This window comes from Salinicola sp. 4072 (assembly GCF_036663415.1).
Lineage (GTDB): Bacteria > Pseudomonadota > Gammaproteobacteria > Pseudomonadales > Halomonadaceae > Salinicola > Salinicola salarius_A.
Genome location: NZ_JAXOVV010000002.1, coordinates 172,095 through 267,733 on the forward strand (window position 1 = coordinate 172,095; position 95,639 = coordinate 267,733).

The 95,639-nt window shown below is 64.5% G+C and carries 79 protein-coding genes, 5 tRNA genes and 1 pseudogene (1 of these 85 only partly in view); 36 read left to right on the forward strand and 49 right to left on the reverse strand.

Translation table 11 applies throughout. The features are described from left to right. From dsbD to purH, 8 genes are all read left to right on the forward strand, one after another. Positions 1-180, forward strand: the 3' end of a protein-coding gene (gene dsbD, locus R3F72_RS03095; protein ID WP_332778886.1) for a protein-disulfide reductase DsbD. The gene continues 1,887 nt to the left of window position 1, outside the view; 180 of the gene's 2,067 nt are visible here — the last part of the coding sequence; its start codon lies off the left edge, out of view; its stop codon occupies positions 178-180. 266 nt (positions 181-446) lie between these two features. Then, a complete protein-coding gene (gene aroQ, locus R3F72_RS03100) occupies positions 447-890 on the forward strand; it encodes a type II 3-dehydroquinate dehydratase (protein WP_087717958.1) in 444 nt (147 codons plus the stop codon). A gap of 103 nt (positions 891-993) precedes the next feature. Continuing rightward, entirely contained in the window at positions 994-1,461 is a 468-nt protein-coding gene (accB, locus tag R3F72_RS03105; protein WP_071232928.1) for an acetyl-CoA carboxylase biotin carboxyl carrier protein, read from the forward strand. Positions 1,462-1,496: 35 nt separating this feature from the next. Further along, the gene (accC, locus tag R3F72_RS03110; RefSeq protein WP_087717959.1) at positions 1,497-2,840 is read left to right on the forward strand and encodes an acetyl-CoA carboxylase biotin carboxylase subunit; all 1,344 of its coding nucleotides are present in this window, start codon (positions 1,497-1,499) and stop codon (positions 2,838-2,840) included. A gap of 147 nt (positions 2,841-2,987) precedes the next feature. Next, entirely contained in the window at positions 2,988-3,887 is a 900-nt protein-coding gene (gene prmA / locus R3F72_RS03115) for a 50S ribosomal protein L11 methyltransferase (protein ID WP_332778887.1), read from the forward strand. A gap of 211 nt (positions 3,888-4,098) precedes the next feature. Beyond that, positions 4,099-5,133 carry a tRNA dihydrouridine synthase DusB gene (dusB, locus tag R3F72_RS03120; protein WP_332778888.1) on the forward strand — a complete coding sequence of 345 codons (1,035 nt, stop codon included), beginning with the start codon at positions 4,099-4,101 and terminating at the stop codon, positions 5,131-5,133. Positions 5,134-5,192: 59 nt separating this feature from the next. After that, the gene (gene fis, locus R3F72_RS03125) at positions 5,193-5,438 is read left to right on the forward strand and encodes a DNA-binding transcriptional regulator Fis (protein WP_071232932.1); all 246 of its coding nucleotides are present in this window, start codon (positions 5,193-5,195) and stop codon (positions 5,436-5,438) included. Positions 5,439-5,656: 218 nt separating this feature from the next. Continuing rightward, a complete protein-coding gene (gene purH / locus R3F72_RS03130; protein WP_332778889.1) occupies positions 5,657-7,288 on the forward strand; it encodes a bifunctional phosphoribosylaminoimidazolecarboxamide formyltransferase/IMP cyclohydrolase in 1,632 nt (543 codons plus the stop codon). Between the two features lie 198 nt (positions 7,289-7,486). Here the strand turns inward: purH and R3F72_RS03135 are convergent, their stop codons facing one another. From R3F72_RS03135 to R3F72_RS03155, 5 genes are all read right to left on the reverse strand, one after another. Beyond that, complete coding sequence (locus R3F72_RS03135) at positions 7,487-9,001, reverse strand: NAD-dependent succinate-semialdehyde dehydrogenase (protein ID WP_442978323.1); 1,515 nt, start codon at positions 8,999-9,001, stop codon at positions 7,487-7,489. A 270-nt stretch (positions 9,002-9,271) separates the two neighbouring features. Further along, positions 9,272-9,718 (reverse strand): hypothetical protein, encoded by a 447-nt coding sequence (locus tag R3F72_RS03140; protein WP_303856423.1) that lies wholly within the window; start codon positions 9,716-9,718, stop codon positions 9,272-9,274. Between the two features lie 93 nt (positions 9,719-9,811). Further along, positions 9,812-10,369: a GTP cyclohydrolase I FolE gene (folE, locus tag R3F72_RS03145; RefSeq protein WP_071232936.1), complete on the reverse strand. Its 558-nt coding sequence runs from the start codon at positions 10,367-10,369 to the stop codon at positions 9,812-9,814. 236 nt (positions 10,370-10,605) lie between these two features. Next, on the reverse strand, positions 10,606-11,592 hold the full coding sequence (locus R3F72_RS03150; RefSeq protein WP_087717964.1) for a serine/threonine protein kinase: 987 nt from the start codon (positions 11,590-11,592) through the stop codon (positions 10,606-10,608). Between the two features lie 40 nt (positions 11,593-11,632). Continuing rightward, positions 11,633-12,388 carry a ComF family protein gene (locus R3F72_RS03155; protein ID WP_256961054.1) on the reverse strand — a complete coding sequence of 252 codons (756 nt, stop codon included), beginning with the start codon at positions 12,386-12,388 and terminating at the stop codon, positions 11,633-11,635. A 155-nt stretch (positions 12,389-12,543) separates the two neighbouring features. On the opposite strand from R3F72_RS03155, the gene R3F72_RS03160 reads away from it, so the two are divergent. Next, positions 12,544-12,628: transfer RNA gene (locus tag R3F72_RS03160), tRNA-Leu, on the forward strand. 229 nt (positions 12,629-12,857) lie between these two features. On the opposite strand, the gene R3F72_RS03165 is transcribed toward R3F72_RS03160, so the two are convergent. Next, positions 12,858-13,529, reverse strand: a complete 672-nt coding sequence (locus R3F72_RS03165; RefSeq protein WP_087717965.1) for a hypothetical protein — start codon at positions 13,527-13,529, stop codon at positions 12,858-12,860. A 988-nt stretch (positions 13,530-14,517) separates the two neighbouring features. On the opposite strand from R3F72_RS03165, the gene R3F72_RS03170 reads away from it, so the two are divergent. The 3 genes from R3F72_RS03170 (at position 14,518) to R3F72_RS03180 (ending at position 16,808) form a co-directional block, all read left to right on the forward strand. Beyond that, complete coding sequence (locus R3F72_RS03170; protein WP_442978324.1) at positions 14,518-15,300, forward strand: amino acid ABC transporter substrate-binding protein; 783 nt, start codon at positions 14,518-14,520, stop codon at positions 15,298-15,300. Positions 15,301-15,390: 90 nt separating this feature from the next. Next, positions 15,391-16,065 carry an amino acid ABC transporter permease gene (locus R3F72_RS03175; RefSeq protein ID WP_332778890.1) on the forward strand — a complete coding sequence of 225 codons (675 nt, stop codon included), beginning with the start codon at positions 15,391-15,393 and terminating at the stop codon, positions 16,063-16,065. Beyond that, positions 16,062-16,808 carry an amino acid ABC transporter ATP-binding protein gene (locus R3F72_RS03180; RefSeq protein WP_332778891.1) on the forward strand — a complete coding sequence of 249 codons (747 nt, stop codon included), beginning with the start codon at positions 16,062-16,064 and terminating at the stop codon, positions 16,806-16,808. Before R3F72_RS03175 ends, R3F72_RS03180 begins: the two co-directional genes overlap by 4 nt. 99 nt (positions 16,809-16,907) lie before the next feature. On the opposite strand, the gene R3F72_RS03185 is transcribed toward R3F72_RS03180, so the two are convergent. Together R3F72_RS03185 and R3F72_RS03190 are read right to left on the reverse strand one after the other, a co-directional pair. Further along, positions 16,908-18,392 (reverse strand): sodium:solute symporter family protein, encoded by a 1,485-nt coding sequence (locus tag R3F72_RS03185; RefSeq protein ID WP_087717969.1) that lies wholly within the window; start codon positions 18,390-18,392, stop codon positions 16,908-16,910. Next, entirely contained in the window at positions 18,382-18,612 is a 231-nt protein-coding gene (locus R3F72_RS03190) for a hypothetical protein (protein WP_087717970.1), read from the reverse strand. Before R3F72_RS03190 ends, R3F72_RS03185 begins: the two co-directional genes overlap by 11 nt. A gap of 257 nt (positions 18,613-18,869) precedes the next feature. Between R3F72_RS03190 and R3F72_RS03195 the strand changes: the two genes are divergently transcribed. After that, positions 18,870-19,688: a DUF1206 domain-containing protein gene (locus R3F72_RS03195; RefSeq protein WP_087717971.1), complete on the forward strand. Its 819-nt coding sequence runs from the start codon at positions 18,870-18,872 to the stop codon at positions 19,686-19,688. Between the two features lie 161 nt (positions 19,689-19,849). Here R3F72_RS03195 and R3F72_RS03200 read toward each other — a convergent pair whose 3' ends face one another. The 14 genes and pseudogenes from R3F72_RS03200 to R3F72_RS03265 form a co-directional block, all read right to left on the reverse strand. Continuing rightward, a complete protein-coding gene (locus R3F72_RS03200; RefSeq protein WP_087717972.1) occupies positions 19,850-20,455 on the reverse strand; it encodes a HupE/UreJ family protein in 606 nt (201 codons plus the stop codon). Between the two features lie 32 nt (positions 20,456-20,487). Beyond that, on the reverse strand, positions 20,488-21,150 hold the full coding sequence (gene ureG, locus R3F72_RS03205; RefSeq protein WP_087717973.1) for an urease accessory protein UreG: 663 nt from the start codon (positions 21,148-21,150) through the stop codon (positions 20,488-20,490). 86 nt (positions 21,151-21,236) lie between these two features. Next, positions 21,237-21,914, reverse strand: a complete 678-nt coding sequence (locus R3F72_RS03210; RefSeq protein ID WP_332778892.1) for an urease accessory protein UreF — start codon at positions 21,912-21,914, stop codon at positions 21,237-21,239. Positions 21,915-21,927: 13 nt separating this feature from the next. Then, the gene (gene ureE / locus R3F72_RS03215) at positions 21,928-22,488 is read right to left on the reverse strand and encodes an urease accessory protein UreE (protein WP_332778893.1); all 561 of its coding nucleotides are present in this window, start codon (positions 22,486-22,488) and stop codon (positions 21,928-21,930) included. Between the two features lie 95 nt (positions 22,489-22,583). Then, entirely contained in the window at positions 22,584-24,290 is a 1,707-nt protein-coding gene (gene ureC / locus R3F72_RS03220; RefSeq protein WP_332778894.1) for an urease subunit alpha, read from the reverse strand. 98 nt (positions 24,291-24,388) lie between these two features. Further along, positions 24,389-24,691, reverse strand: a pseudogene (locus tag R3F72_RS03225) (urease subunit beta); the annotation flags it as partial. A 9-nt stretch (positions 24,692-24,700) separates the two neighbouring features. Further along, the gene (locus R3F72_RS03230) at positions 24,701-25,003 is read right to left on the reverse strand and encodes an urease subunit gamma (protein WP_332778896.1); all 303 of its coding nucleotides are present in this window, start codon (positions 25,001-25,003) and stop codon (positions 24,701-24,703) included. Between the two features lie 134 nt (positions 25,004-25,137). Continuing rightward, positions 25,138-26,076: an urease accessory protein UreD gene (locus R3F72_RS03235; RefSeq protein WP_087717978.1), complete on the reverse strand. Its 939-nt coding sequence runs from the start codon at positions 26,074-26,076 to the stop codon at positions 25,138-25,140. Continuing rightward, on the reverse strand, positions 26,073-26,768 hold the full coding sequence (gene urtE / locus R3F72_RS03240; RefSeq protein WP_087717979.1) for an urea ABC transporter ATP-binding subunit UrtE: 696 nt from the start codon (positions 26,766-26,768) through the stop codon (positions 26,073-26,075). Before urtE ends, R3F72_RS03235 begins: the two co-directional genes overlap by 4 nt. Beyond that, positions 26,768-27,625 carry an urea ABC transporter ATP-binding protein UrtD gene (gene urtD, locus R3F72_RS03245; RefSeq protein WP_087717980.1) on the reverse strand — a complete coding sequence of 286 codons (858 nt, stop codon included), beginning with the start codon at positions 27,623-27,625 and terminating at the stop codon, positions 26,768-26,770. Before urtD ends, urtE begins: the two co-directional genes overlap by 1 nt. After that, positions 27,622-28,713, reverse strand: coding sequence for an urea ABC transporter permease subunit UrtC (gene urtC, locus R3F72_RS03250; protein WP_179208821.1), 1,092 nt, complete (start codon positions 28,711-28,713; stop codon positions 27,622-27,624). The genes urtD and urtC overlap by 4 nt, the downstream gene beginning before the upstream one ends. Then, positions 28,710-30,362 carry an urea ABC transporter permease subunit UrtB gene (gene urtB, locus R3F72_RS03255; RefSeq protein WP_332778897.1) on the reverse strand — a complete coding sequence of 551 codons (1,653 nt, stop codon included), beginning with the start codon at positions 30,360-30,362 and terminating at the stop codon, positions 28,710-28,712. Before urtB ends, urtC begins: the two co-directional genes overlap by 4 nt. A 92-nt stretch (positions 30,363-30,454) precedes the next feature. Then, complete coding sequence (gene urtA, locus R3F72_RS03260; RefSeq protein WP_332778898.1) at positions 30,455-31,774, reverse strand: urea ABC transporter substrate-binding protein; 1,320 nt, start codon at positions 31,772-31,774, stop codon at positions 30,455-30,457. Between the two features lie 506 nt (positions 31,775-32,280). After that, complete coding sequence (locus R3F72_RS03265; protein WP_332778899.1) at positions 32,281-34,083, reverse strand: acyl-CoA dehydrogenase C-terminal domain-containing protein; 1,803 nt, start codon at positions 34,081-34,083, stop codon at positions 32,281-32,283. Positions 34,084-34,505: 422 nt separating this feature from the next. Between R3F72_RS03265 and R3F72_RS03270 the strand changes: the two genes are divergently transcribed. Then, a complete protein-coding gene (locus R3F72_RS03270) occupies positions 34,506-36,137 on the forward strand; it encodes a BCCT family transporter (protein ID WP_087717983.1) in 1,632 nt (543 codons plus the stop codon). A gap of 97 nt (positions 36,138-36,234) precedes the next feature. Here the strand turns inward: R3F72_RS03270 and R3F72_RS03275 are convergent, their stop codons facing one another. The 5 genes from R3F72_RS03275 to serS form a co-directional block, all read right to left on the reverse strand. Then, the gene (locus R3F72_RS03275) at positions 36,235-36,957 is read right to left on the reverse strand and encodes a 3'-5' exonuclease (protein ID WP_332778900.1); all 723 of its coding nucleotides are present in this window, start codon (positions 36,955-36,957) and stop codon (positions 36,235-36,237) included. After that, a complete protein-coding gene (locus R3F72_RS03280; protein ID WP_332778901.1) occupies positions 36,957-38,918 on the reverse strand; it encodes a DUF294 nucleotidyltransferase-like domain-containing protein in 1,962 nt (653 codons plus the stop codon). Before R3F72_RS03280 ends, R3F72_RS03275 begins: the two co-directional genes overlap by 1 nt. A 135-nt stretch (positions 38,919-39,053) precedes the next feature. After that, positions 39,054-39,983, reverse strand: coding sequence for a 2-hydroxyacid dehydrogenase (locus R3F72_RS03285; protein ID WP_332778902.1), 930 nt, complete (start codon positions 39,981-39,983; stop codon positions 39,054-39,056). Between the two features lie 79 nt (positions 39,984-40,062). After that, positions 40,063-40,914, reverse strand: a complete 852-nt coding sequence (gene cobA / locus R3F72_RS03290; protein WP_303855398.1) for a uroporphyrinogen-III C-methyltransferase — start codon at positions 40,912-40,914, stop codon at positions 40,063-40,065. A 568-nt stretch (positions 40,915-41,482) separates the two neighbouring features. Continuing rightward, complete coding sequence (serS, locus tag R3F72_RS03295) at positions 41,483-42,760, reverse strand: serine--tRNA ligase (RefSeq protein ID WP_332778904.1); 1,278 nt, start codon at positions 42,758-42,760, stop codon at positions 41,483-41,485. A gap of 321 nt (positions 42,761-43,081) precedes the next feature. Here serS and ydiJ point away from each other — a divergent pair, with 321 nt between their 5' ends. The 3 genes from ydiJ to R3F72_RS03310 all read left to right on the forward strand — a co-directional run bounded on the left by ydiJ (position 43,082) and on the right by R3F72_RS03310 (position 48,646). Next, entirely contained in the window at positions 43,082-46,300 is a 3,219-nt protein-coding gene (gene ydiJ, locus R3F72_RS03300) for a D-2-hydroxyglutarate dehydrogenase YdiJ (protein WP_332778935.1), read from the forward strand. Between the two features lie 15 nt (positions 46,301-46,315). Beyond that, the gene (gene trxC / locus R3F72_RS03305) at positions 46,316-46,759 is read left to right on the forward strand and encodes a thioredoxin TrxC (RefSeq protein WP_332778905.1); all 444 of its coding nucleotides are present in this window, start codon (positions 46,316-46,318) and stop codon (positions 46,757-46,759) included. 87 nt (positions 46,760-46,846) lie between these two features. Further along, on the forward strand, positions 46,847-48,646 hold the full coding sequence (locus tag R3F72_RS03310) for a cation:proton antiporter (RefSeq protein WP_332778906.1): 1,800 nt from the start codon (positions 46,847-46,849) through the stop codon (positions 48,644-48,646). A gap of 182 nt (positions 48,647-48,828) precedes the next feature. On the opposite strand, the gene trpC is transcribed toward R3F72_RS03310, so the two are convergent. The 6 genes from trpC to R3F72_RS03340 all read right to left on the reverse strand — a co-directional run bounded on the left by trpC (position 48,829) and on the right by R3F72_RS03340 (position 53,290). Beyond that, positions 48,829-49,641, reverse strand: a complete 813-nt coding sequence (gene trpC / locus R3F72_RS03315; protein WP_087718126.1) for an indole-3-glycerol phosphate synthase TrpC — start codon at positions 49,639-49,641, stop codon at positions 48,829-48,831. 78 nt (positions 49,642-49,719) lie between these two features. Next, positions 49,720-50,739 carry an anthranilate phosphoribosyltransferase gene (gene trpD, locus R3F72_RS03320; protein WP_332778907.1) on the reverse strand — a complete coding sequence of 340 codons (1,020 nt, stop codon included), beginning with the start codon at positions 50,737-50,739 and terminating at the stop codon, positions 49,720-49,722. 36 nt (positions 50,740-50,775) lie between these two features. Then, entirely contained in the window at positions 50,776-51,363 is a 588-nt protein-coding gene (locus tag R3F72_RS03325) for an anthranilate synthase component II (RefSeq protein ID WP_303855380.1), read from the reverse strand. A gap of 318 nt (positions 51,364-51,681) precedes the next feature. Next, positions 51,682-52,440: a Crp/Fnr family transcriptional regulator gene (locus tag R3F72_RS03330; RefSeq protein WP_332778908.1), complete on the reverse strand. Its 759-nt coding sequence runs from the start codon at positions 52,438-52,440 to the stop codon at positions 51,682-51,684. Positions 52,441-52,558: 118 nt separating this feature from the next. Continuing rightward, complete coding sequence (locus R3F72_RS03335) at positions 52,559-52,846, reverse strand: hypothetical protein (protein WP_332778909.1); 288 nt, start codon at positions 52,844-52,846, stop codon at positions 52,559-52,561. Between the two features lie 368 nt (positions 52,847-53,214). Further along, positions 53,215-53,290, reverse strand: a tRNA-Ala gene (locus R3F72_RS03340). 227 nt (positions 53,291-53,517) lie between these two features. Here R3F72_RS03340 and R3F72_RS03345 point away from each other — a divergent pair. The 7 genes from R3F72_RS03345 (at position 53,518) to dusA (ending at position 58,895) form a co-directional block, all read left to right on the forward strand. After that, positions 53,518-54,327, forward strand: a complete 810-nt coding sequence (locus R3F72_RS03345; protein ID WP_332778910.1) for a response regulator — start codon at positions 53,518-53,520, stop codon at positions 54,325-54,327. 80 nt (positions 54,328-54,407) lie between these two features. Next, positions 54,408-56,249, forward strand: a complete 1,842-nt coding sequence (gene uvrC, locus R3F72_RS03350; RefSeq protein ID WP_332778911.1) for an excinuclease ABC subunit UvrC — start codon at positions 54,408-54,410, stop codon at positions 56,247-56,249. A 61-nt stretch (positions 56,250-56,310) separates the two neighbouring features. Continuing rightward, the gene (gene pgsA / locus R3F72_RS03355; RefSeq protein ID WP_303854516.1) at positions 56,311-56,859 is read left to right on the forward strand and encodes a CDP-diacylglycerol--glycerol-3-phosphate 3-phosphatidyltransferase; all 549 of its coding nucleotides are present in this window, start codon (positions 56,311-56,313) and stop codon (positions 56,857-56,859) included. Between the two features lie 63 nt (positions 56,860-56,922). Then, positions 56,923-56,997: transfer RNA gene (locus tag R3F72_RS03360), tRNA-Gly, on the forward strand. Positions 56,998-57,082: 85 nt separating this feature from the next. Beyond that, positions 57,083-57,156, forward strand: a tRNA-Cys gene (locus R3F72_RS03365). Positions 57,157-57,255: 99 nt separating this feature from the next. Next, positions 57,256-57,342: transfer RNA gene (locus tag R3F72_RS03370), tRNA-Leu, on the forward strand. A gap of 527 nt (positions 57,343-57,869) precedes the next feature. After that, positions 57,870-58,895: a tRNA dihydrouridine(20/20a) synthase DusA gene (gene dusA, locus R3F72_RS03375; RefSeq protein ID WP_087717997.1), complete on the forward strand. Its 1,026-nt coding sequence runs from the start codon at positions 57,870-57,872 to the stop codon at positions 58,893-58,895. A gap of 71 nt (positions 58,896-58,966) precedes the next feature. Here dusA and R3F72_RS03380 read toward each other — a convergent pair whose 3' ends face one another. Next, positions 58,967-59,989, reverse strand: coding sequence for a succinylglutamate desuccinylase/aspartoacylase family protein (locus R3F72_RS03380; RefSeq protein ID WP_087717998.1), 1,023 nt, complete (start codon positions 59,987-59,989; stop codon positions 58,967-58,969). A 173-nt stretch (positions 59,990-60,162) separates the two neighbouring features. Next, positions 60,163-60,852 (reverse strand): CDP-alcohol phosphatidyltransferase family protein, encoded by a 690-nt coding sequence (locus tag R3F72_RS03385; protein WP_332778912.1) that lies wholly within the window; start codon positions 60,850-60,852, stop codon positions 60,163-60,165. A gap of 436 nt (positions 60,853-61,288) precedes the next feature. Here R3F72_RS03385 and R3F72_RS03390 point away from each other — a divergent pair, with 436 nt between their 5' ends. The 5 genes from R3F72_RS03390 (at position 61,289) to R3F72_RS03410 (ending at position 65,826) form a co-directional block, all read left to right on the forward strand. Next, positions 61,289-62,260: a zinc-dependent alcohol dehydrogenase gene (locus tag R3F72_RS03390; protein WP_332778913.1), complete on the forward strand. Its 972-nt coding sequence runs from the start codon at positions 61,289-61,291 to the stop codon at positions 62,258-62,260. A 131-nt stretch (positions 62,261-62,391) separates the two neighbouring features. After that, positions 62,392-62,790 (forward strand): 6-pyruvoyl trahydropterin synthase family protein, encoded by a 399-nt coding sequence (locus R3F72_RS03395; protein ID WP_332778914.1) that lies wholly within the window; start codon positions 62,392-62,394, stop codon positions 62,788-62,790. Further along, the gene (locus tag R3F72_RS03400; protein ID WP_332778915.1) at positions 62,787-63,851 is read left to right on the forward strand and encodes a glycosyltransferase family 4 protein; all 1,065 of its coding nucleotides are present in this window, start codon (positions 62,787-62,789) and stop codon (positions 63,849-63,851) included. Before R3F72_RS03395 ends, R3F72_RS03400 begins: the two co-directional genes overlap by 4 nt. Further along, a complete protein-coding gene (locus tag R3F72_RS03405) occupies positions 63,851-64,822 on the forward strand; it encodes a class I SAM-dependent methyltransferase (RefSeq protein ID WP_332778916.1) in 972 nt (323 codons plus the stop codon). The genes R3F72_RS03400 and R3F72_RS03405 overlap by 1 nt, the downstream gene beginning before the upstream one ends. After that, positions 64,819-65,826, forward strand: a complete 1,008-nt coding sequence (locus tag R3F72_RS03410; RefSeq protein ID WP_332778917.1) for a lysylphosphatidylglycerol synthase transmembrane domain-containing protein — start codon at positions 64,819-64,821, stop codon at positions 65,824-65,826. Before R3F72_RS03405 ends, R3F72_RS03410 begins: the two co-directional genes overlap by 4 nt. A gap of 8 nt (positions 65,827-65,834) precedes the next feature. Here the strand turns inward: R3F72_RS03410 and R3F72_RS03415 are convergent, their stop codons facing one another. Next, the gene (locus R3F72_RS03415) at positions 65,835-66,734 is read right to left on the reverse strand and encodes a RibD family protein (protein ID WP_332778918.1); all 900 of its coding nucleotides are present in this window, start codon (positions 66,732-66,734) and stop codon (positions 65,835-65,837) included. Between the two features lie 173 nt (positions 66,735-66,907). Here R3F72_RS03415 and ribA point away from each other — a divergent pair, with 173 nt between their 5' ends. Next, entirely contained in the window at positions 66,908-68,047 is a 1,140-nt protein-coding gene (ribA, locus tag R3F72_RS03420; RefSeq protein ID WP_332778919.1) for a GTP cyclohydrolase II RibA, read from the forward strand. Positions 68,048-68,090: 43 nt separating this feature from the next. Here the strand turns inward: ribA and R3F72_RS03425 are convergent, their stop codons facing one another. The 4 genes from R3F72_RS03425 to recC are packed head-to-tail and all read right to left on the reverse strand — an operon-like array spanning position 68,091 to position 78,746. After that, complete coding sequence (locus R3F72_RS03425) at positions 68,091-68,900, reverse strand: creatininase family protein (RefSeq protein WP_332778920.1); 810 nt, start codon at positions 68,898-68,900, stop codon at positions 68,091-68,093. After that, the gene (gene recD, locus R3F72_RS03430) at positions 68,897-70,975 is read right to left on the reverse strand and encodes an exodeoxyribonuclease V subunit alpha (protein WP_332778921.1); all 2,079 of its coding nucleotides are present in this window, start codon (positions 70,973-70,975) and stop codon (positions 68,897-68,899) included. Before recD ends, R3F72_RS03425 begins: the two co-directional genes overlap by 4 nt. Further along, entirely contained in the window at positions 70,972-74,940 is a 3,969-nt protein-coding gene (gene recB, locus R3F72_RS03435; protein ID WP_332778922.1) for an exodeoxyribonuclease V subunit beta, read from the reverse strand. The genes recD and recB overlap by 4 nt, the downstream gene beginning before the upstream one ends. Further along, a complete protein-coding gene (gene recC / locus R3F72_RS03440; protein ID WP_332778923.1) occupies positions 74,937-78,746 on the reverse strand; it encodes an exodeoxyribonuclease V subunit gamma in 3,810 nt (1,269 codons plus the stop codon). The genes recB and recC overlap by 4 nt, the downstream gene beginning before the upstream one ends. Before the next feature lie 231 nt (positions 78,747-78,977). Here recC and R3F72_RS03445 point away from each other — a divergent pair, with 231 nt between their 5' ends. From R3F72_RS03445 to R3F72_RS03455, 3 genes are all read left to right on the forward strand, one after another. Next, positions 78,978-79,820, forward strand: coding sequence for an EamA family transporter (locus tag R3F72_RS03445; protein WP_087718010.1), 843 nt, complete (start codon positions 78,978-78,980; stop codon positions 79,818-79,820). Between the two features lie 163 nt (positions 79,821-79,983). Then, positions 79,984-80,988, forward strand: a complete 1,005-nt coding sequence (locus R3F72_RS03450; RefSeq protein WP_087718011.1) for an amidoligase family protein — start codon at positions 79,984-79,986, stop codon at positions 80,986-80,988. Continuing rightward, positions 80,988-81,797, forward strand: a complete 810-nt coding sequence (locus tag R3F72_RS03455; protein ID WP_087718012.1) for a gamma-glutamyl-gamma-aminobutyrate hydrolase family protein — start codon at positions 80,988-80,990, stop codon at positions 81,795-81,797. The genes R3F72_RS03450 and R3F72_RS03455 overlap by 1 nt, the downstream gene beginning before the upstream one ends. Here R3F72_RS03455 and R3F72_RS03460 read toward each other — a convergent pair. From R3F72_RS03460 to R3F72_RS03490, 7 genes are all read right to left on the reverse strand, one after another. Then, positions 81,772-82,131 (reverse strand): hypothetical protein, encoded by a 360-nt coding sequence (locus R3F72_RS03460; protein ID WP_256961057.1) that lies wholly within the window; start codon positions 82,129-82,131, stop codon positions 81,772-81,774. The genes R3F72_RS03455 and R3F72_RS03460 overlap by 26 nt on opposite strands. 9 nt (positions 82,132-82,140) lie before the next feature. After that, complete coding sequence (locus R3F72_RS03465) at positions 82,141-82,677, reverse strand: cation transporter (protein ID WP_256961058.1); 537 nt, start codon at positions 82,675-82,677, stop codon at positions 82,141-82,143. Positions 82,678-82,760: 83 nt separating this feature from the next. Beyond that, on the reverse strand, positions 82,761-84,065 hold the full coding sequence (locus tag R3F72_RS03470) for an MFS transporter (RefSeq protein WP_332778924.1): 1,305 nt from the start codon (positions 84,063-84,065) through the stop codon (positions 82,761-82,763). 102 nt (positions 84,066-84,167) lie between these two features. Beyond that, positions 84,168-85,475, reverse strand: coding sequence for an MFS transporter (locus tag R3F72_RS03475; protein ID WP_087718014.1), 1,308 nt, complete (start codon positions 85,473-85,475; stop codon positions 84,168-84,170). Between the two features lie 246 nt (positions 85,476-85,721). Beyond that, positions 85,722-86,153: an OsmC family protein gene (locus tag R3F72_RS03480; protein WP_087718015.1), complete on the reverse strand. Its 432-nt coding sequence runs from the start codon at positions 86,151-86,153 to the stop codon at positions 85,722-85,724. Positions 86,154-86,290: 137 nt separating this feature from the next. Next, complete coding sequence (gene tpx / locus R3F72_RS03485; RefSeq protein WP_087718016.1) at positions 86,291-86,794, reverse strand: thiol peroxidase; 504 nt, start codon at positions 86,792-86,794, stop codon at positions 86,291-86,293. Positions 86,795-86,923: 129 nt separating this feature from the next. Next, the gene (locus R3F72_RS03490) at positions 86,924-87,562 is read right to left on the reverse strand and encodes a DUF1415 domain-containing protein (protein ID WP_256961060.1); all 639 of its coding nucleotides are present in this window, start codon (positions 87,560-87,562) and stop codon (positions 86,924-86,926) included. 159 nt (positions 87,563-87,721) lie between these two features. On the opposite strand from R3F72_RS03490, the gene R3F72_RS03495 reads away from it, so the two are divergent. Beyond that, positions 87,722-88,639: an aldo/keto reductase gene (locus R3F72_RS03495; protein ID WP_087718017.1), complete on the forward strand. Its 918-nt coding sequence runs from the start codon at positions 87,722-87,724 to the stop codon at positions 88,637-88,639. A 42-nt stretch (positions 88,640-88,681) separates the two neighbouring features. Here R3F72_RS03495 and nfi read toward each other — a convergent pair whose 3' ends face one another. Next, on the reverse strand, positions 88,682-89,413 hold the full coding sequence (gene nfi, locus R3F72_RS03500) for a deoxyribonuclease V (RefSeq protein WP_087718018.1): 732 nt from the start codon (positions 89,411-89,413) through the stop codon (positions 88,682-88,684). 226 nt (positions 89,414-89,639) lie between these two features. Between nfi and R3F72_RS03505 the strand changes: the two genes are divergently transcribed. Both R3F72_RS03505 and R3F72_RS03510 read left to right on the forward strand, forming a co-directional pair. Continuing rightward, the gene (locus tag R3F72_RS03505; protein WP_087718019.1) at positions 89,640-90,905 is read left to right on the forward strand and encodes an exonuclease SbcCD subunit D C-terminal domain-containing protein; all 1,266 of its coding nucleotides are present in this window, start codon (positions 89,640-89,642) and stop codon (positions 90,903-90,905) included. Beyond that, on the forward strand, positions 90,902-94,234 hold the full coding sequence (locus R3F72_RS03510; RefSeq protein ID WP_332778925.1) for an AAA family ATPase: 3,333 nt from the start codon (positions 90,902-90,904) through the stop codon (positions 94,232-94,234). Before R3F72_RS03505 ends, R3F72_RS03510 begins: the two co-directional genes overlap by 4 nt. Positions 94,235-94,262: 28 nt before the next feature. On the opposite strand, the gene R3F72_RS03515 is transcribed toward R3F72_RS03510, so the two are convergent. Continuing rightward, the coding region (locus tag R3F72_RS03515; protein WP_332778926.1) for an ROK family transcriptional regulator at positions 94,263-95,639 on the reverse strand (1,377 nt) is incomplete at its 5' end.

Sequence of the window (95,639 nt, forward strand, 5' to 3'; positions counted from 1 at the left end):
CGTGAGCTGCTCGATCACTACCAGCTGTTCGGGCCACCGGCGCTGCTGTTTTTCGCCGACGGCACGGAGCTTCGACGGGCCCGCATCCAGGGAGAAGTCGACGCCGAAGCGCTGACTCGCCATCTGGATGCGGTGAAGCGGCTGGCACATGACCGCTCTTCAGTGGCGTCCGGTTCCTAGTTCTTGGCTTTCAGTTCTTAGTTCTTAGTTCTTAGTTCTCAGTTCTCAGTTCTTAGTTCGCAGCTCCTGGTTCATGGTTCTGCGCCGTTAACCCTCGGCAATGGAAACCAGGTATTAACGAACATCGTTCGATGGTGAGGGTGGACACTCTCAGCATTTTTCGGCAAACTTCGACACCAACGAAAACGGTGCGCCGAGACGCCATCTTGCAACAAAGTGACGCGATCTCGACAATCCATGAAAGGGTTAACAGCGCAAGGACAGTCATGGCTAGACTCCTGGTTCTCAACGGTCCCAACCTGAATCTGCTCGGCACACGCGAGCCGGCGGTCTACGGCACGACCACCCTGGAGGACATCCGGATTCGCTTGACCGAGCGCGCACTGAGCGCCGGCCATCAACTGGATTGGCTACAGTCCAACGCCGAGCATGAACTGGTCGAGCGAGTACACCGCGCGAAGCAGGAGAACATCGATTTCATCCTGCTCAATCCGGCCGCCTTCACCCACACCAGCGTGGCCCTGCGCGACGCGCTGACCGGTGTCGCCATCCCGTTCATCGAACTGCACCTTTCCAACGTGCACGCGCGCGAACCGTTTCGTTCACATTCCTATTTCTCCGACGTCGCCCGTGGCGTCATCGCGGGATTCGGCGCCGATAGCTACGTGCTGGCGCTGGATGCCGCGTTCAGGCAGCTGGATCGAGACTGATCCCTTTTTTCGCCAGCGGACGTTTAGCGACACGCGTCGCACGCTACTGTCATATCCGACTTCCATATCCAACTATCGCATTCAACCAAACCGAGACATCGCCATGGATATACGCAAGGTCAAGAAACTCATCGAACTCCTGGAAGAGTCCAACATCAGCGAAATCGAGATCCAGGAAGGCGAAGAGTCCGTGCGCATTAGCCGCCACCCTAACGGTTTCGGCGCCATGCAGCAGCCAATGGTCATGCAACAGCAGCAGCCGATGGCACCTTCCGCGCCAGCGGCACCGAGCGCGCCGGTTGCCGAAGCCGGCGACGCGGCACCGGCCCAGCCTGCCGGTCACGCAGTGACCTCGCCCATGGTCGGCACCTTCTACCGCTCCCCGGCGCCGGGCGCCAAGGCGTTCGTCGAAGTCGGCCAGAGCGTCAAGAAAGGCGATACCGTGTGTATCGTCGAAGCGATGAAGATGATGAACCAGATCGAAGCCGACAAGGATGGCGTGATCGAAGCAATCCTGGTCGAGGATGGCGAGCCGGTCGAATTCGACCAGCCGATGATCATCATCAACTGATCATCTTCCACTAGGGCCACACGAGCGAAACCATCATGTTGGACAAGGTACTCATCGCCAACCGCGGCGAGATCGCCCTTCGCATCCTGCGCGCCTGCAAGGAGCTGGGGATCAAGACCGTGGCGGTTCATTCCAAGGCCGACCGGGAGCTGATGCACGTGCGCCTGGCAGACGAAGCCGTCTGCATCGGCCCCGCTTCCTCGGCGCAATCCTACTTGAACATCCCGGCCCTGATCAGCGCGGCCGAGGTGACGGATTCCAGCGCCATCCACCCCGGCTACGGCTTTCTCGCCGAGAATGCCAACTTCGCCGAGCAGGTGGAGCGCTCCGGATTCACCTTCGTCGGGCCACGCGCCGAGACCATCCGGCTGATGGGCGACAAGGTCAGCGCGATCAACGCCATGAAGGCAGCGGGCGTGCCGACGGTGCCGGGCTCCGACGGCCCGCTGCCGGACGACGACGCCGAGATCCGTCGTATCGCCGGCCGTATCGGCTACCCCGTGATCATCAAGGCGGCAGCCGGTGGTGGCGGCCGCGGCATGCGCGTGGTGCGCAACGATGATGAAGTCGCCAAGGCGGCCAGCGTGACGCGCTCCGAAGCCGCAGCGGCTTTCGGCGACGGCACCGTCTACATGGAGAAGTTCCTCGAGAACCCGCGCCACGTGGAAGTCCAGGTGCTGGCCGACGGTCAAGGCAACGCGATCCATCTCTTCGATCGTGACTGCTCGCTGCAGCGTCGCCACCAGAAGGTGCTCGAGGAAGCCCCGGCACCGCATCTCGACCCGGAAGCGCGCGCCAAGGTGCTGAAGGCCTGTACCGACGCCTGCATCGAGATCAACTACCGTGGCGCCGGCACCTTCGAATTCCTCTACGAGGACGGCGAGTTCTTCTTCATCGAGATGAACACCCGCGTCCAGGTCGAACACCCCGTGACCGAAATGGTCACCGGCGTCGATATCGTCAAGGAACAGCTGCGTATCGCCTGCGGTCAGCCGCTGTCGATCCGTCAGGAAGATGTCGAACTGCGCGGCCACGCCTTCGAGTGCCGCATCAACGCCGAAGACTCCCGCACCTTCATGCCCTCCCCCGGCAAGATCAATCTCTACCACCCGCCGGGCGGTCTCGGGGTACGCATGGATTCCCACATCTACACTGGCTACAGCGTGCCGCCGCATTACGACTCCCTGATCGGCAAGCTGATCACCTGGGGGGCGGATCGCGAAATAGCCCTGGTGCGGATGCGCAATGCGCTGGACGAGCTGCTGGTCGAAGGCATCAAGACCAACATCGATCTGCAGAAGGATCTGGTGCGTGACAGCGCCTTCCAGCGTGGTGGGGTCAATATCCACTACCTTGAAAAGAAGCTCGGGCTGAGCTGAGTTCCGAGCATTGACGACGGGGCGGCCTATCCTTCGAAGGCCGCCCCGTTTTCGTCCTGATCTTCACTCGATCCTCAGGCTCTGCCTGAAACCGGCGAGCCCGGCTCATGCAGACAGAGCACAAACTTCATTCCGGGAGAGCTACCCATGGCGTGGCTACAACTCAAGGCATCCATTGCCCCCGAGCAGGCCGAATGGCTGGAAGAACTGCTGCTTGCCGAGGGCGCCAGCGCGATTACCCTGCAGGACGCCCACGACGAGCCGGTGTTCGAACCCGACCGCGGCACGACGCCGTTGTGGTCGGAAACCGTACTCACGGGGCTTTACGACGACCTCAACGAGGTCGAGGCGATGATCGAACGCGTTCAGCGCGCGTGGGCCGAGCAGTTGCCCGACGACCCGGCGCCGCAGATCGAGTACGAGCTCCTGGCCGATCGCGACTGGGAGCGCGAATGGATGGACGGCTTCGAACCGCTGCGCATGGGCCAGCGCCTGTGGATCGTGCCGAGCTGGCACGAGGCGCCCGATCCCGATGCGGTCAACCTGCTGCTCGACCCCGGCCTCGCCTTCGGCACCGGCACCCACCCCACCACCGCACTCTGCCTCGGCTGGCTGGACGCACAGGATCTCGCCGGACGACAGATTCTCGACTACGGTTGCGGTTCCGGCATTCTCGCCATCGCCGCGCTCAAGCTGGGAGCCGATACCGCCGTCGGTGTCGATATCGACCCGCAGGCACTGCAGGCGAGCCGCGACAACGCCGAACGCAACCAGATCGACGAGGCGAGCCTGATCCTCGATTACCCGGAAAAGATCGGTCGGGGCGAGTTCGAGATCGTCGTCGCCAACATCCTGGCCGGGCCGCTGATCGACATGGCCTCGACGATCGCCGCCCGGGTCCGGCCCGCCGGCCAGCTGGCGCTGTCGGGCATCCTCGCCGCCCAGGCGGAATCGGTGCTGGATGCCTATCGCGGCCAGGGAATTCTCATGGACGAGCCGCAGGAAAAAGAGGGCTGGGTTCTGCTGACCGGGCACCGGCCGGGCTGAGGTTTTGTAAAGCCGCTCCCTCGTCTCGGCCCTCCGGCTGTCTCGGCCCTCCGGCTGTGAAGACATTCATGCGGCATTGCCCACGCCTGAAAGCGTTTCATGCGGTACCTCTGCGCGCTACGGCTTAGGTCGCGAGTCGACAAACAGCGCTTCAACAACGCCGGGGTGATCGGTATCATAGCCTCCCCGTTTTGCCTGAGCCTATGTAACGATGCGTGATTTGGTGTCACCGCAGACCGATCGCCCGTTACCCCGCATCGGCCATCACACGCTACCCAACCGCGTGATTCTGGCCCCCATGGCCGGGGTAACCGATCGTCCTTTCCGACAGCTTTGCCGCGAGCTGGGCGCCGGGCTGGTGGTGTCGGAAATGGTGACCTCCGACAGTCGGCTGTGGCATACCCGCAAGTCTCGCCAGCGCATGATCCATCGCGGCGAGCCGGGGCCACGTTCGGTACAGATCGCCGGCGGCGACCCGCAGATGCTCGCCGAAGCCGCACGACTCAACGCCGAGGCCGGCGCCGAGATCGTCGACATCAACATGGGCTGCCCGGCCAAGAAAGTCTGCAACAAGGCGGCGGGCTCTGCCCTGCTGCGAGACGAGAAGCTGGTCGCGGACATTCTCGACGCCGTGGTGGCGGCAGTCGACATTCCGGTCACGCTGAAGATTCGCACCGGCTGGTGCGCCGAGAGCCGCAACGGGGAACGTGTCGCCAGGCTTGCCGAGGACGCCGGCATCGCCGCGCTGGCCGTGCATGGCCGGACTCGCGAGCAGCGTTACACCGGGACGGCCGAATACGACACCATCGCCGCGATCAAGCAGCAGGTGTCGATACCGGTCTTTGCCAACGGGGACATCACGACGCCGCAACGCGCCGCCGAAGTACTGGCCTACACCGGCGCCGATGCGGTGATGATCGGCCGCGGTGCCCAGGGCAACCCGTGGCTGTTCAGAGAGATCGAGCATTACCTGCGTACCGGCCGCGAACATGCGCCGCCCAGCGCGGAAGAGATCGCCACCACCATGCAACGTCACCTGCGCGCGCTGCATGAGCATTACGGCGACTATCTCGGCGTCAGAGTCGCCCGCAAGCATGTCGGCTGGTATCTCGCCGCGCGTGACCCCGGCCGCGAACACCGTGCCCGTTTCAATCGTCTCGAGCAGGCCACGCAACAATTCGAGTTTCTCCATGAACTCTTTCGCGGTGACGCCGCCGCGATCGGTAACGGAACCCACGCAGCATGAATAGCCGGCAGCCTTTAGCCCTCGATGGAGAATCCCCATCCGAGGTCGATCCTCTTCAGATGCCCGATGCGCTGTCTCACACGACGTTGCGAGAGTGCGTCGAGCGCGTCATGGAGCGCTACTTTTCGCACCTCGAGGGGGAATCCGTCTCGAATCTCTACACCATGGTACTGGCGGAAGTCGAAGCGCCCCTGCTCGAGGTCGTGATGCGCAACGTCGAAGGCAACCAGACCCGCGCTGCCGAACTGCTCGGTCTCAACCGTGGCACGCTGCGCAAGAAGCTCAAGCAGTACGATTTGATCTAACGGTGCGATTGATCCAGCGATGCGATTGATCCAGCGGCGCGGTTCGATCCACCATGATGATTCGACCCAGCCGGCACGATCCGAAACAATGACACGACCGTACGACCTGACCCGAATCTCCTTCGCTTCGCTCCAGCGGAGCCTATCCGGACGGGCGATGCCCTGGGCGCCAGCCGTCTCATCGTCAACCGTCTCGCCGTAAAAAAGAGTGGACTGGCATGTCTCAAAATTCTGCTTCTACTGCCCCCCGGGCCATCCGTCGCGCACTGCTCAGCGTGTCCGACAAGACCGGCGTTGTCGACTTCGCCCGTGAGCTGGCAGCTCGCGGCGTCGAGCTGCTCTCGACCGGCGGCACCTACCGCCTGCTCCAGGAAAACGGCATCGCCGTGACCGAAGTCTCGGCCCACACCGGTTTCCCGGAGATCATGGATGGCCGGGTCAAGACGCTGCACCCGAAGATTCACGGCGGGATCCTTGGCCGGCGCGGGCAGGATGACGCCGTCATGGCGGAACACGGCATCGATCCCATCGACATGGTCGTGGTCAATCTCTACCCGTTCGAGCAGACCGTCGCCAAGCCGGACTGCACGCTGGAAGACGCGGTCGAGAACATCGATATCGGCGGCCCGACGATGGTTCGCGCCTGCGCCAAGAACCACGAGCACACCACGATCGTGGTCAGCGCCGACGACTATTCCCGCATCCTGAAGGACATGGCCAGCCATGAGGGCGGCGTCAGCCACAAGACCCGCTTCGACCTGGCAATCAAGGCGTTCGAGCATACCGCTGCCTACGATGCCGCCATCGCCAACTACTTCGGCCAGCGCGTGGGTAACGGCGAGCCCGATTTCCCGCGCACCCTGTCGTTGCAGTTCACCAAGAAGCAAGGCATGCGCTACGGTGAGAACCCGCACCAGAAAGCCGCGTTTTACATTGAATCGGGCACGGTCGAGTCAGGCACGGTCGAGCCCGGCCAGCAGGAAGCCAGCATTGCCACCGCCGAACAGCTCCAGGGCAAGGCGCTCTCCTTCAACAATGTCGCCGATACCGATGCAGCGCTGGAGTGCGTCAAGTCCTTCACCAAGCCGGCCTGCGTGATCGTCAAGCATGCCAACCCCTGCGGCGTCGCCGTGGTGCCGGAAGCCGACGGCGGCATCCGCAAGGCCTACGGCCTCGCCTTCGCAACCGACAGCGAATCCGCCTTCGGCGGCATCATCGCCTTCAACCGCGAGCTGGACGGCGATACCGCCAGCGCGATCGTCGCGCGCCAGTTCGTCGAGGTCATTATCGCACCGCGCATCTCGGCGGAAGCCCGCGAAGCCGTCGCCAGCAAGACCAACGTGCGCCTGCTGGAGTGCGGCGAGCTGCCCGCGAAGAGCGCCGAAGGCTGGGACTACAAGCGCGTCAATGGCGGCTTGCTGGTACAGAGCCGCGACACCGGCATGATCGCCGCCGAGGATCTCAAGGTGGTCACCCAGCGAGCGCCGACCGAGCAGGAGCTGCACGACCTCGTCTTCGCCTGGAAGGTCGCCAAGTTCGTCAAGTCCAACGCCATCGTCTACGCCAGGAACCGCCAGACCGTCGGCGTCGGCGCCGGCCAGATGAGCCGCGTCAACTCCGCCCGCATCGCCGGCATCAAGGCCGAACACGCCGGCCTGCAGGTCGAAGGCTCCGTCATGGCATCGGACGCCTTCTTCCCCTTCCGCGATGGCCTGGACAACGCCGCCGCCGCCGGCATCACCGCCGTCATCCAGCCCGGCGGCTCGATGCGCGACGAGGAAGTGATCGCCGCCGCCAACGAAGCAGGCATCGCGATGGTGTTTACCGGCATGCGCCACTTCCGACACTGAGCCGCGAGCCGCGAGCCGCGAGCCGCGAGCCGCGAGCCGCGAAAAACAGCGTGACTGTGAAACGAAGAACGCCAGCGACATTGTCGCTGGCGTTCTTCGTTCGAAGTTCGAAGCTCGAAGCTCGAAGCTCGAAGCTCGAAGCTCGAAGCTCGAAGCTCGAAGCTCGAAGCTCGAAGCTCGAAGCTCGAAGCTCGAAGCTCAGTCTGACTCTTTCCCCAGATCGATGCAGAGGTACTTGGTCTCGAGGTATTCATCGAGCCCATACTTGGAGCCTTCGCGGCCGAGGCCGGAGGCCTTGACGCCGCCGAACGGGGCGCTGGCGTTGGAGATCAGGCCGGTGTTGATGCCGACCATGCCGTATTCGAGCGCTTCGGCGACGCGCCAGACACGCCCCAGATCCTTCGAGTAGAAGTAGGAGGCCAACCCGAACTGGGTGTCGTTGGCCATACGCACGGCTTCTTCTTCTGTCTCGAAGGGGAATACCGCGGCCAGGGGGCCGAAGGTCTCTTCGCTGGCGACCTTCATTTCCGGCGTGGCGTGGCTGACCAGCGTCGGGGAGAAGAAACGCCCGCCCAGAGAATGCTCGTGGCCGCCGAGCAGCAGCTGCGCGCCCTTGTCGGTGGCGTCCTTGATGTGATCAGTCACCTTGGCCACGGCATCGTCATCGATCAGCGGGCCGATGTTTACGCCCTCCTCGAATCCTTCACCGACCTTGAGCTCGCTGTTCATCGCGGCCGCCAGCTTCTCGCTGAAGGCGTTGATCACGCTCGACTGGACGAGGAAACGGTTGGTGCAGACGCAGGTCTGTCCGGCATTGCGGAACTTGGAGGCGATCGCGCCTTCGACCGCGGCGTCCAGGTCGGCATCCTCGAATACCAGGAACGGCGCGTTGCCGCCCAGCTCCAACGATATCTTCTGGATGTGCTGCGCAGCGCCGGCCATCAACGAGCTGCCGACTTCGGTCGAGCCGGTGAAGGTGACCTTGCGTACCACCGGGGAGTCGGTCATCGCCTTGGCGATCTCGCTGGCCTTGCCCGGCACGACGTTGAACACGCCACGCGGAACACCGGCCTGCTCTGCCAGTGCGGCCAGCGCGGTCGCGGAGAACGGTGTCTGGCTGGCCGGCTTGATCACGATGGTGCAGCCCGCCGCCAGCGCGGCAGCGGCCTTGCGCGTGATCATCGATGAGGGGAAGTTCCACGGCGTGATGGCGCCGACGACGCCCACCGGCTGCTTGGTGACCACGATGCGCTGCTGGTTGCTGGCCGCGGGGATGGTGTCGCCATAGATACGCCGCGCTTCCTCGGCGAACCAGCGCATGAAACTGGCGGCATAGACGATCTCGCCCGCCGCTTCCTTGACCGGCTTTCCCTGCTCGGCGGTCATGATCGCCGCCAGCTCATCCTTGTTCTCGAGCATCAGCTCGTACCACTTCATCAGGATGTCGGCCCGCTCCAGCGCGGTGTGGTTGCGCCACGCCGGCAATGCGGCCTCGGCAGCGTCGATGGCACGCTCGGTCTCGGCGCGGCCCAGTCGCGGCATGTGCCCCAGGATCTCGCCCGTGGCGGGGTTGTCGACATCGATCTGCTCACCGCTGTCGGCGGCAACCCAGTTACCATCGATATAGGCAAACGGTCTGAACAGCGCGCTCTCTTTGACAGACTGCACCTTGAGGGACTGTGCTTTGTCGGACTGTGCTTTGTCGGATTGCATGACTCACTCCTTCCTTGATGTGCTTGCCGATCGCAGGCATTCGGCCCACGCAGGCCGGTCGTTGCCGTGGTGCGACGAGCAATGAAATCGTTCATGACGACGGCGTGTGACAGTGATGCCAGTGTCACGACTCCTGCGTCAAGGATGGCGCGTTAGCGTCACCTGTGCCAGTCACGATCGGTCACGCCGCGAGTCATTCATAAGCGCGTCATTCGTGACCGGACCGATGCCGTGGCAGCATCATCGCGATGCCACTCGGGGCCAGGGCGATTACAGCTGCGACCAGAGCGTCACGCCGACGGCAATCGCGATCGCGGCGCCGCTCAGCCAGTAGCCGTTGAACCGCTGGGGCTGGCGATGCACGTGACGCAATCCCAGCCAGGCCAGCACGATCGCCACGACTTCCACCACCGGCGCGTAACGCCCGGCGCTCAGCCCGACGACCGACACCACGAACGCTGCCAGCGCCCAGTGGGAAAGTCGTTTGCGCCGTGTCTTGCCGTCGACGCCGCGAGTGCTGCTGGCGCGGCGCTGCGCCTCGGGGCGATTGAAGACCTGGATCGCCTGTCCGTCGCGGAGCTCGAAGCGAACCGGGGTGCCGGCGCTGGGCAGGCCGCGACCACGCCACTGTGCGAAATCGAACGGATAGCGCTTGCCGTCGCTCTCCACCTCGCCGGTCTGGGCTTCGTCGTCGAAATGAAAAAGGCGACCATCCATGCAGCTATCCTTGTGGCTCTCTTTAACGGCTCTCTTTACCGACTGGCTTTACCGGCTGGCTTTTGACGAGTGCGACGACCGACGGCGCCTCTGTCAGCGACCGTTGACCAGCATCAGGAACTCCTGACGCGTCGTCTGGTTCTTGCGAAAACTCCCCAGCATCACCGACGTGGTCATGCTGGAATTCTGCTTCTCCACACCGCGCATCATCATGCACATATGCTGCGCCTCGATCACCACGCCAACACCGAGGGCTCCCGTGACCTGCATGATCGCCTCGGCGATTTCACGGGTCAGGTTTTCCTGAATCTGCAGCCGGCGGGCATACATATCGACGATCCGTGCGAACTTCGACAGCCCCAGCACCTTGCCCTGGGGCAGATAGGCAATGTGGCACTTGCCGATGAACGGCAGCACGTGATGCTCGCACATCGAATACATCTCGATGTCCTTGATCAGCACCATTTCATCGGTATCGGAAGCGAAGACCGCGCCATTGACCAGTGTCTCCAGCGACTGGCTGTAGCCCTGGGTCAGGAACTGCATAGCCTTGGCGGCACGCATCGGGGTATCGCGCAGGCCCTCGCGCTGGGGATCTTCTCCCAGCTTCTCGAGAATCCCGTGGAAGTGGCCTGCCAGTTGCTCTGTCATGTTGCTGCCTTGTCTATCGGTATCGTCATCGAATGCTCGCGGCCGCGATCACATTCGGCCCCCAAATCGGTGTCAGCCGATTCTAGCGAAACTCCGGCGGCACCACTATCTCGTCGATCCAGGCAATTGCGTCGATACGGACAATTTCGCCGACACAGACAGTCTCTTCGATACGGACAATTCGCATCGCGACTCGCCACGGGGCGAGTCGCGCACTTCGACAGGACGCTAGCCGATCAGGCCAGCCAGCGCGGCGAGTCGAGGGCCACGCGTTGCTGTTCGAGATGGCGAATATGCTGATCCCAGTAGCCGCTCTCGGCGACGTAAGGGAAGGCTCGGGGAAACGCAGGATCTTCCCATCGCGCCGTCACCCAGGCACTGTGACGAATCAGGCGCAAGGTTCGCAGGGCCTCGATCCAATCGAGCTGGCGGCGGTCGAATTCGCGGGTCATCTCGTAGCCTTCGATGATTTCGGACAGCTGCATCTGCCACTCTTCGGGAAACTGGGCGGTCAGCAGCATCCACAGATCCTGCACCGCCGGCGCCATCAGGCAGTCATCGAAGTCGACCAGAGAGAACTGCTCGTCACGCCCCAGCATATTGCCGAGGTGACAGTCGCCGTGAACGCGCTGCATCGCGCTGTCCGGCCAGGCGTGATCCGCCAGCAGCGGTAGTAGCGAATCGATTACGCGGTCGTAGGTCTTGCGCTGTCGAGCATCGAGCCAGCTCGCCTGGAGAACTCGGCTGCGACTCTCCTCGATCATCGTGTTCGGATCGAGCCGCAGCCGATACCGGAAAGGCTGGCGAGCCCCGACCTCATGGACCCGGCCGATCAGTTCGCCGAGAGCAAAGAGATGCGCCGGGTCTTCGAGCTCCGGGGCCTGGCCGACGACATGCGCGAACAGGGCAAAGCGGAAACCCTCGAAGTGATGCAGCGTCCGACCCGTATCGTCTGCCCAAGGCGCCCCCACCGAGATCGACTCCGCCGCGAGCGCCTGCAGAAATTCATGCTCTTCGAGAATCTGCTCGTCGCTCCAGCGCTCCGGGCGATAGAACTTCACCACCCAGCGGCGGCGGTCGTCGTCGGTCAACGAGTAGACACGATTCTCGTAGCTGTTGAGCGCGAACGGCTCGCCGGGCAACCAGAAGCCGAGCGACTCGACGGCCTCGACGACCCGCTGCGGCGTCAATGTCTCGAACGGATGCAGGGAAACGGCGCTCATACGGACCTCGACTGACGGCGGGATGCATGCGCGCATGCTATCAGATTCGTGCCGAGGGCGTACGCGCGAAGGCCAGCACCGTGACCCGCCGCGCCCCCGCTTCCCGGCAGGCGATCGCCAGCGACTCCAGCGTCGCGCCGGTGGTCATCACGTCATCGACGACCACGACCGCCGGCGGTAACGGCTGGGCCACGGTGAACGCACGCTTCACATTGCGCCGCCGAGAGAGGCGGTCCAGGCCACGCTGGGATGGCGTCTCGCGCCGTCGTTCGGCCTCGATCACCGGCATTTTCAACCGCGCGGCCAGACGCTTCGTCAGCCACGCCGTGTGGTCGAATCCACGCTCCCGGGTCCGCTCGCGGTGACCGGGGACACCGATCACCGCCTCGCCGACATCGGGCGATCGGCTCAGGGTGGCAAGCATGAGTTGAACCAGCACCTCGCCAGCCCTCGCATCCGCCGAGAACTTGTAGCGCTGTATCAGACGAGCCACCCGCGACTCGTAGCGCAGCGGCACCCACGCGGCCTGCTGCGCGGGGGGATGCTTCAAGCATCGCCCACACTGGCGCGGCGCTGACGACGCAGAGGAGAGCATCGGCAGCGGTTCGGCGCAGAGAGAACAAGCGCTCTGGTTCCAGGGCATATCCGCAAAGCACTCGACGCACCAGGGCGAACCGCCAGCGACGGCCGTATGGCAAAAGGCACAGTAACCCGGCAGCGCCCGCTTCAACTGCGCGTTGATCCAGTCCACCAATCCGCGAGCCATTGGCCGCACCACTTCCAGACGCCGCATCATTGGTATTCTCTCGACTGCTCCGCTCTCGATCATCTCAATGATGATGTCGACCGCGGCGGCGAAAACTGAAGCGCCGGCAGCTAGCCACCAGGGTTCGATCGAGCAACGATTGACATCGATGAAGCCGCCAGTACAATGAGCGCGCCTATCGAATTGCGGATGTGGTGGAATTGGTAGACACGCTAGATTTAGGTTCTAGTGCCGAAAGGTGTGGGAGTTCGAGTCTCCCCATCCGCACCAAGCAAGTTTCCTGACTCTCCTCTGAAGTAACGCCAATCCCGAAAAGCCAGCATCCAAGCGGCTTTACCGCCCTGATCGCACTAGATCAATCTGGTTCATCCCATCTCGCGCGGTACATCGATATGTATATCGAAAGTTCGTGTGTACAAGCATGCGCTGGGGAACGCTATGGAGCGCTCGCGGTGCCAGAGGCGACCGAGCCCGCCATACTCTTCCGCTCGAGGAACGATCACTCGTCGAGATGACGTATCCATTGCCGGACGCGCCATCGCTGGAGCCGATTGGCATAGCGTTTGGTGTCCAGCGATACCGGTACCAGAGTGCAGCTATCACCCTCTTTCATATGCAGGCGGAAGCGGCGCTCCGCACCGATCGGGTGATCTTCACTGCCGTAGATGGCGACGACGCGGATATCGAGAAAGTGAAACACAGTATCATCCATCGGGCGATTGCGTTCGAGCTTTACACCGTGGACGCTGCACAAGCGCTTCAGAATGGCCTCGAAAGTCCCGACGTGGCTGTAGCTCCCGGAGAGCATGGGCCCTTGGCTGGACTGCATGCCCTGCCTACGTTCCTCGTGTTCCGCTTCCGACGAGTCCTCGGAATCGGCCTTGTCCTGCCGATGGTCGGCCTCGAAGTCGATCATGTCATTGGTCAACGAACCCTTGCTGGTGTGCAAGGTCACGATGATATGTTCCAGAAAGATCGGCTCGGAGCTCATGTTGCTGATCAGGCAAAGCGAGGTCAGGTCGTTGCCGTGACCACGATTGATAATGATGCGAGGGCGCCGTGTTCGGGCGAAGTTCCGGTAGAGGATCTGGGCGTAAAAGAACCATACAAAGAGCGTCAATATGCTCGTGATGGCGGTAATCGCTTTACTGTGTTCTGACAACCATTCCATGGTCGTGATCGGCTCCTGCCTGCTTGACTCGAGAAGGCGTCAATGTAGGCGAGAACGATGGCGGGCGATATAACTTAGTTTGTGTAACAGAGCACGGACGAGGCCAGGCCTCGGAAATACGAAAGGCGGGCCTCTCGGCCCGCCTTTAACTAACCGCCTGAACCCGGACTTCCTGTCCTATCGTTGCGTCATCCTGACGAAGCGTGGTTCACGGTAATGCTTGAGCCTTGTCATCCCCATCCTGAGTCCGACAGGCTGGCAGTCTTCCGTGACTGCGGATCCAACTCACCTGGTACGTCCTTGAGCCCATCCTTGGGTACGGTGAGTCAGCTAACGGGGATAAAGTTATACAAGAGTTATCTTCGGGTCAAGTTTCCATCAAATTTTTACTGCCTGGAATGACAGTCATGCCGGAATCGCGCGAGAGAGCCGGAAAGAAGAGAGAACCCGCCGAAGGGGATCGAGTATCCGTTGGAGAAGAAAACCGACGGAAGGACGCCGGCTTTCGGGACACCTGCCTACACTTGCGCCATGGAGCTCAATGCCAGAGGCGAAAGAGACCACACAGCACCTCCGCCAGCCACGCGCCAACCCTTCCTGAGCTCCTGAGCCTTGCGACTCGTTCCCTGGCCCATGCCACTAACCAACGCCGAGCGTAAGTCCCTTGGTCACGTCCCTGCAGCAGCCTTCACAGAAAGAATTGGGCAAATGTTAGATCAATACATTACAGACAGCAAAGCGAGGTACAGACTATTGTCCAACAATGAGTAGCATGCAGACCACGCGAACGGCGAAGGCGGACTCTGACAGGCGTGCAGTTCAGGCAGCCGAAGCGCCTGCCCGCCCTCCTATAGCGCCAAACAAATGGGCATATCAATTAATTCTCTTATTACCAAAAACGGAAACTGCGCTATCCTGCGCGCATGACCGTGACGGATGGCATTGACTCATCCATCACCCAATTCTGCTTCAGGGGGGATCTGTTCTCATGGCAAAACGATCGACTTCAACCGCGCCGTGGCGCCGAACCACGCTGGCCTTGGCACTGGGCCTCGCCACGTCTCTGGGCGCGATGACAACGCAGGCCGATACGCTGCGAGTCGGCATGTCGGGCGGCTATTATCCCTTTACCTACGTCGAACAGGATGAGCTCAAGGGCTTCGAGGTCGATCTGATGAATGCGATCGGCGACATCACCGGCGACGATGTCGAATTCGTGACCGCCAGCTTCTCCGGGCTGGCCGGCATGCTGGACTCCAGGCGGATCGATACTATCGCCAACCAGATCACCATCACGCCAGAACGCCAGGAGAAATATCTCTTCAGCGATCCTTACGTCTACGATGGCGCACAGGTCGTGGTTCGCAAAGGTAACGATGCCATCCACGGCGTCGAGGACCTCAAGGGCAAGACGGTCGCGGTCAACCTCGGCTCCAACTACGAGCAGCTGTTGAACGAGCTGCCCTATGCAGACGAGATCGACATCAAGACTTACGACTCCAACATCGAACAGGACGTCGCCCTGGGGCGCGCCGATGCGTTCGTCATGGATCGCGTCAGCGCCACGCAGGTGATCAAGGACAAGCCGTTGCCGCTAGAGCTGGCCGGCCAGCCTTTTTCCAAAATCGAGAACGCTTATCCGTTCCGCGACGACGAAGCCGGCCAGGCACTGCGGGACCGGATCAACGAGGCGCTCGCCCAGTTGCGTGAAAGCGGCAAGTTGAGCGACATTTCGGAGAAATGGTTCGGGACCGACATTACCCAACCGTGATCGACGTTTCGCAACAACGGCCCATGGCGCTGACCGGCACCATGGGCTTTTCCGTTATCTGAGGTCGCCAAGCGCGGAGCGCCACGCACTATGCACGCACTCGATTTCGACTACATGCTGGGCCTGGTGCCCATTCTTCTCGGTTATCTGCCCCTGACTCTCGAGATGGCAGCCGCCGGCATGGCCTGCGCCCTGGTACTGGCCTGCCTGCTCGCCGTCATACGGGTGACTCGTATTCCCGGCCTCAACGCCGTTGCGCTGCTGTTCATCTCGTTCTTTCGCGGCACGCCGCTGCTGGTCCAGCTGTTCCTGTTCTACTACGGACTGCCTCAGGTACTGACCTTCCTGGTGGCGATCAATGGCGTTACCGCCACCATCCTTGGCCTGACGCTCCATTTTTCCGCCTACATGGCGGAGTCCATTCGCGCCGCCATCGTGGGCATCGACCGTAGCCAGACCGAAGCGGCACTCTCCATCGGCATGACACGAGCGCAGCTGATGCGAAGAATCGTGCTGCCGCAGGCGACCCGGATAGCAACGCCGACACTGATGAACTACTTCATCGACATGATCAAGTCGACATCGCTGGCGTTCACACTCGGTGTCACCGAGCTGATGGGGGCGACCCAGAAGGAAGCCGCCGGGAGCTTTCTCTACTTCGAGGCCTTCCTGGTGGTCGCGGTGATTTACTGGATCGTGGTCGAGGCACTCTCCTGGGTGCAAAAATGGCTGGAACAACGACTCAACCGGGCGTATCAGCGATGATCGAACTCAAGGGCATTCGCAAGCAATTCGGCGACCATGTCGTCTTCGACGACATCGATCTCACCCTCGAGCGCGGCGAGATCATCGTGATCGTCGGACCCTCCGGGACCGGCAAGTCCACCCTGCTGCGCTGCATCAACTTTCTCGAGACGCCCGATGCCGGCCATCTGACCGTTGGCGATCTCAGCCTCGACGCGACCCGCGCGACCCGTGAACAGATCCTCGCGCTGAGACGACGCACGGCGTTCGTGTTCCAGAACTATGCGCTGTTCGCCAACAAGACCGCGCTGCAGAACATCGCCGAGGGCATGATCGTGGTCGACGGCATGCCCAAGGCCAAGGCCTACGCCAGAGCCCGCGAGATTCTCGAGCGCATCGGCCTGGCCGACAAGGCCGATGCCTACCCCGCCTCGCTTTCCGGAGGCCAGCAGCAGCGCGTGGGCATCGGCCGGGCGATGGCGGCCAACGCCGACGTGATCCTGTTCGACGAGCCGACATCCGCGCTGGACCCGCAATGGGCGGAGGAAGTGCTCGGCCTGATGAAGCAGCTCGCGGCGGAACATCAGACCATGATCGTCGTCACTCACGAGATGCAGTTCGCCCGCGAGGTCGCCGATCGCGTGGTATTCATGGACCAGGGCCGCATCATCGAGCAGGCCCCGCCGGCGGAGCTGTTCAGCCAGCCCAAGGACGAGCGCACGCAACGGTTTCTGCGCAAGATCCTGGCGGCGAACGTCGTCTGATCGACGCTCGCCGCCAGCGGGATCAGCGCGATGAAGGCGGTCTTGAAAACCTTGGCGCGCTGCTGGCAGAAAATCGTCGGGAGCGATTTTCGACGCCGCCTAGCGGCGTCCCGAAGGGAGCCTGCCAGGGATGGCAAGCTCAAAGAAGCGCTCCACCACGTCGTCTCTCACGGGCGGCGTCAGGCAGGAGACGATCACGAACAGCGGCAGGTTGATCATCAAACCCCAGAACCCGGCGTGAATGCCGAGCGGATTGGGCCAGATCAGCGTGAACGCCAGCGTCACGCTGAACCCGCTCACGATCCCAGCCAGCACACCCCTCCGTGACGCGCGGGTCCACAGGAACATGCCGATGAATGCCGGCAACACTTGCGTCGCGAACCCCAGTCCCACCAGCAGGATCATGATCAGATTGCTCGGCTCGCTGATCGCCACCGGTGCCACGATCAACGCCATCACCGGAATCAGCAAGCGACGAGCGAGGCGCGCGGTGGCCGCATCGCCGAGGCGAAACAGCGGCTGAGCGATATCCTTGGCATAGGCCATCGACACCGAATGCAGAAACGGCTCGCAGGATGACATGGCAGCGGCCAGCGTTCCCGCTCCCAGCAGGCCCACCAGCCAGCTCGGCAGGTTCTGCAGCGCAAATTCGAGTGCCACGGTATCGGCCCGGCCCAGATTGGGGAGCGCGGTGATGCCGATGAAGCCCACCACCACCATCGGCAGCACGACAATATAATAGGTCGGCAGCCAGGTCGCGCTGCGCCGGATCGTGTCGGCCGAACGCGCGCTCATCCACTGGCTCCAGACCGGCGGCATGAACGAGAGCATCGAGACGATGATCGACGTGGTCCAGAACGCGAAGCTCATCTTGCCATCGGCCCCCGGCAGGGTCAGAAACGCCGGCCGTTCGGCAGCCAGGCGCTCGAAGACACCCGCGAACCCCATCTCGCCGGTAGCGTGATGAGCCGCCCACAGCCCGACCGTCCAGGCCACGACCAGCATCAGGATGCCCTGAAAGGCGTTGGTCAGGCCGATGGCCCGTTGACCGCTGACATAGAGATAGATCGCGATGACGCTAAGAATCACGATCACGCCGGCCCAGACCGGGATCCGCCCGCCGCTCATCACCGACAGAATGTAGGCGGACCCCATCGTCTGGAGTACCGCATAGGCCAGCGAGCCGATCGACATCACCAGCGCCGCCAGCCCGCCGAGCAGCGGACTCTGGTAGCGGTCGGCAATAGCCGCGCCCTGGGTGACATGTCCGAAGCGCTGGCCGAAGGCCCACACCTTGGGGCCGCAATACCATGCCACCAGCGCCAGATAGGAGAGATAGATCACCACGTAGAAGACGGCAACGCCCTTGCTGTAGGCCCAGCCGGGCGCGCCCATGAAGGTGTAGGCGCTGATGCTGCCCGCCGCGATCAGCAGATAGAGCGTTATCGGCCCCATGCTTCGCCCGGCAACGCCCCACTCCTCCAGGCTATCCATCAGGTGCCCGCCACGTGCGCGCAACCCGATGAACAGCGCAACGCCGATGTACCCCAGGGTGATCCACAGCGGCAACAGACTAGTCGTCATGAGAAGACACCCGCAGCCAGCGATTGGCAAGGAGCATGACCAGCCAGCACCCCAGCACGATCACGTAGGTCCATACCGCGAGCCACGGCAGCCCCAGCCATAGCCGCGGCTGGTTGAACCAGCCGATCACCGGCCACAGTCCCAGAGCGATCAGCGCCACGAACGCCAGAGTCAGGATCCATCCCTTACCCGAACGTGGGCGGACGACATAATGTTTCATCGATGTGTCTAGCCTTTGCAAAGTCTGGCCTGTGAAGAATCTGGCCTTTGAAGAACCTAGTCGTTGAAAGAGTCTCGTCTTTGGAGCGTCTCACCTTTGGAACGTCTCGTCTTCGAGGAGACTCGTCCTTGAAGTGTCTGGCGCCGCAAGCCCAAAGCGCCATAGAATCATACCGCATCGGGCATTGACGCCCGCCCGCCGTATCGTGAAGCCATTTTCTCTTCTAGGCTAGTAGCCGCTCAATCATAGGGAACGGCATGAAAAGGATTCACTTCAGCCTGCGCGAGTGGCTGCAACATACTGCATCGGCAGGCTATGTCGCCAAGGGAATCATCTACCTGACGATCGGTTGGTTGGCGCTACTGACCACGATAGGGCTTGGCGGCAGCGAAAGCGGCGCTTCGGACGTCATTCGCAAAATCGCGCTGTGGCCGTTCGGACGCGTGCTGCTGGCGCTGATGGGTCTGGGGCTCACCGCTTACGTCCTGTGGCGCCTGGCTCAGGCGTTCTGGGATACCGAGCGCAAGGGCAACGACTGGAAAGGCTGGCTTCAGCGGCTGGGGTTCGCGATCAGCGGCGGCCTCTATACCACGCTGGCCTGGCAATGTGCCACGCTGATCTTTCAGAGCCTCTCCCAGTCGCAAAGCAGCGGATCCTCCCAGAACACCGAACGGCTCATGGGTCTCCCGGGCGGCCGCTGGCTGCTGCTGGCCATCGGCCTCGTCTTCGTCGGCGTCGGTTTCCATCAACTGGTGCGCGCCTGGCGACGCGCCTATCGCAAGAACTGGCACCTGCAAAGCCGGCCCAATCCGCCCCTGCCCCTGCTCGAAGCCATCGCCCGGCTCGGTCTGGCGGCCCGCGGTGTCACCTTCCTGCTGATCGGCGGGCTGCTCGCACTAGCTGCGTGGCGTCTCTCGCCCGGCGATGCGCAAGGTCTCGGCGCGGCCCTGGACCTGCTGGCGCATCAGCCCTTCGGCGACTGGCTTCTCGGCGCGGTGGCCGTCGGCCTCATCGCCTATGGCGGCTACTGTTTCATCAATGCCGGCTATCGCCGGGTACGTCATCCGCGGCACTGATCGATTATCACGAAGCATGTGGCTCCGGAACGACCGGTCGGAGATCGAAGACAACTGGGGCCGATAGAGAAAGCCGCCCATGATGGGCGGCTTCCAGAGGCTGGCACCTGATGGCCCCAGAGAACTTTTCCGCTTCTGATACGAGGCGGCTCGGCCGACAATCAGCCCAGCATCAGCGCACCGCCGGCGGCGGCGATGGCGGCGCCGATACCGCGCATCCAGCGGTTGTCGCGCTGCATCAGCCAGCTGCCGGTCAAGCGACCCAGCAGCGTGATACCCACACTGGCGATGACGAAGCCGAGCGCGTAGAGCGCCGCCGACGCGCCCGGTGCGAGCTCGCTGCCGTGGGCGTGGCCGTGCAGCAGGATGAACGCGAAGACCAGCGTTCCGCCCAGCGCGCTGGGGAGCTTGACCAGACTGGCCAGCAACGCCCCTGCCAGCAGAACGCTGGAGGCGATACCGAACTCGACGCCGAGCAGCGGCACGCCACCCCAGGCGAGCCCGGCACCGGCGACCATGCCCAGGGCAATCAGCAGCGGCATGGCACGGCGCAGCGCGGGTGCCTGACGGCAGCTCCACAACCCGACCGCCAGCATGGCGAGCAGATGGTCCAGGCCGGACAGCGGATGCATCAAGCCGGCAAGAAAGCTGCCGCCGTGGGTGTGCGGCAGCGCTCCGGGATGCGCCATGGCCGCCGAAGCAGCCAGCATCGTCACCGGTGCGGCCAGCCAGGCCAGACGCCGAGCAGTGAGAAGGGATGAAGTCATGACGGTTCTCCTTGAATGAAACGGACGCAAACTCAGTTGGCGCTCAGCAACGCCTGATCCTCGATGTCTCTACACGCCTTACCGCGTCGCTCCGGCAACATGCCGCGGTCGAGGATGAAACGGACGATCGTCTCGACACCGACGCCGTCGTGCAGATTGGTGAACACGAAGGGGCGTTCGCCGCGCATCTTCTTGGCGTCGCGCTCCATCACCTCGAGCGACGCATGAACGTAATCGGCGATATCGATCTTGTTGATGATCAACAGATCCGATTTGGTGATACCCGGCCCTCCCTTGCGCGGAATCTTGTCGCCGGCGGAGACATCGATCACGTAAAGCGTCAGGTCCGACAGTTCGGGACTGAACGTGGCGGCCAGATTGTCGCCGCCGGATTCCACCAGCACCAGTTCCAGCGAGGGATGTAGCGAGTGAAGGTCATCGATGGCCGCCAGATTCATCGAGGCGTCCTCGCGAATCGCGGTATGCGGGCAGCCCCCGGTTTCCACGCCGATGATGCGATCTGCGGCCAGGGCATCGTGGCGCAGCAGGAAGTCGGCATCCTCACGGGTGTAGATATCGTTGGTCACCACGGCGATATCGTAGTGTTCGCGCAGCGCCAGACAGAGCTGCTTGAGCAGCGCGGTCTTCCCGGAGCCTACCGGGCCGCCGACACCGACGCGTAAACAGTGCTTCATCTTGTTGCTCTCCTATTCCCTTCACCTTCAACGGCTATCTCGTCCGAAGACGCTGAATGAATCGCGGCATTCGGACGGCGTCTTCGTCAGCTGCGGAACAGCCGTGAATACTGTGTCTCGTGCAGAGCGCTTGCCAGCGCCAGGCCCGGCAGAACCGGACCCAGCTCGGCATCCGATAACCGATTGGCCACCTCGACGGCGCTGGCCAGCTCGGGCCGAAGCCGCTCGATGAGCCGCTGCGCCGCCGTCTGCCCCAATGGCAGCGCCTTGCAGGCAGCCGCCAGCTGGTTTTCCAGCCATGCCCAGGCAAAGCCGAGCTGGGCATCCTCCACGGCAATGCCGCGCCGATGGGCAAGCCAGGCGAACAGCGTGACGTAGGCCGGGCGCTGCGGTAACCAGCCGGAAGCCGGCAACAGATCGAGATCATCCAGCAGGCGGACCAACGCCTGCCCCAGACGCAGATCCTCCTCTGCCAGCTCGGCGGTCTCGCGGTTGGCCTGGAGCCAATCGTTCCAGTACTGCAACGCCTCGTGATCCTCCACCGCCCAGGCGGCCTGAAGCCGGGCCAGCACCGGCAGCTCACATGACGTCAGACCGTCTTCCAGCACGCCGGACAACCACGCGTTCAGGCTCTCTTCGTCGCTCACCCAGTTCAGCTCGAAGGCACTCTCGAGACCTTGTGACCAGGCAAAGGCACCGATCGGCAAGGCCGGGCTGACCAATTGCATCAATCCCATCAGCGCCAGCGGATCACGTTCACGCATCGACTACCACCGCTCAATGCTCATGGTTATGACCATGACGGTGGGCCAGGTGTGGCTGAAGGTCGTAGACCTGCCCATGGCCGTCCGCGGGATCGTGATGGTGACCATGATCGTGCCCATGTCCGTGACCGAGACCCTCGGCGTAGGCGCCCGGCTCGGGATCGAACGGCGCCTTGTGTCGCTCCAGCGTCGCGCCCAGTCTCGCTGCCAGCGCCTCGAGAACGTGGTCTGGCGGGAAGCGTACCCAGCCGCCTTCGTCGTCCTGGCCGATCGCCAGTTGCACGTGCCGGTTACCCAGGTGATAGCAGAGCCGAGCCAGCGCCAGGCCGGACGGGACCGATGCCGTCACGACAGACTCATCGGCGGCCCGGATGGCGACGATCTCGCCGGTTTCGGCGCGCAGCAGCGCCCCATCCCGCAGCACCGGTCCGCGATCCAGAAAAATGCCGATCTCGCGCCCGCCATTGCTGATCGCCTTCAACCGTCCCCGCATTCGCAGTTCGAACGGTAGCGTTACGCTGTCGAGGGCCTCGGCGTCGGATGTCGCCTCCAGCCGTTCAATCAATTTCCACATGTCTGTTCGCCTCATGAAGGCCAATACCGGGCACCCGGAATAACCAGACGATAGATAATCGAAAAAGTGCCCTGGCCGACGGTTGAATATCCCACTCAAAAAAGATGATAACGCTGCGCCAGCGGTAGTTCGGTCGCCGGTTCGCAGGTCAGCAGCTCGCCGTCGGCACGCACTTCGTAGGTCTGCGGATCGACGGTGAGATGCGGGCAGGCATCGTTGAGCTTCATGTCCCTCTTGCGCACGCCCCGTACCTGCCTGACCGCAACGAGCTCGCTCTCCAGCCCCAGCCTTGCCTTGATCCCGGCATCCAGCGCCGCCTGACTGACGAAGCTCAAGCGAGTCGCACTGGCGGCCTTGCCGAAAGCGCCGAACATCGGCCGATAGTGTACCGGTTGCGGTGTCGGAATCGACGCATTGGCATCCCCCATCGGTGCGGCCGCGATCATGCCGCCCTTGATGATCAGCGCCGGCTTCACGCCGAAGAATGCCGGGCTCCACAGCACCAGGTCCGCCAGCTTGCCGACTTCGACGGATCCCACTTCGTGGCCGATGCCATGGGTCAGCGCCGGGTTGATAGTGTATTTGGCAATGTAGCGCCGAGCACGGAAATTGTCTGCGCCCAGCGCTTCGTCTTCCGGCAGCAGGCCACGCTGCACCTTCATCTTGTGGGCGGTCTGCCAGGTGCGGCAGACCACTTCGCCGACCCGCCCCATCGCCTGCGAATCGGACGAAATCATCGAGATCACGCCCATGTCGTGGAGGATGTCCTCGGCGGCGATGGTCTCGCGGCGAATGCGCGAATCGGCGAAGGCCACGTCTTCGGGAATGTTCGGGTCGAGATGGTGGCAAACCATCAGCATGTCGAGATGCTCGTCGATGGTATTGACCGTGTACGGCCGGGTCGGATTGGTCGACGACGGCAGCACGTAGTCCTTCGAGCAGGCGGTGATGATATCGGGCGCATGGCCGCCGCCCGCGCCTTCGGTATGGTAGGTGTGAATACCGCGTTCCTTGAACGCGGCGATCGTGTCCTCGACGAAGCCGGATTCATTGAGCGTATCGGTATGGATCGCCACCTGGACATCGTATCTTTCCGCCACGCTCAGGCAGTTGTCGATCGACGCGGGCGTCGTGCCCCAGTCCTCGTGCAGCTTGAGCCCGATCGCACCGGCGACGATCTGCGCTTCCAAGGCTTCCGGCAGACTGGCGTTGCCCTTGCCGAGCAGGCCGATGTTCATCGGCAGGGTATCGACCGCCTGCAGCATCTTGCCCAGATGCCATTCGCCCGGCGTACAGGTGGTGGCGTTGGTGCCGGTGGCCGGCCCGGTACCGCCGCCGAGCATCGTCGTCACGCCGCTCATCAGGGCCTCTTCCACCTGCTGCGGGCAGATGAAATGGATATGCGCGTCGATACCGCCGGCAGTCAGGATCTTGCCCTCGCCGGCAATGATTTCGGTGCCCGGGCCGATGACGATCTCGACCCCGGGCTGCACGTCGGGGTTGCCGGCCTTGCCGATGGCGGCGATCCGCCCCTTCTGCAGGCCGACATCCGCCTTGACCACGCCCCACCAGTCGAGAATCAACGCGTTGGTGATGACGGTATCCATGACCGAATCGTCATGACGCTGGCTCTGCCCCATGCCATCCCGGATGACCTTGCCGCCGCCGAACTTGACCTCGTCGCCGTAGACAGTGGCGTCGCGTTCGACCTCGATCCACAGTTCGGTATCGCCCAGGCGTACCCGGTCGCCGACGGTCGGGCCGTACATGTCCGCATAGGCTTGTCGGGTAATCTTGACCATCAGTCGGCCCCTCCACTTTTATCGCCTGTGGGCACCTCTCTCGACGAAGACTCTCTTCGCGCGTCCTCGGGGGTGTTAGAAAGCTGCGCGTTAGATAGCAGCGGCCCCATCACCTCGGCACGGAAGCCGTAGACGCGGCGTTCGCCGACGTAGGGCACCAGTGTTACCTCACGGGTCTGTCCCGGCTCGAAGCGGATCGCCGATCCCGCCGGCACGTCGAGGCGGTAGCCCCGGGCCTTGGCGCGATCGAAGGTCAACGCCGGGTTGGTTTCGGCGAAGTGATAGTGGGAGCCCACCTGCACCGGCCGGTCACCGGTGTTGGCCACCGCCAGCGTGAGCGTCTCGAGACCGGCATTGAGCTCGATCTCGCCGTCCTGAATCTGCATTTCACCGGGAATCATCAGCAAACCTCAAACGATGGGGTCGTGAATCGTGACCAGCTTGGTGCCGTCGGGAAAGGTCGCCTCGACCTGCACTTCATGGATCATCTCGGCGACACCGTCCATGACGTCCTCGCGGGTCAGGATCTCGCGGCCATAGCTCATCAGCTCGGCCACGCTGCGTCCGTCACGCGCCCCTTCCAGGATTTCGAAGCTGATCAGCGCCATCGCTTCCGGGTAGTTGAGCTTGAGCCCGCGCGCGCGCCGCCGTTCCGCCAGCTGTGCCGCACTGAACAGCAGCAGTTTGTCTTTGTCTCGGGGTGTCAGTTCCATATCGATGTCCTGTCTGTAAGCTACGAGCTACGAGCTACGAGCTACGGGCATTGCAATGATGCGCCGGCTTCGGGGCAGCGCAGACGACAGTGCTGGGCCGCTTCGACCAGTATCCGTCGCCGTCGGCATGATGACTACGTGTACCAGATTCGCGGCTCGCACGCCTCGCGGCCGACCAGTAGCGGCCTGAGCGCATGCCAGGCAGCACAGCATAAATCCCACGCTTCATTGCGCGAACCGCCGAGATAACGCAGCAGCAGCACGCCATGACGCTGGGTCACGGCCCAGTTCGGGTTTGCCGGCAGCGCGTCTCGCACCGCTTCAACCGCCTGGCGCGGATCCGTCAGGCCGGCCGCCCACAGCGTCGCCTGGACCGTCGCGCCGCCCTGCCCCCAACGCCCCGAAAAGCGCCGGTGCAGCGGGTCCAGCGGTTGCCGCTCGAGCCATAGCGGCCGACCGTCGTGAAGTAATTGAAAGCGCTGCTCGATGCGACCACTCTCGAACGGGAGATGGCTGGCCGGACGCCCCAGCGCCATGATCTCCCACCCCAGGCAGCGCGCATTGCCCGTCAGCGAGATCTCGGTGCGCTGCTCTCCTTTCGAGCCGTCGAAGGCGATCGTCTCCTGGGGCAGCCACTCCAGTGTCCCGCCATCCTCGACCTCGAGCCGGTTGGTCTGGGACCAGACCACGCCGTGACTGTCTGCCCGATAGAGCTTGGTCGCCGCCGGCGTGGTCAGCACGGCATGCGCCGAAGCCTCGACGTTCACGTCGATCTTCAGGGCATCGCCGCTGACCAGCCCCCCCGGCGGATGCAGCAGGTAGACATGGCAAGGATCGGCCAGCCCGGCCCGATACGGCTCCGGATAGAACGGCCGCTGCACCCGCAAGGGGCCGTGATGTCGCGCTCGGGTCAACCGCGTGCGCCTCATTGGCGCCGCGCCGGTGGATGCCGTGCCCATGGTGCGAGCCGCAAACGCGAGCGACAGCGACGCCTCCCAACGTCGGGTCGCATCGAACCGATGCCCCGAATCGGCGGGGGCCGCCTGCCAATGGCGTGAAGGATCTACCGTCATACTGTCAGGTGTCGCTTGATCAGGTCGTCGCTCAGTTCGGCAATATCGCCACCGGCCACCGCCTGCCCACGATCCATGATCATGAACCTGTCGGCATACCGCCGCGCGAAAGGCAGCTTCTGCTCGACCAGCAGCACGGTCAGGCCATCCTCGCGATTGAGACGCCGGATGACTTCGCCGATCTGCGCGACGATGTTGGGCTGAATGCCCTCGCCCGGCTCGTCGAGGATCAACAGCCGCGGGTCGAGCACCAGCGCCCGACCGATGGCCAGTTGCTGCTGTTGACCGCCGGAAAGATCGCCACCGCGACGATGGCGCATCTCGTTGAGCACCGGGAACAGCTCGTAGATACGCTCGGGAATCCGGCGCTGCCTGTCTCTTCTCGCCGGCAGGCCGATGCGCAGATTCTCCTCGACCGATAGGGTGGCAAAGATCTGGCGCCCCTGGGGCACATAGCCGATCCCCATGCCCGCCCGCGCTTCGGGTCGCCGCTTGAGCAGCGCCTCGCCGTCGAAGCGAATCGCCCCGCTGCGCGCCGCCACCTCGCCCATCACGGTCTTGAGCAGCGTCGTCTTGCCGACGCCGTTGCGCCCCATGACGCAGGTACAGCGGCCGGCAGGCACCTCAAGCGACAGATCGCGGAGGATGTGGCTTTCGCCGTAGTACTGATTGAGCTTGTCGACACTCAGCATCAGGCCGCCTCCTCGTCGCCGCCGAGATAGACCTCGATCACCCGCGGATCGCTGGCGACCTCGTCCATGGTTCCTTCCGCCAGCACGCTGCCCTGATGAAGCACCGTGACCTGCCTGGCGATCGAGCGCACGAAGCCCATGTCGTGTTCGACGACCACCACCGACTGCTGGCCGGCGAGCCGCGTCAGCAGCTCGGCGGTGCGGTGCATCTCCGGCTCGGTCATGCCGGCGACGGGCTCGTCCACCAGCAGCAGCCGGGGCCGCTGCATCAGCAGCATGCCGATTTCGAGCCACTGCTTCTGCCCGTGCGACAGCACGCCGGCCAGGCGATGCCGTGCCGAGGTCAGGCCGATGGTCTCGAGCACCTCGTCGATACGCGCCTGGCCTTCCCGGTCGAGCCGGGCCAGCAAGGTCTTCCAGACCCGCCGGTCGCCGGCCATCGCCAGTTCCAGGTTCTCGGTCACGTCGAGTGCTTCGAAGACCGTCGGTTTCTGGAACTTGCGGCCGATTCCCAGATTGGCGATCTGCGGCTCGTCCAGCGTCAGCAGATTGTGGCGGCTGCCGAACCAGACCTGCCCGTGATCCGGCCGGGTCTTGCCGGTGATGATGTCCATCATCGTCGTCTTGCCAGCCCCGTTGGGGCCGATGATGCAGCGCAGCTCGCCGTCATCGATGGTCAGGTTGAGCTGATTGATGGCTTGAAAGCCGTCGAAGCTGACGCTGACGTCCTCCAGGTAGAGAATCGGACCGTGCCGCACGTCCACTGGCGACTGCGCCGGCGCCATGAAGTCGAAAACACGATCCGGACGGGCGAACTCCCGCAACCTGTCGAAGCGAGTGCTATCGATCACGCTCATGCGCTCACCTCCTGTCGATCCTGCTCTTCGCCATCGTGACGCTTCCCGCGCCAGGTCGAGATCACGCCGGCAATGCCCTGCGGCAGCAACATCGTGACCAGCACGAACAGGCCGCCGAGAATGAACAGCCAGGCATCCGGCATTACCCCGGTCAGTACCGTCTTCAGGTAATTGACCACCAGCGCCCCCAGCAGCGCCCCGTAGAGCGTCGCCCGGCCGCCGAGCGCCACCCATACCACCACCTCGATCGAGAACAGCGGCGCGAAGGTGCTCGGATTGATGATGCCGACCTGCGGGACATAAAGGGCGCCGGCCACCCCGGCGATCATCGCCGACACCACGAACAGCGCCAGCTTGACGTGGTCGACCCGGTAGCCGATGAAGCGCACCCGCGCCTCGGCATCGCGGGTCGCCACGCTGACCCGCCCAAGGCGAGACACCGTGATCGCCCGGCACAGCCAGAACGCCAGCAGCACGGCCATGCCGGATGCCACGAACAGCGCCACGGTCATGCCCTCGCTCGCGAGCGAAAAGCCCAGCAGCTCGTAGAAGCGCGTCAGTCCGGTGCTGCCGCCCATGCCCATCTCGTTGCGATTGAACGCCAGCATCAGCGCAAAGGTCAGCGCCTGGGTGATGATCGAGAAGTAGACCCCGGTCACCCGCGAGCGAAACGCCAGCCAGCCGAATACCAGCGCCAGCAAACCCGGTGCCAGCAGAACCGCCAGTGCCGCCACCGGAAAGTAGGTCATGATCGACTGCCAGCCGGGCAGCGGTGAGGTCTGCGCGTTGAGATAGAGCCCCATCGCATAGCCGCCCAGGGCAAAGAAGGCGCCATGCCCCAGGCTGAGGATGCCGAGATAGCCCCAGATGAGATCTACCGCCAGCGCCAGCAGCATGTAGGTGAAATACTTGCCGAGCAGCGATACCGTCGCGTTGCTGACGTGCCAGGCGCTCGATTCCGGCAAGGCGTTCAATACCAGCACCACGAGCATGCCGACGATCAGCACCAGGCTGGTCAGGAGCGTCGAGCGGGACAGGAACGCCTGACGCGACCGATCACGTTCATGCAGTAAGGTTTGGGTCGTCATGAGGTCCGCCCCTTGGGTGCAAAGATGCCCTGCGGGCGCTTCTGGATGAACAGGATCACGCCGACCAGCACGATGATCTTGGCCAGTACCGCGCCGACCCACGGCTGCAGCACCTGATTGATCACGCCTAGCGACATGCCGGCGACCAGCGTTCCCCACAGGTTGCCGACCCCGCCGAAGACCACGACCAGGAAGGAGTCGACGATATAGCCCTGGCCCAGGTTGGGGCCGACGTTGGTCAGCTGTGACAGCGCCACGCCGGCGAGTCCGGCAACACCGGCACCCAGCCCGAACGTCAGCATGTCGACACGGGTGGCACGTACGCCCATGGCGCGGGCCATCGCCCGGTTCTGGGTCACTGCACGCACCTCCAGCCCCAGCCGGGTATAGCGCATCAGCGCCCACAGGCCGGCAAAGACCACCAGGCAGAAGAGCAGCACCGCCAGCCGGTTGAGGGTCAGCGACAGCGCCTCGTTGATCTGCCACGCCCCCTGCAGCCAGTCCGGCGAGGTAACGCGACGATTGAGCGGCGAGAACACGCTGCGCACCAGCTGCTGCAGGATCAGGCTGAGGCCGAAGGTGGCCAGCAGCGTCTCCAGCGGGCGTCCCTTGAGAAAGCGGATTACCGTGCGTTCGATCACCACCCCGAACGCACCGGCGACCAGGAAGCCGCCGGGAATGGCCAGCGCCAGCGCCAGCCCCGGCTGCCCCGGTAGCGCCTGCTGGATCATCCAGGTGGTATAGGCGCCGATCATGATCAGCTCGCCATGGGCCATGTTGATCACGCCCATGACGCCGAAGGTGATCGCCAGGCCGATCGCCGCCAGTACCAGAATCGAACCGGCACTGAGACCGAAGAACAGCGTCTGCGCGCGGTCGTACCAGGCGCGCTTGCTCTCGATGCCGCCAAGGACCGACTGCGCCTCGGCGGCGAGCTCGGAATCACCAGCGGCGATCGGGGTCAACGTATTGCGCACCCGCGTATCGAGATTGCCGCGCAGGGTGTCGAGCGCGTCGATATCGCCCTGCTGGACATCGTAGAGCGCCAGCGCGACATCGAGCTGGCCGCGAACGGACTGACTCTTCTCGTCGTCGCGCATCGCGCGCACGCTATCGGCGTTGTCGGCCGTGACCTCGCCGATCAGACGCCCAGCGGCCGCCAGCCGAGAGGCTTCGTCGCCAGCGCCCAGGGAGAGCGAGGCCAGCAGCCCCTGGATACGGGTACGCAGATCGTTGTTGATCTTGAACGCCTCGACCGTGCGCCGCGTGCCGGTGCCGGCGTCCTCGAACGTGATGGCATCGATGATCGGCCACTCGCGGCCGCTATCATCGGTGATGATGTAGAAACGCTCGCCGCGACGCTCCTTGCCCAGCCGGCCGTCGAGCAGCGCCTGCAGCCAGCGCGTCTTCTGCTCGGCATCGCTCTCGGCAATCGCCTGGGCGGCGTCGCCCTTGTCCTGGAAGCTGCGCGTGTCGAGCGCTTCCAGCAGCGTTCGTGGCTTTTCTTCTGCCTGCGCCTGCGGCTCGCTGGGGGCGGCCGCGGCGGCTTGATTGATGCCCAGACCCCATGCCATCAATAGGCACAGCAGCATGGAATGGGTCAGCAGGCGCGTCAGAAAACGGCCTGTCGAATGTTGAATCTTGGTCATGTTCTTTCCTCGACACCGCCCTTTCGGTGTGGCGTCAGACCCAGGTTCTGCTCGATGCCGCCGACGCCCGCTGGGGCGCCGGCAGCCTGGCTTCATTCGGCGCCCGGGCCGTCTTCGCAGGTCATCGATTCGACGTCGAGCTTGCCGCAGCGCAGCGGTGCTCTCCAGTCGCTGATCAGGTTCTTCGACTCCGGCAGGTAATCCGACCAGGCATCGCCGGCGACGGTCGTCGGGGTCTGCCAGACCACGCTGAACTGCCCGTCGTCCTGGATCTCGCCGATCATCACCGGCTTGGTGATGTGGTGGTTGGGCATCATGGTCGAAGCACCACCCGAGAGGTTGGGCACGGTCACGCCGATGATCGAATCCTTGACCGCGTCGACATCGGTGGTCCCGGCCTTCTCGACTGCCTGGGTCCACATGTTGAAGCCGATGTAATGCGCCTCCATCGGATCGTTGGTCACCGCCTCGTCATTGCCGGTGTAGGCGACCCAGTCGTCGATGAAGTCATAGTTGGCGTCGCTGTCGACGCTCATGAAATAGTTCCACGCTGCCATGTGACCGACCAGCGGTGCGGTATCGATACCGGTCAGCTCCTGCTCGCCCACCGAGAACGCGACGACGGGAATGTCGCCCGCGGAGATGCCCTGGTTGGCGAGTTCGTTGTAGAACGGTACGTTGGCATCGCCGTTGATGGTCGAGACGACGGCGGTCTTCTTGCCCTGGCTGCCGAAATCCTTGACCTGCGAGACGATCGACTGCCAGTCGCTGAAACCGAACGGCGTGTAGTTGATCATGATGTCGTCGCCGGCGACGCCGTTCGCCTTGAGATAGGCTTCGAGGATCTTGTTGGTGGTGCGCGGGTAGACGTAGTCGGTGCCCAGCAGCGCCCAGCGCTCGACGCCCTGGCTCATCAGGTAGTCGACGGCCGGGATCGCCTGCTGATTGGGCGCGGCGCCGGTGTAGAAGATATTCTCCGATGACTCCTCGCCTTCGTACTGCACCGGGTAGAACAGCAGCCCGTTGAGCTCCTCCACCACCGGCAGCACCGCCTTGCGGGATGCGGAGGTCCAGTTGCCGAAGATGACGTCGACGCGATCGTCGCCGGTCAGCATGTCGCGAGCCTGTTCGGCGTAGAGCGACCAGTCCGATGCCGGGTCCATCACCACCGGCTCGAGCTGGCGACCGAGCAGACCGCCAGCGTCGTTCTGCTTGTCGATCAGCATCAGCATTTCGTCCTTGAGCGTCGACTCGCTGATGGCCATGGTGCCGGAGAGCGAATGCAGAATGCCGACACGAATCGGGCCATCGTCCTGCGTCTGTTCCTGGGCAATGGCAGCACTACCGAAACCGGTCAGCCCCAGCGCGATGCTGGAACCGGCAATCAACTTGCGAAGGGAGGTTGTTGTCATTGGGTTCTCCTGGTCATGACCCTTGGTGATCGGCCTGATGATCGTAAATATCCGCGCACCAGACGCGACTATCGATCGAAGAACCTTATGCATTTTTCGTGCCTTGATCGCCGCCCTCGTGATTCTCGCATACAAAAAAGAGCGAAAAGCACGGTAAATTCCGTCAACGAGCCAGAAATTGGTGCAAACGAAATCCCTTGGGCACCGCAAAATTGTCGTTAATGGTGCATTCACTGCCGAAGCTGCACAGTCATTGCACCCTTTTCGAGCAAAAAGATAGCGCCATTACGATTGGCGCTTCATGAGAGTGCATGGGGACATTGGCAGGCCGCCGAGGTCGGCTCGAAAAGTCCTCGAACCGATACGGCGATGAGACACGAAGCGGCGGCGCTCGATGCGCGCCGCATGCCAGGGTCGATGGGCCGGAATCGACGGGGCCGGGAGCGACGAGGCCGGGGTCGACGAGGCCGGGGTCGACGGGGCCGGAACAGCCGGCAGAGACAGAACTAGAACAGATGCCGATCCAGTGCCATCAGCCCTTCCGGGCCGGCAGCGATCTGGCGCTCCAGCGACTCGTTCCGCGGCAACTGGCGCTCCAGGAAGTGCCGCCCCACGATCAGCTTCGCCTGATAGAAGTCTTTCCCGGCCGGGCCGTTTCCGGACAGACCGCGATGCGCCGCGTGGGCGGCCTTGAACCACATCCAGGCATAGAGGGCATGGCCCAGCAGATGCAGATAATCGTGGGCCGCCGCGCCCGCGGCAGCCGGATCCTTCCCGGCGGCCTCGATCAGCGCGGCGCTGACCCGCTCGAGCCTTTCCAGTTCACGCACCGCCGCCTCCCGGAACGGTCGTAGCGGCGACGCCTCGATATCCTCGCCGCCGCCGAGATCTTCCCGCACCCGCTCGGCGAGACGCTTCACGTATGCCCCTTGATTGCGCGTCAACTTGCGCCCGACCAGATCCATCGCCTGGATGCCGTTGGTGCCTTCGTAGATCATCGCGATCCGGGCATCGCGCACGTACTGTTCCGCGCCCCATTCGACGCAGTAGCCATTGCCGCCATAGAGCTGCTGCGCCTCCACCGTGGCCGCGAAGCCGCGATCGGTCAGGAACGCCTTGGCTACCGGGGTCAATAACGCGACCAGATCCGCCGATGCTTCACGCACCTCGTCATCGGGATGGTACTTGGCACGGTCGAGCTCGCTTGCCACGAACGCCGCGAACAGTCGCCCCCCTTCGTTCCAGGCGCGGGCGTCGAGCGCCATGCGGCGCACGTCGGGATGGACGAGAATCGGATCGGCCGCCTGATCCGGTTCGGCAGCGCTGCCGGGCGCCCGGCTCTGGCGCCGCTCGCGGGCGAACGCCATCGCGCCCTGATAGGCCACCTCGCCCAATCCCAGCCCCTGGAGGCCGATCGAAAGCCGCTCATAGTTCATCATGGTGAACATCGTCGCCAGCCCCTGGTGCGGCTCGCCGATCAGAATGCCGCTGGCCGCTTCGAAGTGCATGACACAGGTGGCGCTGCCCTTGATGCCCATCTTGTGTTCGAGGCCGCCACAAACCACCCCGTTGGGCTCGCCGAGCGAGCCGTCCTCCAGCACCTGTCGCTTGGGCACCAGAAACAGCGAGATGCCCTTGGCGCCTGCGGGCGCCTCCGGCAGTTTGGCCAGCACCAGATGGGCGATGTTCTCGGTCAGATCGTGCTCGCCGCCGGTGATCCAGATCTTGCTGCCGGTAATGGCGTAGCCGCCGCTGCCATCGGGCACGGCGCGGGTCTTGATCAGCCCCAGGTCGGTGCCACAGTGCGGCTCGGTCAGGCACATGGTGCCCAGCCACTCGCCGGCGTAGAGCCGCGGCAGATAGAGCGCCTTGGTGGCCTCGTCGGCGTAGGCATCGAGCAGCAGCCCGGCACCGTTGTTGAGCGTCATATAGAGGGCGAAGCTCGCGTTGCTGGCATAGAGCATTTCGTCGAAGGCCTGAGTCAGCAGCTTCGGCAGACCCTGCCCGCCATGGTCGGGATTGCCTCCCAGCCCGCACCAGCCACCTCGGGCCAGTTCGAGAAACGCCTGCTTGAATCCGGCCGGCGTCCGTACCTCGCCGCCTTCGAAACGGCACCCTTCGGCGTCTCCGCGCTGGTTGAGCGGAAACAGTTCGGCCTCGACGAGACGCCCGGCCTCTTCGAGAATGGCATCGGCGAGCTCGGCGTTGAGTTCGGCGGTCGGCGGCATCGACTGCCACGTCTGCTCGGCATGGAACACTTCGTCGCGAACGAAACTCATGTCTTCGAGCGGTGCACGATAATCGGCCATTGGAACTCTCCCGGCGGGCTTCAAACATTCGTTTCAATATGGCCATGACTATAGGTGAGAAGAGCGGCGGCCTTCACTCTGACCTTGGTCTAGGCTTTGCCTGAAAAGTGCCTGCGCTCACCGGCTTCTCTCACCGCATCCGGTTTCCCTCCCGTGCCGAACGCTACCATTGGCGACGTTTTTCACCGTATCAGCGGCAGTAAGCGCGAAGATTCCTTCGGGACGGTTGGAACGACCGACTTGATTCAGGATAATTGGCAACTTGCGTGTTCCCGCGGATACGCCAGACTGAGTGCTCTCCCCCACAGGCCGAGCGCTCTCTGGCACGACGCCCGAACGACGCAAGGGAGCGCAAGGGAATCGTCGCCATTCGCCGTGCGATTGCGACTTGGAATAGACTCATCAAAGAATGGAGACGGCTAGTGGCTCAAGACGCCGACAATCAGCCGGATGCGCCGCAGGAAGGCATACCGGCACCCGAGGGTCCCGCCAATCTCATCGATACCGATTATGTGATTGGCCAGGACAATATCCAGACCAACAAGTTTGGTTTCAATGTCGATCTGCATGGCAAGGTCTTCTCGATCTCGTCGCTGCTGATTCTGTTTTTCGTCATCATCACGTTGGCGCTGCCGGACCAGATGGGTCCGCTGTTCAACGGAGCGAAAGGCTTTCTGACCGACAACCTGAGCTGGCTGTTCTTGTTCGCCGCCAATATTTTCGTGCTGGTTTCCGTCGTGCTGATCTTCACGCCGCTGGGCAAGGTGAGAATCGGTGGCCTGCATGCCAAACCGGATTTCAGCTACGCCGGCTGGTTTGCCATGCTGTTCGCAGCGGGCATGGGTATCGGGCTGATGTTCTACGGCGTCTCCGAACCGATCACGCACTTCGGCACGTCCATTTCCGGTGATTCCTGGGCGCCGCTGGGGGGTGCCGAAGGCGACCAGGCCGCCGCGCAATCCCTGGCCATGGCTGCCACCATCTTCCACTGGGGTCTGCACCCGTGGGGTATCTACGCGGTCGTCGCGCTGTCGCTGGCACTCTTTTCCTTCAACAAGGGCCTGCCGCTGACCATGCGCTCGATCTTCTACCCGATTCTGGGTGAGCGGATCTGGGGCTGGCCGGGCCACGTCATCGATATCCTGGCCGTGTTCGCCACGCTGTTCGGCCTGGCGACCTCTCTGGGTCTCGGTGCTTCCCAGGCCTCTGCCGGCCTCAACTACCTGTTCGGTATTCCCAATACCGACGTGACCATGGTGCTGCTGATCATCGGTATCACGCTGGTTGCGCTGATGTCGGTCATGCTGGGTGTCGACAAGGGCGTTCAGCGTCTGTCGCAGATCAACATGGGCCTGGCCTTCCTGCTGCTGCTGTTCGTGATCATCGTCGGCCCGACGCTGCTGATCGCTACCGGCTTCATCGAGAACATGGGCTCCTACCTCGCGAACCTGCCGGCGCTCTCCAACCCGTTCGGTCGTGACGATACCAACTTCGTCCATGGCTGGACCGCCTTCTACTGGGCCTGGTGGATCTCCTGGTCACCGTTCGTGGGCATGTTCATCGCCCGCGTCAGCCGGGGTCGTACGGTGCGCGAGTTCCTGATCGCCGTGCTGCTGGTGCCCACCGTCGTTTCCGTTCTGTGGATGACGGCCTTCGGTGACACTGCGATCGACCAGCTTGCCAACCAAGGCTTCGAAGGCGTCAAGAATGCCGCGCTGGAGCTGCAGCTGTTCACCATGCTGGGCCAGTTGCCGCTGACGACGATCACCTCGTTCGTTGGCATCATTCTGGTCATGGTGTTCTTCATCACCTCTTCCGACTCCGGCTCGCTGGTCATCGACTCGATCACCGCTGGCGGTAAGGTCGACGCACCGAAGCCGCAGCGCGTGTTCTGGGCCTTGATCGAAGGTGCCATTGCCATCGCGCTACTGCTGGGCGGTGGATTGACGGCACTGCAGGCCGCAGTGATCGCTACTGGCCTGCCGTTCACCATCGTCCTGCTGGCCGCGTGCTATGCGATCATCCAGGGGCTGCGTTCCGAACCCCGCGGCTGATGGCATCGTAGACGGTGGATCCAAAAAAGCGGGCGGCTCATGGAGCCGCCCGCTTTTCGTTGAAGTCCTCGATATTCCCTTCCCGGCTCGTGCCGGCTTACCGCCACAGCGCGCTGACCGGCGTGTTCCAATCGTAGTGATAGAGAATCTGGGCCTGCAGCAGTTCTGCCGTAGCCAGTGAGTCGACCAGGGCGTGATGGCCGGTATAAGCGGGAAGATGGTAGCGCTGGCGACTCTCGTGGAGGCGAATCGAGGCCATGGGCCGCCCCGCCCAGCGCCGCAGCCTGGCCCACCAGGGCTGGCGATGGATCCGCGCTTCCAGTGACATGGTGTCGATCATCGGCATCAGCAGACCATCGCCCAGACGCTCGCGAATCGCGGCATCCAGGAAAGTCCGCTCCAACTGACGATAGTGCACCACGGCCAGCCGACCGGCGAGCACCGTCAGCAGCTCGTCGATGATCGATGCAAAATCAGGAGCATCCGCCACTTCTGCATGGGTGATGTGATGAAAGGCGACCGATTCATCGCTCAACTGGCGCCGGGGCGACAGCACCCAGTAGCGGCCGTCCGCGGGGCGGATTCGCGACAGGGTGAACGGAATCACGCCGACGCTGACGATGTCGTGACGACTGCCGTCCAGGCCGGTGGTCTCGAAATCCATGGCCACCAGCGGCGCCTCGCCGATCGGCATGTCGGGGTCCAGCGTACCCTGCGCGAAGAAGCTGGCCAGCCGCGGCACCTGGGTCTGTTGCGCGCGGGCTGCCATGTAGTCGGGCCAGTTCGGCCGAGTGCTTCCTTTCGAGCTCAGGCGCGGCATCAGCGACGACTCCGGGACGAGGCATTGCCGCCCGGCTGGGCAGCACCCTTCGACGCCCCCTGCCTGGACGGCATGGTGTAGCGAAAGGAGAGAAACTTCTGGGCGTTGCTGATCGCTTCGAAGGCATCCTTGAGATGGTGACGCTCACGGCTGTCGATGTTTTCGGGATCGATGCTGTTGTCGGGCTCGGCGCCCTGCTCGATCGCGTCGGCCTGATGGCGAATGCGCACCATCGACATGAATTCGAAGGCGTAGCGAAGGCGCTCGGTGACGCCGTCCGCCAACAGCTTCGTCTGGGCGATATCGTCGAGACGGGCGAAGCTGTTCTGGGCTTTCGAGCCGCAGGCCAGCGCATGGACGCGCACCAGATCCGTCAACGGCGCGGTGCCACGGCGCTTGAGATTGATCGACTTGCGGTGCTCGCCATCCTGCTCCATGACGAACTTGCGGAAGAAGCCCAGCGGCGGCGTCCGGTTCTTGGCGTTGCGCGCCAGCGCCGCGAGAAAGACAGGGCGCTGCGGCGCCAGTTCGGCGATCAGATCCTGCAGCGACTCGACCATGGGCGCCTCGCCATGCACCGGGGCCAGATCGAAGAAGATGGAGCTGTGCAGCAGCCGTTCGCCGTTGGGTTCGTCCATCCACTCGGTGAAATAGCGCTTCCAGACCGCCAGCGGCTGCCGCCAGCGCGGGTTGGTCGCCATCACGTCGCCCTTGCAATAGGCGTAACCGCAGGCGGCAAGGCCATCACAGACGAACTTGGCCAGGGCTTCGAAATAGGCTTCGTGCTGTGCCGGATCGTAGCTGTCGTCGAGCACCAGCGCGTTGTCCTGATCGGCGTTGATGGTCGGCTCTTCCCGCGCCATCGAGCCCAGCACCATGAAGCAGTAGGGAACCGGCGCCGGCCCCAGTTCGGCTTCCGCCAGCTCGAGCAGACGCTGTGTGAACGCCCGGCCGATCGTTGCCAGCGCCCGGCAGACCATCTCCGAATTGGCACCGTCGGCGACCATGCGCACGAACCCCGTGCGAACCTCGGGGGACAGTCTGGCGAGCTGTTCCGGCGTGTTCTGAACGAAGATGTTGTTGACCAGAAACAGGCTGCTGTGGGTCTCGTGACGCACGATATCGGAGAGATGCAGCACGCCGACCGGCTGGCGACGATGCAGCACCGGCAGATGGTGAACCTGGTTGCGCAGCATGCTCAGCATCGCTTCGTAGACCGATTCATCGGACTGGGTCACGATCAACTTCCGCGACATCACCTCGCCCACCGCCGTGTCGGGCGACTTGCCCTCCGCCAGCACGCGGGTGCAGAAATCGCGATCGGTGAGAATGCCGTTGAGCTGCCAGTATCGGCCGTCCCGCCCGGTGAACGTATAGGCGGACTGCGTCTCGGTGACATCCACCACCAGCACGCAGGTCGCGTTGGCGTCGCGCATCTGCTGCGCAGCCTGCTGCAGCGAAGTGCTGGCCTCGACCATTTCCGGCTGGCGCGTGATCAGCTTGCGCACTCGCGTGGTCATCAGGCCGCTGTCGTCGCGCTGCTGTTCGACCGTCACCTTGAGTCGCTGGCCGCCGGTCTCCACGAATTCGGAGAAGTCGTCGTCTTCCTCGCAGACTGCTTCGAAGACATCGCCGGGGATGAAATAGATCAGCGTGTCCTCGATCGCGCTGACCGGATAGCGCACCCGGCGATTGCTGCGCAGCAGGTCCGCATAGCCGAAGATATCGCCCTCGCTCAGGCGGTTGAACAGCCGACCACTGCGCTGATACATCTCGACCGCGCCGCTGCGGATGTACCACAGGGATTCGATCGGCTGATCCTTGACCAGCAGCTCGCTGCCGGCCTGGAAGTAGCGAATCTCGACCTCGCCGGCAATGCGATCGAGCAACGCATCGGGGAGATTATCGAACGGCGCGAACTGCGCCATATGACCTCGGATATCCAGCTGCTCAACGTTCATGCGTCCCTCCCCGTCGCGAAGGCTTATTGTCGAAGGGCCGGGAGATGGCGTCAACGACGGCTTGTCTTCTATCCGCTTGATACCCCGGCGAAAACCGCCGAAATCGCTATCGGCATGACGGGCGCCAAGAACCGGTCAGCCACACTCGCGCGCGAGCCTACGCAGCCGATCGCAGGCGATTTCGAAGATCCCCTGGGTCGAGACATCGGTCATGCCGCCGACATGCGGCGTCGCGATCACGTTCTGGGCGAATATCGGGTCCGCGGGATCGGCCGGCTCTTCCCAGAACACGTCGAGCCCGGCGCCACCCAGCCGGCCCGAACGCAGCGCCTGCAACAGCGCGTCCCGCTCGACCAGCCCGCCGCGCCCCAGGTTGATCAGAAAGCTGCCCGGCTTGAAGGTCGCCAAGGAAGTCGCATCGATCAGGTGATGGGTTTGCGGGGTATCCGGCAGTGTCAAGACGACAAAATCCGCGCGCGCCAGCAGCGTCGGCAGTTCTTCCAGCGTGCCCAACCAGGCAAGACCGTGCCGTTCGGCGACAGCGGGATCGGCGTGGCGCTTGATCCCCAGCAGGGTCATGTCGAAAGCGTGCAGTCGCCTGGCCAGCGCCTGGCCCAAACCGCCCAGCCCCACGATTCCCGCTGTCTTGCCCTTGAGCCCCATCCCGATCGGCCCGCCCAATTGGCGGTCGGCCAGAAACTCGGGAATTCGCTTCGCCTGTCGGGCCAGCCCCAGCATCATCCAGATGCCCAGCTCCGCCACGGAATCGGCGTTGCCCGAGATATCCGTCGGCACATTGGCGACCTCGATGCCCCGCGCCTCGGCCGCCTGCCGGTCCACGCCCTCCAGTCCGGCACCGATCTGCTGTATCAGCTTGAGGCGGTCGGCCGTCGCCAGCAGCGGCGCATCCACGCGGCTCATGGTCGGAATCAGCGCATCGAAACCCGCCAGGGTCTTCAACTCGTATCCGCCGGCCGCCACGAACTCGACATCGGGCAGGGCCTGCCGGAACTTGGCGAGAATGCCGCCCCAGGCATCCTCCTCGGCTGCAAATAGTACGCGCACGGGCACCCTCTCATCGTGAATCGGAGAAAAATACCATGCCGGGTAACGGGTTCGGAGTAAATGGCAGGGCCAGCGCTCGTCAGGCGCTATCGGCCTTCGACAACGGCGTGGGATGCTTGCCTTCGATCCAGCCGAGACTGCCGCTGTCGCTCGGCTGGAACCAGTCGAAACGAGCCGCCAATTCAACCACGCTGCCGATAACGATCAATGTCGGCGGCCGTGGCTGATACTGGTCGAGGTTCGAGGGCAAGCGCTGGAGCGTGCCCAGATGCACACGCTGATTGGCCGTCGTGCCCTGCTCGACCAGCGCCATCGGCGTGGCGGCATCGAGCCCGTGCGCCACCAGCCGCTCGCGAATGAGATCCAGCGCTCCCAGCCCCATGTAGAAGACCAGCGTCTGGCCGCCGCGGGCCAGTGCCGGCCAGTCGAGGTCGCAGCTGCCGTTCTTGAGATGACCGGTGACGAAGCTCACCGACTGGGCGTGATCGCGATGGGTCAACGGTATCCCGGCGTAGGCCGCGCAACCGGACGCCGCGGTGATCCCCGGTACCACGTCGAAATCGACGCCGGCTTCGACCAGCGTCTCGAGCTCTTCGCCACCGCGACCGAAGATGAACGGATCGCCCCCCTTCAAACGAACCACCCGGTTACCCGCTTTCGCCCAATCGACCAGCGCCTGATTGATCCCCTCCTGCGGCACGCTGTGCCGGGAGCGCGCCTTGCCGACATAGAAGCGTTTGGCCTCGGGATTAGCCAGCGCCAGGATTTCCTGACTGACCAGCCGATCGTGAATCAGCACATCCGCGCGCTGCAACTGCTTGAGCGCCTTCAGCGTCAGCAGTTCCGGATCGCCCGGCCCGGCGCCGACCAACGAGACATGTCCCCGCTGCCAGTGCGTGCCGGAAGGTGCCGCCGCGTCCTGAACGGTCACTCTCGGCGGCAGCCGGACGCTGCATAGCGCCGGATGCGACGGCACGAAAACGGCCACGCCTGCCTGGCGGGCCAGCGTCACCATTCGGCGATCGCGCTCGCCGTCACCACTGGCGACCAGCCATAGCTGACCGGCCGCGGGCACCGGTTCCGCGTCGTCCATCTTCCATCCTTGCGCCTGGCACAGGTGCGCCAAGGCCGGCATCGCCGAAGTGGCGTGCACGGTCACCGCCGGCACCAGCCCGGCGATACGATGCGCCAGTGTCAGCGCTTCGCTACCGCCACCGATGAGATGCACATCGAGACAGGCAGGGTCGTATTGAAGAGTGAGCGAGTCGGTCACGAGTCGGGCCGCTGGTCGGAAAGAAGAACGTGGCGCGCCGGGCTGAAGCGTATCCGGTCGAAGAACGCGCGACTGAAGCACAGGGCTGAAGCATAGCCGGCAACGCCACCCTGGTGGGCGGAGTGTAAGGCTTGGCATTCGCACGACGAAGTAACGGTTTTTTGTAGAGTTATAACCAAACGATCCCTCATAGCCAAATGGCATGAGGGATCGCCTGCGACGGAAATCAGTCGGCGTTGAAGCGAGTGACCCCGCCCATGTACGGCGCCAGCGCCGCGGGTACGTCGATGCCGCCGTCGGCGTTCTGATAGTTTTCCAGCACCGCCAGCAGACAGCGCCCCACCGCCAGGCCCGAGCCATTCAGGGTGTGTACCAGTTGCGGCTTCTTCTGATCCGGGCTGCGGAAACGCGCCTGCATCCGCCGCGCCTGGAAATCCTCGCAGTTGGAAACGGAGGAGATCTCCCGGTAGGTCGCCTGGCTCGGCAGCCACACTTCCAGATCGTAGGTCTTGGTGGCACTGGCGCCCATGTCGCCGGTGCACAGCGTGACCACGCGATACGGCAGTTCCAGTGCCTGCAGAATCGCCTCGGCGTGGCCGCGCATCGCCTCCAGCGCCTCGTAGCTGGTCGCCGGGTCGACCACCTGCACCATCTCGACCTTGTCGAACTGGTGCTGGCGAATCATGCCGCGGGTATCGCGACCGTAGGCGCCGGCCTCGCTGCGGAAGCACGGGGTATGCGCGGTCAGTTTCAATGGCAACGACGCATGATCGAGGATCTCGTCGCGCACGAAATTGGTCAGCGGGACTTCGGCCGTCGGGATCAGGTAGTAGTCGCTGTCGGCGAGCTTGAAAAGATCCTCGCCGAACTTGGGCAACTGGCCGGTGCCCGTCAACGTCTCGGCGTTGACCATGTAAGGCACGTAGCACTCTTCGTAGCCGTGATCCTGGGTCTGCTTGTCGAGCATGAACTGGGCCAGCGCACGGTGCAGGCGAGCGATCGGCCCCCGCATCACGGCGAAACGCGAGCCGGTCAGCTTGGTTGCCATCTCGAAATCGAGATAGCCGAACCGGGCCCCCAGGTCGACATGGTCGCGAACCTCGAAGTCGAATTCGCGTGGCGTTCCCCAGCGATGCAGCTCGACATTGTCGCTCTCGTCGGCTCCCTCGGGAACGTCTTCATGAGGCAGGTTGGGCAGCCCGGCCACCAGATCGTCCCAGGCCTGCTGCACTTCGCCCAGTTCGCGCTTGGCACGGTCGAGATCATCGCCAAGCTGACCCACTTCGGCGAGCAGCGGCTGGATGTCTTCCCCGGCGGCCTTCGCCTTGCCAATCGATTTGGAACGCACGTTACGCTCGTTCTGCAACTGCTCGGTCCGCGTCTGCAGCTCGCGACGCCGGGACTCGAGCGACTCGAGCTGTTCGGTATCGAGAGTGAAGCCCCGCAGGGCCAGGCGTTGGGCGACGAACTGCGGATCGCTACGCAACAGCTTCGGATCGAGCATGACTGAGTTCCGTTAGTTGAAAGCAGAGAATCTTGATCTGGATACGACCAAAAACGCGGCGCAACCCAATGAGAGTCACGACGCCCCGGCCGATTATTCTATGGTCAGCGAAGACCAGCAAAGGCCAGCGAAGAGCGCTCATTGTAAGGAAAACCCCACCCCGGCACCATGCACCACCGGGGATTCGTGTCACAGCGCTGTTTGGCGCGCTAAACTATCCGCCCTCGAGCGCTCCGGCGCCAAGAACCGATAACCTGCCGGATGGAATCCGTCCGGCGACGGCCGCCCGACCGGCCCGACGTGATGGCTTGATGCATGACGATGATTACACGCCTAGATCCGGCCAGTGCCGATCTCACCCTGCCCGAGCGCTATCGCCGGTTTCTTGCCGAGCTGGCCGATGCGGGTTTCCGGGGAGACATCGGTGACGATGCCGCCAACCGTACCGTGCTGGCGACGGACAACTCCATTTACCAGCGCCTGCCGATGGCGGTGCTCTATCCGCGCGATGCTGCCGATCTCGAACTGATCGCCCGCCTGCTCGGACGCGAGGCGCACCGCGACATCGTGCTCGCCCCGCGCGGCGGCGGCACCGGCACCAACGGCCAGTCGCTGACCGACGGGCTGGTAGTGGATGTCTCCCGTTACATGAACCGGATCCTCGAGATCGACGTCGAGAACCGCCGGGTGCGGGTTCAGGCCGGCGTGGTCAAGGATCAGCTCAACGCCGCGCTCAAGCCCCATGGACTGTTCTTCGCCCCGGAGCTTTCCACCTCCAACCGCGCCACGATCGGCGGCATGATCTCCACCGATGCCAGCGGCCAGGGCAGTTGCGAATACGGCAAGACGCGCAACCACGTGCTCGAGCTCGATGTCGTGCTGCCCGGCGGCGAGCGGCTCGAGAGTCGGCCGCTGGACGAGACAGCACTGGCGGCCGCCTGCGAGCGCGACGACCGGATCGGCGAGATCTACCGCGCGGTGAGCGACATAGCGGCCACCGAGCGGGAGCGCATCGCGGCGACCTTCCCGCCGCTCAACCGCTGTCTGACCGGCTACGACCTGGCGCACCTGACCGACGACCAGGGCCACTTCGATCTCAACAGCGTCTTGTGCGGCGCCGAAGGTTCGCTGGCGCTGCTCAACGAGGCGACGCTCAACGTGTTGCCACTGCCCAAACACTCGACCCTGGTCAACGTGCGCTATACCGGCTTCATGGACGCGCTGCGCGATGCCAAGACGCTGATGGCGGAAGGCAACCCGACCTCGATCGAAACCATCGACGACCGGGTACTGCAGCTGGCGATGGAAGATTTCGTCTGGGACAGCGTGGCGGAATTCTTCCCCGCCGTGGCCGATGACGCTGTGCCCGATAACGCCGTGGCCGATGACAATGGCGAGCGCGGGACGCCGATTCGCGGTATCAACCTGGTCGAGTTCAACGACGACGATCCGGCGCGGCTGGCCGAGCGCGTTCAGGCATTCGTCGAGCATCTCGGCTCAGATACCGGCGTCGAACGGCTCGGCTACACCCTGGCCGAGGGCCGCCCGCAGATCGCCCGGGTCTATGCCATGCGCAAGCGTGCGGTGGGCCTGCTCGGCAATGCCAAGGTCGATGCCAAGGGCGAGAAACGTCCGATCCCGTTCGTCGAGGACACCGCGGTGCCGCCGGAGCAATTAGCCGACTACATCGCCGAATTTCGCCAGCTGCTGGATGTCAGGGGGCTCGAATACGGCATGTTCGGCCACGTCGACGCCGGCGTGCTCCATGTGCGCCCCGCCATCGACATGAAGGATCCGGCGCAGGCGCGCCTGATTCGCGAGATTTCCGACGAGGTGGCGGCGCTGACCCAGCGCTACGGCGGGCTGCTGTGGGGTGAACACGGCAAGGGGGTGCGCTCCGAATATACGCCGCGCTTCTTCGGCGAGCTCTACCCCGCGCTGCAACGGGTGAAGGCCGCCTTCGACCCGCACAACCAGTTCAACCCGGGCAAGATCGCGACACCGCTGGCTGAAGGCGAGGCTGGCATCGTTGACGGACACGATCCGGGCCTGCTGGCGATCGATGGGGTAACGACACGCGGAGAGCTGGATCGTCAGATCGATGAGCGGGTCTGGCAGGAGAACGCCAGCGCCGTCTACTGCAACGGCAACGGCGCCTGCTACAACTACGACCCGGCCGATGCCATGTGTCCTTCCTGGAAGGCGACACGTGAGCGCATCCACTCCCCCAAGGGCCGCGCCAGCCTGATGCGCGAATGGCTGCGCCGCCAGGGCAACGCCGGTGTCGACGTGATCGAGGTGAGCCGAGCCCAACGTCGCGGCGGCCTCGGCGCCTGGCTCCTGGCCCAGCCCGGCAAGATCGGGCGGTCGATCGCCCGGCGGCGCGGCGAGGCCGACTTCTCGCACGAGGTTCACGACGCCATGGCCGGGTGTCTGGCGTGCAAGTCCTGCGCCGGCCAGTGTCCGATCAAGGTCGACGTGCCGGATTTCCGCTCGCGCTTCCTGGAGAGCTACCACAGCCGCTATGCGCGCCCGCTGCGCGATTATCTGATCGGCGGGCTCGAGTTCGTCGTGCCGCATCTTCAACCGGTGACGCCGCTCTACAACGCCCTGCTCGACAACCGCCTGGTCGACCGCTTCCTGGCGAAGGGTCTCGGCATCGTCGACAGCCCGAAACTCTCCCGCGCCAGTCTCGGGAAAACGCTCGCCGCCTGGGGCGTCGCCGAAGCCACCCCGCTGACGTTGGGGCGACTCACGGAGGCCCAGAAAAGCCGCAGCGTGGTGCTGGTGCAGGATGCCTTTACCAGCCACTTCGAGTCGCGACTGGTGATGGATGTGGTCGAGTTGCTGGCACGCCTGGATATCCGGATGTTCGTGGCGCCGTTCCAGCCCAACGGCAAGCCGCTGCACGTGCAGGGCTTCCTCGGTCGCTTCGAGCGAGTAGCGGCAAGGCAGGCGGCCAGGCTCCGGACGCTTTCCCGCTTCGGCGTACCGCTGGTGGGCATCGACCCGGCGATGACGCTCACCTACCGTCAGGAATACGTCAAGACGCTGGGGCCGCAGGCGGTGCCGGAGGTACTGCTGCTGCAGGAGTGGCTGCTGTCGCTGGGGCAATCGATTCTGCCGCGAGGCTGGCGCGACGAGGCGACCGGCACCGACCCCGGCTATCGCCTGATGAGCCACTGCACCGAGAAGACCAACGCGCCGGGCAGCCCCAAAGGCTGGCAGCAGCTGTTCGCGCACTTCGGGCTTCAGCTGGATCTGATCGCCACCGGCTGCTGCGGCATGTCCGGCACCTACGGGCACGAAGCGCGCAACCGCGACACCTCGGAAAAAATCTACGATCTTTCCTGGCGCGAACCGGTGGAAGATGACGCCAATGCCGGTCGCCTGCTCGCCACGGGCTACTCCTGTCGCAGCCAGGTCAAGCGGCTCTCCGATCGGACACTGCCGCACCCGTTACAGGCGCTGTTGAAATGGATCAAGATCGCTGGCACGCCCACGTCTCCCTCATACTCATCGACCGCCAGCTTTCGTTAACAAGGAGCCGATCTCATGACCGAAGCGAAACACGTCGTTTGTCCGCACTGCCACGCCGTCAATCGGGTCGCTGGCGCTCGTCTGGCGGACGCTCCCAATTGCGGTCGCTGCCATAACGCCCTGTTCAGCGGCGAGCCGTTGACCCTGGATTCGGCCAATTTCGATCGTTTCGTGTCGCGTAGCGATCTGCCGATTCTGATCGACTTCTGGGCCGACTGGTGCGGCCCCTGCAAGGCGATGGCGCCAGGGTTCGCCCAAGCCGCCAGGGCGTTGTCGCCGAACGTCATCCTGGGCAAGCTGGATACCGAAGCCGCGACGGATATCGCCTCGCGATTCGGTATTCGCAGCATCCCGACGCTGATCCTGTTCCGCGGCGGGCGAGAGATCGCGCGCCAGGCCGGTGCCATGGGCTCCGCGGATATCGTCAACTGGACCCAGCGACAACTCGCCACACCCTGAAGCCTCCTTTGCCTTCGATTCGGCATTGCATCAATGCAATGCCGCCGCTAGTCTGCGCGCCTTTTGCCACCTCCTGGAGAGACTGCCATGGAAAACGCTGCCCTTGCCCTCACCGGCATCGGCCTGCTGGCGCTGATCTGCCAATGGCTTGCCTGGCAGCTCCGGGTGCCCGCCATTCTGCCGCTGCTGATCGCCGGCATCGCCGCTGGCCCGGTGACCGGTATCCTCGATCCCGACGCGGTGCTGGGCGACCTGCTGTTCCCGCTGGTCTCCCTGGCGGTGGCGGTGATCCTGTTCGAGGGCGCCTTGACGCTGGATTTCCGCGAGCTTCGCGGCCATGGCCGCACGGTCAGCCGGCTGGTGACCTGGGGCGCGCTGATCACGGCGCTGATCGCCATCGCCGCCGCGCATCTGGTACTGGGCCTCTCCTGGGAGATGGCCAGCGTGCTGGGGGCGTTACTGGTGGTGACCGGCCCGACAGTAGTATTGCCGCTGCTGCAAACCCTGCGCGCCCGGGAACACGTCAGCCAGATCTTGCGCTGGGAAGGCATCCTGATCGATCCGATCGGCGCCATCGGCGCGGTACTGGTCTACGAGTTCGTCGCCCTGGGGCTCTCCAACGGTGCGGCAGCGCATACCCTGCTGAGCTTCGCCCAGACCGCGGTGATCGGCTTCGGCCTGGGCACGGCCGGTGGCTATCTATGGGGCAGCGTGCTGCGTCACTACTGGCTGCCCCAACGGCTGCACAGCTTCGGCACTCTGATGATCATGCTGACGCTGTTCACCGCATCGAACCTGCTGTTCCACGAGTCGGGCCTGCTGACCGTCACCGTCATGGGGGTATGGATGGCGAACATGCGCGGCGTACCGACCCAGCCGATCCTGGAGTTCAAGGAGACGCTATCGATCCTGCTGATCTCGGGGCTATTCATCCTGCTGGCCGCGCGCCTGAGCCTGGCCCAGTTGAGCCTGCTGTCGTGGGAAGCGTGGGCGTTTCTGGTCATCCTGGTGTGGGTCGCGCGGCCGCTGGCGGTGTGGCTGTGCACCTGGGGCAGCTCGCTCAACTGGCGGGAAAAGGCGCTGCTGGCCTGGCTCTCTCCCCGCGGAATCGTCGCGGCGGCCGTGGCCTCGCTGTTCGCGATTCGCCTCGAGGCGCTGGAGGTTCCCGGCGCCGAGCTGCTGGTGCCGGTCACGTTTCTGGTGATCATCAGCACCGTCGTCGTCCAGAGCCTGTTTTCGCGCCCGCTGGCGAGGCTGCTGAAGGTGAACGCGCCTACCGCATCGGGATTCCTGATCATCGGCGCCAACCCCGTCTCGCGGGCATTCGGCAGCGCGCTTCAGGAAGCCGGTTTCGCGGTGCGGCTGTGCGATCACAACTGGGACGCCATCCAGGAAGCGCGGATGACCAATATCCCGACCTACTACGGCAACCCGCTGTCGGAGCACGCCGCCCAGCATCTGGGGCTGACCGGCATCGGCCACCTGCTGCCGCTGTCGCCCTACCGCGAGCTCAACAATCTGGCCGCGCTGCACTTCGAGCACGTCCTCGGCCACGGCAAGGTCTTCCGGCTGGCGGTGGAGTCCTCCCGTAATGCGCGGCGTCACCATCAACAGGCGCTGGCGCACCTGCCGCTGCTGTTCGACGGCAATACGACATTCACCCGCCTGTCGAGTCTGATCGGCCAGGGCGCCGTGGTTCGCCACGCCAATATCAGCGACAACTTCGATATCGACGATTATCGGCGTATTCATCACGATCGCCTGCTGACGTTGTTCACGCTCTCGACCAGTGGCCGGATCCGTATCGCCACGGCCGAAAAACCGCTCAACCCGAAGGCGGGCGATACGCTGATCAGCCTGATATTCCCGGATTCGCCCGAGTTCTGAATTTCGGGCTCTGAATTTCGGACTCTGAATTTCGGATTCTGGATTTGGGACTCTGGATCATGAGTTCCGACCGGGCCACATAACGACGAACCCCGCTTCCCGAGTCGACGATCGGGAAGCGGGGTTCGTACGTTGCCGCCGTGCGTTCGTTAGCCCGGCGCGGACGTGTGACGCGGTCCGGGCTAAAAGAACATTCGGCGAAGCGCGCTACCGGGTTCTTGCTCGCGCATGAAAGCCTCGCCGACCAGAAAGGCATTGACGTCGAATTCGCGCATGCGCTCGACATCATCCCGGCCATGAATGCCAGACTCGGTGACGACCGTCACGCCTTGGGGGATTCGCTTGAGCAGCTCGAAGGTCGTGTCCAGCGAAGTCTCGAACGTGCGCAGGTCGCGGTTGTTGATTCCCACCAGCGGCAGATCGAGCATCAGCGCCCGTTCGAGTTCGAAGATATCGTGCACCTCGACCAGCACGTCCATGCCCAGTGCCGTCGCCTGCTGGTAGAGATCCTTGAGCTGCTCGTCGCTCAGCGCCGCCACGATCAGCAGGATGCAGTCCGCGCCGATACCCCTGGCTTCCGCCACCTGGTAGCCGTCGATGATGAAGTCCTTGCGAATCACTGGCAGGTCGCAGGCGTTCCGGGCGGCGATCAGGTAATCCTCGTGCCCCTGGAAGTAGTCGGCGTCCGTCAGCACCGAAAGACAGCTGGCACCGGCCGCGGCGTAGTCGGCCGCAATCTCGGCGGGCTGGAAGTCTTCACGGATGACACCCTTGGAGGGCGACGCCTTCTTGATCTCGGCGATGACGGCAGGATCGCCGCCATCGATACAGGCATTGAGCGCCGAGACGAAGCCTCGCGGCGCGCCCTGCGCCGTTGCCCGCTCCAGCCAGGTCTGCTCGCTGGCGACCGCGCGGCGTTCGGCGATCTCCTCGCGCTTGCGTGCCAGGATCTTGGCCAGAATGGTAGGCAGTTCACTATCGGCGGCATCGGTCATCGTGGAGATTCCTGTTGAGCTGGTTCTGATTCAGCAAAGACGCTGGTTCGGCGAAGACGCCGGTTTTGTCGCGAGCGGTCAGTTGGCGAAGACCCGGGTGAAGTCGGAAAGCTCCTTGAGCTTTTCCAGCGGCAGCTTGGAGGCCTGGGCGTCCTGCGCCATCAGCACCCCCTCCTTGAGCGAATCCGCCACACCGGAAGCGAACAGCGCCGCCCCGGCGTTGAGCGCAACGATGTCGCCAGCCACACCCTTGCCGACCAGCGCCTCCTTGACCAGCTTGAGACTGTCTTCGGCGGTCACGACCTTCAGCGGATCGAGGGATTGACGCTCGATGCCCAGCTCCTCGGGCGTGATCGTGTATTCACGAATCTCGCCGTCGCGAAGCTCGGCCACCTGCGTCGGCGCCGCCACGGAGATTTCGTCCAGGCCATCCTCGGCATGAACCACCAGCACATGCCGGCTGCCCAGCTTGCGCAGCGACTCTGCCACCAGCGGCACGAGATACGGTGCATAGACGCCCAGCAACTGGTTGGGCGCCCCTGCCGGATTGGTCAGCGGGCCAAGGATATTGAAGACCGTGCGAACCCCCATCTCGCGCCGCGGGCCGATGGCATGGCGCATCGCCTGGTGATGGCGCGGCGCGAACATGAAGCCGACCCCGACCTCTTCGATGCAGCGCGCGATGGTCGCCGCGTCGAGATCGAGATAGATCCCCGCGACGTCGAACAGATCCGCACTCCCGGCGGAGGACGAGACGCCCCGATTGCCGTGCTTGGCGACGTGACCGCCGGCAGCCGCGACCACGAAGCTCGACGCCGTGGAGACGTTGAAAAGGTTGGCGCCATCGCCACCGGTGCCGACGATGTCGACGATGTTGTCGCAGTCGATCGATACCGGCTGCATCAGTTCGCGCATGACCTGCGCCGCCGCCGTGATCTCGTCGGCGGTCTCCCCCTTCATCGCCAGCCCGATCAGGAAGCCGCCGATCTGGGCCTCGGTCGCTTCACCCGTCATGATCGCCTTCATGACGGCATGGGTATCCTCGTAACTGAGATCCTGACGGCGCATGACCGCGCCGATCGCATCCCGCATTTGCATGTTGGTTCCTCGCCCTTCCCGGCCAGCTGTGTCAGATCAGGCGCGGCGTTTCAAGAAATTGGCCAGCAGTTCATGCCCCTGGCGAGAGAGAATCGACTCCGGATGGAATTGTACGCCTTCGATGTCCAGTGTCTTGTGCTTCAACCCCATGATCAGGCCCGGCGTCGGATCATCGTCATCCACCCAGGCGGTCACTTCCAGACTCTCCGGCAGTGTCTCGGCATCGACCACCAGGGAATGGTAACGCGTCACCTCCAGCGGATCCTCGAGCCCTTCGAAAACCCCTTCACCGCGGTGACGAATGCGAGACGTCTTGCCGTGCATCACCTGTGGCGCGCGGATCACGTCGCCACCATAGACCTGACCGATGGCCTGATGACCGAGACAGACACCCAATATCGGGATCCTGCCGGCGAAATGGCGAATCGCCTCCATCGAGATACCCGCTTCGTTGGGTGTGCACGGCCCGGGCGAGACCACCAGGTGAGTCGGTTCGTGGCGCTCCAGCTCGGCAAGATCCACGTCGTCGTTGCGCACGGTGACGACATCAGCCCCCAACTCGCCCAAGTACTGAACGATGTTGAAGGTGAAGCTATCATAATTGTCGATCATGAGGACTGACATGGAAATAAGCTCCTGATATATCGATTAAATCGACTATTGACTCGAGATTTCACCCGAATGCGACCCAAGTCGATCGCTGCCTCTATGCCGACCTCACGAAGCGAAACGAACACACAAAAAATGCCGCCCCGTGGGCGGCATTCTTTTCAAACGTCAATTGACGGACGTAGGCGTGCCACCCTTGAATTAAAGGCGCCACCACGACTGGTTATGCTTGCGTGTTCGGTTCGCGATCATGGGAAATATAGTGCCGCGTCGTCACGCAGGGTGTCAACGCCGTTATCGCCTGCCTTCCAAAAGGAATCGGGCCAACGCCGTTCAATTCGAGACGCTCTTGATGTGGTGAAGATAGAGCGGGTCGAAGTCCCCCTCCTCTTTCAGGCGCTTCTCCTCCAGTATGGTCACCTTCCCTCGTTTCGCTTCGATCAGACCGTCCGCGCGCAGCGCCTGGAATACGCGATTCATATGGACCGGAGTGATACCTATCGCGTCTGCCAGTTCGGCCTGCGTAATCGGCAGACGGAAAGAGTCATTATCGGCAAACCCTACCGCCTTCAGCCGTACCAATAGCTCGCAGAGCAGGTGAGCTACTCGCGGATAGGCGCCCCGCTGCCCGATATTAAGGATCCAGTCACGGTATATCGATGCATCGACCAGTGTCTCGCGCCAGAAGGCCGCGGTAAGACGGGGAGAACGTTCGCAGGCCTGCTTCAAGGCGTTATGCTGGATGAATCCGACCATGCTGGTACTGATCGATGCGATGCTCATGTCCATGACCTTGAGATGCAGGCTCTGCAGATCCGGCATGTCTCCAGGAACATGTACCGCCATGATCTGGCGCTTACCGTCCGAGGTCAGCTTGTAGACACAGGTAAATCCTTCCAGCAGCAGGCAGCTTCGAGAAGCATGCTCGCCGATGCGGACGATATCCTGCCCGGGCTTGAGCGACTCCACTTGCACCGGCAGGTCCTGGAGCACTTGCTTCTCATCGTCGGAAAGCCTGAAGATGCTCTCCAGTTTCCGAATCATCAGGTCGTTGGGAGAAAGACGATTGGTAAAATGAACGCCTGATAGCATGGATTCGCACCTTTGCTTCTCAAAGTCAAAGAAATGAAGCTGCTGCCTCAGTATCTCTGTTCATGTGATTAAAACGCCTGTCTCGTCCATGAAGTGTGGTTCACGCTTCGGGAGCTGGCTACTCGTCGACGCCATTTCCGTCGAGGCGTGTCAACAGTTCGTCGATATCGGGAAAGATGGGTTCGATCGCTAGCTGGCCAGACCTCAAGGGGCCCAGGCGGATACAGAGAAACTGCCAGAAGACCAGCCCGTAGCGGCTCATGTAATGGCCGACTCGGGATTGCAGGGGAACGCCCTCCCCCTTTGCGAGCCGCTGAGCCAGAAAAGGAATGATCACGTCCTGGAGACGTTCGAAAGCCTTCATATCGGTCGAGGCTTCTGCCGTCAGGCCGGGCAAGGCCGGCACCAAAGCCTCCCAACGTTGCCGTGACGAACCTGCCGGCCTGATCGCGACGTCGAAAACGAACTCCTGCATACGGCCCCTCGCAATGCGCTTGGCTACTCAAGGTCAACCGCTGGCTCATCGCGGCGAATCACTGCATTGTGTGAGTCGCTCGACGTGGCAAAGAGAGAAGTACCTGCAGATAATTAGGCTAATTCATCGCCGTAACCGAGCCTGGCAGGCCACTGCATTGCGTAGTGCCAGCGCTATCGCTCGAACGCGTTCCAGCCGGATGCTCCGGCTCGATGGAATGATGACAAGGACAGATGTTCGGATACGAAAAAGCCGCTTCGGCATATCAAGCTCGAAGCGGCTAATTCGAGAGGAATTCTTGGTGGAGCCTAGCGGGATCGAACCGCTGACCTCAACACTGCCAGTGTTGCGCTCTCCCAGCTGAGCTAAGGCCCCAAATGATTACTGCCCCGAAGGACGCGACGCACTATAAAAGCTCGACAGATCAAGGTCAACCCCTGATAGACAACGCATAAGCAAATTCATTGTCGAACAGACCGATCGGAGCGATTTCCCAAGTACAAATCTCGATATCGAACAGGAAGTATTTGGTCCGATAACATGTCACACTACGTAACAGAGGAACGGGAAACGACTCGCGGCAACGGCGCCGGTTTCACGATTTGCTCATACTCTTTTTCGTAACAAAGCCAACATCGGCTTTCCGTAAAGAAGCCAACATCGGCGCGTATCGACCCGATAAAGGCCCAGGGCGCTCCATCGCGTCGATTGCTGCACATTTGCCACAGGCAGGTTTCAAGGACAGCAGGAATCCAGGAGTTATCTTGATCAAGGTATTGGTAGCCGACGATCACCATCTGGTGCGCACGAGTATCGCTCGCGTATTGGACAGCGAGCCCGACATCGAGGTCATTGCCGAAGCCGACAGCGGGGAGGCTGCATGGCAAGGCTGCCGGGATCATTTGCCGGACATCGCGATGATCGACATCCGCATGCCGGGAATCGGGGGCCTGGAAACCATCCTGAAGCTTCTCAAGGCGCCATCCGGCATTCGAATCGTTGCGCTGACGGGACAGGTTGACGAGGGAACGGCGCAACGCCTGATCAATGCCGGCGTGGCGGGGTTCATCAGCAAGGGGACCGAGCTGGATCTGATGATCGACGCGGTACGCCGAATAGCGGATGGCGAGCGCTTCATCAGCGCCGACATTGCCCAACGCGTCGTGCTGGCCCGAAGCGAAGGCCGCCACAATCCGTTCGACCAGCTCTCGCACCGGGAACTGCAGATCGCGACGATGATCATCCACTGCTACAAGGTGAGCCGCATTTCGGAGCAGCTCGCGCTCAGTCCGAAGACCGTGAATACCTACCGCTACCGAATCTTCGACAAGTTGCAGGTACAGTCCGATGTCGAGCTGACTCATCTCGGTCTACGGCACGGTTTACTGGGCAGTCTCGAACCTCGGACCTGAACTTCGGCCATGACGCGATGGGCTCGGTGGAAATGTTCGATCCTCGCAGTGCCCGCCCGGGTTTTTGATATACTGCGAGGATGAGTGAATCCTCGATCGATACCCCATCGCGCTTCGACGCCAAGCATTTCCTGAAGTCGGTCTCGGAGTCCCCGGGCGTGTACCGCATGCTCGACGAGCAGGCCAACGTGCTCTACGTCGGCAAGGCCAAGCGACTCAAGCCACGACTGGCCAGCTACTTCCGTGGCGCACTGAACGCCAAGACCCAGGCGCTGGTCGCCCGGATTCATGACATTCAAGTCACGATTACCCGTAGCGAAACCGAAGCGCTGCTGCTCGAGCAGACCTTGATCAAGGAGTTGCGGCCCCCTTACAACATCCTGCTTCGCGACGACAAATCGTACCCCTATGTCTTCGTCACCGATCGGCACCCTTACCCCGCGCTCGAGTTCAAGCGTGTTCGGCAGAAGCGTCGCGACGGCCGTTACCTGGGCCCCTACCCCAGCTCCACCGCGGTGCGCGAGAGCCTTTCGCTGATGCAGAAGATCTTTCGCATCCGCAACTGCGAAGACAGCGTGTTCGCCCATCGCCAGCGACCCTGCCTGCAGTACCAGATCAAGCGCTGCAGCGCGCCCTGCGTCGACTACATCAGCGAAGCCGACTACCGCCAGGATGTAGAGCACGCCGTGATGTGCCTCGAGGGGCGCAGCGAGCAGGTCACGCAGCAGTTGACTGCCAGCATGGAGCGCGCGAGCGATTCCCTCGATTTCGAGGAAGCCGCCCGGCTGCGGGATCAGGTTCAGCAACTGCGGAGACTGCAGGAGAAGCAGTACGTCGACAACACCGATGGCGACGCCGATGTCTTTGCGCTGGCGGAGCAACCGGGCGGGTTGTGCATCAGCGTACTGGCCATTCGTCAGGGGCGCATGCTGGGCGCGCGGCACCATCAACCCGATAACGGTCTGGATCTTGGCGCCAGCGAACTGCTGAGCGAGTTCGTCAGCCAGTTCTATCTCGGCCAGTCCAAGGAGATCCCGCTCGAGATCATCGCTTCGCATCCGATGACGGACAGCGAACTCCTCCAGTCGGCATTGAGCGAGCACGCCGGCCGCCGGGTCCGGGTGACGTCGCAAGTCCGCGGCCATCGTGCCCAGTGGCGTCGACTGGCGATCACCAACGCCGAGCAGCATCTGGCCACCCAGCTCGCCAACCGCAGCCAGCTGGGCAAGCGCTTCGAATCTCTGCGAGCAGCCCTGGACATGCCGACGGCGCCCGCGCGGCTGGAGTGTTTCGATATCAGCCACAGCCATGGCGAAGCAACAGTGGCTTCCTGCGTCGTGTTCGACCAGAACGGCCCGGCCAAGTCCGACTATCGGCGCTTCAATATCGAGGGCGTGGCCGCCGGTGACGATTACGCGGCCATGCGACAGGCGCTGACCCGCCGTTTCAAACGGCTGCAGAAAGGCGAAGGCAAACTGCCCGACATCCTGATCGTCGATGGCGGCAAGGGCCAGTTGAACATGGCCCGGGAGGTTCTGGTCGAGCTGGAAGTCGTCGGCGTGGCGCTGATCGGCGTCGCCAAGGGCACGACACGAAAGGCCGGCCTGGAGACGCTGTTCATCGAAACCGTGGACCGCACGCTGAATCTCGATACCAGCTCGCCGGCACTGCATTTGATCCAGCATATACGCGACGAAGCCCATCGCTTCGCGATCACCGGTCACCGCCAGCGCCGCGACAAGCAGCGTCGAACGTCTTCGCTGCAGGATATACCCGGCGTCGGGCCGAAACGTCGCCGAGAACTGTTACGCTTCTTCGGTGGTCTGCAGGGCGTGCGCAAGGCAACCAGAGACGATCTTTCGCGCGTTCCCGGGATCAATGAACAGATGGCGGCTACCATTCATCAGGCGCTCCATGGATGAGCGCAAGCAGCAGGCGTAAAATGGCCGATTCCCAACCCCCAGTAAGGACGCTAGCGGCACGATGAACATTCCCAACATGCTCACTCTGGCAAGAATCGTGTTCATCCCGCTCATGGTGGTGCTGTTCTATCTCCCCTACGCCTGGAGCCTTCCGCTGACCGCAGCGCTTTTCGGGCTGGCCGCGATTACCGACTGGCTGGATGGCTACCTGGCCAGACGCTGGAACCAGAGCACTCCCTTCGGCGCCTTTCTCGATCCCGTGGCGGACAAGGTCATGGTCGCCGTCGCCCTGGCCCTATTGATAGAGCGCTACGAGGCGATCTGGCTGACGCTTCCCGCCCTGGTCATCATCGGGCGCGAGATCGTGATCTCCGCGCTGCGCGAATGGATGGCCGAGATAGGCCAGCGCAAGCGCGTTGCCGTCTCCTGGATCGGCAAGTCCAAGACGACGTTGCAGATGATCTCCCTGCTGCTGCTGCTGGGCTTTCCTCCCGGTTCTCCGATCGCCGATCTCGCCATCGTTCTGCTCTACGCCGCGGCCGGCCTGACACTGTGGTCGATGATCCAGTATCTCAAGGCAGCCTGGCCGGAATTGACTCGCTCGCTGTGACTAAAAATTGCCATAAGCGTTTGACACTTACGAAGTTATCCTTATAATGCGACGGCGTGTTCAGCGGGAATAGCTCAGTGGTAGAGCATCGCCTTGCCAAGGCGAGGGTCGGGAGTTCGAATCTCCTTTCCCGCTCCAAAACACGATTTTCGATCCTACTGAATTGACGCAGGTTTTACTGGCCAGACCAGTCCGAGCGGCAGTCCTTGGTAAATCGATAAAAGGCTGGATGGCAGAGTGGTTATGCAGCGGACTGCAACTCCGTGTACGCCGGTTCGATTCCGACTCCAGCCTCCACTTCTTCTCAGCATCGAATCACGCAGGTTCGATCGCTTCCTTGGTCACCGGCGCCTTGCCTTTCAAAAGGTTACCGGATAGTTTGACCGGACGTCGTTGGCCCGGATGGCGAAATTGGTAGACGCAAGGGACTTAAAATCCCTCGACCGTTAGGTCGTGTCGGTTCAAGTCCGACTCCGGGCACCATTTTCCTGATCTATTGGCATTTCGCGATTCCCGAATCGATCGCCTTCTCGGGCCAAATACAGGCTGTATGATAATTCTCTTCCGTCTTTCCGGAATGGTGCGTCCTCCAGGCAATATCGCTATCCGACATGACGAAAAGCCGCAATGAGCCAGCGGTTTTCAAGGCAGTCGGTTGAACATTCGATGCAGAATCGGCGAGAAAAAGCGACCCGTCGCACACGAGGATGGTTGCCATGTGCGCCGGGTCGAAGCAGTCGCAGGGAAGCGACACAAAGTGGTAGGCGAATTCGGCCAGAAGACGCCGAAAAACATACCCGGCTACTGGCGCTCATGCGCGCACCAGACCGTTGGATGAATACTCTATCGGCAGATAGCCATGCGACTTTAGCCCGCCCCTTGCATTCGTCTCGAGTCATGCGACCTGCTCGAAAATATGCGACACTCTCGCGCCCTGTGGTCCGCCGGATCACTCGTCTCGCTATTCGGATCCCGCTGCCAAGACATCCTGCCAACTCGACCTCGATGCCATGACTGACCTTCAAACCAATACCACAGCGCCACAGCTCGACCGCACCTTCTCCGTCGCCCCGATGATGGATTGGACGACCCGCGATTACCGCGCGCTGGCGAGATGCCTCACGCGGCGTGCGCTGCTGTACACGGAAATGGTGACTACGGGCGCGATCCTGCACGGCTCGCCGCGAGAGCGTTTTCTGGGCTACAGCGCCGTCGAACATCCGCTGGCGCTGCAACTGGGGGGCAGCGATCCCGGGGAATTGGCCGAATGCGCGGCTATCGCCGAGGCGTGGGGCTACGACGAGGTCAACCTGAACGTGGGCTGTCCCAGCGATCGGGTCCAGAACAACCTCATCGGCGCCTGCCTGATGGGCTATCCCGACAAGGTTGCCGATGCGGTGGCGGCGATGCGTGGCGCGGTATCGATCCCGGTCACGGTGAAGTGTCGTATCGGCATCGACGACCAGGACGAGGATGCCGATCTCGAGCGCTTCATCGAGCGGGTGGCAGCCGCCGGCTGCGATACCTTCATCGTGCATGCCCGCAAGGCCTGGCTGCAGGGGCTCTCCCCCAAGGAGAACCGGGACGTGCCGCCGCTGAACTACGAACGGGTCTATCGCCTCAAGGCCGCCCACCCCGAGCTGCATATTGGCATCAACGGCGGCATCAAGACGCTGGAGGCGTGCCGGGCGCATCTGGAGGCCGGCGTAGATAGCGTGATGGTCGGTCGCGAGGCGTATCAGAACCCCTGGCTGCTGGCCGAAGTCGATAGCCAGCTCTATGGTCAGACGCCGCCAGCATCCAGCCGCCACGACGTGGCACGCGCCTTCCGTCCCTACGTGATCGAGCGGCTCGCCGAGGGCGCCAGGCTCAACCACGTGACCCGGCATCTACTGGGGCTGTTCCAGGGCTGCGCGGGCGGAAGACGCTTCCGTCGTCACCTATCGGAGCATGCCCATCGGGAAGGTGCCGGCATCAGCGTCTACGACGATGCCGTCGGCCTGATAGACGAAAGCCGGCTGGCACAGACGGCCTAGCTGCCGCAGGAAAATGGCCCGCAAGGAACGGACCAAAGACAGGGCACCGCTCGCCGACTTTTCGTACCAACCTAGAAGCCGGTCGTCTCGTAGCGCGACTGGAAATTCTCCACCATGTTCTCGACGTCATCGATTTCCTGATAGCGGGCAACGTGAAGCAGCGCCTCGCCTTCGTTGACCAGTGGCAGGTTGCTCATCCCGATGACGATACCATCGGCACTTGCGACGATCGGCGCTTCATCGTTGCCGAATGGATCGGCGACCACGCCCAGTACCTGCTGCTTGGCGACCCGCACACCCAACCTCACGCGCGGTCTGAAAATGCCGTCGATCGGCGCCCGCGCCCAGCTGGAACCGTTGGCGATCTCGGCCGCCGGCGGCGCCCGTCGCCGGCTGTCTGCCGGCAGCATGCCGATCAGCCGCATGACACGCCGGATCCCTCTGACGCCGGGCGCTATCGCCCACTCATCGAATCTCAGCGCCTCGCCGGCCTCGTAGGTCAGCACCGGCACGCCGCGATTCTGGGCATACTCGCGCAGGCTCCCCTCGCGCAGCTCGGCATTCAGGATCACCGGCACCCCGAACGCCTCGGCCATGGCCTGGGTTTCCCGATTCTGACGCAGCTGGGATCGGATCTGCGGCAGGTTGGTACGGTGAATGGCCCCGGTATGCAGGTCGATGATATGCGTGGCCCGATCGACCATCTCCTCGCGCAGCAGCGCCGCGATTCGTGAACCCAGAGACCCGCTCTCGCTCCCCGGAAAGCAGCGGTTGAGATCGCGCCGATCCGGCAGGTAGCGCGACTGCTGCACGAAGCCGAAGACGTTGACGACCGGAACGGCGATCAGCGTTCCGCGAAGCCTCGACAGGTTCGGCAACTTCAACAGTCGACGGACGATCTCGACACCATTGAGCTCGTCGCCATGAATGGCACTGCAAACCAGCAGCACCGGCCCGGGCTGGCGCCCGTGAACCACTTCGACCGGAATATGCATCGGAGCATGCGTATAGAGCTTGGCGACCGGTACATCGATCTGGCGACGCGTACCGGGCTCGATTCGTTCGCCCGCAAGTGTGAAAGCTTCCTGCGCCATGACAACCCTTGGTAATTGAAGATCTTATGATCGTAAAGCCATCGCACGATCAAGGCGAGTCATGTTGCTGCCCGGCTTCCCGCCCGATAGGCGCGGCCCCTCCCCTCCTCCCCTCGATCCGAAAGCATTCGAAAGCGGATCACGGCTGCGCGAGGCACCGGCAACGAAGAAAGTCAGAACTCGGCATCGTCGGCCGGGCGATGGCGCCAGAGCCAGACGATGTCGCGGCCGAAGGAGAGCAGCAGCAGCGCCGCCGCCAGAAGCGCAAATCCGGTCGCCCACGCCGGCTCGACGAAAGGCAGCAGACAGACCATCAACGTCGCCACCTGCCATACGCAGATCGTCTTGCGGAAATAGCTCTCGGGCAGCGCCCGATTGAGCCAGGGCGAGTACATCCCGGCGATCACGAACGCGTAACGAGCCAGGCCGATGACCAGCACCCACACGCCGACCTTCTCCAACGCGATCAGCGCCATACACAGCACGACGATGAAGAAGGCGTCCAGTTCCATGTCGAAACGGGCACCGAAAGCGCTCGATGAACCAGTGCGGCGCGCCACCCAGCCATCGATACCGTCGAGCGACAGCGCCAGCAAGCAGAGCGAAGCGATACCTTCGGCGTGGCGCTGGATGAAATCCGGATAGACCACCACGCCAGCGACGAACGCAATCAACGCGGCGCGCAGCAACGTGACGCGATTGGCCCAACCCAGGCCATGACGGGCGGCGGGCCAGACCCACAGCACGGCCGTCGCGATCGCCAAGTAAACGCCACCGGCGGTGAACCGCAGGCCCGACGGCGCGGAAAACGCCCACTGCACCCACTCGACCAGCAGCGCCACCAGAGCCAGGCCCGCCGCCATCTCCATCCAGCCCCGGACGGACCGAAATCGCCGTGAAGACGGAGTTGCCCGCATACGTGCCGATGAATGTCGCATCGCCGGTCTCTCCCTGGTTGCCATGATCGCCCCTCCTTCGCCACCTCATCCCGTCCAGGGACGCAGTAGTCAGGCATCGTTACGCACCTCGTACAAGTCTGGATGCACTTTGACCGATTTGCGAGAAACGACTTCCTGTCGGCTTCGTTACCGGAAGCGGACGGTGCCCTATCCGGCTCTGCACCATCCCGCGAAGTTCTGGGTAGAAAGCAGATATCCAACCCGGGTTCGATGACTCCTGCTTGCAGCTCCTTTATTGTACATTACTTGTACAATGCTAAATCGTCATACTCTGCCATACTGCCATTCAGAGCGACAGCAAGCCGGACATCCCGATCTGTATCAAGGAGCGGATATCTCAATGACGACGCCTTACGCCCATGCTTTCTGGTCGCTCGGCGACGGTACCGGCGAAATTCGCCAGGCCGAGCTGAGTGTCAGCGGCGATCTCATGGTAAGAACCTGCTACTCGGCCATCAGCCGTGGCAGCGAAACCTTGGTCTTCAAGGGCCAGGTACCGGTCAGCGAATACCAGCGAATGCGCGCGCCGTTCCAGAGCGGCGAGTTTCCGGGGCCGGTCAAATACGGCTACTCCAACGTCGGCGTCGTCGAGCAGGGAGCCCACGACTGGCACGGCCGATACGTCTACTGCCTGCATCCACACCAGACCCACTACCGCGTGGGTGCCGACGATGTCGTTCCGCTGCCGCCGGACGTGCCTCCCCAACGCGCAATTCTCGGCGCCAACATGGAGACGGCGCTCAACGCCCTGTGGGATGCCGCCCCGGGAATCGGCGACCGAATCAGCGTCGTCGGCGCTGGCGTGGTCGGCGCCCTGGTGGCCTGGCTTTGCGCCCGCCTGCCCGGTGCCCACGTCCAGTTGATCGATATCGACGAGCGCAAGCGTTTCTTGGGGGAGGCGCTGAGCGTCGACTTTCATACCCCGGAAACGGCCGCCGCCGAGCAGGATCTGGTCATCCACGCCAGCGCCTCGGATGGCGGCCTGCAGACCGCCCTCTCGCTGGCCGGGTTCGAGGCGACCGTGCTCGAGATGAGCTGGTACGGCAGTCGCGAAGTGAATCTGCCGCTCGGCGAGGCGTTTCACGCGCGCCGCCTGACGCTGCGGTCGAGCCAGGTCGGCAGCGTTTCCCCGGGGCATCGCCCGCGCTGGGATCACAAGCGGCGGCTCTCGCTCGCCCTGTCGCTGCTCAACCACGACTGCCTGGACGTGCTGATCAGCGGCGAAAGCCACTTCCGGGATCTGCCGGAGACGCTGAAACGCCTGAGCCAGCGCGAAGACGACACGCTATGTCAGCGCATCCGCTACGGCTGACGCCACGTAACGTCAACGAACGCTCGTGAACTCTCCGAGAGCGCCCCGGCAGATACCGCTTCACTGATTCAACAAGGATTTTCCAACAACGGCCGCCTCGACAAGGACACATTCATCAAGGAGCGAAAGGAATGTTCAGCCTGACCGTCCGCGATCACATGATGATCGCTCACAGCTTCCACAGCGAAACCTTCGGCCCGGCACAGAAACTGCACGGCGCGACGTACGTGGTCGATGTCACCTTCAAGCGTCCCGAGCTGGATCATGACGATCTCGTCGTCGACATCGGCCTCGCCAGCGAGACCCTGAAAAGCATTCTCGGCGAGTTCACGTTGAACAATCTCGATGAGATCGACGAGTTCAAAGGTCGCAATACCACCACCGAATTCATGGCCAAGGTCGTTTTCGATCGTCTGGCACACGCCATCCGCGATGGCGCCCTGGGCGATGGCGGCCGCCACCTTACCGCCATGACCGTCACGCTCCATGAATCCCACATCGCCTGGGCAAGTTACGAAGGGGGCCTATGAGCGACTTCACGCTTATCGTTGCCGGCGACCCCGGCCAGCTGACCGGCGGCTACGTCTACGACGCACGAATCGTCGAAGCCCTGCGCACCAGCGGCTGGGAGATCGATGTCGTCGGGCTTGACGGGCGCTTCCCGGAGCCGGATGCCGTCGCCTCCCACGCCCTGGACAGCGCCTTGACCGCCCTGCCCGACGGCAGCCAGGCCGTGATCGACGGACTCGCCATGGGCGGCCTGCCGGCGATCGTCGAGCGTCACGCCTCGCGTCTGGCGATCACGGCACTGGTCCATCATCCGCTCGCCGACGAAACCGGCCTGGGGGCGCCCGAGCAGCAGCGCTTTCGCATCAGCGAAACCCGCGCTCTGGCCGCCGTCGGCCACGTGATCGTCACCAGTGTCTACACCGCCCGCCGTCTGGCCGACTTCGCCGTACCGGCGGAGAAGATCGCCGTCATCGAACCCGGCGTCGAGCTCGGCCAGCTGGCGAGCGGCGACGGCAGCGGAACGCCTCGCCTGCTCTGCATCGCCACGATCACCCCGCGCAAGGGCCAGGATCTGCTGGTCGAGGCGCTGTCGGGCCTCACATCGCTGCCGTGGCAGTGCGATCTGATCGGCGCCCTTGATCGAGCCGACGCCTACGTCGACGAGGTGCGCAAGGCCATCGACGCACATCAGTTGGGCGAGCGCATTCAGCTGCTGGGCTCCCAACCCACCGATCGTCTGACAGAGCATTATCGGCAGGCCGACCTGTTCGTGCTGCCGTCACACTATGAAGGCTACGGCATGGTGATTACCGAAGCCCTCGCCCATGGTCTTCCCGTCGTTACCACCACGGGCGGCGCCCTCGCCCACACGCTGCCGGACGCAGCCGGTATCAAGGTCCCGCCGGGAGACGTGACCGCACTTCGCGACGCGCTGAAACGCATGCTTGAAGAGCCGGAAACCTATCGGCGCTATCAGACAGGTGCGCGGGAGATTCGCGACACGCTCGGCGACTGGAACCGTGCCGCCGAGGCCTTCGGTCAGGCGTTGAAACGCACCAGGGCCGCGGAGGCGACGCACTGATGTCGAAGCCGTCCACGCCCGCCGCCGACGCCCTGTTCAGCGATGCCTTGTTCAGCGATCAATGGCTGACACTGCGCGAGCCCGCCGATCATCTGGCGCGCGACGCCCAGCTCGCCCACGCCGCGGATCGCTGGCTGACGCAGCGCGCCACCCCGGCCCGACCGCTCGAGGCCCGACCGCTCGAGGCTCGGCCATTCGAGACGCGGCCATTCGAGACGCGGCGCACGCTGGTCGATCTGGGGTGCGGCAGCGGTTCGAATCCGCGCTACCTGGCGCCAAGACTTCACGGCGCCCAGCACTGGCGTCTGATCGATCACGATGCAGCACTGCTGGCCCAGGCCCGACTGCGCTGCGAGCCGTTGACCAGCGCCGACGGCCAGCCGATTCACCTGGAGACCCGCAATCTGAGCCTCGCCGATGCCTGGAAGCACGGCCTGCAGGGTGCGGACCTGGTTACCGCCTCGGCGCTGTTCGACCTGCTGACAGCCGCCGATATCGAAGCGCTGGCCGATGCCTGCCGGGCCAACGATTGCGCCGTACTGTTCGCGCTCAGCGTCGACGGCCAGATCCGCTTTCACGACCCCAGCGGCACCCCGCTGTCCAGCGACGACGACCGATTCATGCTGGCGGCACTGCAGGCGCATCAGCAGCGCGACAAGGGCGGCGGTCCCGCCATGGGCACTCAGGCGCCGCGCCATCTCCGCGAGAGCTTCCATCGTCGTGGCTACCACATCCGCGAGGCCACGACGCCCTGGCGTCTCGGGTCGGAATCGCTGGCCCTCGCCGAGGCCCTGCTGGCCGGCTGGCGCACCGCCCTCCACGAGCAACTGCCGCAGCAGCGCAGCCGCGTCGACCGCTGGCACGCCCAGCGGCTGGAGGGGCTGATGCGTGAAAAACTGACGGTGACGGTCGGGCATCGGGACCTGTTCGCCACACCCATCGCGAACGCCGTCCCGGGAGCGCCAGAGTGAACCGTTGGTTATCGCCTGCGCTGCGCCTGGCCGTGACGCTGGCGCTGCTGGGGATGCTCGCCTGGCAACTGGATATCGACCGGTTGCTGGCGCGACTCGGTGACCTGTCGCCGGGCTGGGTTCTGCTGGCCGTGCTGATCGGCCTTCCCCAGGTCGTGCTGTCGGCCTGGCGCTGGCGCATGACGGCTCACCAGGTCGGGATCGCGCTGCCGTGGCCGACCGCCATCCGCGAATACTATCTGGCAACTTTTCTCAATCAGGTCTTGCCGGGCGGGGTAATGGGCGATGCGGCGCGCGCCTGGCGTCACGGCAGCGCCCGTGGACGGCCGGGAGCCCACGCCAGTACGCCATCCGGGGCAGCAATCCGTGCCGTCATCATCGAACGTGCCTCCGGACAGCTCGCGCTGCTGCTGGTCGCGGTCGCCGCCATTCTGCTCTCGCCGGCGCTGCGCGGCGGCATTGCCGGACTGTGGACAGCGCACCGGGAAGCAGGGTCGTGGATCATGCTGGCGATTCTGCTGCTGTGCGCCATCGCCACCCAATGGCTGCGCCATCGGCCCTGGCCCCCCTTGGCAAGATTCGGCCGGGATGCCAGGCGGGCGCTGCTGGCGCTCTCCGTCTGGCCGGCACAGTTGATCGGCTCGCTGCTGATCGTCGCCACCTACGTGGCGGTATTTCTCTGCGCCGCCCAGGCGCTGGGACTGCCGCGATCGGTGACGGAACTGCTGCCGTTGATCCCGCCGCTACTGATGGCGATGGCGATTCCGCTGACCATCGCCGGCTGGGGGTTGCGTGAAGGCGCCGCCGCCGTGATCTGGCCCTTGGCCGGTCTGCCGGCACAGGAAGGCGTGGCGCTGTCGGTGACCTACGGCCTGCTGATTCTCGCCGCCAGCCTGCCGGGCCTGGCCGTGCTGCTATGGGGCCGCCGGTCGAACCGACAGGCCACGCGGTCGGCTCGAACGCCCGCGCGGGGCAAGGCCGCCCCGGGAGGGCATACCGGATGAACTCTCAATCACGTCGCGGCGCGATCGCGCAGATCCAGATCGAACAGCATGTCCTGGCCCAGGCAAAAGTGCCGGCAAGCCGGCCGCAGCGCCCCGTCCAGCGTCTCGATCTCCGGCAGCGTCAACGCCGGGCGGCCGGAGCCGATCAGCAGGGGCGCGACCACGCTGTGCATTCGGTCGAGGCAGTCCGCTTCGAGAAAGCGCGAGATCGTCAGCCCGCCGCCCTCGATCAGGATCCGGCGATGGCCATGTTCGGCCAGCAGCGAGATGACCTGCACGGGATCGATACCCGCCGACCCCGGCGTCACCGACTTGACGCTGACATGATCGGCGCCACCGTGACCGGCAACGCCTTCGCCGACGAGATGCCAGGTCGGCGCCGCCGGCCGCCGAAACACGCCGCGCTCGGCAGGGACCCGGCCTCGCGGGTCGAGCACCACGCGCAGCGGGTTGTCGCCCTCGACATGGCGCACGGTCAGTTGCGGGTCGTCGGCATCCACCGTGCCGGCGCCTACCACCACGGCGTCGACCAGCGCCCGCATCCGGTGGAGATGAACCAGGCTCTGCGCACCGGTGACGTAGTGGGAAGCCCCGCTTGCCGTCGCGATTCGGCCGTCGAGGCTCTGGCCGATCTGCGCGATGACACGCGGGCCACGAGTGATGTCCGCCATGCACCACGGCAGCCAGATCGACAGCAGTTGCGCGGCCTCCTCGTCGACCTCGTGGGTACAGCGCCAATCGCCCCGGGCATCGATATCGAGCCGGTAGCGCCCATCGATGATAGCTCCCTCGAAGACGCCGTCACGGTTCAGATCCGCCGCATGACGAATCCAATTCCAGGCCTGCGGAGTATGTACAGGAGGAGCAGGAGGAGTACGAGCAGAGGAAGTACGAGAAGAAAAAGTCATGGTCATTCCTTGGCCAGACGGCATCACAGCGTAACAAAGAACGCCCCTCGGGCGGAGGCGGTTCGATGATGACCGCCATGGCCGCCAACGTTAAGCACCTTCGATCATGGATGACGATCACGGCTCTCGATCATGCAGAGACGGATCATGGATGACAGGATAAGGAGACGAGCATGCGACAGGTAGAACGCGCGATTTTCGATCTGCGACGTGGCCTTCCGGTTCTCGTACGCGCCAGTCATGGCGACGTGATGGTTCACCCGCTCGAGGGCTGCGACGACGAAGCCCTGGCAGCCCTGCACGCCTTCAGCGGCAATCAGCCCGCGCTGGCGCTGACCCGGCACCGCCTCTCGCGGCTGGGCATCGACTTCGAGCCCAGGGTCGGGCTGGTACCGATCGACCCCGCCGACCGGGCGAACGAGGTCATCGCCTGGGCCAGCGCCGAGGAGCAGCATTTCCCGCCGAGAAGTCGGCCGCTGGCCGCCAGCGATGGCAGCGTGGCGGCGCTGGATCTGATGCGCATCGGCCTCCTCATTCCTGCAGCAATCGTCGCCAGCGTCAGCGATGGCAAGCGCGCTCAGGTGGAAGCTCTCGTCGCCGAAGGCACCGTGCTGGCCGTTGCCGCCGAGCAGATCGCTGCCTATTCGGAGACGCGATCACGTTTCCTCAAACGCACCAGCGACGCGGAAATCCCGCTGTCCCACGCCGAACGCGCCAGATTCGTGATGTTCCGCGAGGCCGACGGCATGCGCGAACACATCGCCATCATCATCGGCAAACCCGAGGAGTGGAACGACGCCGTGCCGGTACGGTTGCACTCCGCCTGCCTGACCGGCGATCTCTTCGGCAGCCTGCGCTGCGACTGCGGCGAACAGCTCCGCGAGAGCGTGCGCACCATCGACGAACGCGGCGGCGGCGTGCTGCTCTATCTCGCCCAGGAAGGACGCGGCATCGGCCTGGCCAACAAGCTGCGCGCCTACACATTGCAGGACAGCGGGCTGGATACGGTGGACGCCGACCAGGTACTCGGATTCGGCGAAGACGAGCGCACCTACGGCGTCGCGCTGGAGATGCTGGAACAGCTCGACATCACCCGCATCGAGCTGTTGACCAACAATCCGGAGAAGATCGCCGCCATGGACCAGGGCGGCGTCGAGGTCGTCAACCGTCGCGGCGTCTACGGCAAGCTGACCAAGCAGAACCGGCGCTACCTGGACGCCAAGGCCAAGCGCGCCGGCCACTGGCTGGAAGAGGTGCTCAACGAGGGCGAAAGCGGGCCGGTGACGCCGCTCAAGCGCCCCATGGCCCGCTGACAGGCGCCTCGGACGAAGACCGACGTCCGGACGACGCCGATCTTCAGGCGTCGCCCGGATTCCGATTGCGCAGTGTGGTCAAATCGAAGCGCCCCGCTTCCTCGATCACCCGCGCCAGGCGGGCGCCGAAATGCTCGACCAGTCGCTGCCCGGTGTCGGCATCGGCCAGCGTCGCGTTGCCGGTGACACCGCTCGGATGCAGATCCTGGGCCATCCAGGCGTAGCCGGCATCGCCTTCAGGGCCTAGCGTGGAGCCGGCCTGCTCGCGAAGGCGGCCTTCGGAGACGGCATCCGCCAGATGATCGCGGCGTACCTTGTGCGGCGCGAGGTGCAACATCATCGCGGTTTCCAGGGCGCCGCCGTGCAAGCCATGACGCAGCTCCTCGGCGGGAAGCGCCTGCTCCGGGGGCGCGAAGCGAAAGTAGTTGGCCTTGACCACCAGCATGCCATGGGCGGCGCGCAGCTTGAGTGCCGCCAGATCGATGACCGCCTTGTTGCCGCCGTGGCTGTTGAACAGCACCAGACGCCGGATGCCGGCGCGATGCACCGCCTCGCCCAGCGCCTCGATCACGGTCATCGCCGTCTCCGGCATCAGGCTCAGCGTTCCCGCGAAATCGGTATGCTCCAGACTCGAACCCAGCGCCAGCGGCGGCAGCGCGATCACGCCCCGGGTCGACTCGAGCTGCCCCGCTGCCGCCGCGAGCAGCCCCAGCCCGATATCCAGATCGGTCGAGAGCGGCAGATGCGCGCCGTGCTGCTCGATCGCCGCCAGCGGCAACACCGCCACCGTCGTCTCGTCGACCAGCCCGGCAAGCTCGGTGCTGGTCAGATTCTGCCACTGATGAAGACTCATGCTTCCCTCCCTGACGAATCGGTTGCGATGGATACCGCCGACGTCTTCAGCAACCGCTCCGCGATTGCACTGTCCCTGACCACCCGTCGCGCCACGGCGTCGCGCAGCATCCGCTCGTCGTTGCCACCGCGGGGCTGAGTCTTGGCCAAGGCCAGCGTCAACCGCGAGCGCGCTCGGGTGATGCCGGTGTAGATCAGCTCCCGCGTGACGATGGGGTTGGCCCGCGCCGGCAGCGCGAACAGCACATGCTCGAATTCCGAACCCTGCGACTTGTGGACGGTCATGGCGAAGGCGGTCGCCGCCGCATCAAGCCGCGACGGCAGCACCTGACGCACGCCGTCGCCCTGCGGGAAGCAGACCCGCAGCCGCCCTCCCTCGTCGGGCAGCGTCAGCCCCAGATCGCCATTGTAGAGCCCGAGCTGCGGGTCGTTGTGCGTCACCATCACCGGGCGCCCGGCGAACCAGCCGTCGGTGCGCGAGATCCAGCCCTGCTGCCACAGCGCCCGCGCGATCCGCTCGTTCAACCCCTCGACGCCCCACGGCCCGCGTCGCAGCGCGCACAGCACCTGAAAGCGGCTCTGCAGCGCGAGGATCGCTGACGGCGAAGCCCCGGTCCGCAGCGCTTCGAACAGCTCCCGGTAACCTGACACCACTGCCCGCTCGAACGCCGTGGCGTCGATATCCAACGTCGCCAGATCCTCGAAGCCGCCTTTCAACACCTGGACAAAGCCGCGACCGTCGCCGGCATTGGCGGCTCTGGCGAGCGCTCCGATGCCGCTGTCCGCCCGGAAGCGAAAGCTCTTGCGCAGCATGGCGACGTGGTCCGCCAGCGGCTTGGTCTCGGCGGCGGCGGGCAGCGGCTCGCCGGCCACCGCCTGCAGATAGTCACGCAGGGACTCGGAATATCCCGTGCCGTCGCCGACGCCGGCGCCCGCGCACAGATCGCCCAGGACCGAACCCGCCTCCACCGAGGCCAGCTGGTCCTTGTCGCCGAGCAGAATCAGTCGGGCGTCCGCCGGCATCGCCTCGAGCAGCGCCGCCATCATCTCCAGGTCGACCATCGAGGCCTCGTCCACCACCAGCAGATCCAGGCTCAACGGCGCCTCGGCGTGATGGCGAAAATGGCGCGTGTCCGGACGCGCCCCCAGCAGGCGGTGAAGCGTCTGCGCCTCCTGCGGAATCGCGTCGCGCACGGCCGCCGGCACCGCCAGGCGCCCGACCGCCCCGGCGATCGACTCGGACAAGCGGGCTGCCGCCTTGCCGGTGGGTGCCGCCAGCCGGATACGCAGCGCCTCGCCGTCCCGCGCCAGCGACTGCTGCTGCAGCAGCGCCAGCAGTCGCGTCACGGTAGTGGTCTTGCCGGTGCCGGGGCCGCCGGAGATGATCGTCAACCGCTGGCGCAGCGCCAGTGCGCACGCCACGCGCTGCCAGTCAGGGTCGTCTCCCTCGCGCTGGTTGCCGGCGAACAGTGCCGCCAGCTGCTCCGCCAGTTCGTCGGCGACGGCCAGCGGCTGGCCCAGGCGCTGACGCAGGTGCGCCGCGACGCCGCTCTCGGCCTGCCAGTAGCGGCGCAGATAGAGCCGTTCGCCATCGAGCACCAGCGGCGTGGCGAGCCCCGAGGCCTCCCCGGCCAGCGCGACGATGGAGGACGCCGCCAGCACCGCCGCCCACCGCTGTGGCGTGACGCCCTCGAGCAGGGATTCCGGCAGCACCACGGCCTGCGCGGCGTCGTTCCCCTCCTCCAGCGGCGGCAACGACAGCGCGGAACGCGGCGCCTCCAGCACGCGGGATAGCGACAGGCAGACGTGACCGCGCCCCACCTGGTGGCTGGCGAGCGCGGCCGCCAGCCACAGCAACGGATCGTCGTCCGGATCGCGCTCGGCGAGAAAGATCGCGAAGTGGCGGTCGAGCTGGCGCAGCCAGCCGAGCTCCACCCACAGCGCCAGCGCCTCGAACAGCGCCTCTCGCGTCAGCGCCGGCTCGTCGACATCGAGCGCCAGGGTGAACTGATCCGCCTCGCGGGAATGCGGATCCGGCTGTCGGTCGGGTTTCTGCGACGAGGGTCGGCGGTTCATGAATGAGTCTCCCTGGACTGACGCAACAAGGCTCTCGCCGGCTCGGCGTCCCCTTCGAGCCAGGCATCCAGCGCCTCGATCAGCGCCCGGTCGGGGCGGCGATGGAACACCCCGGGGGCGACTTCGGACACCTCTTTGGGCGCATCTTCGGGTGCATCTTCGGGCGCGTCTTCGGGCGCCATGGAGAGCGGCGCCATGGAAAGCGACGGCTCGGCAAGCCCCCGAAGAAAGACATAGCAGGCACCGCCCACATGCCGGTCGTAGTCATAGTCCTCCAGCCGCGACTTGAGCAGGCGATGCAGCGCCAGCACGTAGAGCACGTACTGCAGGTCATAACGGTGATCCACCATCGCCGCGGCCAGCCGCTCGCCCTGATAATCCGCCGGATCGTCGCCCAGATGGTTGGACTTCCAGTCGAGCACGTACCAGCGCCCGCCCGCTTCGAAGGTCAGGTCGATATACCCCTTGAGCATGCCGTTGAGCTTGCGCGGCGCCAGCCGGGGCCGCAGTCCGGGCAACGGTTCGAGCCGGGTGACGAGCCGGTCCAGCGGTTCGCTCCACGCGTCCGAGGCCGGCAGCCAGAACTCCAGCTCGGTACGCCACGCCTCGAGCCGGTCGAGACGCACCGGGTGACCATCGACATGCATCAGCGGCAGCCGCAGCCGTTCGAGCAGCCAGGCGTGCAGCAGCGACGCCCAATCGGCGTCGAAGCCGCTCATCGCCAGGCGCCGTTCGATATCGCGGCGCAACGCCACGGCGTAGGCCGGGTCTTCCAGGCGATCGAAATCGAGCCTTTCCAGCAAGCCGTGCAGGAAGGTGCCCGGCCGCGGGCCTCGCGGGAAGTCGAGCAGCGAACGGATGCTGGGCCGCGGTACTGGATCGCGCTCGCGGCTGACCTCGATGTCCAGCGTCGCCGGCAAATCCTCGCTGGCTGCCGCCGCATCCTCTCCGCCGCCTTCGCCGTTCGTGTCGCGGTGCCACGCCTCCTCTCCCCGGTCGGTATCGCCCAGGGCCCGGCGCGCGTCGGCAATCAGCGAGGTATAGGAGGCGATCCACCAGTCGTCATCGATCTGCCCCCGAAAGACGCGTGCCGGCTTGGTCTGCGGTGCGAACGCATCGATTCGCAGCCGGTGAACCGGCGCCTCGGGCGGGGGCTCGATCGCCAGCCACCCGGCTTGCTGGCCTTCTTTCAACCGTCCCAGCAGCGCCGCGCCGTCGTCTTCCTTGTCGCTGCCCAGCAGCCGCCCCAGCGCCGTCTCGTGCAGGCAGCCGCTCTTGCCACGACCGCGGCCGACATGCGCCACGCCCAATCGGCAGGCGTAGGCGGCGCGGGTCAGGGCGACATAGAGCAGCCTTACATCCTCGTCGAGACGGGCCAGATCGGCCTCGCGCTGCTGGGCGTCGTCCGGCGACGCCACCATCACGCTGCCTTCGCCCTCCGGCGACTTCAACGCCAGCAGCCCGGTCTGGCGGTCCGGCTCCGCCGGGCGGTGCGAGCAGATGAACGGCAGCAGCACGATGGGATATTCGAGTCCCTTGGACTTGTGCACCGTGATCACCCGGACCAGATCCTCGTCACTCTCCAGACGCTGGCTGAGCGCCTGGCTGTCCAGCGTCTCGACGCCTTCCTGCAACGCGCGATGCCACCAGCGCAGCAGCGCCTGCTCACCGTCGAGCCGCTGCTGGGCGTTCTGCGCCAGTTCGCCGAGATGCAGCAGATCGGTCAGCGCCCGCTCGCCGTCGGTACGCTGGGCAAGCCGCTCGGCGATACGGAAGTCCCGCATGACGGTGCGTAGCATGGGCAGCACGCCGCGCCGCTGCCACTGGCGGTGGTAGTCGCTGAAGCGCTCGACCTCGCGCTCCCACGCCAGTTCGTCGGCCAGCAGCGGCTCCAGCGCCTGCGGCGAGTCGTTGAGGAGCTTGGTCGCCAGCGCCGCCTTGAGCCTGGCGTCCTGACGCGGCTGGGCCACGGCTTCGAACAGCTGCAGCAGCTCGAACGCCTGGGGCGTATCGAACACGCTCGAGCGCTCGCTCAGGTAGACGCTGCGGATACCGCCTTCGGCGAGCGCCGCGCGAACCTTGAGCGCCTCGCCGCCATGGCGGACCAGAATGGCAATGTCGGCGGGCTGCACCGGGCGCTCGCCCTTCGCCCCCTCGAACCGCCATGCGCCTTCCAGCAGCCGCTGCACCTCCGCCCGCGTCGCCGCCGCCATCACGTTCTGGTATTCACCGCGGGAATGGCGCTCGGTATCCGGCCACCAGACGCCCAGCGCCGCTACCGGCTGGCCGCCCCGGTCGACCAGCCGCGTCGACTTGGGGTTCGACTCGACGGCGACGAACGGAATCTCGTCGCTGCCGAAGGGTTGCGGATGACCCCGGAACAGCGCATTGGTGGCCTCGACCATGGCCTGGGTCGAGCGGAAATTGCGCATCAGCGTGAAGCGACTCGGCGTCGCCCGGCGCGCGCGCAGGTAGGTATGGATATCGGCCCCGCGAAAGGCGTAGATCGCCTGCTTGGGGTCGCCGATCATTAAAAGCGCTGTCGTGGCCGGATCGCTCTCCGGCGCACGGTAGATGTTCGAGAAGATCCGATACTGGACCGGATCGGTATCCTGAAATTCGTCGATCAGCGCCACCGGCAGCTCGTGGCGGATGCGCGCCGCCAGCCGCAGCGCCGCGCTGTCGTCGGCTCTCGTTTCGCTCTCTGTAGCCACTATGCCCGCTGGCCCGTCCGATGACGGGGCCGGCCGTGCCAGGGCGGCATCGAGATCATTGAGCAGGTCCGAGAACTCCCACAGCCCCTGGCGGCGCTTGTCGGCAGCGAAGCTCACCGCGATGCGGTCGCGGGCGTGGGCCAGCACCTGTCGGGCGACCGCGTCGAAGGGCCGGCCGTGGGCGGCGAGGCGATCGAGATGGGCAAAGAACGGGTGCGTTGGCGCTGTCAGCCCTTTCTGGGCCGCGCTCTTCAGCAGCGCCCCCGCGAGCTTCTCCTGACTCAGCCAGAAGCGCCCGCTGCTGTCGGTGATCTCCTCGGCGGCCTCGAACTCGCCCCGGGCCAGCCAGCTTTCGAACGCCGCCAGCCGATCGGCCAGCTCGTCGGGCTTGAACCGGCTCTTGTTGAGCACGCCATCGTGGAATGCCTCGGCCATCAAGGCGCCGATGGCATCGCGATCCCAGGCCGCCGCCAGCGCCGCTTCGATGGACTCCCGTTCGTGCAGCCCGCTTTCCAGCTCGGCGAACAGCGCGGTCAGGGAGTCCGGCGCTTCCACCGCCTCGCCGGCGACCCACAGCGGCTGGGGTTCGCCATCCTTCAACAATGGCCGCAACGCGGCCGCCAGCGCTTCCGGCCCGCTCCACTGCGAACGGATCTGGCGCTGCCAGCGCTCGTCGAGCGGATAGAACTCGCACCGCCAGTAATCCTCCACCGCCCGAGCCAGCAGCGCCTGACCATCCTGCAGCAGCTCGGCGGAGAAGCGTGCGCCGGCGTCGAAGGCGTGGCGGGTCAGCATGCGCTGGCAGAAGCCGTGAATGGTGAAGATCGCCGCCTCGTCCATCAGCCGCGCCGCCTGGTCCAGCCGCCGGGCGCCGCTGCGGCAGGCCGTCTCGCCCGCCGTGGCCAGCGGCTCCAGCAGTTCGGCCAGTACCGGATCGTGGCGATCCTCGGCGCTTGCCAGCAGCCAGTCGCGGGCCTGCTTGAGACGCGCCCGGATACGCCCGCGCAGCTCGGCAGTGGCGGCTTCGGTGAAGGTCACGACCAGGATCTCGGGCGGCGTCAACGGCCGGGGGAAATCCACCGTCTCGCGGCCGGGCAGCGGCCCCAGCACCAGTCGCACGTAGAGCGCGGCCAGGGTGAAGGTCTTGCCGGTGCCGGCGCTGGCCTCGATCAGATGATGGCCGATCAACGGCAGGCCGACGAGCTCGAGCGGGACGGTTTGTTCCCGGTTTTCATTCGTGACACCGCTCATTCGCTCGCCCCCCCTCGAGACCGGGTCGATGAGGGTTTCGATAACGGCTTCGATGACGCTGGCGTTGCCACCGCCTGGGAACGGAAATGGGAATGGGTCTGCTGGGACGCTCGCAACAGGATCTCCAGTATCGGTTGATAGTGGGCCACGCTCTCGCGGACGCCACCGGCCGCCTCGAACGTCTCGAAATCCGGCCACAGCTGGCCAAGTCCGCCTTCGCGCTGGGCCAGCGACGGCATGCCGAAGCCGCCCTCGTCGTACGCTTCCGCCAGCTGGTCGCGCCAGCCGGGATCGAGCGATTCCCCCGCCGCCAGCCCGCCGAGCGCCTCGCGATCGGCCAGGCTCCACAGCGTCTTGACCAGCGCATCGCTGGCGGGCAGCGGCGCGCACCAGGCGCGCCACCAGGTGCGAAGCCAGTGGCCGAGACTCGCCCGCGCTTGCGCCCTCTCCAGCGTCGGGAACTCCAGCCAGCGGTCCTCGAAAATCGCCGTCCACCGGCAGGGTGACTCTCCGCTGGCGTTGACCAGCAGCCAACGAACGTAGCCCGCGTAGAGTCGATGCGGCTTGCCAAGCTTCTTCCACGGGCCGTCTCCCGAGCCCTTACCATCGGGTTTGAAATGGCCGAAGTGGCTGGTCTCCAGCGTCACCAGGCCAAGACTGCCTGCCTTCCCGCCGTCATCGTTTTTGTCACCCTCATCGTTTTTGTCGCGGTCATCGCTTTTATCGAGATAAAGACCGTCGACTCTGGCCTCCAGCGCCAGCGCGGGACAGTCGGTCGTCGCGTCGATCGCGAACCGCAGCATGGGCGGTGTCAGCGCTTCGGCGCCGTCGACCCGGCGATGCCAGCTCTCCAGTTGGGTCTGCAGGCGCCTGAGCGGCGGCTCGATCGTCGCCAGGCCGAAACCCGCCGCCGGCAGCCGCCCTGCCAGACGCAGCCGGTCGGCGACCTGCGCCAGCGGCTCGTGGCGACGGCCGGCATCCAGCAGCTCGCGCTTGAGCGTGTGATCCTCTAGGGCATCGAGAATGAACGGCTCGCTGTCCTCGTCGGGCACGTCGGGATCCTGGAAGCGCACTCCCAGGCGGCCAAGGTAGACGCTCCAAGGCCGGCGCAACAGCCGCTGCAGATCGGCAAGCCCGAGCGCTTCCGCTGGCGCGGGCACGGCATCCGGCGCCGCTGGCTGCGCCATCTCGGTGTCTGGGTTCTCAGCCAGCAGATGCAGTGGCTCCCAGCTGGTATCGAAGGTGTAACGCGGATCGTCGGCGTGAAAATAGCGCCGCGAGAACGGCTGTAACGGATGCGCCTCGATCAGCCTCGCCGCCAGCGCCGCTTCGTCGTCCTGTGTCGAAGCGTCGCCCGAGTCCGGCCGCCAGCCCTGCTCCAGCGTGTCGAGCAGTTCGCCGATCAGCACCGAGGGCGGTCGTGGGGTGTTGTCGCGCTGATCGAAGCCGACCCAGGAGAACGTCAGCCGTTCGCGGGCGGAGAGCAGTGCCTCGAGCAGCAGGTAGCGGTCGTCGTCGCGGCGGGAGCGGTCCCCCGGACGCGGGCGCTGCGCCATCAGGTCGAAATCCTGCGGTTGGTGCGTGCGGGGATAGGCGCCGTCGTTCATCCCCAGCAGGTAGACCTGCCGGAACGGAATGGCGCGCATCGGCATCAGCGTGGCGAAGTTGACCTTGCCGGCCAGAAAGCGCTGGGCCAGGCCGCCCTCGTCGAGCTCCGCCCTGAGCGCGTCGCGCACCACGGCGAGGCCGATCGGCTGGGTAAAGGCGGCCAGTTCGCAACTCTGCTGCCAGCGGCCCAGCGCCTGATCCACCCGCGCCAGCACGTCGTGTTCGTCCAGCGCCGTGGGGGCGAACAGCGTGTCGATCAGGTGTCGCAAGCGCGCCAGCCACCCCTCCGGCGTGACGGCGGCGCTCAACGCCTCGCACTGGGCGGCCATCATGCGTATCAGCTCGGCCAGCCGCCCGGCGAGATCCGCTTCCAGCCCGCCCACCTCGTCGTAGGGCACGATCTCGTCGAACTGCCACGCGGCGCTGGCGGGTAACGGGCCGGTGGAATACCCCAGCAACATGCGCTCGAGCCCGAACGCCCAGCTGTTTTCATGCAATGCCGGAAAGCCGAGCGAGCGGCGGTGCGCGCCGGATAGCCCCCAGCGCACGCCGCTTTCCGCCAGCCATTGGCGCAGGCGCGGCAATTCCGACTCCTCGATGGCGAAGCGTGCCCGGAACGCCGGAACGTCCAGCGCATCGAGCAGCTCGCTCACGCCCAGCCGCCGTTCGGGAAGCTCCAGCAGCGACAGGATCAACACCATCATCGGATGCGCTTCACTGGCGACCTGATCGGCGATGGTGAACGGAATATGGCGGGGATCGTTGGACGGCAATTGACCGAAGACCGCCTCGATGTAGGGCGCGTAGACGTCGATCTCCGGCACCATCACCAGAATGTCCCGGGGCCGCAGCGGCGTACCCTGGCTGCTGGCTTCCTCGAACGCCGCCAGCAGCCGATCGTGCAGTACCTCCACCTCGCGCAGCGGCGAGTGCACGCTGACCAGTGACAGCGAGGCGTCGTCCGGGGCGATCAGCCGTTTGCCGCTTTCCCGGGTTCGTTCTCCGGGATGCCTGAGATCGAGAATGTCCTGCTGCAGCTGGTTGAGCAGCGGCGCCCGTTCGGGATGCGCTTCATCGACCGGATCGCGGAACAGGTCGGTCTCGACGTCGAAGCCGCCATCCTGGCTCTCGAACTCGTAGAGGCCGACGATGAAATCCCGCCCTTGCGCGCCCCAGGCAGCCAACAGCGGATTGGCCTGAAGGTGCAGCGCCTCCTCGTCCAGCGCCTCGAGCCATGGCGCTTCCGGGTGCCGGGACTGCTGTCGTGCCATCGCCTCGGCGGAGAGCCGCCCGGCGCGCTTGATCGCCTCCCGGTCGGAGACGATGTCGCCCCAGTAATGGCGACACGGATTGGTGATCATCAGGAAGACGTCGATGACGCCGGAAAGCGCGTGCAGCGCCTCCAGCGTCTGGGAAGGCAGCGCCGAGATGCCGAACACGAAGAGCCGGGGCGGCAACCCTGGCGGGCAGCTCTCCTGCTGTCTGGCGGCGCGCAGAAAACGACCATGCAGGCTGGCGCGGTGAAACGCTCGCTCGGTCGGGTCGGCGTCGGCGATCAACGCTCGCCATAGCGCCGGCTGCCAGCGCTGGTCGGCGGGCAGGTCGGCCGGAGCGTCCTCCCCCGCTTCCCAGGCGGCCAGCCAGTCGGGGCGGTAGTTGAGATACTGGTCGAACAGATCCGCCAGACGCACCGCCAGTTGCCAGCGCTTGCGCTCGGCCTGCTCGGCGGCCCGGCGCTGCGTGCCCTCCTCCATCGCCGCAGACGATTCGGCACCCTCGTCGCCGTGCGGTCGGCCCGCCGTAGCGCTTTCCAGCCCGGCGCTCAGATAGTGGGCGAGCGGCGCGAAGGTGACCGGGTCGCTGGCGATCTCGCCTTCCAGCAGCCGCAGGATGCGCCATGCCAGCGGGCGCTTGTCGAACGGCGAATGCAGCGGAATCGGCCGGCTTTCGCCGTCTTCTCCGGCCTGTTCGAGCACCGCACGATAGGCACGCCAGACGAAGCTCGACGGCAGCGGGAAATCCACCGAGGCGGCGATGCCGTCGGCCTCGGCCAGCGAGAGGCGCAGCCATTGGGCCATGCCGTTGGACTGCACCAGGAAGGTTTCCGGGGTCAGCGGCGGCAACCGGTGGCGCTTGATCAACGCCAGTGCCAGATCGTGCAGGTCTTCGAGGTGATTGGCATGCAGGACGCTGAACATCCGCTCTCCCGGGTTCTTGGATCGAGGGTCGATGAGGCTTCGACAAAGACGCCATCCTACCGTGGTGCGGGACGACGATCACCCGGTGCCTGTGGCAAGATGGGACGTTCTCGTGTCAACCATGTCGTCGCCGCCATCACTGCCTCCGTGGCAGCCAATGGCAACGTTCACGGTAGCCATGACGACCTCCGCAGTGACTAATAACAATAACCGTAGCAACAAGGACTTCCATTGACGACACCCGTCTTCCTCGCCGTGCTGGCCGGTGCTCTGATGCATGCCAGCTGGAACGCTCTGGTCAAGGTCGGCCTGGACCGACTGCTGAGCATCTCGCTGATCCAGGCCGCCTGCGCCGTGATCGCGCTCGCCGGCGTGGCCTTCGTGCCGCTGCCTCAGCCGGCCGCCTGGCCGTGGCTGGCCGTATCGACGCTTTTGCATATCGGCTACAACGTGTTCCTGGCCCGCGCCTATCGGGTCGGTGATCTCGGCCAGATCTACCCGATTGCTCGCGGTTGCGCGCCCCTGCTGGTCACGCTGATCAGCGTCTTCGCGCTCAGCGAACATCCGTCATGGATCGGCTATCTGGGTATCGCGGTGCTGGTGCTCGGCATTCTGTGCATGGCTTTTCGCGGCGGCACGGGGCCGCGGCTGGAGCGCGCCTCGCTGATCAACGCGCTGACGACCTCCGTCTTCATCGCCGGCTATACGCTGGCCGACGGCAGCGGTGCCCGCGCCAACGGCGATGCGATCGGTTACGTGGTCTGGCTGTTTTTGTTCGATGGCTTCGGCATGCTGCTGGCGCTGGTCGCCATGCGTGGCGTCCGCGCCCTGCCCGAGCTGACCCGCTACTGGCGGGTCGGCCTGCTCGGCGGCGCCCTCTCCATCGGTGCCTACGGCATCACCATCTGGGCCATGACCCAGGCGCCGATCGCGCTGGTGGCGGCGCTGCGGGAAACCAGCGTGCTGTTCGCCATTGCCATCGGTATCGTCTGGCTGAAGGAGCCGTTGCACCGCGAACGCTTGCTGGCCGGCGGCCTGATTCTGGGTGGCGTCATCCTGGCGCACTGGGGTTGATCGTCGACTGTCATCCTGCGTCAGGACTGCTAGGCTAGGAGCAATGACTTCTCGCTCTGCCAACGCCGCTTTACCCGCTTCCGGCGCGCATTCGCCCCATATCCGGACTCGAGCCATCGAGGCGACAGCCATCACCACGACAGCGATCGGCAAGGAGCCCATTTTGCCTCTCACCGCTCCACCGCACGCCACCAACACCGACGGCCAACCGCGCCGGGTCGGCGTCGAGCTCGAGTTCGCCGGCATCGGGCCGATCCAGGCGGCGCGTCTGGTCGAAATGACCTTCGGTGGTCGTGTCGAACAGCACAGCGCGCATCGACTGCAGGTCACCGGAACACCATGGGGCACGTTCCACATCGAGCTGGACAGCAAGTATGTCCACCCGGACGAACAGCTGCTCGATCGCGCTCGTACCACTGATGGTCAGCCGCCGGGTTTCGGCGAGCACCTGCGCGCCAGCGTGCACAGCCGTACCCGCGAATGGCTGGGCGATATGGTCGCCGGCCTGGTGCCGACGGAGATCGTCTGCCCGCCGATTCCCTGGGACGAGCTGGCGCGCCTGGACGAGCTGTTCGCGGCGCTGCGCCGCCACGGCGCGGAAGGCACCGATGCCAGCCTGCTCTACGGCTTCGGCCTCCATCTCAATCCGGAAATCCCTTCTCCCGAGGTGGAGAGCATACTGGCCTATCTGCGAGCCTATCTGATCCTGGCCGACTGGCTGCGCGACGAGATCGTCGTCGACGTGACCCGGGACATGCTGCCCCATACGCGGCCGTTTCACAGCGACTACACCCGCAAGATACTGGCACCGGACTACTGCCCCACCCTGCAGGCTCTGATCGACGACTACCTGGTCGCCAACCCGACCCGCAACCGGGAGCTGGACCTGCTGCCGCTGTTCGCCTGGCTGATGCCGGATCATCCCAACGCGCTGCTACGGGAAACGCTGGTCAAGCCACGGCCGACCTATCACTACCGCCTGCCCAACGCCGCGCTCTCCGACCCGGAATGGGGCGTGAGCGTGGAGTGGAACCGCTGGGCGGAGGTCGAACGTCTCGCCGCCGATCCGGATCGCCTGGCGGAGCGCAGCGCAGCCTATCGCGAGCATCTCGCCCAGCCGACCCTGAGCCGCTGGCTCGATTCCCTGCGTCACTGGATGCGTCATTGATGGCTTCACCGAAACACGCGGCGATAGCCCTGGGAAACGACAAAAGCCGTCCGCTGATCGGCATCACCACCTCGGATCACAAGAGCCTTCTGGCCTGGTGGTGCGACTGGATTTCGGTGTGGCGCGCCGGCGGCAGGCCGGTGCGGATCTCTCCGGCGCGCCCGCTACAGCAGGCGGTGGATGGCCTGATCATCGGTGGCGGCGACGATATCGGTGCCCAACGCTACGGGGGCGAGGTTCAGTTGAATGTCCGCGTCGACCCCGCCCGCGACGAGCTCGAGCTCGACCTGCTGGCCGACTACCTGCCGACCCGCGTGCCGATCCTGGGTATCTGCCGTGGCGCCCAGATGATCAACATCCACTGCGGCGGCAGCCTGATCGAAGACATCCAGACGACTTATAGCCACATCAAGAACCGGCGCACGGTGCTGCCCCGTAAGCGAATCGAGATCGAACCGTTCAGCCAGCTGGCCGACATTCTCAATCGCCGCTACTGCCACGTGAACAGCCTGCATCACCAGGCGGTGGATCGCCCCGGGGACGGCCTCAAGGTGGTCGCCCAGGACCGCGACGACCTCGTGCAGGCGATCGAGAGCGAACGCCACCCGTTTCTCATCGGCGTGCAGTGGCACCCGGAATTCCTGCTCTTCAGCCGTTCCCAGCAGCGACTGATCCGAGCGCTGGTAGAAGCCGCGAGGCACCGCGAGGCTGAATCCAGAGAGGCCACAGCCAGAGACGTCAACATCAGCGACGTCGAGGCCAGCGAGGCCACAGGCAGCGAGGTCAAAGCCAGCGCGGATCCGCCGTGAAGGAGACGGTAAACCAGCGCTGTTCGGCGGGGATGGAGAGACCTTCGGCGATCTCTTCCCGGATCCGGTCGAGTTCGGCGATCCCGCTACCGCTGGCGAAATCCGGTGTGGTAACGATGTGGATCTCGATGTTGTGCACCCGCCCGGTCTTGGCGACATAGCTCTCGAAGCGCTCCAGCCCCGGCCGCTGCATGACTGGCGCCATCGCCTCGCGAACCTCGCGGTCGAGCCGCGATGGCGCCATCATCAGTACCTCCCGCATGGCGCGATACACGATGCCTGCCGGCACCGGCATGAAGCCAAGCGTCAGCACCACCAGCAGCGTCGAATCCACGTAGGGTATCTAGGGCGCGAGAGCCGTCCCCTGCATCACCAGCGCCGCGGCAAACGCCACCAGCAGGGCGCTGGTGATCAGTGCCGCCATCAGCCAGTTCTGGATGTCGATCTTCACGAAGTCGGACCGGGCCTGACGGTTGAGCCGACGTTCGACGAACACCATCACGTAGCAGATCACGCAGACGATCAGCGAGTAGCCGATCGCCATGTCGACTGCCAGCGGGTTGCCGCCCTGAAGCAGCGTGCTGAGCGCATTGAGGAAGGCGTAGAAGCACAGCAGCAGCAGGATCGCGCCGTTGAGCGCCGCCGCCATCGGCTCGAAATGCCAGTAACCCAGCTGGAAACGTCGCGTCGATTCACGGGCGACCAGTTTCGATACCATCAGTGCCAGCAGCGACATCGCCGCATCGATCGACGAGAAGACGCCGTCGAACAGAATCGAATGCGACCCCGACAGCAGCCCGAATCCGACGCCGAGTCCCGCCACGACCAGCGTCGTGACGATGGATAGCTTGAGTGTCTTCTGCTCGAGGGAGACGTCCACGCCACACCCCTTTTCGTCTTGTTATGTGCGACTTGTCGTGTGCACCCTGGTACGCGGAACACCGGCCACGACGATGCCGAAGCTCAGGAAGGCATCACGGCCAGCCGCCGCCCTGCCGGGGAACGCAGCAGAAACAGGCCGATGACGACGCCCATGGCCGATAGCGCAACGACATAGATCGCCGGCGACATCGGGTACCAGCGCATCAGCGTGGTAACGATGATCGGCGTAAAACCGCCGAAGATCGCATAGGCGACGTTATAGGGAAACGAGAGCCCGCTGAAGCGAACCGCGGCCGGGAACGCCTTGACCGCTACCGCCGGAATGGCGCCGGTAATCCCCACTGCGAAGCCGGCCAGCGCATAGAGCGGCATCAGTTGATCCGGGCGCTGGCCAACGACGCTCATCATCAGCCAGTAGCTCGCCCCCAGCAGCGCGCTCCAGCCGATCATCGTCGCTCCGCTACCGAAACGATCGGCGCACCAGCCGGCGATCACGCAGCCCACGATCAGACACAGGATCGCCACCACGTTGGCCAGCGAGGCATCCAGCCCGGCGTACTGCGCCGCCAGCAGCGGCGGCGTCATCAGCATCACCACGACGATCGCCGCGGTCAGGATCCAGCTTACTGCCATGGCCAGCAGCACGCCGCCCAAGTGATCGCGAAGCACCGCCTTGACCGGCATCTCGGCGGCCAACGCCTGGCGTTCACGCATCTCGGCGAAGACCGGCGTCTCGCGCAGCCAGCGGCGAAGATAGACCGCCACCAGCCCGAAGATGCCGCCGAGCAGGAACGGGATTCGCCAGGCGCCGCCGGCCAGTTCCGCCGGGGTGAAGTAGGACTTCATGATCGCCGCCACCAGCGAGCCGATCAGAATGCCGGCCGCCAATCCTCCCGACAGCGTGCCGCAGGCGAGACCGACATGGCGACGCTGGACATGCTCGGTGACGAACACCCAGGCACCCGGCACCTCGCCGCCCACGGCCGCGCCCTGCAGCATGCGCAGCAGCACCAGCACCAGCGGCGCCAGGTAGCCGATGGCGTGATAGGTCGGCAGGCAACCGATCGCCAGTGTCGGCAGCGCCATCAGCAGGATCGATAGCGTGAACATCCGCTTGCGCCCCAGCAGGTCGCCGAAGTGCGCCATGACGATGCCGCCCAGCGGCCTGACCAGATAGCCGGCGGCAAAGATGCCGAAGGTCTGGATCTGGCGCAGCCATTCCGGCATGTCGGGTGGAAAGAACAGCTGGCCGATGACCGTGGCGAAGTAGACGAAGATGATGAAGTCGTAGAATTCCAGCGCGCCGCCGAGGGCCGACAGCGAGAGCGTCCTGATATCGTTGCGGGAGAGCGGGCGCGACGGGATCGTCGTGGGATCGTGAGCCATATCGGTGTTCCAGAAGGACGACGCCCCAGGGCGCCGTCACGGTCATTCCGGGCGAAGCCCGAGCCCCGCGCGTCGGCGTGGCGCGGGGCTCGAGAATCGGTTTCAGTGCTGCATCACCGCCAGGCGCTGGCCGCTCGGCGCCCGCAGCAGGAAGATGCCGATCACTACGCCGAGTAGCGCCAGCGCGGCGATATAGTATGCCGGCGCGGCGGGATGACTAGCCATCAGCGTCGAGACGACGACGGGCGTGAAGCCGCCGAAGATGGCGTAGGCGACGTTGTAGGAGAACGACAGCCCGGAAAAGCGCACCGCGGCCGGGAACGACTTGACGGCAACGGTGGGCACGACGCCGACGATCCCCACGCCGAAGCCGGCCAGGCAGTAGAGCAGCATCAGCTGGTCGGGCTGAGACGGTACCGTATGCATCATGATCCAGTAGGTGATTCCCAGCAGCAGGCTCCACAGAATGATGGTGATGCCGCTGCCGATACGATCGCAGCACCAGCCCGAGACCACGCAGCCGATGATCACGAAGACGATCGCCCACACGTTGGCCAGCGAGGCATCGATGTCGTAGAGCGACTGCAGCAGGCTCGGCGTCATCAGCACGACCACGACGACGGCCCCGGTAAGGATCCAGGTCACCGCCATCGACAGCACCACGCTATCCAGATGCCGGCTGAGCACCCGCTTGACCGGCAACCCTTCGGACAGCGCTTTCTTGGCACGCATCTCGGCGAACACTGGCGTCTCTTCCAGATAGCGGCGCAGGTAGACGGCCAGGAAGCCGAACACGCCGCCGATCAGAAACGGCACGCGCCAGCCGTAGGCGGTCATCTCTTCGGGGGTAAAGTACGACTTCAGAAACGCCGAGATGATCGAGCCGATCAGGATGCCGGCCACCAGCCCGGCGGCCAGCGTGCCGCAAGCGAGGCCGACGTCCTTGCGCGAGACGTGCTCGGTGACGAAGACCCAGGCACCCGGGACTTCACCGCCAACCGCCGCACCCTGCAGGATACGCATCAACACCAGCAGCAGCGGTGCCAGATAACCGATGGTTTCGTAGGTCGGCAGGCAGCCGATCAGCAGCGTCGGCACCGACATCAGGAAGATCGACAGCGTGAACATGCGCTTGCGGCCCAGCAGGTCACCGAAGTGCGCCATGATGATGCCGCCCAGCGGACGCGCCAGATAACCCGCCGCGAAAATGCCGTAGGTCTGCACCATCCGCAGCCATTCCGGCATGTCGGCGGGAAAGAACAGGTGGCCGATCACCGTGGCGAAATAGACGAAGATGATGAAGTCGTAGAACTCCAGCGCGCCGCCCAGGGCGGATAGCGACAGGATCTTGATGTCACCGCGTGACAGCGGACGCGACGGAGCCGCATCGTATTGAGGTGCGTTAGCCATAGCCGTGTTCTTTTTTCTGAGGCGTTGAAACGTGCGAGTGTCCAGTAGCCAACGTGCGTCACGGATGCTCGACAGAGGATGCCGTCCGCCGCATGAAGGGGCCATGACATTACCAGACTTTAAAAGTTCCGTCAGTGTGGGGTTGTCAAGCGACAACCCCTTCGGAGGTATCGCCGAGAGCGTCGGTTTTCCCGATCGACACAAAAAAGCCGGCCTCGCGGGGCCGGCTTTCGACATCACCGATGCTCAACTTTCCAGTTTGGCATCCAGCGAGATCCTGGCGTTCAGCAGCTTGGAGATCGGGCAGCCTTCCTTGGCCTTCTGAGCGGCGCTGTCGAAGGTTGCCTGGTCGGCCCCCGGAATCTTGGCTACGGTCTTGAGCTGGACTTCGGTAATGGTGAAGCCGCTGTCGTCCTGCTCCATGATCACGGTGGCATCCGTCTTGATGCTGTCCGGCTCGATGCCCTCTTCGCCCAGCATCATGGAGAGCGCCATCGAGAAGCAGCTGGCATGAGCGGATGCGATCAGCTCTTCCGGGTTGGTGCCGGGCTGACCTTCGAAACGGGTATTGAAGCCGTAGGGGCTCTCCTTGAGCGCGCCGCTCTCGGTGGAGACGACACCCTTGCCTTTCTTCAGGCTGCCTTTCCATTCGGCAGATCCGAATTTCTTGATCGTCATCGTCAACTCCTTCTGGTTTGCTATGACGTTTCGACGTCATCGGCCATCGCGGTGGATGGGATGAGGATCAGTGTAGACCACTTGCGCCAGACGTCATCCGCCCCGACTCACCGACTCCCGCGTGAGCCGCGAATTCGCTACGCCTTGAGCGCATCCAGCGCCGCGTCGTAATCCGGCTCGTTCTTGATCTCGCTGACCAGCTCGGCATGCACGACCTTGTCCTGCTCGTCGATCACGATGACGGCCCGCGCGCAGAGCCCCGCCATTACCCCGCTCTGCAAGGCGACGCCGTAATGCTCCCGGAATTCCGGATGGCGAAAGCAGGAGAGCGTGACCACGCGGTCCAGCCCTTCGGCGCCGCAGAAACGGCTCTGCGCGAACGGCAGATCCGCCGATACGATCAGCACCGCCGTGTTGTCGAGCCCGCTGGCATATTCGTTGAACTTGCGCGTGGACATTGCACAGGTCCTGGTATCGACGCTGGGAATGATGTTGAGCACCTTGCGGCGCCCGGCAAAATCCGACAGCGACACGCCTTCCAGCTCGCCACCGGTCAGGGTAAAGGCAGGCGCCGTCTCGCCGACGACCGGAAAGTCGCCTCCCACCTCGACGGGTACGCCGCCTCGCGTCACGCTCTGCATGGCTGTCTCTCCAAAAAACGATTCAAACAAGAGGAATGGATTTAAACGAAAGGAATGATTCAAGGGCGAAGCGATTGAAAGGATCGCAGCGGCGTATCCGGTGACACCCGCGCCACCGACCAGCATAGCCTATTCCTGTGCTTCGCACCCCGCCCGCGCCAGGACACGGCGCGATACCTTCAGCGCCTCTGAATCTGGCGCTCGCAACTTTGCCATGTTGCGCTGCGGGATCGATTCGGGATCGGGATAGCTCGCCAGCGCTCGTTCGAGCTCCGCTTCCCGGAGAATATGCACCATCGGGTAAGGCGAACGATTGGTGGCATTGGCCGGGTCGGCCGCCTCGACGCCGTCGAAGACGTAATCCGGGTGGAAGCTGGCCAACTGGTAGATGCCGGTGTATTCGAGCTCCTCCAGCAGTTGCTCCGCCAGCTCGAGCCAATCCAGATAGTCGTCGAAATCCTCCATGCCGGCCGGCGCGATCAGCAGCGTGGTGGCAATTCCGGGCTCGGCATCCAGGCGACGGCACTCCGTCACCAGTTCGTGGAGCAGCCCCTCGAGATCGGTGGCATCGGCCACCGCGTAGCGGATGGCGTCCCGTCGCGATTCGCGGCCAGCAAAGGGGCAGATATCGTGGGCGACGACGAAGGATTCCAGCCAGGCCCGCGTGCGGCCGATAAATGAAAGGTCGATGACGGAGAGCTCCTGAGTCAGGGACGTGAACCGAATGAGGCGATCGTACCCGTCGAAAAACGATTCACATGAAATCAATCGACGTCTCGCGGGCACCCGGCGATATTAATCGATTGTCGAGATAGACGGTTGCCGAGATAGACGATCGTCGAACCATAGGGTGATCGACAAAGCCATTTGCGAAACCCGCGAGTGGCAGCCAGCATAACAGCAACGCCTTAACGAACAGGGGGTTCCATGCCAAGTACGCCATCGCGCCCAAGTACGCCACCGTGCATCGTGCTGCCAGAGAGCCAGGCAGCGCCCTCGATATTCCTTCCGGCCATCGGCCAGGGGACCTGGTACATGGGAGAAAACCAGGTGCCGCGCCGGCAGGAAGTCGCGGCGCTGCGCCATGGGCTGGATCTCGGGCTGGAGGTCATCGATACCGCCGAGATGTACGGCGACGGCGGCGCCGAAGAGGTCGTCGGCGAGGCAATCCGCGGGCGGCGCGACGACGCCTTCATCGTCTCCAAGGTCTACCCCTGGAACGCCGGCCGGGAGAGCGCCATCGCGGCCTGCGAGCGCAGCCTCGAACGGTTGGGCATCGACACGATCGACCTCTATCTACTGCACTGGCCCGGCAACATTCCCCTCGAAGAGACGTTCGAGGCATTCGAACGGCTGCGTGACCAGGGCAAGATCCGGCGCTTCGGGGTTTCCAACTTCGATGCCGGCAACCTCAGAGCCATGGAGGCGCTGCCCGCCGCCGCCGACTGTGCCACCAATCAGGTGCTCTACCACCTCGGCTCCCGCGGCACCGAAGTCGATATCGTTCCATGGATGCAGGATCACCATATTCCGGTGATGGCGTACTGCCCGCTGGCGCAGGGCGGGCGGCTGCGATCCAAGCTGCTCTCCTCGTCCGTGGTCAACGACATCGCCGACAAGCACGGCGTCAGCGCTGCCCAGGTACTGCTGGCCTGGGTCATTCGCCCCACCAGTGTCAGTCAGGATGGAGCACGAGGCGTCATCGCGATTCCCAAGGCATCGAGCCTGGCTCATGTCGAGGCCAATGCCGCCGCGCTGGAGATCGAGCTCGACAGCGACGACCTCACCCAGCTCGACAACGCCTTTCCCGCCCCGAAGGAGCCGGTATCGCTGGATATCGTTTGAACCGCCCCGAGGTCAGAACGATCCCCATGGCGACACCGTTTCCTACAGCGGCAGCTGACCGGTGGTTGCCACCGAACCGCGCCGGGATGCCAGCCGATCCGCCAGCCGGGTCGGCTCCGGCAGCTTGGTCTTGCCCAGGCAGCGCACCACCCAGTCGACGGCGCCATCGAGGGACATTCGATGCCCCGGCGACACGAACAGCGGTTTCACCCCCTCCCGCGAACGCAGCACCGCGCCGATGGTGACGCGGCCACGCTCGTCGAGGGCAACGTCGTTCGGGTCCTCTTCGCGCCGACGGTCGGTCAACGGCGTCCATGCGCCCTTCTCCAAGGGCACGTCGCCAAACTGACCGCATAGCCGGCTCTTGCCCACGCCGATGGTGGGCAGATCGAGCCAGAGCCCCAGATGCGAGGCGATGCCCAGACGGCGCGGATGCGCGATGCCCTGGCCATCGACCATGATCAGATCCGGGCGCTGCGACAACTGCTCGAACGCCCCCAGCGCCGCCGGAATCTCGCGAAACGACAACAGCCCCGGCACGTAGGGCATGCGCGTCGGCTCGCGATGCACTACCTGCTCGATCAAGGTGAGCGACGGCCATTCGAGCAGCACCAGCGCCGCCCGCGTGGTCTCCCCGCCATCTTCGAAGCCGATATCCATGCCGGCGATCAGGCCGACCTCTCCCAGCGCCTCCTCGCGGACGATCCGTGGTGCCAGCTGCTTCTGCAAGGCGATCGCCGCCTCGGGCGTGAGATTCCATTCATGTAGCGCCATCCTGCGCCTCCCGCCATCCAGGTTGAGGACATCAGCCTAGGGCCTGTTGCCGTTTCATGCACGGCCGCGCCGCTCTCCGACCTAGACTCATCTTTCAATCCCGATTCGCCTTTCAATCCCGATTCGCCCTTCAAGTCCGATTCGGCCTTCAACGGACGCGACGTCGCGTTACACTTGGCGACGCTTTTGCCGCTTCACTCTCTCAGACGCAACAGGGCGCCGCGCCGTGAAACTACTCCACACCGCCGACTGGCACCTGGGCCAGTCCTTCCATGGCCAGGAACGCCATGTCGAACATCGCGCCTTTCTCGACTGGCTGCTGGGGACACTCGTCGAGCGCCAGCCCGACGCACTGCTGATCGCCGGCGATATCTTCGATGTGGTCAATCCCTCGCTACGCGCCCAGGAACTGCTCTACGACTTCATCGTTGCCGCCCACGCCGCGCTGCCGGCGCTAGAGATCGTGATGATCGCCGGCAACCACGACAGCGGCTCGCGCATCGAGCTGCCTGCGCCGCTGATGAAGAGCCTCAGGACGCACGCCCTAGGGCGCGTGCACTGGCTCGACGACGGCCGCCTCGACAGCGACCACCTGCTGGTGCCGCTGCACGACGCCGGCGGCGCGCTCAAGGCGTGGTGCCTGGCGCTGCCCTTTCTGCGCCCCGCGGAGGTGACCGGCGGCGAGATCGACGACTATCGCGACGGCATCGCGCGGGTGCATGGCGAACTGATCTCAGCCGCCGAGGCACGCCGCCAGCCGGGCCAGGCGCTGGTGGCGATGAGTCACGCCCATCTTCAGGGCGCCGCCGTCTCGGAGGCGAGCGAGCGTCCCATCGTCATCGGCGGCGAGGAGTCGGTTTCGGCGACGCTGTTCCCCGAATCGATCGCCTACGTCGCGCTTGGCCACCTGCATCGGCCCCAGCAGGTCGGCGAGCCACGCATCCGCTACAGCGGCTCGCCCCTGCCGCTCGATTTCAGCGAGAGCCACTATCCGCACCAAGTGATCGAATTCACCCTCGACGGCGAAGCGCTGGGCGGGATCGAGACGCTACCGATCCCGCGACACGTCGCGCTGCAACGCGTGGGGCCGGGCAGTCTCGAAGAGGTCGAACAGGCGCTGGAGACGCTGGAGACGGACGCCGCGCTCCCCGATGCCACGATGCCTCGCGAACGCTGGCCGTGGCTGGAGATTCGGGTCGATCTCGATGCGCCCCGCCCCGATCTGCGTGCGCGCATCGAAACCGCCCTGGATGGCAAGCCGCTGCGTCTGCTGCGCATTCACAGCCGCTATCCCAATGCCAGCTCGCAGGATGATGCGGACGCCAGTGTCGATCTCGACAGCCTGACCCCACAGGAGATCTTCGGCCGCACCTGGCAGGCGCGCTACGGCGACGCACCACCGGAAGAGGTGATGACGGATTTCGCCAGCCTCCTGCAGCAGGTTCAGGACGCGGAAAGCCAACAGGAGAACGATGTGGAAAACAAGGCATGAAGATTCTCGCCATTCGCCTGGAAAACCTCGCCTCGCTGGCCGGACTCCACGAGATCGACTTCACCGCCTCGCCGCTGGCCGACCAGGGTCTGTTCGCCATCACCGGCCCCACCGGCGCCGGCAAGAGCACGCTGCTCGATGCGCTCTGCCTGGCGCTCTACGGCAGCACGCCGCGCCTGCGTCAGGCGCCCCGACGGGACTCCCAGATCGCCGATATCAACGACGACACGCTGACCACCGCCGATGCACGCACCCTGCTGCGGCGGGGTTGCGCCAGCGGCTTCGCCGAGGTGGATTTCGTCGGCCGTGATGGCCGTCGCTACCGGGCGCGCTGGTCGGTGCGCCGTGCCCGCAACAAGGTCGACGGCAGCCTGCAGAAGACCGAGCAGTCTCTCACCGACCTGGACGCCAACCAGTTGCTCACCGCCCAGACGCGGGAGTTCGAAAAGCTGCTGCCCGAGCGTCTGGGTCTCAAGTTCGACCAGTTCACCCGCGCCGTGTTACTGGCCCAGAGCGAGTTCGCCGCCTTTCTCAAGGCCGACGACAACGAACGCAGCGAACTGCTCGAGCGCCTGACCGATACCCAGCACTATTCCGAGATCTCGAAGGCCGCCTATCGACGGGTGCGCGAGGCCAAAGCGACCCTCGAGGCCATCGAGACCCGCTTGGCGGACGCCCTGCCGGTGGACGCCGACACCCGTACCACCTACGAGCAGCAGGCCCGGGCCGAGGAGCAGGCGCTGGCCGAGTTGCAGGCGGAACTGTCGCGCCACCAGGCCCAAGGCATCGAGCTCGAACGCGATGCTCAACTCCTTCAGGCGTGGCAGCAGGCGGAAGCCGGCTGGCGCCAGGCCGAACACGAGTGGCAGCAGAACCAGACCGAGCGCCACCAGCTCGCTCAGCTCGACGAGCTGGCCCCGTGGCGGGAACGGGCTCGGCGACGCCAGGCGCTTGAGCGTATCTTGACCGCCAATCGCCAGACCCTGGCGGAACAGCGCCGCCTGTCCGAAGATGGCGACCGCGAACGCGAAGCTCTGGAGCCCCGGCTGGCCGCGGCGCGCCAAGCCCACGAGCAGGCCCGGCAGGACGAACGGGAAGCCCAGCCGCTGCTGGACGAAGCGCGCCGGCTGGCCGCCGATCTCGAATATCAGCGGCAGCAGCTCACCCAGCAGCAGCAGGAACACCGCCAGCTCGCCGACTCCGCACTGGCCGATGACCAGCGCCACGAAGCACTGACACGGACACGCCAGCCGCTCGAGGCGCGTCTCGATGAACAGCGGGCCGCGCTGGCGCGCTTGCTGGAAGCCACCGACGAGCCCGGCGAGCACGCAAACGAACACTCAAGCACATACCCAAGCGCCCACGAGCTGCGTGCGAGCCTGAACCGTCGACGCGACCTGGCCCAACATGAGCTGCAAACGCTGCAAAGCCTGCAGCATGACTGGCGCGAAGGCGAACGCCTGCACCGCGAGCAGACCGCGACACGCCAGCAGCTCGATGCCGAACGCCACCGGCTAAAGACGCTGGAAACCGAAGGCAGACAGGCCGCGGAACGGCTCAAGGCCGCCGAGTCCGAAGACGAGACGATCCGCGATCAGATCGAAGCGGCAAGAGCGGCCCGGAGCGAGAGCGTCGAACAGCTGCGCCAATACCTGCGGGAAGACGAGCCCTGCCCGGTCTGTGGGGGAACGGATCATCCCTTCCGGCACGCACCGCCAGCGCACCCCGGCGTCGCCATGATCGAGGCGATCGAGCGCCAGGAGCGGCAACGGCTCGAAGGCCAGCGCCAGCAGGTCGAGCGTGCCCAGCAAACCTACCATCAGTGCAGCGCCGACTATCGTGCCTGTCGCCAGGGCATGCAGGAAAGAGAGCGCCAGCTCGAGACGCTGTCCCGGCAGCTCGATCAGGCCCGCGCGGCGATCGATGCCCACGACGACGCCCCGGCGCTTCGCCGGAACGAGTCGGCCGACGGCTGGTTCGAGAGCCGGCGGGAACGGCTGAATCGGCAATGGCAGGAGGCCAGCGACCGTCTCGCCGCGCTCGACGACGCGGAGCGCCTGCTGCAGCCGCTGGAAGCCGACTGGCAACGGCTGTCGCTCGAGCTGGGCAAGCTGGAAGAGCGCCGCGCCCTGAATCGCCAACGCCTGCAGGCGCTCGAGGCGTTGTTACCTTCACGTCAGCAGCAGGTGGAAGATATTGGCAGTCGGCTGGCGGCCCGGCTTGGCAGTCACGAATCCGTTCCGGCCTGGCAGGCAGCGCTGGAACGGCAGTGCCGGCAGGCGGAAGCGACCCTCGAGGAGCATCAGGCGCGCTGGCAGACGCTGGCCCAGACCCACGCGCAGCTGAGCCAAAAGCTGGTGGATCTCGAACAGCGCCAGCAAGACGCCCAGGCCGAGTTCGACGAACTCGACGGCGGCTGGCAGGCCTGGCGCCGCGAACGCCCTGCCCTCGACGACGAGACGGTCGAGGCGCTGCTGGCCGTCAGCGAAGCGGATCATCGCCGGCGGCGGGAGGCCCTGACCAGACTGGAGCGCGACCTGGCCGCCGCGACCGTCAAGCAGGAGGAGCGCCGACAGGCGCTGCACGATCAGCGTCGCCGGTTACTGCCGGCATCGGACGAGAAGGACCTGCTCGACGAGGCCAACAGCCGCGAGCTGGCGGGGCAATTGGCCCGCCAGCGCGAGACGCTGCAGGCGTTGGAACGACAGCGCGACGAGCGTCAGGAGAGTCGCGATGCGGCCCAGCACCGGCTTCGCGAGGACAACCGCCGCCGCCAGGCCCAGCGCGAAGGCGCCCAGGCGCGCGAGGCGGCACAGCACGAGCTCAATCGCTGGCGGCTGATCGGCGACCTGATCGGCAGCGCGGATGGCAAGCAGTTTCGGCGCATCGCCCAGGCCTACAATCTCGATCACCTGTTGACCCACGCCAACCAGCACTTGCGGGCGCTGACGCCCCGCTACCGGCTGACGCGCGGTGGCAGCGAGCTCGGCATTCTGGTGATCGATGGCGACATGGCCGACGAACGCCGCTCGGTGCATTCGCTCTCCGGCGGCGAGACGTTCCTGGTCTCGCTCGCCCTCGCCCTGGGTCTGGCTTCGATGGCATCGCACCAGTTGGCGATCGAATCGCTGTTCATCGACGAAGGCTTCGGCAGTCTCGATCCGGCGTCGCTGGCACTGGCAATGGATGCCCTCGACGGCCTGCAGGCGCAAGGGCGTCGGGTCGGAGTGATCTCCCACGTCCAGGAAATGCACGAGCGAATTCCGCTGCAGATACGGGTCGAACCCAGCGGCAACGGCGCCAGCCGAGTGGCGATTCGGCACCGCTGAGGAATCCGCCCTGCCGGACCATTGGCATCTACACCTCGATTGCCGCCCGGGCCATGACCTGGGCGGCGGCGCCTCTGGCCGCAGGGAACGTGCTGTCTTCGATGATCTTGATCGGAACGGATTGGGACTTCCTGAGCAGATCGTTCTGATGGTCGTGGAAGTAGGCCAGGGCCGGCTCTATCAGACGCGCTTCCAACCGCATCAAAGAGCCCCCCAGAATCAGCATCGAGGGATTGAGCGTATGGTGCAGATTGAGCATCAAGAGCCCCAGCGCTTCTCCCGCACGCTGGATCAGGGCTTGAACGGCTTCCTCGTCGGCCCGGGCCTGTACCGCCGCGCTGAGACTGGCCTCCGGCTCGACGTTCAGCGCTTCGCGCAGCGCCCACCCGCTTACCAGCGTTTCCGCACAGCCGCGGTTGCCGCAATGGCAAAACGCGCCGCCAGGCTGGATCACGGTATGTCCGATCTCGCCAACCAGTCCCTGATATCCCCTCGGTACCACGGGGAAATGTTCACCGCTGACCACGCCGCAGCCGATACCGATGTCGGCGCTGATGTAAGCGATCGACTCGGGCGGCACGCCGTCGAAGAAGTAGAACTCACCGAACGCAGCGGCATTGGCCTCGTTGTCCAGCAGCCATACGCCACCCGGCAGATCCGGCTGTTCCCGCAGTAACCCCAGAAAGTCGATGTCGGTCCAGCCCAGATTGGGCGCCAGTCTGAGAATGGGGGCGCGGGGAGAAACGGGGCCGGGCACGGAGACGCCGAGCCCGAGGCAGGAACGCCCTCCCAGGGCGGGATCCTGACGGAGCTGCACCAGCAGCTGTGCAAGGCGCGTTGCCGTGGCCTCGGGCGTGGTGGGAGAAACTTCCTGGTGAAGGCTCGCCAGGATCTCTCCCACCAGATTGCAGGCAACCAGCCGCAGGCCCTTGACCCCGACCTCGGCGCCCAGCATGTAGTGACGATCGCCATCGAGATAAAGCGCTCGCCCCGGGCGCCCGCCACCACGTGAATGCAGCTCACCCTCACGCAGCCAGCCACCCTCGGACAACGCCTGTACCACGCTACCGACGGTGGCCTTGGTCAGACCGGTCTGGAGGGCGATATCCGCCCGCGACAATCCAGGACTGCGCCTCACGGTGCTGAGAATGGTGCTGCGGTTGAGACTCTTCAGATAGTTGAGATCGCCAGCGACTTGCGGCGTGAAGGAATTCGGCATGGGCGAGGCGGCAACATCGAGTAATGGCTGATTGAGACGACTATACCAAAGCCCGACGAGTTCGGCCGAAAAGCGTCTGCCATGGCGGGACCTAAGGAAACGCTGCATAAATCCCGCCACAGCTGCCTGATCGGCACCGGTGGGGTAGAATCTGACCTTCCTGCCACCGTCTGACAGAGCCTCCCG

Coding starts and splice junctions, on each gene's coding strand:
- aroQ (WP_087717958.1), top strand. CDS start 447: ATGGCTAGACTCCTGGTTCTCAACGGTCCCAACCTGAATCTGCTCGGC.
- accB (WP_071232928.1), top strand. CDS start 994: ATGGATATACGCAAGGTCAAGAAACTCATCGAACTCCTGGAAGAGTCC.
- accC (WP_087717959.1), top strand. CDS start 1,497: ATGTTGGACAAGGTACTCATCGCCAACCGCGGCGAGATCGCCCTTCGC.
- prmA (WP_332778887.1), top strand. CDS start 2,988: ATGGCGTGGCTACAACTCAAGGCATCCATTGCCCCCGAGCAGGCCGAA.
- dusB (WP_332778888.1), top strand. CDS start 4,099: ATGCGTGATTTGGTGTCACCGCAGACCGATCGCCCGTTACCCCGCATC.
- fis (WP_071232932.1), top strand. CDS start 5,193: ATGCCCGATGCGCTGTCTCACACGACGTTGCGAGAGTGCGTCGAGCGC.
- purH (WP_332778889.1), top strand. CDS start 5,657: ATGTCTCAAAATTCTGCTTCTACTGCCCCCCGGGCCATCCGTCGCGCA.
- R3F72_RS03135 (WP_442978323.1), bottom strand. CDS start 9,001: ATGCAATCCGACAAAGCACAGTCCGACAAAGCACAGTCCCTCAAGGTG.
- R3F72_RS03140 (WP_303856423.1), bottom strand. CDS start 9,718: ATGGATGGTCGCCTTTTTCATTTCGACGACGAAGCCCAGACCGGCGAG.
- folE (WP_071232936.1), bottom strand. CDS start 10,369: ATGACAGAGCAACTGGCAGGCCACTTCCACGGGATTCTCGAGAAGCTG.
- R3F72_RS03150 (WP_087717964.1), bottom strand. CDS start 11,592: ATGAGCGCCGTTTCCCTGCATCCGTTCGAGACATTGACGCCGCAGCGG.
- R3F72_RS03155 (WP_256961054.1), bottom strand. CDS start 12,388: ATGATGCGGCGTCTGGAAGTGGTGCGGCCAATGGCTCGCGGATTGGTG.
- R3F72_RS03165 (WP_087717965.1), bottom strand. CDS start 13,529: ATGGAATGGTTGTCAGAACACAGTAAAGCGATTACCGCCATCACGAGC.
- R3F72_RS03170 (WP_442978324.1), top strand. CDS start 14,518: ATGGCAAAACGATCGACTTCAACCGCGCCGTGGCGCCGAACCACGCTG.
- R3F72_RS03175 (WP_332778890.1), top strand. CDS start 15,391: ATGCACGCACTCGATTTCGACTACATGCTGGGCCTGGTGCCCATTCTT.
- R3F72_RS03180 (WP_332778891.1), top strand. CDS start 16,062: ATGATCGAACTCAAGGGCATTCGCAAGCAATTCGGCGACCATGTCGTC.
- R3F72_RS03185 (WP_087717969.1), bottom strand. CDS start 18,392: ATGACGACTAGTCTGTTGCCGCTGTGGATCACCCTGGGGTACATCGGC.
- R3F72_RS03190 (WP_087717970.1), bottom strand. CDS start 18,612: ATGAAACATTATGTCGTCCGCCCACGTTCGGGTAAGGGATGGATCCTG.
- R3F72_RS03195 (WP_087717971.1), top strand. CDS start 18,870: ATGAAAAGGATTCACTTCAGCCTGCGCGAGTGGCTGCAACATACTGCA.
- R3F72_RS03200 (WP_087717972.1), bottom strand. CDS start 20,455: ATGACTTCATCCCTTCTCACTGCTCGGCGTCTGGCCTGGCTGGCCGCA.
- ureG (WP_087717973.1), bottom strand. CDS start 21,150: ATGAAGCACTGTTTACGCGTCGGTGTCGGCGGCCCGGTAGGCTCCGGG.
- R3F72_RS03210 (WP_332778892.1), bottom strand. CDS start 21,914: ATGCGTGAACGTGATCCGCTGGCGCTGATGGGATTGATGCAATTGGTC.
- ureE (WP_332778893.1), bottom strand. CDS start 22,488: ATGTGGAAATTGATTGAACGGCTGGAGGCGACATCCGACGCCGAGGCC.
- ureC (WP_332778894.1), bottom strand. CDS start 24,290: ATGGTCAAGATTACCCGACAAGCCTATGCGGACATGTACGGCCCGACC.
- R3F72_RS03230 (WP_332778896.1), bottom strand. CDS start 25,003: ATGGAACTGACACCCCGAGACAAAGACAAACTGCTGCTGTTCAGTGCG.
- R3F72_RS03235 (WP_087717978.1), bottom strand. CDS start 26,076: ATGACGGTAGATCCTTCACGCCATTGGCAGGCGGCCCCCGCCGATTCG.
- urtE (WP_087717979.1), bottom strand. CDS start 26,768: ATGCTGAGTGTCGACAAGCTCAATCAGTACTACGGCGAAAGCCACATC.
- urtD (WP_087717980.1), bottom strand. CDS start 27,625: ATGAGCGTGATCGATAGCACTCGCTTCGACAGGTTGCGGGAGTTCGCC.
- urtC (WP_179208821.1), bottom strand. CDS start 28,713: ATGACGACCCAAACCTTACTGCATGAACGTGATCGGTCGCGTCAGGCG.
- urtB (WP_332778897.1), bottom strand. CDS start 30,362: ATGACCAAGATTCAACATTCGACAGGCCGTTTTCTGACGCGCCTGCTG.
- urtA (WP_332778898.1), bottom strand. CDS start 31,774: ATGACAACAACCTCCCTTCGCAAGTTGATTGCCGGTTCCAGCATCGCG.
- R3F72_RS03265 (WP_332778899.1), bottom strand. CDS start 34,083: ATGGCCGATTATCGTGCACCGCTCGAAGACATGAGTTTCGTTCGCGAC.
- R3F72_RS03275 (WP_332778900.1), bottom strand. CDS start 36,957: ATGCCGCGCCTGAGCTCGAAAGGAAGCACTCGGCCGAACTGGCCCGAC.
- R3F72_RS03280 (WP_332778901.1), bottom strand. CDS start 38,918: ATGAACGTTGAGCAGCTGGATATCCGAGGTCATATGGCGCAGTTCGCG.
- serS (WP_332778904.1), bottom strand. CDS start 42,760: ATGCTCGATCCGAAGCTGTTGCGTAGCGATCCGCAGTTCGTCGCCCAA.
- ydiJ (WP_332778935.1), top strand. CDS start 43,082: ATGATTACACGCCTAGATCCGGCCAGTGCCGATCTCACCCTGCCCGAG.
- trxC (WP_332778905.1), top strand. CDS start 46,316: ATGACCGAAGCGAAACACGTCGTTTGTCCGCACTGCCACGCCGTCAAT.
- R3F72_RS03310 (WP_332778906.1), top strand. CDS start 46,847: ATGGAAAACGCTGCCCTTGCCCTCACCGGCATCGGCCTGCTGGCGCTG.
- trpC (WP_087718126.1), bottom strand. CDS start 49,641: ATGACCGATGCCGCCGATAGTGAACTGCCTACCATTCTGGCCAAGATC.
- trpD (WP_332778907.1), bottom strand. CDS start 50,739: ATGCAAATGCGGGATGCGATCGGCGCGGTCATGCGCCGTCAGGATCTC.
- R3F72_RS03325 (WP_303855380.1), bottom strand. CDS start 51,363: ATGTCAGTCCTCATGATCGACAATTATGATAGCTTCACCTTCAACATC.
- R3F72_RS03330 (WP_332778908.1), bottom strand. CDS start 52,440: ATGCTATCAGGCGTTCATTTTACCAATCGTCTTTCTCCCAACGACCTG.
- uvrC (WP_332778911.1), top strand. CDS start 54,408: ATGAGTGAATCCTCGATCGATACCCCATCGCGCTTCGACGCCAAGCAT.
- pgsA (WP_303854516.1), top strand. CDS start 56,311: ATGAACATTCCCAACATGCTCACTCTGGCAAGAATCGTGTTCATCCCG.
- dusA (WP_087717997.1), top strand. CDS start 57,870: ATGACTGACCTTCAAACCAATACCACAGCGCCACAGCTCGACCGCACC.
- R3F72_RS03380 (WP_087717998.1), bottom strand. CDS start 59,989: ATGGCGCAGGAAGCTTTCACACTTGCGGGCGAACGAATCGAGCCCGGT.
- R3F72_RS03385 (WP_332778912.1), bottom strand. CDS start 60,852: ATGGCGGCGGGCCTGGCTCTGGTGGCGCTGCTGGTCGAGTGGGTGCAG.
- R3F72_RS03390 (WP_332778913.1), top strand. CDS start 61,289: ATGACGACGCCTTACGCCCATGCTTTCTGGTCGCTCGGCGACGGTACC.
- R3F72_RS03395 (WP_332778914.1), top strand. CDS start 62,392: ATGTTCAGCCTGACCGTCCGCGATCACATGATGATCGCTCACAGCTTC.
- R3F72_RS03400 (WP_332778915.1), top strand. CDS start 62,787: ATGAGCGACTTCACGCTTATCGTTGCCGGCGACCCCGGCCAGCTGACC.
- R3F72_RS03405 (WP_332778916.1), top strand. CDS start 63,851: ATGTCGAAGCCGTCCACGCCCGCCGCCGACGCCCTGTTCAGCGATGCC.
- R3F72_RS03415 (WP_332778918.1), bottom strand. CDS start 66,734: ATGACTTTTTCTTCTCGTACTTCCTCTGCTCGTACTCCTCCTGCTCCT.
- ribA (WP_332778919.1), top strand. CDS start 66,908: ATGCGACAGGTAGAACGCGCGATTTTCGATCTGCGACGTGGCCTTCCG.
- R3F72_RS03425 (WP_332778920.1), bottom strand. CDS start 68,900: ATGAGTCTTCATCAGTGGCAGAATCTGACCAGCACCGAGCTTGCCGGG.
- recD (WP_332778921.1), bottom strand. CDS start 70,975: ATGAACCGCCGACCCTCGTCGCAGAAACCCGACCGACAGCCGGATCCG.
- recB (WP_332778922.1), bottom strand. CDS start 74,940: ATGAGCGGTGTCACGAATGAAAACCGGGAACAAACCGTCCCGCTCGAG.
- recC (WP_332778923.1), bottom strand. CDS start 78,746: ATGTTCAGCGTCCTGCATGCCAATCACCTCGAAGACCTGCACGATCTG.
- R3F72_RS03455 (WP_087718012.1), top strand. CDS start 80,988: ATGGCTTCACCGAAACACGCGGCGATAGCCCTGGGAAACGACAAAAGC.
- R3F72_RS03470 (WP_332778924.1), bottom strand. CDS start 84,065: ATGGCTCACGATCCCACGACGATCCCGTCGCGCCCGCTCTCCCGCAAC.
- R3F72_RS03475 (WP_087718014.1), bottom strand. CDS start 85,475: ATGGCTAACGCACCTCAATACGATGCGGCTCCGTCGCGTCCGCTGTCA.
- R3F72_RS03480 (WP_087718015.1), bottom strand. CDS start 86,153: ATGACGATCAAGAAATTCGGATCTGCCGAATGGAAAGGCAGCCTGAAG.
- tpx (WP_087718016.1), bottom strand. CDS start 86,794: ATGCAGAGCGTGACGCGAGGCGGCGTACCCGTCGAGGTGGGAGGCGAC.
- R3F72_RS03495 (WP_087718017.1), top strand. CDS start 87,722: ATGCCAAGTACGCCATCGCGCCCAAGTACGCCACCGTGCATCGTGCTG.
- nfi (WP_087718018.1), bottom strand. CDS start 89,413: ATGGCGCTACATGAATGGAATCTCACGCCCGAGGCGGCGATCGCCTTG.
- R3F72_RS03510 (WP_332778925.1), top strand. CDS start 90,902: ATGAAGATTCTCGCCATTCGCCTGGAAAACCTCGCCTCGCTGGCCGGA.